Source organism: Bacillus sp. MUM 116, from assembly GCF_001866655.1.
Classification (GTDB): Bacteria; Bacillota; Bacilli; order Bacillales; family Cytobacillaceae; genus Neobacillus.
Genome location: NZ_MLYR01000027.1, coordinates 1 through 111,352 on the forward strand (window position 1 = coordinate 1; position 111,352 = coordinate 111,352).

Annotated in this window: 107 protein-coding genes, 1 pseudogene and 1 riboswitch; of the genes and pseudogenes, 33 read left to right on the top strand and 75 right to left on the bottom strand. The window is 38.8% G+C overall.

Annotated elements, in window-relative coordinates; genetic code table 11:
- Positions 1-209: 209 nt before the first annotated feature.
- The gene (locus BIV60_RS07375; protein WP_071355084.1) at positions 210-1,076 is read right to left on the bottom strand and encodes a pyridoxamine kinase; all 867 of its coding nucleotides are present in this window, start codon (positions 1,074-1,076) and stop codon (positions 210-212) included.
- 179 nt (positions 1,077-1,255) lie between these two features.
- Here BIV60_RS07375 and BIV60_RS07380 point away from each other — a divergent pair, with 179 nt between their 5' ends.
- Positions 1,256-1,795 (top strand): ECF transporter S component, encoded by a 540-nt coding sequence (locus BIV60_RS07380; RefSeq protein WP_071355085.1) that lies wholly within the window; start codon positions 1,256-1,258, stop codon positions 1,793-1,795.
- A 133-nt stretch (positions 1,796-1,928) separates the two neighbouring features.
- Here the strand turns inward: BIV60_RS07380 and BIV60_RS07385 are convergent, their stop codons facing one another.
- A complete protein-coding gene (locus tag BIV60_RS07385; RefSeq protein ID WP_071355086.1) occupies positions 1,929-3,329 on the bottom strand; it encodes an aminotransferase-like domain-containing protein in 1,401 nt (466 codons plus the stop codon).
- Between the two features lie 112 nt (positions 3,330-3,441).
- On the opposite strand from BIV60_RS07385, the gene BIV60_RS07390 reads away from it, so the two are divergent.
- Positions 3,442-4,161 carry an AzlC family ABC transporter permease gene (locus tag BIV60_RS07390; RefSeq protein ID WP_071355087.1) on the top strand — a complete coding sequence of 240 codons (720 nt, stop codon included), beginning with the start codon at positions 3,442-3,444 and terminating at the stop codon, positions 4,159-4,161.
- Positions 4,152-4,478, top strand: a complete 327-nt coding sequence (locus BIV60_RS07395) for an AzlD domain-containing protein (RefSeq protein ID WP_071355088.1) — start codon at positions 4,152-4,154, stop codon at positions 4,476-4,478. Before BIV60_RS07390 ends, BIV60_RS07395 begins: the two co-directional genes overlap by 10 nt.
- Before the next feature lie 115 nt (positions 4,479-4,593).
- Here the strand turns inward: BIV60_RS07395 and BIV60_RS07400 are convergent, their stop codons facing one another.
- From BIV60_RS07400 to BIV60_RS07415, 4 genes are all read right to left on the bottom strand, one after another.
- Positions 4,594-5,313: a LutC/YkgG family protein gene (locus tag BIV60_RS07400; protein WP_071355089.1), complete on the bottom strand. Its 720-nt coding sequence runs from the start codon at positions 5,311-5,313 to the stop codon at positions 4,594-4,596.
- Positions 5,310-6,743 (bottom strand): LutB/LldF family L-lactate oxidation iron-sulfur protein, encoded by a 1,434-nt coding sequence (locus tag BIV60_RS07405; RefSeq protein ID WP_071355090.1) that lies wholly within the window; start codon positions 6,741-6,743, stop codon positions 5,310-5,312. The genes BIV60_RS07400 and BIV60_RS07405 overlap by 4 nt, the downstream gene beginning before the upstream one ends.
- Positions 6,744-6,863: 120 nt before the next feature.
- On the bottom strand, positions 6,864-7,580 hold the full coding sequence (locus BIV60_RS07410; RefSeq protein ID WP_071355091.1) for a (Fe-S)-binding protein: 717 nt from the start codon (positions 7,578-7,580) through the stop codon (positions 6,864-6,866).
- Between the two features lie 210 nt (positions 7,581-7,790).
- Positions 7,791-8,525: a FadR/GntR family transcriptional regulator gene (locus BIV60_RS07415; protein ID WP_071355092.1), complete on the bottom strand. Its 735-nt coding sequence runs from the start codon at positions 8,523-8,525 to the stop codon at positions 7,791-7,793.
- 464 nt (positions 8,526-8,989) lie between these two features.
- On the opposite strand from BIV60_RS07415, the gene BIV60_RS07420 reads away from it, so the two are divergent.
- The gene (locus tag BIV60_RS07420) at positions 8,990-10,432 is read left to right on the top strand and encodes a L,D-transpeptidase (RefSeq protein WP_141770423.1); all 1,443 of its coding nucleotides are present in this window, start codon (positions 8,990-8,992) and stop codon (positions 10,430-10,432) included.
- 171 nt (positions 10,433-10,603) lie between these two features.
- Here BIV60_RS07420 and BIV60_RS07425 read toward each other — a convergent pair whose 3' ends face one another.
- The 4 genes from BIV60_RS07425 to BIV60_RS07440 all read right to left on the bottom strand — a co-directional run bounded on the left by BIV60_RS07425 (position 10,604) and on the right by BIV60_RS07440 (position 13,332).
- On the bottom strand, positions 10,604-11,215 hold the full coding sequence (locus BIV60_RS07425; RefSeq protein ID WP_071355093.1) for an FMN-binding negative transcriptional regulator: 612 nt from the start codon (positions 11,213-11,215) through the stop codon (positions 10,604-10,606).
- Positions 11,216-11,243: 28 nt separating this feature from the next.
- Entirely contained in the window at positions 11,244-11,948 is a 705-nt protein-coding gene (locus BIV60_RS07430) for a B3/B4 domain-containing protein (protein ID WP_071355094.1), read from the bottom strand.
- A gap of 101 nt (positions 11,949-12,049) precedes the next feature.
- Positions 12,050-12,712 carry a LysE family transporter gene (locus tag BIV60_RS07435; protein WP_071355095.1) on the bottom strand — a complete coding sequence of 221 codons (663 nt, stop codon included), beginning with the start codon at positions 12,710-12,712 and terminating at the stop codon, positions 12,050-12,052.
- Positions 12,709-13,332 carry an FMN-binding negative transcriptional regulator gene (locus BIV60_RS07440; protein WP_071355096.1) on the bottom strand — a complete coding sequence of 208 codons (624 nt, stop codon included), beginning with the start codon at positions 13,330-13,332 and terminating at the stop codon, positions 12,709-12,711. Before BIV60_RS07440 ends, BIV60_RS07435 begins: the two co-directional genes overlap by 4 nt.
- Positions 13,333-13,459: 127 nt before the next feature.
- On the opposite strand from BIV60_RS07440, the gene pdxR reads away from it, so the two are divergent.
- Positions 13,460-14,836 (top strand): MocR-like pyridoxine biosynthesis transcription factor PdxR, encoded by a 1,377-nt coding sequence (gene pdxR / locus BIV60_RS07445; RefSeq protein ID WP_071355097.1) that lies wholly within the window; start codon positions 13,460-13,462, stop codon positions 14,834-14,836.
- A gap of 173 nt (positions 14,837-15,009) precedes the next feature.
- On the opposite strand, the gene BIV60_RS07450 is transcribed toward pdxR, so the two are convergent.
- The 4 genes from BIV60_RS07450 to BIV60_RS07465 all read right to left on the bottom strand — a co-directional run bounded on the left by BIV60_RS07450 (position 15,010) and on the right by BIV60_RS07465 (position 21,271).
- Positions 15,010-17,301, bottom strand: a complete 2,292-nt coding sequence (locus tag BIV60_RS07450; protein ID WP_071355098.1) for an excinuclease ABC subunit UvrA — start codon at positions 17,299-17,301, stop codon at positions 15,010-15,012.
- A 304-nt stretch (positions 17,302-17,605) separates the two neighbouring features.
- Positions 17,606-18,559 (bottom strand): tRNA dihydrouridine synthase, encoded by a 954-nt coding sequence (locus BIV60_RS07455; RefSeq protein WP_071355099.1) that lies wholly within the window; start codon positions 18,557-18,559, stop codon positions 17,606-17,608.
- A gap of 641 nt (positions 18,560-19,200) precedes the next feature.
- Positions 19,201-20,592, bottom strand: coding sequence for a DJ-1/PfpI family protein (locus BIV60_RS07460; protein WP_071355100.1), 1,392 nt, complete (start codon positions 20,590-20,592; stop codon positions 19,201-19,203).
- Positions 20,593-20,839: 247 nt separating this feature from the next.
- Positions 20,840-21,271, bottom strand: a complete 432-nt coding sequence (locus BIV60_RS07465) for a MarR family winged helix-turn-helix transcriptional regulator (RefSeq protein ID WP_071355101.1) — start codon at positions 21,269-21,271, stop codon at positions 20,840-20,842.
- A 176-nt stretch (positions 21,272-21,447) separates the two neighbouring features.
- On the opposite strand from BIV60_RS07465, the gene BIV60_RS07470 reads away from it, so the two are divergent.
- A complete protein-coding gene (locus BIV60_RS07470) occupies positions 21,448-21,942 on the top strand; it encodes a hypothetical protein (RefSeq protein WP_071355102.1) in 495 nt (164 codons plus the stop codon).
- A gap of 90 nt (positions 21,943-22,032) precedes the next feature.
- On the opposite strand, the gene rlmD is transcribed toward BIV60_RS07470, so the two are convergent.
- The 5 genes from rlmD to BIV60_RS07505 form a co-directional block, all read right to left on the bottom strand.
- Positions 22,033-23,430 carry a 23S rRNA (uracil(1939)-C(5))-methyltransferase RlmD gene (gene rlmD / locus BIV60_RS07475; RefSeq protein WP_071355180.1) on the bottom strand — a complete coding sequence of 466 codons (1,398 nt, stop codon included), beginning with the start codon at positions 23,428-23,430 and terminating at the stop codon, positions 22,033-22,035.
- 78 nt (positions 23,431-23,508) lie between these two features.
- Positions 23,509-24,249 carry a delta-lactam-biosynthetic de-N-acetylase gene (gene pdaA / locus BIV60_RS07480; protein ID WP_256218338.1) on the bottom strand — a complete coding sequence of 247 codons (741 nt, stop codon included), beginning with the start codon at positions 24,247-24,249 and terminating at the stop codon, positions 23,509-23,511.
- Between the two features lie 89 nt (positions 24,250-24,338).
- Entirely contained in the window at positions 24,339-25,304 is a 966-nt protein-coding gene (locus BIV60_RS07485) for a nuclease-related domain-containing protein (RefSeq protein WP_071355104.1), read from the bottom strand.
- Positions 25,305-25,604: 300 nt separating this feature from the next.
- Positions 25,605-27,149 (bottom strand): fumarate hydratase, encoded by a 1,545-nt coding sequence (locus tag BIV60_RS07495; protein ID WP_071355106.1) that lies wholly within the window; start codon positions 27,147-27,149, stop codon positions 25,605-25,607.
- 529 nt (positions 27,150-27,678) lie between these two features.
- Positions 27,679-28,215: a DUF2179 domain-containing protein gene (locus BIV60_RS07505; RefSeq protein WP_071355108.1), complete on the bottom strand. Its 537-nt coding sequence runs from the start codon at positions 28,213-28,215 to the stop codon at positions 27,679-27,681.
- A gap of 198 nt (positions 28,216-28,413) precedes the next feature.
- Between BIV60_RS07505 and BIV60_RS30240 the strand changes: the two genes are divergently transcribed.
- Both BIV60_RS30240 and BIV60_RS07510 read left to right on the top strand, forming a co-directional pair.
- Positions 28,414-28,575: a LysR family transcriptional regulator gene (locus BIV60_RS30240; protein ID WP_256218334.1), complete on the top strand. Its 162-nt coding sequence runs from the start codon at positions 28,414-28,416 to the stop codon at positions 28,573-28,575.
- Positions 28,576-28,911, top strand: coding sequence for a LysR family transcriptional regulator substrate-binding protein (locus tag BIV60_RS07510; protein ID WP_071355109.1), 336 nt, complete (start codon positions 28,576-28,578; stop codon positions 28,909-28,911).
- A gap of 6 nt (positions 28,912-28,917) precedes the next feature.
- Here the strand turns inward: BIV60_RS07510 and BIV60_RS07515 are convergent, their stop codons facing one another.
- The 3 genes from BIV60_RS07515 to cax all read right to left on the bottom strand — a co-directional run bounded on the left by BIV60_RS07515 (position 28,918) and on the right by cax (position 32,278).
- A complete protein-coding gene (locus tag BIV60_RS07515; RefSeq protein ID WP_071355110.1) occupies positions 28,918-29,106 on the bottom strand; it encodes an SE1561 family protein in 189 nt (62 codons plus the stop codon).
- 810 nt (positions 29,107-29,916) lie between these two features.
- Positions 29,917-30,702 (bottom strand): YfkD famly protein, encoded by a 786-nt coding sequence (locus BIV60_RS07520; RefSeq protein ID WP_371261512.1) that lies wholly within the window; start codon positions 30,700-30,702, stop codon positions 29,917-29,919.
- A gap of 517 nt (positions 30,703-31,219) precedes the next feature.
- On the bottom strand, positions 31,220-32,278 hold the full coding sequence (cax, locus tag BIV60_RS07525; RefSeq protein ID WP_071355111.1) for a calcium/proton exchanger: 1,059 nt from the start codon (positions 32,276-32,278) through the stop codon (positions 31,220-31,222).
- Positions 32,279-32,459: 181 nt separating this feature from the next.
- On the opposite strand from cax, the gene BIV60_RS07530 reads away from it, so the two are divergent.
- Positions 32,460-33,650: an MFS transporter gene (locus tag BIV60_RS07530; protein WP_071355112.1), complete on the top strand. Its 1,191-nt coding sequence runs from the start codon at positions 32,460-32,462 to the stop codon at positions 33,648-33,650.
- 492 nt (positions 33,651-34,142) lie between these two features.
- Positions 34,143-36,065 (top strand): heavy metal translocating P-type ATPase, encoded by a 1,923-nt coding sequence (locus tag BIV60_RS07535; protein WP_071355113.1) that lies wholly within the window; start codon positions 34,143-34,145, stop codon positions 36,063-36,065.
- A 256-nt stretch (positions 36,066-36,321) separates the two neighbouring features.
- Here BIV60_RS07535 and BIV60_RS07540 read toward each other — a convergent pair whose 3' ends face one another.
- The gene (locus BIV60_RS07540; protein WP_071355114.1) at positions 36,322-37,158 is read right to left on the bottom strand and encodes a YihY/virulence factor BrkB family protein; all 837 of its coding nucleotides are present in this window, start codon (positions 37,156-37,158) and stop codon (positions 36,322-36,324) included.
- 21 nt (positions 37,159-37,179) lie between these two features.
- On the bottom strand, positions 37,180-37,539 hold the full coding sequence (locus BIV60_RS07545) for a YtxH domain-containing protein (protein WP_071355182.1): 360 nt from the start codon (positions 37,537-37,539) through the stop codon (positions 37,180-37,182).
- A gap of 202 nt (positions 37,540-37,741) precedes the next feature.
- On the opposite strand from BIV60_RS07545, the gene BIV60_RS07550 reads away from it, so the two are divergent.
- Entirely contained in the window at positions 37,742-37,969 is a 228-nt protein-coding gene (locus BIV60_RS07550) for a DUF1128 domain-containing protein (RefSeq protein WP_071355115.1), read from the top strand.
- A gap of 132 nt (positions 37,970-38,101) precedes the next feature.
- On the opposite strand, the gene map is transcribed toward BIV60_RS07550, so the two are convergent.
- Positions 38,102-38,848 (bottom strand): type I methionyl aminopeptidase, encoded by a 747-nt coding sequence (gene map, locus BIV60_RS07555; RefSeq protein WP_071355116.1) that lies wholly within the window; start codon positions 38,846-38,848, stop codon positions 38,102-38,104.
- A 236-nt stretch (positions 38,849-39,084) separates the two neighbouring features.
- Between map and BIV60_RS07560 the strand changes: the two genes are divergently transcribed.
- Positions 39,085-39,408 carry a helix-turn-helix domain-containing protein gene (locus BIV60_RS07560; protein ID WP_071355117.1) on the top strand — a complete coding sequence of 108 codons (324 nt, stop codon included), beginning with the start codon at positions 39,085-39,087 and terminating at the stop codon, positions 39,406-39,408.
- Positions 39,409-39,548: 140 nt separating this feature from the next.
- Here the strand turns inward: BIV60_RS07560 and BIV60_RS28215 are convergent, their stop codons facing one another.
- The 3 genes from BIV60_RS28215 to BIV60_RS07570 form a co-directional block, all read right to left on the bottom strand.
- The gene (locus tag BIV60_RS28215; RefSeq protein ID WP_083402145.1) at positions 39,549-39,698 is read right to left on the bottom strand and encodes an anti-repressor SinI family protein; all 150 of its coding nucleotides are present in this window, start codon (positions 39,696-39,698) and stop codon (positions 39,549-39,551) included.
- A gap of 233 nt (positions 39,699-39,931) precedes the next feature.
- A riboswitch (cyclic di-GMP riboswitch) is annotated at positions 39,932-39,999 on the bottom strand.
- 281 nt (positions 40,000-40,280) lie between these two features.
- The gene (locus tag BIV60_RS07565; protein ID WP_071355118.1) at positions 40,281-41,228 is read right to left on the bottom strand and encodes a carbohydrate kinase family protein; all 948 of its coding nucleotides are present in this window, start codon (positions 41,226-41,228) and stop codon (positions 40,281-40,283) included.
- 322 nt (positions 41,229-41,550) lie between these two features.
- On the bottom strand, positions 41,551-42,612 hold the full coding sequence (locus BIV60_RS07570; protein WP_071355119.1) for a YeiH family protein: 1,062 nt from the start codon (positions 42,610-42,612) through the stop codon (positions 41,551-41,553).
- A 114-nt stretch (positions 42,613-42,726) separates the two neighbouring features.
- Here BIV60_RS07570 and BIV60_RS07575 point away from each other — a divergent pair, with 114 nt between their 5' ends.
- Positions 42,727-43,614 (top strand): LysR family transcriptional regulator, encoded by an 888-nt coding sequence (locus BIV60_RS07575; RefSeq protein ID WP_071355120.1) that lies wholly within the window; start codon positions 42,727-42,729, stop codon positions 43,612-43,614.
- 152 nt (positions 43,615-43,766) lie between these two features.
- On the opposite strand, the gene BIV60_RS07580 is transcribed toward BIV60_RS07575, so the two are convergent.
- Positions 43,767-44,135: a DnaJ family domain-containing protein gene (locus BIV60_RS07580; protein WP_071355121.1), complete on the bottom strand. Its 369-nt coding sequence runs from the start codon at positions 44,133-44,135 to the stop codon at positions 43,767-43,769.
- A 101-nt stretch (positions 44,136-44,236) separates the two neighbouring features.
- Here BIV60_RS07580 and BIV60_RS29515 point away from each other — a divergent pair, with 101 nt between their 5' ends.
- Positions 44,237-44,428, top strand: a complete 192-nt coding sequence (locus BIV60_RS29515; protein ID WP_177177238.1) for a hypothetical protein — start codon at positions 44,237-44,239, stop codon at positions 44,426-44,428.
- Positions 44,429-44,459: 31 nt separating this feature from the next.
- On the opposite strand, the gene hutH is transcribed toward BIV60_RS29515, so the two are convergent.
- On the bottom strand, positions 44,460-45,971 hold the full coding sequence (hutH, locus tag BIV60_RS07585; protein ID WP_071355122.1) for a histidine ammonia-lyase: 1,512 nt from the start codon (positions 45,969-45,971) through the stop codon (positions 44,460-44,462).
- A gap of 393 nt (positions 45,972-46,364) precedes the next feature.
- Between hutH and BIV60_RS07590 the strand changes: the two genes are divergently transcribed.
- A complete protein-coding gene (locus tag BIV60_RS07590) occupies positions 46,365-48,068 on the top strand; it encodes a sigma-54 interaction domain-containing protein (RefSeq protein WP_071355123.1) in 1,704 nt (567 codons plus the stop codon).
- Between the two features lie 175 nt (positions 48,069-48,243).
- Here BIV60_RS07590 and BIV60_RS07595 read toward each other — a convergent pair whose 3' ends face one another.
- The 4 genes from BIV60_RS07595 to pruA form a co-directional block, all read right to left on the bottom strand.
- Positions 48,244-49,227, bottom strand: a complete 984-nt coding sequence (locus BIV60_RS07595) for a proline dehydrogenase family protein (RefSeq protein ID WP_071355183.1) — start codon at positions 49,225-49,227, stop codon at positions 48,244-48,246.
- Positions 49,228-49,292: 65 nt separating this feature from the next.
- On the bottom strand, positions 49,293-49,448 hold the full coding sequence (locus BIV60_RS29520) for a hypothetical protein (RefSeq protein ID WP_177177240.1): 156 nt from the start codon (positions 49,446-49,448) through the stop codon (positions 49,293-49,295).
- A 52-nt stretch (positions 49,449-49,500) separates the two neighbouring features.
- Positions 49,501-50,415 carry a proline dehydrogenase family protein gene (locus tag BIV60_RS07600; protein WP_071355124.1) on the bottom strand — a complete coding sequence of 305 codons (915 nt, stop codon included), beginning with the start codon at positions 50,413-50,415 and terminating at the stop codon, positions 49,501-49,503.
- Between the two features lie 86 nt (positions 50,416-50,501).
- Complete coding sequence (gene pruA, locus BIV60_RS07605) at positions 50,502-52,070, bottom strand: L-glutamate gamma-semialdehyde dehydrogenase (protein ID WP_071355125.1); 1,569 nt, start codon at positions 52,068-52,070, stop codon at positions 50,502-50,504.
- Positions 52,071-52,508: 438 nt separating this feature from the next.
- Here pruA and BIV60_RS07610 point away from each other — a divergent pair, with 438 nt between their 5' ends.
- Complete coding sequence (locus tag BIV60_RS07610; RefSeq protein WP_071355126.1) at positions 52,509-53,846, top strand: amino acid permease; 1,338 nt, start codon at positions 52,509-52,511, stop codon at positions 53,844-53,846.
- An 84-nt stretch (positions 53,847-53,930) separates the two neighbouring features.
- On the opposite strand, the gene BIV60_RS07615 is transcribed toward BIV60_RS07610, so the two are convergent.
- The gene (locus BIV60_RS07615; RefSeq protein ID WP_071355127.1) at positions 53,931-56,123 is read right to left on the bottom strand and encodes a DNA topoisomerase III; all 2,193 of its coding nucleotides are present in this window, start codon (positions 56,121-56,123) and stop codon (positions 53,931-53,933) included.
- A gap of 157 nt (positions 56,124-56,280) precedes the next feature.
- Between BIV60_RS07615 and BIV60_RS07620 the strand changes: the two genes are divergently transcribed.
- Together BIV60_RS07620 and BIV60_RS07625 are read left to right on the top strand one after the other, a co-directional pair.
- Positions 56,281-57,564, top strand: a complete 1,284-nt coding sequence (locus tag BIV60_RS07620) for an MDR family MFS transporter (RefSeq protein WP_071355128.1) — start codon at positions 56,281-56,283, stop codon at positions 57,562-57,564.
- Between the two features lie 319 nt (positions 57,565-57,883).
- On the top strand, positions 57,884-59,116 hold the full coding sequence (locus BIV60_RS07625) for an aminopeptidase (protein ID WP_071355129.1): 1,233 nt from the start codon (positions 57,884-57,886) through the stop codon (positions 59,114-59,116).
- A 93-nt stretch (positions 59,117-59,209) separates the two neighbouring features.
- On the opposite strand, the gene BIV60_RS07630 is transcribed toward BIV60_RS07625, so the two are convergent.
- On the bottom strand, positions 59,210-59,962 hold the full coding sequence (locus BIV60_RS07630) for an SDR family NAD(P)-dependent oxidoreductase (protein ID WP_071355130.1): 753 nt from the start codon (positions 59,960-59,962) through the stop codon (positions 59,210-59,212).
- A gap of 219 nt (positions 59,963-60,181) precedes the next feature.
- Between BIV60_RS07630 and BIV60_RS07635 the strand changes: the two genes are divergently transcribed.
- The 3 genes from BIV60_RS07635 (at position 60,182) to BIV60_RS07645 (ending at position 61,952) form a co-directional block, all read left to right on the top strand.
- Positions 60,182-60,796 carry a TetR/AcrR family transcriptional regulator gene (locus BIV60_RS07635; protein ID WP_071355131.1) on the top strand — a complete coding sequence of 205 codons (615 nt, stop codon included), beginning with the start codon at positions 60,182-60,184 and terminating at the stop codon, positions 60,794-60,796.
- A gap of 76 nt (positions 60,797-60,872) precedes the next feature.
- A complete protein-coding gene (gene mscL, locus BIV60_RS07640; protein WP_071355132.1) occupies positions 60,873-61,268 on the top strand; it encodes a large-conductance mechanosensitive channel protein MscL in 396 nt (131 codons plus the stop codon).
- A 75-nt stretch (positions 61,269-61,343) separates the two neighbouring features.
- A complete protein-coding gene (locus BIV60_RS07645; protein ID WP_141770425.1) occupies positions 61,344-61,952 on the top strand; it encodes a Bax inhibitor-1/YccA family protein in 609 nt (202 codons plus the stop codon).
- 230 nt (positions 61,953-62,182) lie between these two features.
- Here the strand turns inward: BIV60_RS07645 and BIV60_RS07650 are convergent, their stop codons facing one another.
- The 4 genes from BIV60_RS07650 to BIV60_RS07665 all read right to left on the bottom strand — a co-directional run bounded on the left by BIV60_RS07650 (position 62,183) and on the right by BIV60_RS07665 (position 67,127).
- Complete coding sequence (locus BIV60_RS07650; protein ID WP_071355134.1) at positions 62,183-63,505, bottom strand: oligosaccharide flippase family protein; 1,323 nt, start codon at positions 63,503-63,505, stop codon at positions 62,183-62,185.
- A 169-nt stretch (positions 63,506-63,674) separates the two neighbouring features.
- Positions 63,675-65,165, bottom strand: coding sequence for a sodium:solute symporter family protein (locus BIV60_RS07655; RefSeq protein ID WP_071355135.1), 1,491 nt, complete (start codon positions 65,163-65,165; stop codon positions 63,675-63,677).
- Positions 65,162-65,362: a DUF3311 domain-containing protein gene (locus BIV60_RS07660; protein WP_071355136.1), complete on the bottom strand. Its 201-nt coding sequence runs from the start codon at positions 65,360-65,362 to the stop codon at positions 65,162-65,164. The genes BIV60_RS07655 and BIV60_RS07660 overlap by 4 nt, the downstream gene beginning before the upstream one ends.
- Before the next feature lie 139 nt (positions 65,363-65,501).
- Entirely contained in the window at positions 65,502-67,127 is a 1,626-nt protein-coding gene (locus BIV60_RS07665) for an amidohydrolase (RefSeq protein ID WP_071355184.1), read from the bottom strand.
- A 329-nt stretch (positions 67,128-67,456) separates the two neighbouring features.
- Here BIV60_RS07665 and BIV60_RS07670 point away from each other — a divergent pair, with 329 nt between their 5' ends.
- The 3 genes from BIV60_RS07670 (at position 67,457) to BIV60_RS07680 (ending at position 71,999) form a co-directional block, all read left to right on the top strand.
- Positions 67,457-68,875 carry a sigma-54 interaction domain-containing protein gene (locus BIV60_RS07670; RefSeq protein WP_071355137.1) on the top strand — a complete coding sequence of 473 codons (1,419 nt, stop codon included), beginning with the start codon at positions 67,457-67,459 and terminating at the stop codon, positions 68,873-68,875.
- 560 nt (positions 68,876-69,435) lie between these two features.
- Positions 69,436-71,037 carry an amidohydrolase gene (locus BIV60_RS07675; RefSeq protein ID WP_071355138.1) on the top strand — a complete coding sequence of 534 codons (1,602 nt, stop codon included), beginning with the start codon at positions 69,436-69,438 and terminating at the stop codon, positions 71,035-71,037.
- A gap of 404 nt (positions 71,038-71,441) precedes the next feature.
- Positions 71,442-71,999, top strand: coding sequence for a TetR/AcrR family transcriptional regulator (locus BIV60_RS07680; protein ID WP_071355139.1), 558 nt, complete (start codon positions 71,442-71,444; stop codon positions 71,997-71,999).
- A gap of 50 nt (positions 72,000-72,049) precedes the next feature.
- Here the strand turns inward: BIV60_RS07680 and BIV60_RS07685 are convergent, their stop codons facing one another.
- The 6 genes and pseudogenes from BIV60_RS07685 to BIV60_RS07710 all read right to left on the bottom strand — a co-directional run bounded on the left by BIV60_RS07685 (position 72,050) and on the right by BIV60_RS07710 (position 78,529).
- Positions 72,050-72,343, bottom strand: a complete 294-nt coding sequence (locus tag BIV60_RS07685) for an amidohydrolase family protein (RefSeq protein WP_071355140.1) — start codon at positions 72,341-72,343, stop codon at positions 72,050-72,052.
- A 1-nt stretch (position 72,344) separates the two neighbouring features.
- The gene (locus BIV60_RS07690) at positions 72,345-72,626 is read right to left on the bottom strand and encodes a cupin domain-containing protein (RefSeq protein WP_071355141.1); all 282 of its coding nucleotides are present in this window, start codon (positions 72,624-72,626) and stop codon (positions 72,345-72,347) included.
- Between the two features lie 51 nt (positions 72,627-72,677).
- Positions 72,678-74,084, bottom strand: a complete 1,407-nt coding sequence (locus BIV60_RS07695) for an MATE family efflux transporter (RefSeq protein WP_071355142.1) — start codon at positions 74,082-74,084, stop codon at positions 72,678-72,680.
- A gap of 45 nt (positions 74,085-74,129) precedes the next feature.
- Positions 74,130-75,601, bottom strand: a pseudogene (locus BIV60_RS07700) (aldehyde dehydrogenase family protein).
- Between the two features lie 99 nt (positions 75,602-75,700).
- Positions 75,701-77,017, bottom strand: a complete 1,317-nt coding sequence (locus BIV60_RS07705; protein ID WP_071355143.1) for an NAD(P)/FAD-dependent oxidoreductase — start codon at positions 77,015-77,017, stop codon at positions 75,701-75,703.
- 264 nt (positions 77,018-77,281) lie between these two features.
- Positions 77,282-78,529, bottom strand: coding sequence for a cation:dicarboxylate symporter family transporter (locus BIV60_RS07710; RefSeq protein WP_071355144.1), 1,248 nt, complete (start codon positions 78,527-78,529; stop codon positions 77,282-77,284).
- A 208-nt stretch (positions 78,530-78,737) separates the two neighbouring features.
- On the opposite strand from BIV60_RS07710, the gene BIV60_RS07715 reads away from it, so the two are divergent.
- On the top strand, positions 78,738-79,967 hold the full coding sequence (locus tag BIV60_RS07715; protein ID WP_256218335.1) for a sensor histidine kinase: 1,230 nt from the start codon (positions 78,738-78,740) through the stop codon (positions 79,965-79,967).
- A gap of 5 nt (positions 79,968-79,972) precedes the next feature.
- Positions 79,973-80,890, top strand: coding sequence for a response regulator (locus BIV60_RS07720; RefSeq protein WP_071355146.1), 918 nt, complete (start codon positions 79,973-79,975; stop codon positions 80,888-80,890).
- A 57-nt stretch (positions 80,891-80,947) separates the two neighbouring features.
- Here BIV60_RS07720 and BIV60_RS07725 read toward each other — a convergent pair whose 3' ends face one another.
- The 21 genes from BIV60_RS07725 to safA all read right to left on the bottom strand — a co-directional run bounded on the left by BIV60_RS07725 (position 80,948) and on the right by safA (position 96,131).
- Positions 80,948-82,702: an FTR1 family iron permease gene (locus BIV60_RS07725; RefSeq protein ID WP_071355147.1), complete on the bottom strand. Its 1,755-nt coding sequence runs from the start codon at positions 82,700-82,702 to the stop codon at positions 80,948-80,950.
- Positions 82,703-82,733: 31 nt separating this feature from the next.
- Entirely contained in the window at positions 82,734-84,026 is a 1,293-nt protein-coding gene (efeB, locus tag BIV60_RS07730; protein WP_071355148.1) for an iron uptake transporter deferrochelatase/peroxidase subunit, read from the bottom strand.
- Complete coding sequence (gene efeO / locus BIV60_RS07735) at positions 84,027-84,872, bottom strand: iron uptake system protein EfeO (protein ID WP_071355149.1); 846 nt, start codon at positions 84,870-84,872, stop codon at positions 84,027-84,029. It lies immediately after the preceding gene.
- A gap of 145 nt (positions 84,873-85,017) precedes the next feature.
- A complete protein-coding gene (locus BIV60_RS07740) occupies positions 85,018-85,650 on the bottom strand; it encodes a response regulator (protein WP_071355185.1) in 633 nt (210 codons plus the stop codon).
- Positions 85,643-86,695 carry a sensor histidine kinase gene (locus tag BIV60_RS07745; protein WP_071355150.1) on the bottom strand — a complete coding sequence of 351 codons (1,053 nt, stop codon included), beginning with the start codon at positions 86,693-86,695 and terminating at the stop codon, positions 85,643-85,645. The genes BIV60_RS07740 and BIV60_RS07745 overlap by 8 nt, the downstream gene beginning before the upstream one ends.
- Positions 86,692-87,438 carry a cell wall-active antibiotics response protein LiaF gene (gene liaF / locus BIV60_RS07750; RefSeq protein ID WP_071355151.1) on the bottom strand — a complete coding sequence of 249 codons (747 nt, stop codon included), beginning with the start codon at positions 87,436-87,438 and terminating at the stop codon, positions 86,692-86,694. Before liaF ends, BIV60_RS07745 begins: the two co-directional genes overlap by 4 nt.
- Positions 87,439-87,538: 100 nt before the next feature.
- On the bottom strand, positions 87,539-88,186 hold the full coding sequence (locus BIV60_RS07755) for a PspA/IM30 family protein (RefSeq protein ID WP_071355152.1): 648 nt from the start codon (positions 88,184-88,186) through the stop codon (positions 87,539-87,541).
- A 21-nt stretch (positions 88,187-88,207) separates the two neighbouring features.
- The gene (locus BIV60_RS07760; protein WP_071355153.1) at positions 88,208-88,558 is read right to left on the bottom strand and encodes a lmo0954 family membrane protein; all 351 of its coding nucleotides are present in this window, start codon (positions 88,556-88,558) and stop codon (positions 88,208-88,210) included.
- Positions 88,559-88,824: 266 nt separating this feature from the next.
- Positions 88,825-89,427, bottom strand: coding sequence for an SAM-dependent methyltransferase (locus BIV60_RS07765; RefSeq protein WP_071355154.1), 603 nt, complete (start codon positions 89,425-89,427; stop codon positions 88,825-88,827).
- 157 nt (positions 89,428-89,584) lie between these two features.
- Complete coding sequence (locus tag BIV60_RS07770; RefSeq protein WP_071355155.1) at positions 89,585-90,361, bottom strand: sulfite exporter TauE/SafE family protein; 777 nt, start codon at positions 90,359-90,361, stop codon at positions 89,585-89,587.
- A gap of 47 nt (positions 90,362-90,408) precedes the next feature.
- A complete protein-coding gene (locus BIV60_RS07775; RefSeq protein WP_071355156.1) occupies positions 90,409-90,636 on the bottom strand; it encodes a sulfurtransferase TusA family protein in 228 nt (75 codons plus the stop codon).
- An 18-nt stretch (positions 90,637-90,654) separates the two neighbouring features.
- A complete protein-coding gene (locus tag BIV60_RS07780; RefSeq protein WP_071355157.1) occupies positions 90,655-91,782 on the bottom strand; it encodes an MBL fold metallo-hydrolase in 1,128 nt (375 codons plus the stop codon).
- A 50-nt stretch (positions 91,783-91,832) separates the two neighbouring features.
- Entirely contained in the window at positions 91,833-92,228 is a 396-nt protein-coding gene (locus BIV60_RS07785; RefSeq protein ID WP_071355158.1) for a DsrE/DsrF/DrsH-like family protein, read from the bottom strand.
- A gap of 20 nt (positions 92,229-92,248) precedes the next feature.
- Positions 92,249-92,827, bottom strand: a complete 579-nt coding sequence (locus BIV60_RS07790) for a sulfurtransferase TusA family protein (RefSeq protein WP_071355159.1) — start codon at positions 92,825-92,827, stop codon at positions 92,249-92,251.
- A 52-nt stretch (positions 92,828-92,879) separates the two neighbouring features.
- Positions 92,880-93,176, bottom strand: a complete 297-nt coding sequence (locus tag BIV60_RS07795; protein WP_071355160.1) for a rhodanese-like domain-containing protein — start codon at positions 93,174-93,176, stop codon at positions 92,880-92,882.
- 24 nt (positions 93,177-93,200) lie between these two features.
- Positions 93,201-93,563 (bottom strand): rhodanese-like domain-containing protein, encoded by a 363-nt coding sequence (locus BIV60_RS07800; protein WP_071355161.1) that lies wholly within the window; start codon positions 93,561-93,563, stop codon positions 93,201-93,203.
- Positions 93,564-93,600: 37 nt separating this feature from the next.
- Positions 93,601-94,080 carry a DsrE/DsrF/DrsH-like family protein gene (locus tag BIV60_RS07805; RefSeq protein WP_071355162.1) on the bottom strand — a complete coding sequence of 160 codons (480 nt, stop codon included), beginning with the start codon at positions 94,078-94,080 and terminating at the stop codon, positions 93,601-93,603.
- Between the two features lie 58 nt (positions 94,081-94,138).
- A complete protein-coding gene (locus BIV60_RS07810; protein ID WP_071355163.1) occupies positions 94,139-94,366 on the bottom strand; it encodes a sulfurtransferase TusA family protein in 228 nt (75 codons plus the stop codon).
- Positions 94,367-94,454: 88 nt separating this feature from the next.
- On the bottom strand, positions 94,455-94,718 hold the full coding sequence (locus tag BIV60_RS07815) for a metal-sensitive transcriptional regulator (protein ID WP_071355164.1): 264 nt from the start codon (positions 94,716-94,718) through the stop codon (positions 94,455-94,457).
- A gap of 242 nt (positions 94,719-94,960) precedes the next feature.
- On the bottom strand, positions 94,961-95,344 hold the full coding sequence (locus tag BIV60_RS07820) for a DUF302 domain-containing protein (protein WP_071355165.1): 384 nt from the start codon (positions 95,342-95,344) through the stop codon (positions 94,961-94,963).
- Positions 95,345-95,516: 172 nt separating this feature from the next.
- A complete protein-coding gene (gene safA / locus BIV60_RS07825) occupies positions 95,517-96,131 on the bottom strand; it encodes a SafA/ExsA family spore coat assembly protein (protein WP_071355166.1) in 615 nt (204 codons plus the stop codon).
- Between the two features lie 92 nt (positions 96,132-96,223).
- Here safA and BIV60_RS07830 point away from each other — a divergent pair, with 92 nt between their 5' ends.
- Positions 96,224-96,598, top strand: a complete 375-nt coding sequence (locus tag BIV60_RS07830; RefSeq protein WP_256218336.1) for a DUF1360 domain-containing protein — start codon at positions 96,224-96,226, stop codon at positions 96,596-96,598.
- 74 nt (positions 96,599-96,672) lie between these two features.
- Positions 96,673-96,849 carry a hypothetical protein gene (locus BIV60_RS29525; RefSeq protein ID WP_177177241.1) on the top strand — a complete coding sequence of 59 codons (177 nt, stop codon included), beginning with the start codon at positions 96,673-96,675 and terminating at the stop codon, positions 96,847-96,849.
- Between the two features lie 47 nt (positions 96,850-96,896).
- Here the strand turns inward: BIV60_RS29525 and BIV60_RS07835 are convergent, their stop codons facing one another.
- A complete protein-coding gene (locus tag BIV60_RS07835) occupies positions 96,897-98,036 on the bottom strand; it encodes a trans-sulfuration enzyme family protein (RefSeq protein WP_071355167.1) in 1,140 nt (379 codons plus the stop codon).
- 241 nt (positions 98,037-98,277) lie between these two features.
- Between BIV60_RS07835 and BIV60_RS07840 the strand changes: the two genes are divergently transcribed.
- The gene (locus BIV60_RS07840) at positions 98,278-99,819 is read left to right on the top strand and encodes an FAD-dependent oxidoreductase (protein WP_071355168.1); all 1,542 of its coding nucleotides are present in this window, start codon (positions 98,278-98,280) and stop codon (positions 99,817-99,819) included.
- 214 nt (positions 99,820-100,033) lie between these two features.
- Here BIV60_RS07840 and BIV60_RS30245 read toward each other — a convergent pair whose 3' ends face one another.
- From BIV60_RS30245 to BIV60_RS07855, 4 genes are all read right to left on the bottom strand, one after another.
- Positions 100,034-100,168, bottom strand: a complete 135-nt coding sequence (locus tag BIV60_RS30245; protein ID WP_256218337.1) for a hypothetical protein — start codon at positions 100,166-100,168, stop codon at positions 100,034-100,036.
- Between the two features lie 57 nt (positions 100,169-100,225).
- Complete coding sequence (locus BIV60_RS07845) at positions 100,226-101,689, bottom strand: amidase family protein (RefSeq protein WP_071355169.1); 1,464 nt, start codon at positions 101,687-101,689, stop codon at positions 100,226-100,228.
- A gap of 79 nt (positions 101,690-101,768) precedes the next feature.
- Positions 101,769-102,902 carry a DEAD/DEAH box helicase gene (locus BIV60_RS07850; protein WP_071355170.1) on the bottom strand — a complete coding sequence of 378 codons (1,134 nt, stop codon included), beginning with the start codon at positions 102,900-102,902 and terminating at the stop codon, positions 101,769-101,771.
- 81 nt (positions 102,903-102,983) lie between these two features.
- Positions 102,984-103,283, bottom strand: a complete 300-nt coding sequence (locus BIV60_RS07855) for a DUF5658 family protein (protein ID WP_071355171.1) — start codon at positions 103,281-103,283, stop codon at positions 102,984-102,986.
- Positions 103,284-103,712: 429 nt separating this feature from the next.
- On the opposite strand from BIV60_RS07855, the gene BIV60_RS07860 reads away from it, so the two are divergent.
- Positions 103,713-103,952 carry a hypothetical protein gene (locus BIV60_RS07860; protein ID WP_071355172.1) on the top strand — a complete coding sequence of 80 codons (240 nt, stop codon included), beginning with the start codon at positions 103,713-103,715 and terminating at the stop codon, positions 103,950-103,952.
- 41 nt (positions 103,953-103,993) lie between these two features.
- Here BIV60_RS07860 and BIV60_RS07865 read toward each other — a convergent pair whose 3' ends face one another.
- On the bottom strand, positions 103,994-106,360 hold the full coding sequence (locus tag BIV60_RS07865; protein WP_071355173.1) for a WG repeat-containing protein: 2,367 nt from the start codon (positions 106,358-106,360) through the stop codon (positions 103,994-103,996).
- A gap of 112 nt (positions 106,361-106,472) precedes the next feature.
- Positions 106,473-106,874, bottom strand: a complete 402-nt coding sequence (locus tag BIV60_RS07870) for an FAS1-like dehydratase domain-containing protein (protein WP_371261513.1) — start codon at positions 106,872-106,874, stop codon at positions 106,473-106,475.
- Between the two features lie 354 nt (positions 106,875-107,228).
- On the opposite strand from BIV60_RS07870, the gene BIV60_RS07875 reads away from it, so the two are divergent.
- The 3 genes from BIV60_RS07875 to BIV60_RS07885 all read left to right on the top strand — a co-directional run bounded on the left by BIV60_RS07875 (position 107,229) and on the right by BIV60_RS07885 (position 110,333).
- Positions 107,229-108,125, top strand: coding sequence for a DMT family transporter (locus BIV60_RS07875; RefSeq protein WP_071355175.1), 897 nt, complete (start codon positions 107,229-107,231; stop codon positions 108,123-108,125).
- A 218-nt stretch (positions 108,126-108,343) separates the two neighbouring features.
- Positions 108,344-108,742 (top strand): hypothetical protein, encoded by a 399-nt coding sequence (locus BIV60_RS07880; RefSeq protein WP_071355176.1) that lies wholly within the window; start codon positions 108,344-108,346, stop codon positions 108,740-108,742.
- A 367-nt stretch (positions 108,743-109,109) separates the two neighbouring features.
- Positions 109,110-110,333 (top strand): YpdA family putative bacillithiol disulfide reductase, encoded by a 1,224-nt coding sequence (locus BIV60_RS07885; RefSeq protein ID WP_177177242.1) that lies wholly within the window; start codon positions 109,110-109,112, stop codon positions 110,331-110,333.
- A gap of 236 nt (positions 110,334-110,569) precedes the next feature.
- On the opposite strand, the gene BIV60_RS07890 is transcribed toward BIV60_RS07885, so the two are convergent.
- On the bottom strand, positions 110,570-111,322 hold the full coding sequence (locus BIV60_RS07890) for an SDR family NAD(P)-dependent oxidoreductase (protein WP_071355178.1): 753 nt from the start codon (positions 111,320-111,322) through the stop codon (positions 110,570-110,572).
- Positions 111,323-111,352: the final 30 nt, after the last annotated feature.

Consider the following 111,352-nt stretch of genomic DNA (forward strand, 5'->3'; position numbering starts at 1 on the left):
TAACTGTATAATAACATTATGGTTTATTTACGTCAATATTTATGAAAATTTTCCTTTATTAAGGCTCTTTTCGTAAACTTTGTTGCTTTTAGACCTTAATAAGGGTCAAATACTTAAGTTTCTAGGCAATTTTCGCAAATGTTCTTACGAAAAGATACCACGAAGCATTTAGTTATACGGGTTGATGAACTTATACGAAAAACAACAATCTATGCGAAAATATCCTTTAATAATAACATTTTCAAATATTTTTCGAAGTTAACTCCTTCTACTTTAGGAACTTGCTCTAAGGAGGAATCATTGATGGCTGCTGTAAGGAATGCCTCTGCAAGCTGTACAGATTTTTCCAAGTTCTCTCCACGCATCATGCTTCCCATAATCACAGATGCAAATAAATCACCCGTACCAGAATAGCTTTTACCATTATACTGCATCGCACGATAAAAGATATTGCTTCCGTCCAAATACATATTTCCGATATACTGCTTATCTGGGTCATCTGACGGCGGATTAATTCCAGTGATTATAACCTGAGCGCCAGTTTCTTGCTGCAAAATATTCCCAGACTCTTCAATCGCTTTAATATAGTCTTTTTCATTTGAATAGCTATGCAGCTTTTCATAAGACATTCCGGTTAATAAACAGCACTCCGTCACATTTGGTGTAATCACATCTGCACGTTTTACAAGTTCTCTCATTAGTACCAGCAATTCATCTGTAAAAAGCTTATAGACTTCTCCTAAATCCCCCATTACCGGATCAACAAGTAAAATGGTTTCGTTTGTATAAAATTTTTCTAAAAAATGAAAAATATTATTAATTTGCTCTTCACCAGTAACGAAGCCTGTATAGATTCCATCAAATGTAACCTTAAGTTTGCTCCATTCCTCTATGAAATGTTTCATTTTAGATGTAAAATCTTCACAAAAAAAACTTGGATAACCGGTTTGCGCAGTCAAAATTGCCGTTGGTAAAGGACATGCCTGTACCCCCATTACCGAAAGAACCGGAATCGCAGCTGTTAATGAACATTTTCCGAAAGATGATAAATCCTGTATTACAGCAACTTTTTTCATAATAACCTCCATAAGGCTGTCCATCTTAAACTTTATTCATATTACCACAAATAAAGAATCTGGAAAATCCCAAAGGGATACTGCCAACTGACCTTAAAGTTTTTTAATAAATTGGCACTTTTATATATGCCAGTCGTTTGCTAAAATCATAGAAAATTCAGTTAGGAAGGATTAGAGATATGCAAAATACACAAACTTATTCAAAGCCAGAATATAAAACGTTTGATTTAATTCTTACAGCCATGTTTATTGCACTTGTTTTCCTATCCACTTTCTTAAATATTAAACTGCCAATTGCTGCAAATGGAGGTTTAGTTCATCTCGGGACTGCAATGCTTTTTATCGCAGCTATTCTATTTGGTCCTAAAAAAGCCGCTCTTGCCGGCGCGATCGGAATGGCATTATTTGATTTAGCTGGAGGCTGGGCGTTGTGGGCACCGATTACCTTTGTTTCGCGTGCTCTACAGGGATATATCGCTGGTAAAATTGCTTGGTCAAATGGCCGTAATGGCAATAGCATTGCTTTCAATTTAATTGGAACAATCGTCTCAATGCCAGTAATGATCGCTGTTTATTACATTGGTGAGGTGATTCTATACGGTAATTGGGTTGCACCCGTAGCTTCGATCCCGGGAGACGTTGTTCAAAATGTATTGGGAGTTATTGTTGCCCTTCCAGTTTGTGTAGCATTGAAAAAAGTTCCATATTTCAAGCGTTAAAATAAACACAAAAAAAGGATGTTCCAAAAAGTCATAATTTATCGGCTTTGGACCATCCTCTTTAATTTACCTCACCTACACTGTGTTTAAGGGGTCAGCCCCTCGGCGATAAGATTAAACAAATCTGCTTCATTTATTGCAGTATTTCTTCCGACTCTAGCAAAAATCTTTTTAGGATGCAAAGCCCTTTCTCCAATTCATCGGAGTCCTTAGGAGATGTTAGTGAAATCCGAATAAATTGGGGAGATTCATCTTTTTTGACCAAGAAACGATGAGAATGATAAACATGGATCCCCTTGGTTAAAGCAATATGCTCAAACTGGTTTAGCTGCCATTCTTTATGCAATGGTAACCAGCGAAAAAAACTAATAGGATTTTCGTTTGGATGATCGATTTGAAAATATTTCTGGTAAATCCGATTCCGTTCTTGTGAAATTTCCCGCTTTATCTTAATGATTTGTTCAGCAGCCCCTGTATTAATTAATTCTGATATAATTTCTGCATTCAAGGCGGATGTTTTTACGTTGAGATTAAAAATTCCATATGTAATTTTTTCAACAAACTGATTGGCGTAAGCGATAAATGCAACCCGGATACCAGAGCTGAGTGATTTGGCAATACTCAGGATGTAAACAAACCTTTCCGGCACAAAATGTGAAATAGGGAAATAGCCATTTGGTGCCAGGAAAGAGTATACGTCATCCTCTATTAAAATAAGACGGTGTTTATTGATGACCTCTGCTATTTCCTTTCTGCGATTCATATTCATTGTTACAGCAGTAGGATTATTGCAGGAGGGACTCAAATAAATTCCCTGCAATGGATTTGTTCTGCAGACAGCATCTAATCTCTCCGGCTTCATGCCTAACTCATCCCCCTCAATAGGAATTAATTGGATATTCAATATTTTGGCCAATTCAATAAAATTGGGATAAGTATATATATCAACCGCTATTCTATCTCCCGGATGAAACAAGGCCATTAGAATCAATGAAAACGAATTTTGCCCTCCTGAAGTGATCGCAATATTTTCAATGGGTACATCCATGTTAAAGCGCTGCATCCACTTTTTGGCTGCCATTCGATGATAAGGCATCCCCAATGGGTGTCTGTAATCTAATAAATTTTCCAGATAATCTTTGGCGGCAATGCTTTTAATCGCTTGAGCAACGAATGAGTTTGTGCTGTCAAGGGGCTTGATGATTCCCATCTCTATATAATTCTTATTCTCATCACTGTCTGCCATGAAAATTGCATTTTTTATATTGGGAGTAACAAAGGTTCCCCTTCCGGTAACGGCATAGATTAATCCTTTCACTTCGCATATTTTAAATGCCCTTGTGACAGTGCTGAGGTTAATATCAAGATAATCTGCTAATTCTCGTTGTGGAGGAAGTTTCGTATTGGGTGCGAGAAAGCCATTGAGAATATCATATTCCAGCAAGGTGGCAATCGATCGATACATTGGAGGGACAAGCTGTTTTTTATCCGGCTTCCACGACATAGGATAATTTTCAAATGAATTAACTGGCATATAGCCCCTCCTCGAAAAATTGTATTGCATACAATTATATCATTGAAGCCATACAATGAGGATGATAAAGTTAGTTTATATTCAAATTATTTTAAAAAGTGAGTGAAGGACGATGAACATAAGTGATAACACTTTTTTGCGGGAAGAAAACAGCTTCTTTTCCGGTGTACGGGATTGTCTGCCCACTGTACTTGGTTACTTAAGTATTGGATTTGCGGCAGGTGTTGTGGAAAAAACAGCAGGACTTTCGATTGTTGAAATTGGACTGATATCTTTACTCTTATACGCAGGTTCTGGTCAATTTATTGCTGCTGCGATGATTGGTGCTAATAGTCCAACTCTAGCGATTATCTTTACTATTTTCTTTATTAACCTCCGCCATCTTTTAATGAGCGCGGCTATATCGCCTTTTTTCCGTCATCTTTCACCCTTCAAGAATATATTAATCGGTTCTTTACTTACAGATGAAACATTCGGTGTGGCAATGAATGAAGCAGCAAGTAAGAAATGGCTCAGCGAAAAATGGATGTATGGTTTAAATTTAACTGCTTATTTAAATTGGTTCATTGCCAATATTGCAGGAGCATTTTTCGGAGAATGGATTTCGAATCCGGAAAAATTCGGTCTTGATTTTGCATTGCCGGGTATGTTTATTGGCCTTCTTGTCCTGCAAATGGTCAGCCGAAGAAAATTGATGAAAGATGTTCTTGTTGCACTAAGTGCTGTTGCCATTGTTGTAGGGGTAAGTTTAGTGGCATCTGGAAGCGTAGGTGTTATTGTGGCGACAATCATTGCCTCTGGCCTAGGAATGGCGGTGGAAAAATGGAAGTAAGATGGTCTATCTTTTTAATTATTTTAGGCTCAGCCCTTGTAACATTCATTCCAAGAGTGCTTCCAATTGCAATTCTGAGTCGTGTTGAACTGCCAGAATGGGCCATGCGATGGTTGAACTACGTTCCTATTGCCGTAATGGCAGCCTTAGTGGGGCAAGAGTTGCTAATGCCAAACGGAAAACTGGAACCTTTGCAAAATAACCTTGAACTAATCGCCGCATTGCCTGCTTTTATTATTGCGATTGTAACACGCAGTTTATTAGGAACTGTTGTAGCTGGAATCATCTCTATAATGGTATTACGTTTTGTGTTTTAAATTGGTAAAGTGCTGTTTAATGAAGTGATAAGCAGACAGGCAGTATGTATCTTCTAACTTATGAATAAAAGAAAAAAGAGCCGTGTCCATCAAAGGAGCGGCCCCTCATCAAAAATTATAAATCATTAATCACAATATAAGTAGCCTTTATCGGACCATGTACACCGACAACCAGATTCAACTCAATATCGGCTGAGTTACTTGGGCCGGTAATAAAATTAATGCAGGACGCCACATGTCCGGTCTCTTGATAAATTTCCCGTATTTTTACTGCCGCCTGCGTCGCCCTTGGAACAAGAGTGCTTTTTGGAATCAGCATAATCGATGTAGCCGGTAAAAAGCTGACCGTTCTACCCTTATCCTTGTCACTAAACAAAACCACTGTCCCAGACTCAGCAAGGGTAATTTCACTAATGGTAATGCCGACATTTGCGTTTTCTGCTTTATGAACATTCTCTTCGCCTAATTTATAATCCCATTCAAACACATCAATCTTCTCAGAAGGCCACTTCTCCTTCATTAAGGAATCAAGCCCCCACTTCGAGAAGCGCTCGTCTTTCCACGTCACAACCGTGCCGCCGCCATATTCAGTGACTACATCATTTACAACCTCCGGCAGCCCTTTTAAATCAGTAGTAAAAATCTTCGTATGGATTTTCTTACAATGGTCCTTTAAAATCTCCAGCAGTTCATCCTGCGTTGCATCCTTAAATACCTCGTATTGCGGCTGGTATTTCCATTTCGGCTTTTCAATCGGAGCGGAAATTCGCGGCCGGTTCAGCTGACTGGCAATTTGATTTAAAAATTTATCTCGATTATGGATGGTGCCAATCATAGTTTTTTGTCTCCTTTGTCGCGATTTTTAAACCAATCTCTCAATCTCTCTTTATTCGGGGCCGGAAATTCTCGAATATCCGTCCAAGCTTTAAGCGGTCCCGGCCCTTTGGAGATTTTATCGCCCGAGGTAAATGGAGACATGGCGGCAGGCACGATTTTTGAACCAATTTTATAAAGAGTTGGAGAAGCAGCTCCAAGACCAAATGCCTTCATTAATAATTTTTCTGAAACAGGTGCTTTGCCTTCTTTTTCAACAATGACTTCACGGTGTTTATGCAGCAGGTTGTGCAGCGGAATTTTCACCGGACATACTTCTGTACAGGCACCGCAAAGGGTAGAAGCATATGGAAGCTCTTTGTATTCATCATAACCGCCCAAGAGTGGCGTGAGGACGGCCCCGATTGGTCCAGGATAAATTGAACCATAAGAGTGACCGCCAATATGACGATACACCGGACAAACATTAATACAGGCGCCGCAGCGGATACATTGTAATATCGACTGAAATTCACCACCAAGAATATTCGATCTGCCATTATCGACAATGACCAAATGGAATTCCTCTGGTCCGTCAACATCCAATTCCTCCCGAGGTCCGGTCAATAAAGTAATATAACTGGTCAGCTTTTGCCCAACAGCATTTCTTGTTAACAGGCTGACGAGTACTTCCATTTCCTCAAAGGTTGGTACAATCCGCTCCATCCCCATGACGGTAATTTGCGTTTTCGGCAGCGCTGTTACTAAATCAGCATTTCCTTCGTTTGTAACTAGGCTGAAGGAACCTGTTTCAGCAACCGCAAAGTTACAGCCCGTTATCCCGATATCCGCCTCTAAAAATTTCTCACGGAGGGTGACACGTGCTTGATAGGCAAGTTCTTCAGGTTTTGAGGTTTTCGTATACCCTAATTTCTTTTCAAAAACTTCGCGAATTTGTTCTTTATTTTTATGCAAGGCAGGTACCACGATATGGGACGGCGGATCATGATCGTCCAGCTGGAGAATATATTCACCAAGGTCCGTTTCGACGACCTCACAGCCTTCCTCCTGCAGCATTGCATTTAAGCTGATTTCTTCTGTTACCATCGATTTGGATTTGACAATTTTTTTTGCCTTTTTCTTCTGAACAACCTTTCTAATATATTCATTTGCTTCTTCCTTTGTTTGCGCAAAAAAGACGTGTCCGCCACGTCCCGCGACATTTTCACTCAGCTGCTCCAGGTAATAATCCAAATTCTCCAGAACATGCTGCCGGATTTCTTCACCGTGATTGCGCCAGTCTTCCCAGTTGCTCATTTCATCAGTTGTCACTGCCCTGCGCTTCAAACCCATTCCGTCCTGTGCACCGGCAACTGCACCGCGCATGAAATCATCGTGTATTCCATGATCAACACGTTCCTTAAACTGCTCCGTGCCAATTTTCATTGCCATAGGAAATCCCCCCAATTTTTTTAAAAAATGGCTGTGTAAAACTTGTCTGTTGATTTCCGCTCCAATCAACAGAGCTAAAAACCAATAATGTCCTTTAACTCAGCCTAAAAAATAAATGCATTAACGGCTGTTTAAGACTTCCGCAATATGCAGCACTTTTACCGGTTTCCCTAGTCGTTCCATCCGGCCGCCAATATTCATCAAGCAGGCTGCATCTGCACCCACAAGGTATTGTGCCCCGGTTTCTTCTACGTGCCGGACCTTCTCATCGACCATCTGCTCGGAAATCTGTGCCATTTTAACTGAAAATGTGCCGCCAAATCCGCAGCATTTTTCTTTCCCAGGTAATTCAGTGAACTTTAAGCCTTTAATATTTTTTAACAAAATCATAGGCGGTTCTTTTACACCTAGTAGTCTTGTCATATGGCAGGAAGTATGATAAGTTACATTGCCTTCAAATCTGGCACCGACATCTTCTATTTTTAAAACCTCGACGATAAATTGTGTCAGCTCATAGGTTTTGGCTGCTAATGCTTTTGCCTCCCGCTCCCATACAGGGTCGCCTGCAAAAATATGAGGATACTCATGGAACATAAAAGCACATGAACCAGATGGTGAAACAACATATTCGGCGTCACTAAACGTTTCAATCATACGTTTCATGGCTTCTTTTGATTCCTTCACATAACCGCTGTTGTATGCAGGCTGACCACAGCAGACTTGCGATTCCGGGAATTCCACTTCACATCCGAGTCTTTCAAGCAGTTCAACTGTTGCTTTGCCGACATTGCCTTGGAACATATCAATGATACAAGTTGCAAAAAGAGTAACCTTCATTTTTCTCTTCCCCTCAAAAATAAATTATGTCACCATGTTTATAAAATCAGTTAACTGGTCATCTGATGACCTAATAATTAATATTGTATATCTTACACCAAAATTATCAAGTTTAGAAAGGGCTTTCAAGAAAAATATCCTTTTTTTATCTGATTTGAAAATGCAGTAAAAGGGCTCCCAGCTATATAGAAACCCCATTTTATCAGTATTTTACTCCCCATTAAACTTAGTTGTATGTTGGAAATACTTCCCTAGAATAGCATCAATATTTTCAAGGTGAATCAGCATGTTGATCCTCGCTGCCTCTTCATCCTGTGCTTTGATTGCTTCATAAATGGCCAAGTGCTCCTTATATAACTGCTCAATGGTAGTTTCTTTTGAAAACAACCAAACCCTGCGTGTTTCCCTCATCGTTTCTACCATAAGCTCAGAAACATGGTTCATTAGATTCAGCAATAATTGGTTTTGAGCAGCTTCGGCAAGCGCCATGTGAAATTGTAAATCTGCCGTTTCACCAAGTTCCTCATCACCTTTTGCTTCAAGCATTGCTCCAAGGGCAGCTTCCATCATCATTAAATGCTGATCAGTTCTTCTCTTTGCCGCAGCAGCTGCAGTCCCGCTTTCAATAATTTTCCGTACTTCTACTAATTCTGCAATATCTTCCTTATTCATTAAGATAGCAGTTGATAATGGAAAAGCAATTTGATCTTTTTCAAATTCCTTTATATAAGTTCCTTCACCCTGCTTCATTTCGACAAGTCCCATTGCTCGTAATGAGGTTAATGCCTCACGAATAGCCGATCTTCCTACCTGAAAATTTTCCGCAAGCTGCTGTACAGAGTCAAGCTTATCCCCGGATTTAAGCTGCCCAGACCGAATCATTTCATAAATGGCTTCGGCCACCTCTTCATATATTTTTTTAGGTTTGATTTTTTTATAATTCATTCCAGTGCCCCTTTATATCCTTCATCAACTTTGACACGCACTTTCATTATACCTATTTTCATAAGATTTGCATCTTCTTCTAAATTTCATGGGCAATCACCTTTATGATTCCTTAAAATATTGAATCACTCGAGAGGATCTTTCCAAATAGGAAGCAGCCTTTCGAGCTTTTTCAAAACCCTAACTACTTTCCCAATTGTACCCATGTCTTCCCACAAATTCTTAATCGACATTAAATGGCCCGTTTGCGGAAGACTGATCTTATTGATAATCAATAGAATTCAGCAAAAGGTTTAATAAAAAAATTAAACATATACAAAAACCGACAATGTTCAAATATGACATTTTGTAGAATAGTAGTATAAATTACCCATTTTCTAGAAAATGTTAACCAATAACACAATATCAATTGTTTATGGGCATAAGATGTTTACAGCTGAAGGTCAGGTATGGGGGGATACTTTATGGAAAGCATGGTAAATAATCAAGAAATTGAGAAACAACGCGTAAATTCAGCTAGGTGGTATGCAAATTGGAGGTTTATTACAGCAAGTTTCATCTTTATTATCGCACTCTTCATTGCAGCAGGCAGCTACTATCAGGCAAACCATTTTAATTCACAAATCAAGATTAATGGCATCAAAGTCGGTGGAATGACCGCTGATCAGGCACTAAAAAAATTAAAAACAACCGTTTTAAAAAATGTAGTCTATGTTGGAGATGAACAAATTATAGATGGAAAAGACACTAAGGGGGTATTTTCTGGTAAGGATCTGCCCGATGTCAAAAAATTATTAAAGAGCCAGTGGACTTTTTTTCCCTCTTCAAAAGCGAAAGATTATTCATTAATGCCCAAGCATCAAGATCAGTATCGAAACCAGACGTTGAAAAAACAGGTGGAAGAAAAGCTGCTAGCCATGAATAAGGGTTTAAAAGCGCCACAAGATGCGGTAGTTCGTTTAAAACAAGGCAAAATTATTGTCGCAAACAGCATTAGCGGAGAGAAGTATGATGTCGCCAGTCTTTTGAAGGACTTCGAAAAGCACAAATATGCTAGTGAAATCAGGCTCAATCCAGTATACATACAGCCAATTAAAGAAGACAGCGAGTTTGTAAAAAATCAACAGAAAAAGTTTGAAGAATTCCTTGCTCAGACCGTTGATTACAAGGTACAGGGTAAAGTTTTTACGTTAAAAGCGGGCGAATTAGTTAAAAACGCATCTATTTCAAAAGATTTAGAGATTAAGATTGATGAATGGGGTGATTTTAAGAAAAGAATAGCCAACATTAACAATGGGCAATCCACATTAAATAAGGATTTCAAATTCAAGACTCATTCAGGTTCAGTGATATCGGTTAAAGGTAAAGGCTATGGCTGGGCCATAAATGTTGAAAAAGAAATACCTCGTATTATGAAAGCTTTTGAAAATGGGGAGAAATCGGTTTCCGCCTCTAATATTTACGGACATGGCTGGCAGGGTGAAGGCTATGGATATGACACAATTGCCAATAATGGTATTGGTGATACGTATGCTGAAGTCTCCATCGCGGAGCAACGAATGTGGATCTACAAAAATGGAAAATTAGTCGTCACAACGAATGTTGTTACCGGCACACACAATCTCAATCAAGATACATCACCTGGAGTGTGGTATATTCTCTATAAGAAGTCACCTGCCGTGCTAACGGGCAGAGAAAACGGAAAAATTATTTATCAGTCCCCTGTTAGTTATTGGGCTCCTTTTACCAATGACGGACAGGGAATCCACGATGCCAGCTGGCGAGGCAATTGGGGAAGTAAGGCCTATCTTACTGATGGATCGCATGGCTGTGTCAACACTCCGCCAAGCATTATGAAAACTGTGTATGACAATCTCAGCACCTATCAGCCGGTTGTTATTTATTGAGGCATGGAAGGCAGTCCAATAATATAACTTTTTAGGAACAGCTGTCACTTTCTTTTCAAAGAATGATAGGTTTTGAAGATTATATGTAAGAAAACAAGAAACGTAAGAAGGCAACGCCCACAGTGAGGGTTAGTTGCCTTTCTTTAAACTGAGAAAAAGTTAAATAGCACTTCATTTTTGTAGATTTTTCTTCATAAGAGATGCCACTTGTATGTTTTCCTGTATAGAAGTGCTTTCTAGATTCTTAATAATTAATTCTTGTCGTTCCACAGGATGATTTTGGCTTAATTTAGCTTTAGCTTCAATTTTTGTAATTTTTATTTTGAATGCTATAATCCCTTTACTCATTCCTTCAAGATATTTAGGATCTACATCATTTAAATTGTATGAGCTATCCGGTCTTTCATATTTGTTTACCATATCATTTAAAGAATCGAATATCACTTTTTGATCTTCGATAATCTCCATCTTCCCATATAAATGGATAGACACATAATTCCAGGTAGGTACTGCCAGCGTTGTTTCATACCAAGATGGAGATATATAACAGTGAGGACCTTGGAAAACCACAAGAACTTGTTGGTTTTCTATATCCTTCCATTGTTCGTTCGGAAGAGCAAAGTGACCATATAAAGCACTTTCACCTTTATTTAGTGTAAGTGGAAGATGGGTTGCGTATGGTTCTCCATTGTGCTGGGAAAATAAAGTGGCAAAGCCGTATTTTTCAATAAAATCATAAATGATTTCTTCATCATCGAGTTGAAAATGTTTTGGAATATACATGTTTAAGCCCCTCCTTAATTAAGAAAAACTAGAATGTCATTTCCCTATTATGAATATCTAACACTTCAATCTTCACAGAACCACCAAGATTATGTAACACTAAATCAGACAATGCTTTAAGCGCTATATGAAACTCATCGCTTCTTGTTTCATCTATTAATTCAATACAGAGGAATGCATTTTTTGTATTTTCGGTTAGCATCGTCCTCTGAGCTTCACGCCAATTCCAGCATCTGCATATGGCACCGTCATCATCTTTATAAACAATTTCACCTTCATATGGCGAAGCATTCCCATCATTTCCTAATGGAATAAACGGTTCGTTACCATTTGCCTGCGTTAGCCGAATATCGCCAGCAAAAGTGTCGATATCTTCTCCGCCACACGGAAACCCATAACGCAATGAAATGGAATTATAGATGTCAACAAGCGGGTTTATTGTTCCGATATGATTGCCGTTTTTCACTCTTTTTAATAAAGCTTCAATGGAACACCTTGCCCCTTTCTTTGTCTTAAATTTCTGAAAAGATTCTCTCCAAACGAATATAACTGGATTACTACTGAATTCCTCCTGAATAAAGAATTTATGTGCTTCTTTCTCTGCCTCCTGCAGCAGCTTCTCGTAGATTTCAACGTCTATAATTGAATTATCAATCCCCTGGCAAATAAGGGTGCCTATTTTTGCATGAGGGAATAACGACCAAAAATCATCTTCAATGATAAATCTAGTCATAAAATATCTCTCCATTTCATTTTACTTTAAGTCTTTTAATGAAGAAAAAACGCGGTTCATGTATATACCGCGTTTCTGATTAAGTTTAACGAGGTTCTTACTTAGTTATCATTAACTGTGTTCGAGCCTGAAAACATCTGATAAATCGTACTGTGAATCAAACTCCATAACATTGCCAAAGCAAAATAGGCCATCGCCAAACTCGATAATGTAAAGATTCCACGCAAAAGCTTCTCTCCAACAAATTTCCGCGACCAAGCGACCAACGTGGATATGACAACACACCATGCAAAAGCACCAGCAGCAAAGCCAACAAACAAGATCACCAGCTTATCCATTAACGGCATCCCTGTAATACGGGCTGCAAATCCTCCGCCGATCCCGCCCCAAAACGCAATACCAAACGGATTGGCAATTGAAAACACAATCCCTGTTAAAAAGTCTCGTTGTTCCTTCGTTTCTGATTGGGTCAAATCAATGGGTTTACGAGCGTCTAAAAAGGACATCCATGCCATTCGGAGTAAAAAAGCGACTCCAGCAATTCCCAAAATGATTTGCACCGCCAAAAAGTGGAAGATAAGTGCCACACCTGTTAGCCCGACAACAGCCCAAAGCAAATCACCTAGTAAAGCTCCAAGCTCCACTGAGAAGGCTGGCATAAATCCGTGTTTTAATCCCCTGCGCAACGCTTCTGTGTTAACTGCTCCAGGGGATGCACTATAAACAAATCCGAGAACACAGGCCGTTACAATCAAACCAATCATTCAAACAACCCTTTCCGTTGCTCACGCATCCACTGTGCACTCTGAGTTTCCCCTTGCTCATCTGACTTTTCAAGTTCTTTAACGATATTTTTGTAATCTGTGTCGCTGCGATTTTGGCTCATTTTAGCTGCAGCTTGAATCGAAGTAATTTCTATTTTAAAACCAACAATGCCTTTCATTTCGCTCTCAAGCAAATTAGGATTGAATGTATGCCACATCCTCCCGTTTTCCCGATGAGACTCGTAACGGTTGAGCAGCATATCCAAATCCGCTTTCAACTCATCCGAAGTCAAGATGCGTGCTGTTCCATACGCATGTACCGCTAGATAATCCCATGTGGGGACCTCTTCAACCGTATACCAACTTGACGAAACGTAAGCATGAGGTCCTTGAAAAATAAGCAACACATCAGCATTATGATCCAAAGTCTTTTTCTGCATGTTTCCATAGGCGATGTGCCCTGTCGCATAGATTTTCCCGTCCTCTTCGCGAATCTGTATGGGAAGGTGTGTAGCGATGGGACGATGTTCATCGACAGTAACTAATAATGCAAACGGATGCGACTTCATAAATTGAACTGCCTCATCATGACCCATACGATATTGCTTTGGTATGTACACAATAATCATCCTTTCAACTTGTAAATGAATTTTAATAATAAATTTCCGATAAAAAAATAATATTATACAAACTGACATTAAAAAAGGTACAATAACAAACAAATATACATGTCAGAGGTAGATTGGAATGAAAAATACCATTTTTGCATTTAAGGATGACTTTCCCAAATATAAACAAATTTACGAGCAGTTTAAATTATTTATTGAACAAGGAGACATGTTGGCGAATGAGCAAATGCCCTCCATTCGGGGGCTTGCAGATTCCTTACATGTAAGTCGTAATACAACATTAATGGCATATGAACAACTTGTTGCTGAAGGGTATATTCGCGGGGAGGGACGTAAAGGTTATTTTGTAAATGAGTTAGAACCCCTATTATTTCAGGAGGCATTCATCTCTAATAAAAAGCAAACAGAGTCCAAGAAATCTCCGATTGTTAATTTCAGGGCAGATGCTGTTGATCAAACACATTTCCCACTGAAGATTTGGAGGAGGATTGCCAATCAAGTATTAACATTAGAGGATAGCTTTCGATACGGAGAACCATTTGGGGAAGAGGCTTTGCGCGAACAAATCTCCGCCTATTTATTCCAATCACGCGGGGTGAAAACAAATGCAAATGCAATTATTATCGGAAGCAGTACCCAACAAATGCTTGTGTACCTGGGACACATACTGAAGGATGAATTCCAGAGTATTATCGTTGAAGACCCTGGTTACGACGGTGCCAGGGAAGCTTTTCAATTCCATCGTTTTATGTTTGAAACCTTACCGGTTAATGAAACAGGTGCTGATCTTTCACAATTAGAACAAATGAAATCACGATTAATCTATGTAACCCCTTCCCATCAAAGTCCAATGGGGGTAAGCATGTCTATTCAACAACGGCAAATGCTGATTCATTGGGTTGACAAGATGCGTGGATATATTATCGAAGACGATTATGACAGTGAGTTTCGCTATACACAAAAACCATTTCCTGCTCTTGCATCTATTGATTCGGCAAGAGTCATCTATTTAGGGAATTTCTCAAAATCATTTCTTCCGGGAATCCGTTTAACTTATATGGTGTTGCCAGAGCCAGTTTTAACTCGTTATAAAAAGCATTTTACTTATTTTGAATGTCCCACTTCACTTCTCAGCCAACTCACAATGGCAAAATTTATGGAATTGGGAGAGTGGAATCGCCACGTTAAACGAATGCGTCTTGTTTATAAGAGAAAAATGCTGCATTTAGTTTCTGAATTAAAAAAGCAATTCGGCCAAAATATTTCTATTATTGGCGAGCAGTCCGGTTTGTACTTATTAATCAAATTACACCTTAACCGTTCAGAAGAATGGTTCATCAGGCGCGCTTCTTCTTTTGGTGTAAAAGTGTGTCCGACCTCACTCTACTTTATTAATAAAAAAACCGATCACCCAATCATTAAACTTGGATTTAGTCATCTTACATGTGATGAAATTGAGCTTGGTGTCAAGCTCCTAAAAAAGGCCTGGGCATAAAAACACCCCGTCATCGTTAGTTGAGGCTGACGATGACGGGGCAGTTCCATTTGTAATAGCAGGAAATAAAGTTTTCCGATCGGCCCCCCATTTTGGATAATTTTCGATTCAAAAATGGCCGTTTTATCGCCTGCTTTTCCACACTATATAAAGGACTCTTGCACTCTATAATATCACCATACGGCCTGTCCTAAATGTTTTCTAACTCCATCCTTTAACCATTTCGCTGTCAATGTTTCTGCATTTAACATCTCTTCTGGTGTGCCTTCGAATATAATTTGTCCGCCTTGCTTTCCCCCTCCTGGACCCAATTCTATTACCCAGTCACTCGCCGCTATGAAGTCAAGTTTGTGTTCGATTATTATAACAGAATTACCTCTGTTTACAAGATTTTGAAATACATCTAAGAGTTTTTCATTATCCTCCGTGTGTAGTCCTAAGGATGGCTCGTCTAATAGGTAAATTTGTCCTTCTTTTTGTAAGTGGCTTGCAAGTTTTAGACGTTGAATTTCTCCTCCGCTTAGGGAACTTGTCGTCTGTCCTAAGGTCAGATACCCTAATCCCACGTCTTTTAGCGTATGCACTCTTTTTATGATTTTTGGCGCTTTAAAATAATTAATTGCCTCGTCTATTGTTAAATCTAAAATCTCTACTATATTTTTATCTTGATATCGAAAGACAAGCGCTTCGTCTGAATATCTCGTACCGCCACATGCTTCGCAAGGGATAGTCACTGGATCTGCAAATGCTACTTCTGGCGTTAGGACTCCTTTTCCTTTGCATATAGGACATGCTCCTGAAGAGTTGAAGCTGAACAAACCTGCTGGTTGTCCTGTTTCTATTGAAAATATTGTGCGAATATCGTCCATTATCCCCATATATGTAGCTAGGGTCGAACGGTTGGAGATTCCTATGCCGCCTTGTCCTACCATTATGGTTCCCGGATATCTTTCTGTAAAGGCTTCCAACATTAGAGAGCTTTTACCAGAACCAGATACTCCACTTATACAGACTAAGACATTTTTAGGAATATCTACGCTTATATTTTTTAAGTTATTGTTACTTGCTTTTTTTATTTTAAAATAACTTTTTATATCCCTTGGATTTTTATTTATTTTTAGCTCGTGTTTTAGGGCTGTTGCGGTGGGAGAGTTTTTTAGTCCTTCTAATTTCCCTTGATAGACAACTTCCCCTCCATTTACACCTGCTCCTGTTCCCATCTCTATTATTTCATCCGCTATTTTTATTACTGACAGATCGTGTTCGATTACGATTACGGTATTATGTTGGGATTTTATCCTTTTTAGCATCTGTATTAACATATCCACTTCTTCTGGATGGAGTCCTGCACTTGGTTCGTCGAAAATGTATGTGATATTGTTGAGACTGCTTCCTAAATGACGAGCGATTTTTACCCTCTGAGCTTCACCACCAGACAGGGTGCCCATTTTTCTTGATAGGCTCAAATATCCTAGTCCCATGTCAACTAGCTGTTTTACATATGGGATTGCTTGTCGTGCTATTGATTCTCCCATAGGATCTTTTATGTTCTTTAGTTCTTCTAGTATTTCTGGGAGCTCCAATTGATCGTATTCTGCGATATTGAGGCCATTTATTCTACACTCTAAAACCTTTGGATTTAGACCGGAACCTTGGCAGGTTGGGCATAAGAATCGAGTTGATACTGCTAAAACGTCATCTTGGGATACTTGTTTTAGTTTTGTGATGTCTCTATTTATATAAAGGCGCGTAAATCTAGGCAATAACCCATCCCACTCTGCATTATGAGGTCCGTTTTTTGTGTGAAACGGCGCATAGGCTCTTTCTCCTTCTCGTGGGCCATATAATAGTAGATGGAGTTCTTCTTCTGCATAGTCCTTTATGGGTTTATCTGGATCGAATAATCCACAGGTCATCATCCAATTACCTTGCCAACCAGAAGGCGATAATGGCTTAAATTTCACTGCATAATCTCGAAGTGACTTATCGTAATCGATAATCTTATTTAAATCTGGCGCAATTACCTCCCCATATCCACTACATTCTGGACATCTACCAAAGGAACTTTGGCTCGAAAAATCATTTGCAGAACCTATTGATGGATTTCCTATTCTTGAAAACAAAAGTCTTATTAATGGATTTATATCCATATAGGTGCCAATTGCTGAGCGGGAATTGCCTCCTATAGGTCTTTGCTCTACTACTATAACCGGGCTTAAGTTTTGCATAAGATCGGCGTGGGGTCGCTCAAACCTTGGCATTTGATTTCTGACATAAAGAGGATAATTCAAAGTCATTTGCCTTCTACTTTCTGTTGCTAATGTATCAAAAACTACTGAGCTCTTTCCCGATCCTGAAAGACCCGTAAATACGATGATTTTTTCTTTTGGTATGTTTAAATCTACATTTTTTAAATTATTTTCTTTTAGCCCTCTTAAAATGATTTCATCTTTTATTTCTGACATATAATCAGCCTTTCAGATTTTATCTACCAAGAAAGTGACTTCGGAACTGTAAACACCAGCATTCAGTCGTAGATTGCTGACTTCTAGCTACTTGCAGTTCGCCATAAGTCTAGCCAACTCTGACGGGGGAAATACCTTTCAAGTTCTTTTGCCTCTCTAGCTTGAAAATAAGAATTGACTTTTATTGATCTGGACACAAAAAACCCCGGATTTTTATTAAAAAACCCGAGAAATTATTGGATTCGGTCCCTCAATCGGAAAGGGCCACATCATTCTACTGTCTTCCTGTCCCATCAACATTCTTTCACCCGAAGTTATCAAGCAATGCACGCACTTCATCTGTTGACTCTGTGCTCATTAATTGATTTCTTAATTCACTTGCCCCTCGAAATCCTTTAACATATATCTTAAAAAAGCGATGAAGAGCCTTGAACGGACGTAACTCTAATTCTGAATATTTATCATGGAGATCCAGATGCAATCTTAAGAGATCAAGCAATTCCTTACTGCTATGATCTTCCGGCTGCTTTTCAAAGGCAAATGGATTATTGAAAATTCCACGCCCAATCATAATCCCATCAATACCGTATTGATGAGCGAGCTTTAAGCCAGTTTGACGGTCAGGGATATCCCCGTTGATCGTCAAGAGTGTATCTGGTGCCACCTTGTCACGAAGTTTCTTAATCTCCGGGATTAGTTCCCAATGAGCATCCACTTTGCTCATTTCCTCTCTTGTACGCAGATGAATGGAAAGATTGACAATGTCTTGTTTCAATATGTGTGTCAGCCAGTCATGCCATTCGTCTACATCCGCGTAACCAAGCCTTGTCTTTACACTTACGGGCAATCCTCCTGCTTTTGCTGCTTGTATTAATTCTGCTGCAACTTCTGGACGACGGATGAGACCGCTTCCCTTCCCATGCTGTGCCACATTAGGTACAGGACAGCCCATATTGATATCGATACCCTGAAACCCAAGTTCCGCCATACCAATACTCATTTGCCGAAAGTTTTCAGGCTTATCTCCCCATATATGGGCTACCATTGGCTGTTCATCCTCTGTAAAAGTCAAACGCCCGCGCACACTCTGTTTCCCCTCTGGGTGACAATAACTCTCACTGTTTGTAAACTCTGTAAAAAACACATCAGGTCTGGCTGCCGCGCTTACTACATGGCGAAAAACAACATCCGTCACATCTTCCATTGGTGCCAGTACAAAAAACGGCCTCGGTAAATCACGCCAAAAATTATCTTTCATATTCAAATCCTCTCATTATGGGACACCTGGACAAGCCCTTGTCCCCCAAAATAAAAAGCAAGGATTTCCCTGCTTCTTTTACACTAATACCGCGCTTAAGCACATTTTATCAAACTATAGTAAATTTTGATCATTATACACTTTAATATTAACAAATAAAAAGTGCAAAGAAAATCGGGTAAGATGCGGTGATGTGGGACACAGGTATAGATATATTATCCAAGTTACCGCATTTTTTCACATTTTTTCGGTTATAAAATAAAGTCTTCTAAAATAACAGAGAAAAGCCAAGCAGGACAAGGGATTGAGCATGAAACAGCCCTGAAATCGGAAATGTTTATTTGTTTTGGAAAAGTTTATTTTAGTTAGACATCTTTAAAAAGAGTTGTGCCACACACTCCACGTGTGCGGAGTGTAGGTGGCAACACATGGGGTGCTGGTGAAGTTTATAGGCTTAAGAAGTTGCCTCTTTTTTTTCGGTTGTTGTAGCGGTTACTTTTTAGAGCATATCGCTGTATCACCTCTTTCCATTGTATAGGCCAATGCAGTTTTGGAGTAATCTTGAGTATTTTCTACCAATGGTCTCAAAAAATTGCGCCCGATTATTGAATAAACTACATATTCGGTTCAACTTTCATCATTCAAGATTTCGACTTATGAATGTGCCGATGATTGACTTGACGCACTGTCTTCACTTTTCGAATGAATCGTCTATCAATATAGAAAGCAGTAAGAAATGCAACTAAACTAATCAAAACTGGCATACCAAAAGCTTCATAAGAAAACGGTTTGCCTTCGAATTTTAGATTAGTCGCACGGTATTCCAATCGCTTGGCACCATATTTAGCGGTTAGGACGTCCTCCTGCTTTGCTAAATCTTCAAGTGGAGCTTCAAACATAAATCTGTCAGCGGAGCCGCTGTGAATGAACTCTGGCACCACGTTGTTACCCCTTGCGTTCCACTGCTTGACTTCTTCCGCAGCTAAAGACTTGGCCTCTACTCCTGGAACGAACATTCGATCAAGCTTCGGCGCATTCGACATTTGATATCGGGTGACAAGGTTAAGGTGATACTTCGTAACGATAGGCTGCTTGGTGTCTGAGATGGTGTATACCTTTGTTGTTCCGGAAGCAGCATAGGTATCAAAAATCGTTGCAAGTGCTCCATCATCCATCCCGTTATACAACAATACCCCTGCGCTTTTTTTGTTCCATTGGAATGCTTGGTTAAACGTAAATATCAATTCGGTTCGATCTACATAATAAGGGTTTACCTTCGGATTCTTTACGAAATGATAGGAAGGGTAATTCATCTCTTTCGCTATTTTCTCCGCCATAGGTTCGCCTAATTGCTGTGAGATCACATAGAGGACGGCATCGATTCCCGAAGTAAGAGCTGCTGAAGCGACGATGTTCCCGTCTGCGACATAACGCACATCCCTTCTCCATTTTGTTTCAGGATATTTATCGATTTCATGATAATCAAAACTTTTCCAGTCGGTAGTTGCTTCTTTCCCTTTTAATAAACCTGTATCGGCCAGGTTCACCCCTCCAGCGCAAATGCTTAACAACTTCGTATCAGAATGTTTTTGTATCCATTCCCGGACAGGTTTATACTTTGCTTCGTCACCCATAGGCATGGCAGGGATCACAATAAGGTCGGGACTTTTTCCTAATAATTGATCCAGTTCATCAAAAGAATAGTGCGGCATCAGATCCAAACCGCCAGTGAGTGTTTTCATGGTTTTGTCCGGGGCAACTGCATATACGTTATAAGACTCAGTCATGGCGAACATTTCATACGGAACCATAAAATCGAACACTTCTGTCGTCGGATTGGATAAAAGGACAGCTACTGTAGGTTTTTTCGGATTATATTCAGGGACGCTTACGTCTTGTAAAGCAGGCATCGGTGTTTGCCGAGTGGGAAACCAATATGCATGATTTGAGTGAACATACCCAAACGCACCGACCCCACCGAAAAGGATAACGAACATCATTACATAGACAACGACACGTAAAAATATCTTCATCTTTGATTCTCCTCTGACCAAAATTTTTTGATTTACTTCCTCAAGTAAAACTTTAATGGATCTCTGTGAACTCCATATTAATGTGTGGAAAATTTCTTTGCTCAAGTTTTCCTATTTACAACTCTTGTATATATACAAATATAAAGCAATATTTTTTGTTGTCAATAACCAATTGTTGTATTCATACAAATATTTTACAAAAAACGGCTGCTTGAAAATTGAACTTCAGTTCAGCCGTTGCCTAGTTTTAATGCTTAACGTTAGTCTGCTTGATGATTTTCAATAAAATAGCCAGACTCTCATCCACTTGTTTTCGCTTGTTTTCAGGAACTTGGTTTAACAGGCCGGCAAACAACTGATGATGTTTTTCATGAGCCACCACAACCGCTTCCATACCCTTTTCGGTGAGTTTGATCAGTACTTCCCTTCTATTGTCCGGGTTGGATTGCCTGTCCACAAGGCCGGCTTTCGCAAGTGGATCCAGTGTCCTTGTCAACGTGGAAGGGTCCACTCCAAGAATGCCTGCCAAATCTCCGTGACGGTAAGTTTGTGAACCTATTTCCATCAAAAGATGCAATTGTTTGGGGGTAAGCCCTTCGACAAAAGATATGTCACCGCCGATTACACCAGACATTTTAAGTATGGAGTATACGAATTCCCCAAATGTATCGTGAAGCATTTGTCATCACCTATCTCGAATGTTTTATAACTGGTATATCAAAATAATTGTACCTTTGCAATTTTACTATTGACACAAGAAAAAATTGATTTATATTTGTATATATACAAATATTGTTAATAGAAAACAGTTATACCACGTCAATCATTGGATTTCAATTCTAAAGGAGAGAGAACATGAACATCCACTTGTTAGAATGGGGAATCGTATCTTTTATCATCGGTGTTATATTGTCGCTGCCAATGGCTGCGATCTATTATGACAACTCACCGCCTTGGGCCAAACTATTCACAAATCCCCGAAAGCTTAAATCTGCTCATCTCGATTTTTTTATGCAAGCACTGTCCGCCGGGCTTGTCTACTTGCTCGAGTTGTCAACAAGTTCAGAATTACCTCTATTTATTGTTATACCTCTGATTTTCGGGATGATTTGTAACCCGTTAATCCTTTTGATGGAGTCAACATCATATTATCGTTCCGGATTTACTGCGATATTTTATCGATTTCTTAAATATACAAGCCCTGTTTCCCTGCTCTTCGCATGGATTGCAATCGCAATGTACTTTCTACCTCTCACTTTAATTATTTTTCTTTCAATCTTGTTGCTGACCGGGCTGATTATCATTGGGAACCATCGACGTAAATTAAACTTGGAGGCAGAATCTGCATGAAATAGTCGATTTTAATCACAGGTGTATCGAGCGGACATAATTCATTACCGATTTGCCGCCCCAACATTTGAATAGAAGCAGGATTTCCCCTTATCGGGAATCTGCTTCTTCTTTTAAAACTATCTGCGAGACGCACTCAATATGCGCCGTCTGCGGAAACATATCCACCGGCTGGATGTACTTCACTTCATATTTTGAACTCAGGGTTTGAATATCCTTTGCCAGAGTAGATGGATTACATGATACATAAATCAGTTTCTCTGGTTTCACCTGCAAAATAGTTTGCAATAGCTGGTTGTCAAGGCCGGTTCTCGGTGGATCTACGACCATGACATCCGGCTTCCACCCTTTTTTCACCCATTTCGGCAGAACTTCTTCCACTTTCCCTGGTACATACTTTGTATTGGTGAACCCATGCCGCTTCGCATTTTTCTTCGCATCCTCGATCGATTCCGGAATCACATCCATCCCGCGAATTTCCTTAGCCTGATCTGCCAGCCATAACCCAATCGTGCCCACGCCACAATACGCATCCACCACTTTCTCCGTACCCGTAAGCCCTGCCGCTTTCTTCACTTCATTATACAGTTTGACGGTTTGAGTTGGATTCAGCTGAAAAAAGGTTCTTGCCGATAATTCGAACTGTAAATCGCCTAAGGTTTCTTGGATTACCTCACTTCCAGCTAATGCAACCGTCTCCTCGCCAAAAATAAGTGAAGTTTTCTGCCCGTTAATGTTTTGCACAATCGATTTTACATTTGGAAGCCTTTTTTGTATTTCTGAAATGAAAAGCTCTTTTTTCGGAAATTCTTTTTGGGAAGTGATTAATACCACCTGGAGCTCCCCTGTTTGCACACCAACACGAGTGACAATCGTTCGAACAATTCCTTTACGTGTTTTTTCATTATAAATCGGAATATTTAATTCCTCTAAAATTCGTTTCACACGTGCTGTTGCTTCATTTGTTTGTGAATGTTGTACTGCACATTGCTCAATATCAATCAGCTGATGAGAGTTCAGTCCATATAATCCGGCTAGCACCTTCCCATCCTTCTGCCCTACCTGAAAACTGCTTTTGTTCCGATAACCCCATGGGTCTTCCATGCCAATCGTTTCGCGGATATCCAATTTGTTAACATCCAATTTCGTATGCCGTTCCAGCGACTGAATGACAATATCCCGTTTTTCCATTAACTGCTGGTCATATTGCAAATGCTGCAACTGACAGCCGCCGCATTGATCATAGACCGGGCAAACCGGCTTAACGCGGTGCGGTGATTTAATACGAATTTTTTTAATTTTTGCTTCGGCAAATTTCGGATTAATTTGTGTTGCCTGAACCACTACTTCCTCTCCCGGAAGTGCTCCCGGTACAAAAACAACCTGCCTTTTAAAATAACCGACCCCTTCTCCATTGATGCCCAGACGTTTGATTGTCAGCGGAAAAGTTTGATTTAATTGTATTTTAATGATTTGCTCTGTTTTCATCTTTTTCACAATTCCATCCATTTTTATTTTTATCGTATTATAGCATGTTTCACATACAAATAGAAAAAACCGAATCCTTTAAGAATTCGGTTTAATATCATCAAGACTTTTGAATTTGTAGCCACGATTTTTTAAATCCTTGATGACCTTTTCCAATGCATCGGCATTATCTTTTGAAACTGTGTGTAAAAGCAGGACACAGCCCGGGTGGATTTGTTTCATGATGTTATCGTAAGCATATTGAGCGCCTCTTTGTTGATTCACGTTCCAATCCACATAGGCAAGCGACCAGAATACATGCGTATATCCTGCGTCCTTGGCCACTTTCATTGTTCTTTCGCTAAATACTCCTCTAGGCGGGCGCAAGTATTTCATTTCTTTTTGACCGGTTAATTCCTTTGTTTTGACCTTAACGGTATCGAGTTCTTCTTTGATTTTTGAATCGTTAATGGTTGTCATATCGGGATGATGCCAAGAATGGTTGCCGACAATATGACCTTCTTCTACCATTCGTTTAACGAGATCGGGTTGTGAATTTAAGTAATGTCCAGTAACAAAAAAGGTCGCTGGTACCTTTTCTTTTTTTAGGACATCAAGAATTTTTGGTGTATATCCATTTTCATAGCCATTATCAAAGGTAAGGTATAAGGTTTTTTTTTGAGGATTACCTTTATAAAAGGCTTCGTACTTGGCAAGAAGCTGGTCGTATTGTGGTCCCGCTTCCGGCGGTTGTTCATTCTCGGCTTTTTTAAAACCCCAATGGATTGGTTGATTGGAAACAGCTCCATATGTAACACTTGGAACGAAAAGAAGCAGCATTCCAAGGATGGGCAATATTTTTTTCATCCATGTTCCCCCTATTTTGTTTTTTTTAGTGTTTGTTTTAGACGGGAAAACATAGATGGAACTTATAGGAAAGATTTTGGTTGGTGGTAGATGCGGCCTTTGTTGGTGCCGGTATGCGGAAAATTCAAAATGTAAAATAAATAGGCTGCGGTTCTTGGAGTTGGTAGCTGAAGAAACCAGCACAATTCTCTGTTTGTGATAAAGGGCTTAATTAGGAGAAAGAAGTCATTGATAGCGGGAAGATGAGCATCTTTTGATATCGTATTACACTCGGGGCATACCCATTTTCTTCCCTTATAGCTCATAGGAAGAAACAAACATATTGGGCACTGAACACCCGGGATTAATTCACTTGGGTAAATATTGTACACTTGGAGGACATCACTTTGTAGTGGTGTATGTTTATTTAAAATTTGTCTTTTTATTTTACCCATTTGTTTTAGATCAAGATAGTCTTTTTTAAAGAACTTTTCATGTTCGGCAATTTTCATTAAAAGATTTTCGGCTCTGCAAACTTTCTTTTCTGCCTCTATGTATCCGGGGGTTATTTGTAAAGTGGCTTTTGAGTTTGTGAAACAAACGAGGTGATCTAAGGGGATGCTCGGTAATTGATTTTTTTCGAAAAAGTAATTTAACAATATTTTATGGCGGGCAACCTGAGAAAGTGGATTTGAATATACCCTTTTATTTTCATTTACCTCTTGGGTCAGTTGATGTCGTTCTAATAAAAGTGAACCAGAATAGTTTTTGCTATCTACGATTAGTCCGGATTTTTCAGAATGTAGAAAAGCATCGATTTGGAAAAAGGATTCTCCGTGGGAGAGTCGAATGTCGTGGAAAATTTGGTACTTTTTTGGTGGAAGTAAGCTTAAATAGTAGTGTAGAGTCTTTTCACCTCGATACCCCGATCTTAAATTTATCAGTTTTTCTTCAATATCGGCCCTGCTTGGATGATTTTTAGCTATTCTTCGTTCAAGTGCTTCGTGTTGTTCTAGTAAAATCGGTTTGATCAGATCTTTTTCAAGCAAAAATATCACTCCTTAGTCTTTTGAGTTTAATTTTATCGTGATTTGGAGTAAATCTTTGCTCTAAAATGAGACAACTTTTTGACTATTTTATTTTATCAACAATTTTTGGGCAGATATCGACACTTTTTTGAAATATATCAACGAAAATTTGCAGGATATCGACACTTTTTCATCATTTATCAACACTTTTTTGCCGGATATCAACAATTCCCACCAAAACGGAGTATTCGGCTCCCGCCAATCTTCCATTTCACGGGAAAAAAGGGACAAGCGCACGCGCTCATCCCCCAAAAACGATTCTTATTTAAAAACCGGTTCCTTAAACTGTGCCAATTTTTCCAATGAAGACTTATCAACATCAGCATGCAAGCTGTTGCCATGAGAATCCATTGTTACAACCGCAGTAAAGCCTTCAACGCGTAAGTGCCACATTGCTTCTGGGATACCAAATTGCATAAGGTCAACGCCTTCAACTGATTTAATACAGTCAGCATAATACTGAGCCGCGCCGCCGATCCCATTTAGGTATACGCCGCCATGTTCTTTCAATGCAGCCAATGTTTTTGGTCCCATACCGCCTTTACCGATAACCGCACGAATACCGAATTTCTTCATGATATCACCTTGGTAAGGCTCCTCACGAATACTTGTTGTTGGGCCCGCAGCCTTCACATGCCATACGCCGTTTTCGTCTTTTTGCATAACTGGTCCGCAGTGGTAGATTACTTGTCCATTTAAATCCACTGGTGCATCGTTATCCATTAAATGCTTATGAATCGCATCACGGCCAGTGTACATCATTCCAGTAATCTGAACAACGTCGCCTACCTTCAATTCGCGGATTTGCTCTTCCGTAATTGGTGCTGTTAATGTAATCACACCTTCAGATTTTGCTGCAGCTGTTTCTTTTTCAGCTTCAGATTGTGCAAAATCAATGAATTCCCCGTCTTGGTACATCCATTCATTGATTTCTCCAGTTTCCGCACTTACCGCTACACCCATGCGACGGAATGCCCAGCAGTTGTAAGCAACTGAAACATAGAAGCTGGCAGGGATACGGTTCATGACACCAACTTTACAGCCTAAAAGGGTTGCTTCGCCGCCAAAGCCCATTGTACCAATGCCTAGTTTATTGGCATTTTCCATTACGTATTCTTCTAACTTGCGAAGATCTTCGTTCGGATTAACATCTTCAACAGAACGGAATAGTTGTTCTTTTGCTAAATCATAGCCAGAAGAACGGTCGCCGCCGATACCAACACCGATGAAGCCGGCGCTGCAGCCTTGTCCTTGTGCTTGGTAAACAGAATGCATGATACATTTACGAATACCGTCAAGGTCACGACCGGCACGGCCAAGGCCTTCAAGTTCACATGGCAGGCTGTATTGGATGTTTTTATTTTCACAGCCGCCGCCTTTTAGAATTAGGCGGACATCAATGTAATCTTTTTCCCATTGATCAAACTTAATGACTGGTAAGCCGGCACCAAGATTATCGCCGCTGTTTTCACCTGTTAAGGAGTCAACAGAGTTTGGACGTAATTTAGCTTCTTTAGTTGCCAATACGATGGCATTTCGGATCGCTTCTTTTAATTCTAATTGGTTAACCCCAACTGGAGTTTTAATTTTAAAGGTTGGAAGACCGGTATCCTGGCAGATTGGTGAAACTTGATCATCCGCCATTTTAATATTGTTTGTGATTGTTGCAAGGCTCATTGCCGCACTTGTACCGCCATTTTCTTTTTCCTTTGCCGCTTTAACTGCACGACGAACGTCTTTTGGCAATTTCGTTGAAGTTTCAACAATCAGCTTGTACATGCTTTCTTGAAATTTTTCAATATTCAATTCGAGTACCCCTTTCCCTTTGTCCCACTATTTATCGTTTTTAATTTTATAACTATTTGACGCAATCCATTATACTCCTATCCGCCTAATAATTAAAGAATTAGGTTGCAATCGGTTACTTGGTATAATGAGGTAAACTCCAAAAAACATAATGAAACAGACAAGGCTATGAATGTAAATTTCAAAATTAAGAATTTTTTAAATATCAACCGATGTAAAGATACATCAAGTCTTGATGTGCTGCATTGGACAGTGTGTAAAGTATCTCTACAAATTTATTTAACACTGCTTGAAATAAGAAAAGCGCAAGCGCCTTGCTCAGCCCCAGGCATAGCACAAGACAAGCCGGCCGAAAGGTTGTTCTTTAACCTTTTGGACGGATTGGCTTGTGACCTCGAGGGGCTAGGCGCTGGAGCTGGACAATTCTCGAAGCCGAAATTCTTTCTTATCTCATAAAAAAGGATTGCGTGGTAGTTTTACAACTATACACACAATCCTTTTTTTATTTTCATAATAAGTTACATTTGTTTCACAGTGTTGCCTTTTTCAAATGCTTTTTCATCGCTTTAATTAAGTAACCACCTTTAAATTTTCGTGGTTCATAAGAGATGATGAATGCTTTTGGCTCGTATTCTTCGATTAAATCCATTACTTCATTTTCACGGTTTCGCTTTGTTAGTATTTCTAATTGATATCTTTTACTATCACGTCCCATCCCTTCAAAGACGGTAACCCCAAATCCTTTATTTCTTAATAAAGCAATAAGTTCTTCATTAATTTCCATTAAATTTACAACCAAACAAGTGTAACCAATGGCTAGCTTATTTTCTATCCGTGAACCAATATATAATCCTACGCCAAAACCTACAGCATAAACGACCATTTCAGCAATGCTTTGGTGACCTGAAAAAACTAAGGAAAGACCGAAAACATAAACTAGTGCCTCTAGTATTCCAAATGATGAAGCCGCTATACTCATATTCTTCACTAAAAAAATGGTCCGAAGTGTCAAGATAGGGACATACACCAATTGAAGTGCAAAAATTAAAATAATATTTATTAGCATAAGTAACTCCTTTCTGCTGATTTATCTTTTATGTAATTTATGCATTCATTTTATCATGCAAAAAAGTCCGAGACATTACCTAAAAAAAATTTTATATTTTTAACCTTAAAATGTATCAAAATCCTATTTGGTAGATGAAGAACAAGATCCAAATCTCAATATTTTGTCTCTGAGGCTCTTCAGCCAAAAGCCGGAGAAATGTTAAGCTTAACACAGTCTGGTATCAGCTATGCCATTAATAGTCTTGAAAATGAATTAGGCTTTTCTTTAATCACTAGAGGGCGGTCTGGTATTCATTTAATTAGTAACGGAGAACGGATGCTTACGTATATTCGTGATATTTTGATCTTTAATGATTGAATGAAGCAAGAGGCAGCAGCAATTAATGGCCTAGAAGTAGGTGTAGTACGAATAGGTACATTTACAAGTGTCGCAACGCAATGGTTGCCCCATATTTTAAAACAGTTTCAAGATGATCATTCAGGAATCGACGTGAAATTGTTTGAAGGTGATTATACTACTTTAGAGCAGTGGATTTCAAACGGAGGAATTGATTGTGGTTTTCTTACTTTACCTACACCGAAATCATTGGAATACTTTTCAAAATTAAAAGGGGAAAACCATATTAACCTTATGATTTTCCCCCTTCTACTATCCAGCTTTTTCTTTTATCCATTCAGATTCTGTTTTATATAAACAGAATCATTCGCTTTCACGATGATTAAATTCCCGGCATTTTGATTCCATATCGTCAAGAATAGAAATTAAGCGGTCAATATCCTCAAGATCCGCATCCTCCGGATCAATGGCATCTAGCACATCAATAAACATATTTAATCGTTGTTTTAAAAACGTAACTTGCATATTTTTATCTTGTACAGGGCTTCCCAAATCGGTTTCTCTCCTTTCATGAACGTTTCTATCCTACCGAAAAATCCGGCATTTGGCAATTTTTTATCCAAGATTGGCTTATAGTATCTCCTATAAACCCTATTGGCGACAATTCCATTTTAAAATTTGGCAAAAGTGTCGCCTATTACCCTATTGGCGACAATTCCATTTTAAAATTTGGCAAAAGTGTCGCCTATTACCCGCATTGGCGACAATTCCATTTGAAAATTTAGCAAAAGTGTCGCCTATTACCCTCATTGGCGACAATTCCATTTTAAAATCTGGTAAAAGTGTCGCCTATTACCCTCATTGGCGACAGTTCCATTTGAAAATTTAGCAAAAGTGTCGCCTATTACCCGCATTGGTGACAATTCCATTTTAAAATCTGGCAAAAGTGTCGCCTATTACCCTCATTGGTGACATTTCCATTTTAAAATTTGGCAAAAGTGTCGCCTATTACCCGCATTGGCGACAATTCCATTTTAAAATTTGGCAAAAGTGTCGCCTATTACCCGCATTGGCGACAATTCCATTTTAAAATCTGGCAAAAGTGTCGCCTATAACCCGCATTGGCGACAATTCCATTTTAAAATTTAGAAAAAGTGTCGCCTATAACCCGCATTGGTGACAATTCCATTTTAAAATCTGGTAAAAGTGTCGCCTATAAAACCCCATTGGTGACACTTCAATCCGGAAAACATACCAAATTGTCGCCAATGCCAAACTTATCTGGTGAAAACCTTTTTACCAACCAGATCCTAATCTAAAAAAGACCCCTACCAAACCTATCTGTAGGAGTCAATGTTCAAGTCAACGTGGTTGTTCAGGTGCAACAAAACCAAATGATACATAATCCTGAACCGGAATCCATGCACCAATGCCTTGTGAAGTGACATTTTTAATCACAATAAACTTCTTACTTCCTTTTAACATAAGATAGACTTCCCCGTAAGTGACCTTTCCTTTTTCACTTACCCCTGGTGCATAAGCAAATAAATAGCCCAGGCGGTTGGACGGTATATTGTAAACATGGTCATTTTTCGTTCCGCCGCCAATAACCGTTTCAAATGCAAGTGGCAAACGGGTTTTTTCCATAGCCGTTAACAGCATCATTTTCTTAACCATTTCCGCATCCGCGATTTTTGAGGTCAAACCGCCTCGAACGATTTTTTGCGATTCTTGGACATAGTGAATCTTATAGGGTGATTTGCTGCCGCGATTATCAAAAAAATTCGTGTTGATCTTTTGATACTCCCAATTTGTCGATGTTTCAGTTGATTCATAGTTCAACGGCCATTGGCCCAAGTATATGATGGCACGATAACCAATCGCAAATGGGGTGCTATTGATACTGGACTCATTGAGCATGCGAATCAAATCAGGATTTTGAATCCTGACCCTTGAAGAATCAATTAACTTCTTCGTTAATTCACTTGGCTGCAATAACGGCAGATCCTGTGTCGAATTAGGATAAGTGTTTTCCTTTGAAATATTTCGAACATGGGAGGGAACAGTAGTTTTTACTGCCTCTCTTTTCACCGCAGCTTTTTCGGCGAAAGCAGTTGGTAAAATCATCATGATTAATAGCATGGACATAAGGACAGAGGCTAATTTTTTCACTAAAAAAACTCCTTTCAACATATGCATTCCAACCGTCTGCTCATAGTTTTTTCGGAGTTCCTTAATATTATCCATATTGAAAAATAATTTCTGTTCAAGCCAATCATTTCCTTTTCGTTTCTGACTGTATTCAGAGAAATGACACAAAAATGTAATAATCAGAACATTTACAAAATTTAAACAATGATTTATAATAAACTTAACCTTTTAAAAAAGGAGGGCAGCAATCAATCTGCTAACCAATTATCACTAAGGAGGTTGGGATCCCCGACTTATATGAAATTCAACACTCGTGTTTCTTTTCAGGTTCGTTCTTAACTAACATGAAGGTTGGTGATTGATGGTCCCATAGAAAAGCAAGATTGATTTTAGCCTGTTTAGAAATTGTCATATAGTACATTGAAGTGAATTACACGTACATGAAAATGCATTACCCGTACATGAAAATGAAGCAAAAAGAGACTCTGAGTCATTGACTTAGAGTCTTTGTTATTTATAACAGGAAGAATCCAATCCCCAATATCACATAGGCGGCGATTAGGGTCAGACCTTCAAACCAATTGGATTCCCCATCGTTCGAGATTACGACCATTAGCAGCACAGATGAGGCCATTGCAATGAGTTCCTGCCAGCTAAATAACAGCGGCATCGAGGTTTCAAATAAAAGGGAAATAAGAACCAGGACCGGAAGAACAAACATGGCAACCTGAAGCGTCGAGCCAATGGCGATTTCCACCGCGATATCCATTTTATTTTTAAAAGCCATCAAAACAGCTGATGCATGTTCTGCCGCATTTCCAACAATCGCGACAATGATAATACCAATGAACATCTCCGTCCAGCCAAAGGATTCCGCTACTACCTCAAAGGTATGAACAAGATGCTCTGATATATAGGCAACCACAATCGTGGCAATGGCCAAAACCGCAATAGCCTTCCCTTTCCCCCATTCCGGAGTTTCTTCCACATGAACTGTATTTTCTTTATCATGATTGTAAACACCCCGATGCGTAACAAGTTTGAAAAATAACGCTGCTAAATACAAAATAATCAAGATAATCGATATTCCTACGCTTAAGGTCAGTTTTTTGCTCTCATTCATATTCATTGAAAAAACCTCAGGGATCACAAAGGCAATCATAACAGCAAACATCAGAAGACCCGAATTATGGCGGGCATCATAAATATTAAATTCCTGACGTTTGTATTTAATACCACCGACAAAAAAGGATAAACCGGCAACGAGAAGCAGATTGCCCAACACAGAACCGGTTAGCGAGGCCAGGACAATTCCAATCAGACCGGCTTTCAATGAAAAAATTGAAATAATTAACTCAACTGCATTCCCAAAGGTAGCATTTAAAAGACCGCCAATTCTTGGTCCGGCCACTATTGCCAAACTTTCAGTGGCCCTGCCCATAAAGCTTGCCAATGCAATAATCGTTAAGCAATAAATAATAAATAAAAGGATACTAGACCAATGCAATAGTGTACCAATAATGGAAAGCGGCACTCCAATAAATGTCATGAGCATAAAAATTTTATTTGTCACGGCGTTCCCTCCATGCGATATTTTCCATCAATACTACTATTCCCTTGATAAACCCCCTTCAATGAGATTACACTATTGCAGCTAATTAAAGTTTTCATTTTTTCTGCTTGCAAATACTGGATTTTCCCGATACCATCAGTTAGATGCAATTATTTTTAGAAAAGTAGTATGAGGTAAGTTTATGCAAAAAAATCAATTTCATTTTTCGATTTTAGTCAGTATTGTTGCCATTTCCGGGTTTTCTCAAGGGATGCTCCTGCCGCTCATTGCGGTTATTTTTGAAAAAAGCGGTGTTTCTTCCTCCTTAAATGGGCTTAATGCCACGGCACTTTATATTGGAATTCTTTTCGTTTCTCCATTTATGGAGATGCCTTTAAGAAAATATGGTTATAAACCGGTAATTTTAGTGGGAGGCGGAATCGTGGTTGCAGCACTCGCCCTTTTTCCAATTTGGCAATCCTTTTGGTTTTGGTTTGTTTTACGTTTGCTGATTGGAATTGGTGACCACTCACTTCATTTTGCAACGCAAACCTGGATTACTTCTTCCTCGCCGCATAGTAAACGAGGAAGAAATGTCGCCCTGTATGGATTATTTTTCGGGATTGGCTTTGCAGCCGGCCCGCTGATGACACCATTGGTGAATATCAATAAGTCCCTTCCCTTCATCGTTTCATCTGTCCTTTGCTTAATTGGCTGGTTCTTTTTATTAGCGCTAAAAAATGAATATCCTGAACAAGATGCAGGAATCAATTCATTTTTAAGAACAATTAAACGGTTTAGTCAGGCATTGAAGTATGGCTGGGTAGCATTTTTACCACCCTTCTCTTATGGTTTTTTGGAGTCATCTTTAAATGGAAGCTTTCCCGTCTATGCCTTACGTACAGACATTAATGTAGCAAGTGTCTCTATCGTTTTATCGGGTTTTGCCATCGGAAGTATTTTGACGCAGCTGCCTTTAGGAATGTTAAGTGACCGCTATGGACGCAAGAATGTTTTAATCACGGTTTTATTTCTTGGATTTTTGGGCTTTACTGCTGCAAGCTTTCTGGAACATTCCTTAATTGGTTTATTTATCAGCTTTCTTTTTTCCGGGATGGCCGTCGGTTCCACGTTTTCGCTTGGAATTAGCTTTATGACGGACCTTGTTCCAAAAAAACTTTTGGCAACAGGAAATCTATTATGCGGCATCTTTTTTAGCTTGGGAAGCTTGAGTGGTCCGATTATTGGCGGCTTGTTTATCCAATTTTTCAAAAACGTAAATTTCTTCTATATTATTAGTACGATGCTCCTTGTTCTATCCCTGATTATTTATCTTTTTGGAAAAAGAACAGCTTCGATCCCCGAAGGTCAAAAAATGAATGATTTATCTTAACCTTTATTTTGGGGGCAAAATTCACTTCTGAAACATAGAATGTGTGGTAGAATGAATGGATACAAGAAAAGCGCAAGCGCCTTGGTCAGGGGCGACAAGCACAAGACGAGCCGGCGAGAAGGTTGCTCTTTAACCTGTTTGACGGATTGGCTTGTGCCCTCGAGCCCCTAGGCGCTGAAGCTGGACAATTCTCAAAGCAATTTATAAATTTTTATATCATAAAAAATCTAAAATAAGTATTTGCTGTCATCAATTGGATGACAGCTTTCGTATTTTTTAAGGATAGTGAGGATGATTCTTTTTATCAATCAGTTCTCAATTTAAATTTATAATTAATAATTATTATCATTTAATTAAAAAAGAACATACTTCAACCCCAATTAAATTAATAAATACACATGAATATCATTCTCATTTAAGTGATTATTTTATCAATTAGAATTGACCAACAATTTAACTTGCAGTATAATGAGAAATAAGGAGGGGGAAAAAATGGGTTCCGATGCAAAGACACTTTCAAATGATCAACTTCAAAAAATTAGCTTCATTGAAAAAATTAAGCCGCATGCAGAATTGATTGCTGCCGCAGTAAGCGGAGTATTAATTCTTGCAGGGTGGCTATTGGATAAATACGATAACGAGGTAGATTCCATCATTGCTTATTTACTTGCTTTCGTAATTGGAGGATTTGCCAAAGCGAAAGAAGGCATTGAGGAAACGTATGAAAATAAAGAACTAAATGTAGAAATGCTGATGATTTTTGCCGCAATTGGTTCGGCAATCATTGGCTACTGGACAGAAGGAGCCATATTAATCTTTATTTTTGCCGTCAGCGGTGCCTTAGAAACGTATACGATGAATAAAAGCCATAAGGAAATTTCTTCGTTAATGGAGCTTCAACCTGAAGAAGCCCTTTTAATCAAAAATGGGGTCGAAAAAAGGATCCCAACTTCTGAGCTCAAGGTTGGAGACCAGATTCTTGTAAAACCGGGGGAGCGCATCCCTTCGGACGGTATCATTGTTAAAGGAAAAACCAATATTGATGAAGCAGCAATTACCGGTGAATCGATGCCTGTTTCCAAAGGAGATCAGGAGGAAGTACTTGCGGGAACGGTTAACATGACAGGTTCCATTATGGTTCAAGTTACCAAGGCTAGCAGTGACACTCTTTTTCAGAAAATCATTCAGCTAGTTCAATCGGCACAAAGTGAAAAATCACCTTCCCAGCTTTTTATTGAGCGTTTCGAAGGAACTTATGTAAAAGTGGTTTTGGCTGTAGTCTTCCTAATGTTTTTCATCCCGCACTTCTTATTGGGCTGGAGTTGGCATGAATCGTTTTATAGAGCGATGATTTTACTTGTGGTTGCCTCCCCATGTGCATTGGTCGCTTCGATTATGCCTGCCACCTTATCTGCTATTTCCAATGGAGCAAAGCATGGAATTTTGGTAAAAGGCGGGGTACATCTTGAAAATTTGAGCTCGCTTGAGGCGATTGCCTTTGATAAAACTGGAACGTTGACAAAAGGAAAACCAGAAGTAACAGAAATCATCGTAAAGGATGGACTAGATCAGGAAGATCTTTTATGGAAAGCGGCCTCCATCGAGAATCTTTCAAACCATCCGCTCGCACAAGCAATTGTCAAATATACAAAACAGCAGCTTAACCGTGAGCTCCTCCACCTCGACACACTTGAAGACATACCTGGCTGGGGTGTGAAAGCAATGATCGACGGTGATCAGTGGAAAATCGGGAAGGCCGATTTTGTTGAAAAAGGAAAGACAGAGTTATTTGCAGATGGAAAAGCAAAAGAACTGGCCAGCCTAGGAAATACCCTTGTTTTCATTGAAATTAACGGCACTCTCTCTGCAATGATTGCCTTAAAGGATGTTGTGAGGGAAGAAACAAAAATAGCGATTGATCAATTAAAGCAAAAAGGAATTTATACCGTTATGCTTACTGGCGATAGTCAAACAACTGCCAGCGCGATTGCGGCTGAAAGCCATGTCGATCAATATTTCGCTGAATGCCTGCCGGAAGAAAAGGTAGATCAGCTTAAACGATTAAAGAATAAGTTTAAAACAGTGGCAATGGTGGGCGATGGAATTAATGATGCACCTGCCCTAGCGATTGCAAACGTTGGAATTGCCATGGGTGAAGGGACAGATGTGGCTCTGGAAACAGCCGATATTGTCTTAATGAAAAATGATTTGCCGAGGATTGCAGAAGCTGTACGCTTATCGCAAAGAATGAATAAAATCATTAAACAAAATGTTGTTTTTTCGATAACTGTTATCATGCTGCTAATCGCTTCAAACTTTTTTCAAATTCTTGATTTGCCGTTCGGAGTAATTGGCCATGAAGGAAGCACCATTCTGGTCATTCTAAACAGTTTAAGATTATTAAAATCATCATGAAGACCGGGGGAAAACCCCGGCCTTTTCTATTTTACAAACTAAGCGCCTTGTCGCTCCATTTTAGTGGTATCCATTCGAGCCATTTGCAGACCCTGAGGTTTTTTGTTTTGGACTACTCTTATTCCCTTTTTGTTTTGTGCCGCCATCTTTTTTCGTTTTTTTTGTCATGGTATAAGCCTCCCTCAATATTTGTAGGTAATCCCCAATCATAGTTTGAGCAAATTCCACGATTTCATAAAGGAAAAATGTGGGGCATTTAACAGTTTTTCTTTCTTTTATCACTATAGTAAGCGTTGATTTCCCCGCCTAAAATAATGATGAAAGCAGATAAATACAGCCAAATCATTAACACAATTATGGCTCCAATACTTCCATAGGTCAGCGAGAAATTGCTAAAATTCTCAACATATAAGCGTAATCCCATGGAGGTAACAATCCAGCCGATTGTGGCAAAGGCCGCACCCGGAACTGCGCTTATGCACCGCAATTTCACATTCGGAGCAATCCAATATAAACCTGTAAAAATCAAAAATAAAATAATCGCACTGACAAGATAGCTTAGGGTGTCCCAAATCTTACCAAACTCTTTCGAAAATCCTACCTGTGAAAACAAAAATACGCCAATTTCCCTCCCGAAAACCGGTAAAATAATGGCAAGGATAAAAACAAAAATCATTCCCAGGGTTAAAAGAATGGCCACTCCTCTCGCAACTATAAAGGAGCGATTTTCTTTCACATTGTAGGCTTTATTAAATGCCCTGACAACTGCATTAATTCCATTGGAAGCTGACCAAATAGTACCTATAACCCCAAAAGAAAGCAGGCCGCCATTTCGATGATTCATAATATATTTCACATTTTTTTCAATTAAATCCATTGCTTCTATAGGAGCAAACCCTTTGATCACTCCAAGAACATCTTGATGGGGAATCGATATATATGGAAGTAATGTAAAAAGAAAAATGAGGAGAGGAAACAAGGATAAGAGAAAAAAGTAGGCAAGCTGGGCACTTAATCCATTCAAATCATCTTCTTCAATTCGATGCCACAGTAATCGGATTAAAGATGAACGAACATTTCCTCCCTTTTCCACTTATATCCCTCCTTAATCGTATTAATCTGCTTTTATGACGGAATCCTCAAGCCATGAATCTTCGTCATCTGTGAAGGCTTCTTTTGTTTCCTTTACAATGTCGGTTACTTTCGGAGTAAGTTCACGAAGTTCATCCACTTTATCAGTGATAAAGGAAATATCCTCACTTACATCCTCCACTGTTTCTTTTATCCTGATTGCCGTTTCCTTTATTTGTCCTGCAATTTCCTTCGGATGCTTCACAATGTAGAGTCCCTTATTCGATACCTTTAGAACATGTTCCTTCATGATTTCCCGTGTATCTTTATCGAAAAGGCTAATGGCACCACCTGCTACTGCTCCCAAAAGCATTCCTTTCCAAAATTGATTCCTCTTTGTCACTTTAAACTCTCCTTTTTTCGTACAAATTATCATCTCTACATCCATTTTCCGCTAAGCCCATCCCCTATGCAAGCTTAAATGGAAATATTTAATATTCTGCCATTAACCATTCCCTTTTTATAAGCGAATAAAACAATATTTTTATTGACATATCCCCATTATAATGAAAAGATGAAAGTAAAATTCGGAAAGGATGTCCGGAATGAACTTGTCGCAAAAATCAACTGAAAATGTCGAATATATGATTGAACAAATTAAAGAAAAATTAAAAGTTCTAAATCTGGGTGCAATTAAACCGACTCATTTTGACGAAGATATGTACGAAGATTTAAAAGAAATTTATGAATTGGTTATGAAGAAAAACTCCTTCAGTCCAAATGAAATGCAGGCACTCGTTGAGGAACTTGGGAACCTAAGGAAAAATAAGTAAGCAGATCCTTAATGGATCTGCTTTTTATTTTGAGGTAAGAAAATTCGGCTTCGAGAATTGTCCAGCACAAGCGTCCTGCCCCCCGAGGTTGCTTCGGTCCTGTCGGGGCTGAGCAGGGCGCTTGCGCTTTTCTTATTGTTCAGTCAGGATAATAGGACCTTCTTTTGTTATGGCAATGGTATGCTCATATTGGGCTGAATACGTTCCATCAACGGTTCGTGCCGTCCAGCCATTCAAATCCATTTTCGTATGGTACATGCCAACATTTACCATTGGTTCAATCGTAAAAACCATTCCTTCTTTAATGCGCGGCCCTTTCCCTGGTAGTCCGTAATGCGGTACATCCGGTTTTTCATGAATAACAGTTCCGATACCATGTCCGATGAAATCTCGTACGACCGATAATCCTTCGCTTTCAACGTATTTTTGAATCGCGTGTCCAATATCTCCGATTCGATTACCCGGTACCGCCTGTTCAATCCCTTTATAAAGCGCCTCTTTCGTTACCTTTAATAAATGATCGGTTTCAGGAGAGACATCTCCAACTGCATACGACCATGCCGAATCGGCCAATGCTCCATTATAATTTACCACCATATCAATGGTAACAATGTCTCCCTCTTTCAAAGGTTCTTTTCGAGGGAATCCGTGACAGATTTCATCATTAATACTCGCACATGTGGTAAATTCATAGCCTTTATAGCCCTTTTGCTCCGCGGTAGCATGATTTTTCTTTAAAAAATCTTCAACAAATTCTTCAATTTCCCAAGTCGTTACACCCGGTTTAATTAATTTCGCTATTTCTTTATGGCATGAAGCAAGAATTTCTCCCGCTTTTTGCATCGCTTCAATTTCTCTTTGTGATTTTAAAACAATCATTGTTCTCCCTGCCTTTTTATGTTTTTCAATACACATAATATTATATTAACAGTACCATATTCTAAAATCATCTTATCTCTATCCAGTCATTTTTTCAAAAAAGTGATTTAAATTATTAATTTTTTGTTAACTTGTCACTTTTATGATAAAAATACGTCGTTCGTAATATGGAACTTTTTTATTCCGTTTGGTAATATTATATTATAGATTATTCTTTATTAGGTGTGTGAGATACCATGATCGGTGAACGCGTAAAAAAGCTTCGTCTTGAAAAGAAAATGTCCCTTTCCGAGCTTGCTGAACAGGCGGGGGTCGCAAAGTCTTATTTGAGTTCCTTGGAAAGAAACTTGCAAACAAATCCTTCGATTCAATTTCTTGAAAAAATTTCGGCGGTCTTAAATGTTCCAGTCGATTATTTAATCCATGAACAAATCGGTAAAGAGGAATTGGACAGTGAGTGGCTGAAAATTGTAAAAGAAGCAATGAATTCAGGTGTTTCGAAACAACAATTCCGTGATTTCCTTGAATTCAACAAGTGGCGGATAGATCAGAATAAGTAGTTTTGATAAAAAAAGAAGGCATTCCCAAAAAGATTATGATTTCATCATTTGGGAATGCCTTTTTTTGTTAACAGAAATTTTATGTTGCATCTTTAAGAATTGTCCAGCCCAAGGCGCCTTATGCTTTTCTTGTATGTACCTTAACATTTCTCAATCAACTGCTCCTTAAAATCACTTTGGTTAAGAAATGTTCGAACGGTTTCTTTCGTAATTCCAAGTCTTTTTGCTTCAAGAATTAGATTCATCCATTCCTCGTCCATTATTTCTACAGCATGTTCTGTGTTTACCAACTAAACTCACCCCTAAAATACATATGTATTCCAGGCAGCCCGGCCATCCTAGTAAGAAAAGCTCAAGCGCCTTGTTCAGCCCCGACAGATGCTTGCGGTCCAGACGGTGAAGTCGTTCTTTGACTTCATCGGCTGGGCCGAAGCGACCTAGGAAAAAAGCAGTTCATTTTTTCCCTAGAGAGGCAGGACTCTTGCGCTGGACAATTCTCAAAGTCTAAATTTCCTTACACTTCAAGAAGAACCCTACCTTAGATCCTCGGCTTTGCGTCCCTCTTTTTCAAAAGGTTTGCCTTTTTCTGCTTGTGTTGTTCATTAAGTAATTAGTCATTTTTCTTTTTAGGACTAAACACTTAATCTTTTTACGATACGTCTATTATAAATAGTTCTTTTTTAGTAAGGTGTTGGATTTTGTCAATTTTTTATCACTTTCAAACTACTTTTTGTCACAAATTACTCCATTTTTAGACATAAAAGTAGCCTTTACACATTAAAATAAAGAAGGTTTTAGCCAAAAAATACAATTTTATGGAAAAGGGAGGGAATTTCCGTCGAATTTCCTCCCTTTTGAATGGTCAAATTGATTTATATCCCCTTTGCCGGGGTCCCCATGCAGAAATATCTTTGAAATGCATTTGTTAGATTTTGATTGTTTAGTTCGGGATTTACTGTTTCTTTCGAACGAATAGTCAAGTAGGAACAACAAAGACCAACTTTGCAAGAATCTTCTGTATTTAAACCTTTCAAATCTCCATAGATGATTCCGGCAATAAGTGAATCCCCCGCGCCTGTTACGTCGATTACCGGCACTTCTGGAGCAACCAATGCCCCGGCTTCCCTGTCCTTTGTAAAATAAATTAATCCCTTGTCACCCCTGGTAATGACAACCTTTTTAACGCCTCTCTTTAAAATTTCCACAGCCGCTTTAAAAAAGTCTCCCTCCGTTTTAATTTCAATCTTCGACAAAGCTTCCGCTTCTTTTTCATTGGCGACGAGCCAGGTTACTCCTTCAAGAGAACGTGGTAATTTTTTCGTTTTCGAAACAGAGACGGTAGCAATGCAAATAGGAATCTTTTCATTTCGGCAATGTTGAATGACACTTTCAATAATTTCAACAGGGAAATTTGTATCGAGTAACACCATTTGCGGGCGATTTCGCGGCCATTTTTTTTCAATTATATCCTCTTCCATATGGTCATAAATCGCCATATCTGCCAAGGCAATTACCATCTCACCTTCTTCATCAAGTACAGCTGTATAGCTTCCAGTTGCTTTTCCCGGCAGGGCATCCAAAAGGCTTATATCGACAAATTTTTCTGTCGTTTTTCTCAGCCATTTTCCATCGGGATCATCCCCCACATAACCGAGTAATGCACTCTCTAAACCAAGACGTCCTAGGTTTTCAGCAATATTCCGTGCAACTCCGCCACAGGACATCGTACTTTTGGCAGGATTGGATGTTTTATGAGTAAGGTGATTGATAGATTGTATTTTACGATCAATATTGGCTCCGCCAATACAAAGAACTTTCATGGTTATACAACTCCTTTGGACAGGTATGAAAGAATCAGAGTTCGACAAAAATCCTCTCCACTATAACTAGTACGATATTTACCTTGTAAAACCCTTTGGATAAAATTGTATTTTAAGAAAAGCGCAAGCGCCTTGATCAGCCCCGACCAGCATAAGAAAAGCCGGCGAGAAGGTTGCTCTTTAACCTTATTGACGGATTGGCTTATGTATCGAGGGGCTAGGAGCTGGACAATTCTCGAAGTAGAAATTTTCTTTCTTTTATATCAAAAAAAGCTAGCGATGAGTGAAGTCTAGTGATAGATTTCACCAAAGCCAGCTTTTTTTATGCGATAAAAAAAGTAACAATGGAAAGAACAACGGATGTAATCAACATTGCAATCAGCGGACGTGCTGCTTTTGTTCGGAGGTCACGCAAGCTCACATTCAAACCAAGCCCAACCATAGCAGACGTCAAAATAAAGGTTGTAGCAGTTGCCACTCCATCCATAGCTGCTTTTGAAACCGGTATGGATTTACCGAGGACATAGCTGCCAAGCAAACTCATAAAAATAAAACCAATTAAAAACCATGGAAATTCAATTTTCGTATCACCTGTTTTCTCTTTATTTTTCCGTTTCATCCAATACATAAGAATGAAACATAAAGGAACGAGCAGCAGTACCCTTCCTAATTTCGCCAGCAATGCAATCGCCAAGCCATCAGGACCCGCGGGAGCTCCCGCTAAAGCGACATGGGCAATTTCGTGCAGACTGGTTCCGCTCCAGATACCATAATCAATCGCGGATAACGGAAGGAACGGACGGAGGATAGTATACATAATGGAAAATATAGTCCCAACGAGGGCAATAATCCCAACACCAATTGCGGTATCTTCATCCTTTGCTTTGATAATGGGTGAAACGGCTGCAATCGCTGCTGCCCCACATACTCCAGTACCAACTCCAAGAAGAAGGGAAAGGGATGATTCCGCTTTTAGCAATTTCCCGAGCCATATCGTTAATAATATGGCAAAAGCGATAACACCTACATCGCGTGCAAGTAATCCAAGCCCTTGATGAAGAACAATATCAATATTCAGTTTTAATCCGTACAAGATGATGGCAAAACGTAAAAAGCGTTTTGCAGAAAATTGAATTCCGGCCCGGATTTTTTCAGGATAGCCGAAAAATTGCCGGTAAATGACCGCGATCACAATCGCACAAGCAAGTGGTCCAACATGATCAAAACCAGGGACGATGGATAAAGCATAACCAAGTGCGGCAACCACAATCGTGAAGGCGATACCGCCTAACCACAAACCGACGGCTGGCTTAGGTTGCGGATTTTTTTGCTGAAGACTGTCCTGTTCATTAACAGATAAAACTTTAGCATTCAAGTTCCCCATTTTTTATCACTCCATTTATTTTCTAATTTCAGGATACTCCTCGTTCGTGCATAAGGAAAATAAAGATATATAATAGGGATGATAAGTAAATTTATATACATAAGGTGATAAGGAATGGATCAACATTTAGAGGTATTTGTAAAGGTTGTGGAAAAAGAGAATTTTTCTAAAGCTGCAGAAGAGCTGCATATGACACAGCCTGCAGTGAGTCAATATATTAGAACATTGGAGGAATCCGTAGGTGCGAGGCTGCTTGAAAGAAGCAATAAATATGTACGTCTCAATAAGGCCGGAGAGATTGTCTATCATCATGCAAAAGAAATTTTGGCACTTTATACAAAAATGCAATCATTAGTCGATGATTTGACAAATAAAGCTAGCGGACAGATTTCAATTGGCGCGAGTTATACTTTTGGGGAATATATTCTGCCACATATTATTTCCAGAATGCAGTGGCGGTACCCCCTGATTCGTCCAACAATCAAGATTCAAAATACAAAGGAAGTCATTGAACTGGTGCGGACACATCAATTGGATATTGGGATCATTGAGGGTTTTTTAAACGATGACCATTTAAGTTCAGAAGTCCTATCAGAAGACAAAATGGTCATCGTTGCTTCCCCGACGCATCAGCTTTTGTCGAAGCTCAGAGAAAAAAGTTTTTCCGACTTGGAGGATGAAATATGGATTTTAAGAGAAGAAGGTTCGGGTACTAGGGAGGCCGCGGAAAACTTTTTTCACCTGCATGGATTTACTCCAAAAAAAATAATGGAATTTGGAAGCACCCAGGTAATTAAGGAGTCTGTTGAGGCGGGGCTTGGGATTAGTCTATTGTCACGCTGGGCCATTGAAAAAGAGCTTGTTCATGGCTATATCCGGATTATTCATGTGGAGGGGCTGCCTTTTAAACGGAATTTTTCCATGATAACGCAATCTGCCTACCAAACAAAGGCTTTGAAGACATTTATTGAGATTGTAAGGGAGTATTTGGGGGAGTTTTGAATGTTTGTTGGCTGGAGGGACACTTTCTTCAGTTTTGATGAATTTTGTCTTTCTAGCTGCTCTGGAGAGACACTTTTCTGGTTTTCGAGAGAATTTTGTCCTTCCAACAGCCCTGGAGGGTCACTTTCTTCAGTTCCGTCAAATATTTTCTTTCATCCAAGGCTGATTAGACCTTCATAGTTTTTAAATATGGATGAATTGGTTTTAACACCCCGTTTGGACATCATTTGATTAAAGCGCAGAAGTTTTTCATTTAACTTCCTTCGAAGTCTTTCCCGCTCTTCAGGATCATCACATTTCCTCATCAGATCCTCAATTGTCGTCAATTCCCGGCGTAAGTGGCCCTCTTCTTCCGTATAACCTGAATTTTTCAACAGTTTATAGGCCATGCGTAATTCTTCCGGGACACCTGCGAGATCATCAATTGGCAGCGGCTTCCCATAACCAGGAAGATTATCAAATTCACCATTTTCATACGCTTTTTTAATACGGTCTTCTGAGACAATATGAAACAAATCCATTGTTAAAGCCTCCTTTTTACCATACGTACTATGTAAAGTATATCAACTAATCTGCAATATGCATATCAGCCCAATTGTAATGATTTATCCTTTTTGGGGGAATGCTACAAGCGAATACGAAAGGAGTGTTGAATTTGGCACGTGGAGAACATTTCAATCATAAAAAGAAAAACCATCCAGGTGATTTTCCCAAAAACAGCCTTACTGCAAAGCATACTCGGGAAGTCATTGAAGATGAGGAATTAATCGTAACCCAGGAAGCATTCAAAAACCGAGTTGAGGAAGAAGAATAAAAGCGTGAGGCTATCCTCACGCTTTTTAGTATTATAATGCAACTTGTTGAGTTAATTCAGCAAAATCCATTGTTTTTAGAACTTCTGCTGCTTTTTCAATATCCTTCGAGAAGACACGGTCCTTTGTAATAGAAGGAACAGACTCTCTTCCTTTATCATATAATCTTCTTGTTTGAGTTGCCATTTTATCAACGCCGCGGTATTCTACAGCCTGCATTGCACAAATAAATTCAATCGCAAGAACTCTTCTTGCATTTTGAATAATTTGATGTGCATGTCTGGAAGCAATGGTTCCCATACTTACGTGATCTTCTTGGTTTGCAGAAGATGGGATCGAATCCACACTTGCAGGGTGTGCCAATGTCTTATTTTCAGATACAAGTGCCGCCGCAACATATTGCATAATCATCGCACCGGACTGTAAGCCTGGTTCAGGACTTAAGAATGGCGGAAGATCATTCAATTGCGGATTGATTAGTCTTTCAATACGGCGTTCTGAAATATTGGCCATTTCCGCAACCGCAATCTTCATAAAGTCCATTGCAAATGCAATTGGCTGACCGTGGAAGTTACCGCCTGAAATAACTTTATCGCCATCATCAAAAATTAATGGATTGTCTGTAGCCGCATTCATTTCAATTTCTAATTTTTCTTTCACATAATCAAGTGCCTGCCAAGAAGCTCCATGAACCTGCGGGATACAGCGGAGTGAATAAGCATCTTGTACACGAAGTTCACCTTGTTGTGTAGTCAGTAAGCTGTCACTTAAATAGCTGCGGATTCTTGCAGCTGTGTCGATTTGCTGCTGATAGCCGCGGGCAACATGAATATCTTCATCAAATGCATCGATGATTCCAGTTAGTCCTTCAATCGTCATTGAAGAAATCAGTTCACTTTCAAAGGCAAGTTGTTCTGCTTCTAGGTAGCCGACAACGCCCATTGCTGTCATCGCCTGTGTTCCATTGATGATTCCTAGTCCTTCTTTTGCTTCTAAAGTAATTGGTGTAAGTCCTTCAATTTGGAAGGCTCTTAGTGAATCCATGCGGTTTCCTTGATAAAATACCTCACCCTCACCAACAAGTACTAATGCTAAGTGGGATAGCGGCGCTAAATCTCCACTTGCACCAAGTGAACCTTGCTGTGGAATAACAGGAACAATGTCGTGATTGACTAGCTTCAATAATGTTTCAATAACAACTGGACGAACCCCTGAAAAACCTTTTAATAGTGCATTTGCACGGAGAAGAACCATCGCTTTTGCGACATCTTCAGGGAATGGTTCGCCGACACCGCATGCATGAGAACGGATTAAGTTTAACTGAAGGTCTTGAACATCATTTTGGTCGATTAATACATCACTAAATTTACCAAAACCAGTTGTAATCCCGTAGATAACTTTCGATTGAGAAACAATGCGATCTACTGCTTCCCTGCTCTTTTTAACTGCTACCATGCTTTTTTCTGATGCTTGAACCTTTTGACCACCGTATAGTACTTCTTTCATTTCTTTTAATGTTAATCCTTGGCCAGTTAATGTAATCATTTATTATCTCTCCTCTACCACTTTAGTTAAATAAAGAAAGAGGCTGGAATCCTGTTTACTTAGTTTAGGAGTCCAGCCTCTTTAATAATCTTAATGGAATATTTAATTTTAATATTTGGATGTATAAACCGTCTCATTTGTCTCAATCTCCTTAAAAAAATATAAATATTCCTATTGCTATGATAATTATTGTATGCGATGGAATCTCTTGTTGTCAACAAAATTTTCAGAATTTTAGCACGATAATACTTTACCACAATAACAAATGAAAGGTGACCTAATTTAACCTTGCAATTATTTATTTAAACACATTTGTTTTATTACTCTTTCACTAGATAATAATGTATAAAACATGATACATTTAATATAAAACCGTAATGAAAGGGGTTTATTATGTTCAATATTGGGCAGCTGCGTCCAGAAAACTCCTTTACTTTAGTTGGACCGGATATAACTTTAATACAAATAAAAAACAAACTTTTAGAGTATGATTATGTTGTTGTCTCAGGAAATAACTACTACACGATTGCAAATAGTGAGTATAGCTTTATAGCATTGGCGGAGGATTCGTTACCTGTAATCGAATGGGTTGATAAAGTAAACTGGCTCCCTTCCACTGTCTCTACAAGTTTTGAACTTTCTACATCTAAAATAGATTGGAGACGGCCAGTCCTGATTCAGAATCATGATAAAGAGGAGATTTTTGGGGTTTTAACGGCTCATCAATGGATTCAATACCTAGATGGGGAAAACAAAAAGGTATCCGCTTACTTTAATACATTAGCGGAAACAATTAATGATGCAGTCACCGCTGTAGATCAAGAAGGTACGGTTATTTGCTGGAATTCCGTAGCAGAGGGTACCTATAAAATTAAACGCGAAAATATCCTTGGGCAAAAGATTGGAGAGCATTTTAATGCAGAATCCCTAATATTGCACCATATTTTAAATGAAGGGCGTACTGTTCGCGGGGCTTATCACCGCCCTAATCATGATACCCACGTGCTGATTAACGCTTCTCCCATTATTAAAGAGAATATCATTATTGGGGGGATCGCAATTGAACGCGATATTACTGGATTCGTCCGATTAAATGAGGAACTGGATTCTTCGGTGCCATCGCTTATCCACCAAGACAATCCTTTTGATTCAATCATTGGTGTTAGTCCAGAAATTCAACAAGCATTACAAATTGCACAAAAAGTTGCCTCTGCAGAGATACCCGTCCTTTTAACTGGAGAACCTGGTTCTGGAAAAGAAATGTTAGCACAGGCGATCCATTATGGAGGCTCAAGAAACACCGGACCTTTTGTTTCTGTGAATTGCTCAACGATTCCTTCAGGTCTTTTAGAGGCTGAATTATTCGGATATCAAGAAGGGGTTTTTACATCTGATAGGAAAACTTGGCAAGCCGGTAAAATTGAACAAGCATGTAACGGAACTTTGTTTCTTGAAGAAATTGACAAAATGCCACTCGATATTCAAGAAAAATTCCTCAACTACTTGGAGCAACAATCCTTTTATCGAGTAGGCGGAACGGAATTGATTACGACAAAAATACGGGTGATTGCCTCTACTTCTCAGCCATTAGAGGCGATGGCAAAGGCTGGGGAATTTAACGAAGCCCTTTATTACCGTTTAACTGTAATCACAATCGATATTCCTCCTTTACGTAATAGAAAAGAGGATATTATGAAACTTGTTCTACAATTTGTACAGGAATTTAGTTCTAAGTATAAGAAACCTATTCCGGAGATTAATCCCAAGGTTATGACTATATTGATGAATTATGATTGGCCGGGAAATGTTCGTGAGCTTCGAAATGTTGTGGAACGTTTTATTATACTAAATGATGAAAATATAATTACACTTAATCATCTTCCTAAAAATATAATGAATACTTTTTCTGAAAGCAACAGCAATGTTCCAGGCAAGAGAGAAGCCACATTAAAGGAACTTGCACCTATAAAAGATGAAGCATCGATGATTGAAGAAGCTTTACGCAAAACTTATGGAAACAAGAGTGCCGCAGCCAAATTACTCGGTATATCCAGAGGAACACTATATAATAAAATTAAAGAGTATGGGTTAAACTAAGATTCAGGAGTAAAAAATAGTAACACTATTAAAAGAGATTTCCACTTCCTTGGCCGATGTTCCTAGTAGCGCATCGGCCATTATTCATTCCTGCTGCTTATATAAATGAGAAGATTAAGGAAAAAGTAAAAGGGCGCTCTCTTTTTCAGAAAAGCGCCCTTTTAATGAAGCTAAATTACTTCCTTTTTTTATTGTTCTTAGTTAGTCTGCCCATTAAAAATGCCCCTGCAGCCAAGCCAACCATTGTGTTGGTTTTTTTGTTGAATACTTGTTTAGCAACAAGATTTAAGTTTTGCGGTCTTTCAGCAAGACGGCGCATAAAATAACCGTACCAGTCTTTACCGAAAGGCACATAGGTACAGAATTTGTATCCTTCATTTGCTAATTTCAGCTGAAGGTCTTTTCTAAACCCATATAGCATTTGGAATTCAAATTTATCATTTGGAATATCATGCTTTTTAACAAATTGTTTCACATGGTTAATGATTTTATGATCATGTGTCGCAATGGATGTAAATTTTCCATTTAATAAATGCCATTCAATTAGCTTAATAAAGTTTTTATCGATCTCTTTCTTATCCTGGTAGGCATAATGTTCCGGTTCTTTATAGGCACCTTTTACAATACGGAGACGATAATTTTTATATTTTTCAAGATTTTCTTTGGCATTGAGGAAATATGCCTGAATCACCGTACCAACATTATCATATTCCAACGATAATTCATCTAAAATATCAAAAGAAGGCTGTAAATGTCCATAATCCTCCATATCAAAATTAACAAAAATGCTATAATTGCTAGCTTGATGAACGATTTCTTTAAGATTTTCCAAACAGAAATTGTAATCAATATCTAAACCTAATTGTGTTGGTTTTAAAGAGATGTGTGCATCTACGTTATTCTTATGAATCGCTTCGATGACCTTTAAAATTTGGTCTCTTGCGGCGATCGCCTCTTCCTTTTTAAAGACAAACTCTCCCAAGTTATCGACCGTGCAAGAGATTCCATTTGCGTTAAGCTCTTTAATGCTTTTAATCGTTTCTTCAATATTCGTACCTGCAACAACACTTTGTGCCCCTAATTTCAATCCATACTTTTTAGCCGCGCTATTAAGAAATTGGTTTTGGGATAATCCCATAAAAATATCCTTTAACATCACCATTGCTCCTTCTTGTTGTTATATACTAGGGTATCACTTTCAACAAATTATACTTTAATCATATTTTAGTAGGATTCAACTAAATAAGAATCATTAAAATAAACAACATTTGAAAGGATTTTATAACCTTGAATTCTCCTGAAAGCCTCATTTGCTTCTTTTTCAGTGTCAAACTCAAACATTTGGATGTTGTTCTTTGTATAAGCAGTAATGACCCACACGAAATAATCCTCCAATAATTTTTTGTTAGAGTGTTTTGATCATTTTCAAGTATTACTTAGAAAAGAGTCCCTTAAGAGCAAAAGCTACATTTTGTGGTCTTTCTGCTAACCGGCGCATAAAATACCCAAACCAATCATTGCCAAAAGGAATGTAAACGCGCATTTTATATCCTTCCTTTACCAAACTCAACTGCATGTCCGTTCTAAATCCATATAACATCTGAAATTCAAATTGGTCACGTGGTATATGATGTGTTTGAGCGAATTCTTTTACTTTGGCAATGATCTGATGATCATGGGAAGCAACCGCCGTATAGCTTCCGCTTAGCAAATGCTCTTTAATAATTCTCAAGTAATTTTCATCTACTTCTTTTTTCTCTTGGTAAGCGACTTCAGGAGACTCTTTATAAGCTCCTTTAACTAAACGAAGAGGAATTCCTTTTAACTCTTTCACATCTTGTTCAGCTCGAAATAGATAAGCTTGAATTACGGTTCCTACATTGTCATACGTTTGACGCAGTTCTCTCAGGATATCTAACGTGATTTGACAATGTGCATGATCTTCCATATCAATTCGGACGAAATTATTGTTCTCCTTGGCTGTCTCAAGAATTCGGCGCATATTTTTAACACAAAAATCCCGATCAATATCGAGCCCAAGCTGGGTCATTTTAACTGATAAATTACTATTTACCCCGGCGCTAGCGATGGCTTGTAACGTTCTAACATTATATTCGGTTGCTTCGGTTGCTTCTTCTTTGCTAAAAACGAATTCCCCTAAATGATCCAGTGTACAATCCAAGCCTTTACTATTTAATTCCCGAACCTTTTTAATGGCACTTTCAATCGTATCTCCCGCAACAACCTGAGAAGCTCCAAATCGAAGTCCCCACTTTTTAGCTGCCTTATTTAACCCTTTACTTTGTGAAGCATAAAGGAACACATTTTTTGAAACCTCTGCTAACATGAATTCTCCCTCCTAGATGATATGTTGCTGTGTAAGGGTGTTACTATTTTAATAGAGGGCAACGTAAAAAGTTGCCCTCTCTCTCCTTAAAGTGTTTCGCTCGTTGTTTTTGCTTGCATATGCAGAATCAAATAATCAGGTCCCCCTGCCTTTGAATCTGTTCCTGACATATTAAACCCGCCAAACGGTTGGTATCCCACGATCGCTCCCGTACATCCGCGGTTGAAATAAAGATTTCCCACATGGAATTCTTCCTTTGCCCGCTCGACATGGTCAGGATTGTTCGTAATTAAGGCCCCAGTTAAGCCGTAATCTGTGTTATTCGCTATTTCCAACAAATGATCAAAATCACGTGCTTTACAGAAGGCTAAAACAGGCCCAAAGATTTCTTCTTGCATGAGACGTGCTTTTTCATCTACATCTGCAAAGATGGTTGGTTGAATAAAATACCCTTTGGAGTCATCTCCTTCTCCGCCTGTTACTAATCGGCCTTCTTCTTTTCCAATTTCGATATATTTTCTAATTTTGTTATAAGAAGCTTGATCAATAACTGGTCCCATGTACGTACTAACATCCTCCGGATTCCCCACAGTTAACGTCTTTGTTAGAGCTACTGCTTTTTCCAGTACTTCCTCGTATACATCCTGGTGTACGACCGCACGGGAACCAGCTGAACATTTTTGCCCTGAGAAACCGAATGCTGAATAAACAATGGAAGAGGCCGCTAAATCTAAATCAGCATCTTTATCTACAACGACTGTGTCTTTTCCGCCCATTTCAGCAATGACACGCTTTAACCAAATTTGCCCTGGCTGTACTTTTGCAGCACGCTCATAAATTCGGCAGCCAACCTCACGAGAACCAGTAAACGAGACAAAGCGTGTTTTAGGATGATCCACTAGATAATCACCGACTTCTGCGCCGCTTCCCGGAATAAAGTTAAGCACACCTTGAGGAAGACCTGCTTCTTTCATTACTTCCACAAATTTCGCTGCCACTATAGGTGTATTGTTTGCCGGCTTTAGAAGAATGGTGTTTCCAGCAACCATCGCTGCCGCTGCTGTTCCTGCCATAATGGCTAATGGAAAGTTAAATGGAGAAATAATGATTCCAACACCAAGTGGAACATAATTAAAGTTGTTAACTTCTCCTTTACGGCTTTGAACCGGCACTCCGTCTTTTAACTGCAGCATTTGACGTGCGTAAAACTCAAGAAAATCAATCGCTTCTGCAGTATCTGCGTCTGCTTCTCTCCAAGGCTTTCCAGCCTCTTTAACGAGATAACTTGAAAACTCATGTTTGCGGCGGCGAATGATATCCGCTGCACGGAATAAAACGTTTGCACGTACTTCCGGATTTTCTTTTTTCCATGTATGGAAGGCAGTTAGTGCAGCTTGCATCGCTTTTTCAGCTAATTCTTTATTCGCTTTTGAAACCCGGCCAATAACTTCTTCCTTATTGGCTGGATTAATGGATACAATTTGTTCATCCGTTGTAATCAATTCATCTCCAATGATAAGCGGATACTCTTTTCCTAACTCTGATTGCACAGTTTCTAACGCTTTTTCAAAATCTCTTTTATTTTCCTCCAGTGTAAAATCGGTAAATGGTTCATGTTTATATGGGGCAATTGTATTCTTATATTCTGTAATCATTTGATCCTCTCCCTTTTTAAAAAATTATTAATATACTTAATTTTCAAATTCAATACAGATACATTATAAACACCTTTTTACACTTTTGTATATATTTTTTTAAAATTTTATCACTTTAAACACTTATGTATATTTTTAGAAAACTATAATACACATTTTTGTTCATAAATTAAAGTTAATTGGGTATATTTGAAAGAATTTCAAAAAATCAATTAAAAACGGTTGATGATGCATGTCCCACTCCTCCTCAAAAAAATCTATTACCCCAAAAAATGAAAAGGGGATCATTTCTAAATAAAGAAACAGTTATTGAAAACCCTTTCAAATAATTACCCAATTAAAAACAACAGGATATTTCAGAGAATTATAAATTTATAGTCCTCTTATATGAACACATAAACAGAGTTACAGAAAGGATTAAAAATTCGTCATATTACAATGATTTCGCTTGGAGGAATCATTGGGGCCGGACTATTTATTGGAAGTGGATCCTTAATTAATATGGCAGGACCGGCTTCTATCCTCTCATATGCAATAGCAGGGCTACTTGTGATTTTGGTTATGCGTATGCTGGGAGAAATGTCCATCGTCAATCCATCCAGTGGTTCTTTTTCCACATATGCCCGGGAAGCACTAGGCCCGTGGGCTGGCTACACAATCGGATGGCTATACTGGTTTTTCTGGGTAATTGTCATTGCAGTGGAATCAATCGGTGGTGCAAATATTATTCAGTATTGGTATCCATCTTTGCCTTCTTGGTTGCTTAGCCTTATTCTTACCTTTTTATTAACTCTTACTAATGTGTATTCTGTTAAATCATTTGGTGAATTCGAGTACTGGTTCTCTCTTATCAAAGTAGTAAGTATTGTGCTGTTTTTGTTGCTCGGAGGAGCAATTATTTTCGGATTCATGCCTGGGATCGATTCGCCTGGGACTTCAAATCTTCTTCATCGCGGAGGGTTCTTCCCCAATGGAATCAGTTCTATTTTTTTAGGATTGACTCTCGTCATGTTCTCTTTTATGGGGAGTGAGATTGTAGCAACCGCTGCAGGAGAAACACCAAATCCTGCAAAAGCCATTACTGTTGCAACAAACAGTGTTATTTACCGGATCCTGATTTTTTATCTAGGCTCAATTTTAGTGTTGGTCACAATTCTCCCTTGGGATTCTCATACTCTGCTAAAAAATCCTTTTGTTTCCGTACTTGAAATGATTAAAATACCAGCCGCTGCTCAGATCATGAATTTTATCATTTTTACAGCTGTACTTTCTTGCTTGAATTCCGGAATTTACACAAGCTCCCGGATGTTGTTTGCGATGGCGCAAAATGGAGATGCTCCCAGAATGTTTAAAAAGATCAACAAAAAGGGCGTACCACTGCATGCAATATTGGGTTGTACCGTTGTTTCCTATATTAGCGTAGGATTTAATTACCTTTCTCCTGATAAAATATTTCTCTTTTTAGTCAATGCTTCCGGAGGAGTAGCGCTTCTGGTTTATCTCGTGATTGCCTTCTCCCAATTGCGTATGAGAAGAAAATATGAAAAAGAAAATCCAGAAGCATTGAAAATAAAAATGTGGTTATTTCCTTATTTGACCTACGCCACCATCCTTGCAATTATCGGTCTTTTTATCGCGATGGCCTTTATTGATACACTGCGTTCGCAATTCTTTTTAACCATACTTATCGCCCTATTTGTATACGGCTCCTTTTTTGTCAGTAAGAACAAAAAATCAGCAAAGTTAGTACCGGTTGAGAAGAGAATGTCCTCATAAGACCATTTAACCCGTTAGCACTATGTTATTTAAAAAAAGGGGCAATCCATATAGATTCATCTTTATGGATTGCCCCTAATCATCTTATTTATCAAACTTCAACCCTTTTAATGCTTCTGCCAGCGCATTATTCAATGGTTCTTCATCTTTATCTTGGTTTCTTAGATACTTTTGCACTGTACGTTTATCCACTTTACCTTTGGATTCTTTTTTACGGCGCGCTTCGAAAGCAGAAAGCTTTTCACGATAGCCACATTTACATGCAAAAATTTGGCCCTCCCCTTCGCCGCGAAGCTCCAGTTTTTTATGGCATTGCGGGCAGCGTGCATTGGTGACACGTGAGACATTTTTCCGATGTCCACATTCGCGGTCCTGGCACACAAGCATTTTACCTTTTTTCCCGTTCACTTCAAGCATTGGTTTTCCACAGTCCGGACAGTTTTTTGTCGAGATATTTTCGTGCTTATACTTTTTGTTACTTGCTTTAATTTCCGCAACGATTTCTTTTGTGTATTTCTTCATATCGTTGATAAAGAATTCTTTTTTCAACTTACCATGGGCAATTTGATCAAGCTTTTGTTCCCATTCTGCTGTCAAAGTTGGTGATTTTAGCTCCTCCGGCACCAAATCCAATAATTGACGTCCTTTAGAAGTAATGTGAATATCTTTGACTCGTTTTTCGATTAAAAATGAATTAAATAGCTTATCAATAATATCCGCACGTGTGGCAACTGTACCTAATCCACCCGTTGATTTTAACGTTTCCGCCAGTTGTTTATTTTTGGTTTCCATATACTTCGTTGGATTTTCCATAGCCGAAAGTAATGTTGCCTCATTAAAGCGTGCAGGCGGATTTGTTTGACCTGATGTTTGAGCAATTAGCTTCACATTTAAGGTGTCGCCTTTTTCGATGCGAGGTAAAATCTGTTCCTTTATGTCATCTGCTGCATCCTCGTCGTCAAAGCGATTCTCGTATACCTCTTTCCAGCCCATCGATAAAATGGTTTTACCCCTTGCAACGAAGTTCTCTTCACCGATTTTCGCACGAAGTGTTAACTGTTCATACTCGAATGCTGGGAATAACACCGCTAAGAATCGTTTTACCACTAGGTCATAAATTTTCCTTTCTTTATCTGTGAAGGCAGAAAAGTTTACATACCCTTCTGTTGGAATAATCGCATGGTGATCAGAAACTTTGCTGTCATCCACAAATGCTTTCGAAGCTTTGATCGGCTTGCTTAAAATCTTATTGGTTAACGGTCGATATTCTCCCAATCCGCATGCTTTCAACCGTTCTGGAAGTGTTCCTACGATATCGGAAGAAAGGTAACGTGAATCTGTACGTGGATACGTTAAGACTTTATGCTGCTCATACAATTTTTGCATAATATTTAACGTTTCCTTAGCAGAGTAACCAAATATTTTATTTGCATCACGCTGCAACTCGGTTAAATCATAAAGACCCGGTGAAAAGGTCTTCTTCGATTTTTTCTCAATTTCTATTACAACGGCATTCCGTTTGCCCAATTTTTTCACAATTGTATCGATTTTCTCTTTATCAAAGCTGCGGCTATTCCCTTTTGCATCCTGCCATGTTAGCTTTAAATTGTCTGTTGTTTGGGCATCGATGCCATAATAGGTTTGCGCTTTGAAGTTTTTGATTTCGTCTTCCCGAGCAGCAATCATGGCAACCGTTGGGGTTTGAACACGGCCGCAGTTTAGCTGGGCATTGAATCGGGTTGTTAGTGCACGGGTGGCATTAAGACCGATATACCAGTCTGCTTCGGAACGCGCGACAGCAGAAGCATATAAATTTTCATAAGCTTTTCCCGGCTTCAAGTTGGCAAATCCATCTTTAATCGCTTTATCCGTAACAGATGAGATCCATAGTCGTTTAATCGGTTTATTGACTTTTGCTTTATCGATAATCCAACGTGCGACTAATTCACCCTCTCTACCCGCATCCGTTGCCACGATGATTTCTTTAACATCATTTCTCGTCAGTTGACTTTTAACCGCATTAAACTGTTTTCCAGTCTGCTTAATAACCGTCAATTTCAAACGTTCCGGCAGCATCGGCAAATCTTCTAAATTCCAGGTTTTATATTTCACATCGTAATTTTCAGGGTCAGCCAGTGTGACTAAATGCCCTAATGCCCACGTAACAATATACTTATCTCCTTCAAGAAATCCATTTCCTTTTTTATTGCAATTCAGTACACGTGCAATATCACGTGCGACCGAAGGTTTTTCAGCAATTACAACACTTTTTGCCATTTTAAAAAACATCCTTTCGAATTTCACGTAAGTTAACTATAGCATACGTTACGATTGGAATCAGGTATTCCGAAGATTCCCATATAATAAGGTATTGAAACTTCTTCCAGTTTGAAGGTATGATGTAATGGCTTAAATGAAAGAATGGAGATTTTTTATGAGAATTCGAGATTGGGATCGAAATTTAAAGGTCCGTTTATTTGCTGAAGCGATGATGAATATTACCTTCTGGATGTTCTTTCCGTTTTTAACCATATACTTTGCAGATGAATTTGGAAAAAACAAAGCCGGAATTTTATTGGTTTTTTCTCAGGTGTTCTCGGTGCTGGCCAATTTGATGGGAGGCTATTGTGCAGACCGTTTTGGCAGAAAACGAATGATGGTTCTTTCCGCAATTGGTCAAGGTCTTTCTTTTATCACATTTGGAGCTGCCAGCTCACCGTGGCTTGATTCTGCATGGATTGGCTTTATCTCCTTTGCGATTGCCGGTGTATTCGGTGCTTTCTATTGGCCCGCAAGCCAGGCAATGGTAGCTGATGTCGTAGCAGAGAAAGACCGGGGGAATGTGTTTGCGATTTTTTATACTTCGATTAATATCGCCGTCGTTATTGGACCTATCTTAGGTGCAATTTTTTATGTAAATTATCGCTTTCAACTTTTACTTGTGGCCGGTATTGTCTGTATTATGCTAGGGTTAATTCTGGCAAAATGGACCCGGGAAACTGCGCCATTAAGAAAATCAACTTCCATTGATGTGGATGGGAAATGGTATTACTTTTTACAAAACCAGCTTCGCGACTATTCACTAATTATAAAAGATAGAACCTTTCTACTGTTTATTCTTGCAGGCGTACTGGCCGGGCAAACCTTTATGCAGTTGGATTTATTAATTCCCGTTTATATGAAAGATGTCATCAAAAATCAAAGCCTGTTCTCGTTTGGCAGCTGGTCCTTTTCTATTGAAGGAGAGCAGGCATTTGGGGTTGTTTTAGCGGAAAACGGGCTCCTTGTCGCATTATTGACCGTTTCCGTCACAAAATGGATGAGCAAATACAAAGAACGGAATGTATTTATATTTTCTTCTATTATGTATGCCATTGCGATTTTGCTCTTTAGTGGAACGCAGTGGATATGGGGATTTATATTTGCAATGGCAATTTTCACATTTGGTGAATTAATGGGAGCCGGACTTCAGCAAAGCTTTGTTTCTAAGCTTGCACCAGAACATATGAGGGGACAATATTTTGCTGCTGCCAGTTTACGGTTTACGATTAGCCGAACGATCGCCCCTATTTTTATCCCGATGACCGTTTGGATTGGGTATCACTGGACCTTTTTCTTCCTTTCGATTGTGGCTATAATTAGTGCAGGTTTCTATTGGCTGATGTTTTATTTTTTTGAAAAACAAACACCCCCAAAAAGTTCAAAAAACTTTCTATAAATTGTACTAAAATGTTCACGTTTTCCTCTTTTACTATTATAATTAACTTGTAAAGGTTTTCTAATATTAAAGGCGGTGGAATGAATGGATGGGTCACAATTTTTGTCTCCAACATCAATTTCAGGCATTATTACTTTTCTAGTTCTATTTTCCGCAGGGGTTTATTTTAATATAAAAGTATATGGTTCTAAATTGCAGTAAAGATGAAAAGATCTTTACTGTTTTTTTATGCCTTCGTCTAAAAATGGCTGCTAGTTTCTTTTTCCAATTAAAAAAGCTACAATAGACATGAAGATTCTGGTAAAGGAGAATACATAAAATGAGTGAATTTCAGAAGAACCTTGAAAAATATGCTGATCTTGCTGTTAAAGTGGGCGTAAATGTCCAAAAGGGACAAACATTAGTCGTGAATGCTTCCTTGGATTCGGCTGAGTTTGTTCGACTGGTCGTAAAAAAGGCATATGAAGTTGGAGCATTCAATGTAGTCGTCAATTGGGCAGATGACTTCGTTTCCCGTACAAAATACGATTTGGCGCCGGATGAGGCTTTTCAAGAATATCCTGCATGGCGTGCGAAAGAGACAGAGGAACTTGCCAATAAAGGCGCGGCTTTCATGTCTGTTATTTCTTCTAGCCCAGACCTTTTAAAAGGAGTCAATCCTGAACGAATCTCCAATTTCCAAAAAGCTGCCGGTACTGCATTAGCAAAATACCGTCAAGCAATTCAATCTGATAAAGTCAGCTGGTCGGTTGTAGCCGCTGCATCCCCAGCCTGGGCTGCAAAAGTATTCCCGGATGTTCCAAGCGAACAGCAGGTGGAACAACTATGGGATGCGATTTTTAAAGCAACACGTGCTGATGTTGAAAATCCTGTGGACGCATGGAAAAAACATGATGAAAACCTTCACGAAAAGGTTCATTATTTAAATGAAAAGAACTATCAAAAGCTTCATTATAAAGCTCCTGGAACTGATTTAACCATTGAACTTCCAAAGAACCATCTTTGGGTTGGTGCTGGAAGTATCAATGAAAAAGGCCATGAGTTTATGGCCAACATGCCGACGGAAGAAGTTTTCACCGTTCCGCTTAAATCAGGCGTAAATGGAACAGTAGCTAGCACGAAACCACTTAGCTACGGCGGCAATATTATTGACCGTTTTTCGATTACATTTGAAAACGGTAAAATTGTTGGGGTAAAAGCGGAGGAAGGTGAAGAAATTCTGAAGCGATTAGTTGATACTGATGAAGGCTCGCACTATCTTGGTGAAGTTGCTCTGGTTCCATTTGATTCTCCGATTTCACAGTCCAATATTCTTTTCTTTAATACTTTGTTTGATGAAAATGCATCAAACCATTTAGCCATCGGCAGTGCCTATGCGTTCTGTATTGAGGGCGGAAAGAAAATGTCTGCTGAAGAATTAGCAGACAATGGGCTGAACCAAAGTATTACCCATGTTGATTTCATGATTGGATCGGCGGAAATGGATATCGACGGTATTACGGCAGATGGAAAAGCAGAGCCGGTATTCCGCGGGGGTAATTGGGCGTTCTAATCAAAAAAAAGAAAAGGAAGACTCAAAATCTAACTACTTTTGAGTCTTCCTTTTTATACGTTGTTCGTTACTTATCACTACTGACAAAATTGATTAAAGAGCGGTCCAGCCGCCATCAATCACTAATTCAGCACCTGTCATAAAACGTGATTCATCAGATGCTAGAAAAACTACTCCATATGCAACATCTTCTGGTTCACCAAAGTATGGAAGCTGTGTAAATGTTTTATAGTAAGGTAAAGCTCCGCCTTCTTCCATTGTTGGTGCCGTCATCGGCGTTACGATGATACCAGGATGTAAGGAATTTACGCGAATTTTATCTTTCCCATATTCAACAGCAGCCGATTTTGATAACACGCGAAGCGCTCCTTTAGCAGCTGTATACGGGCTTGTACCTGCCATACCAACAATACCTCCGATAGAAGAAATATTGACGATCGATCCGCCACCCGCTTTTTTCATTTCAGGTATCACATATTTCATGCCAATAACGCAACCATTTAAGTTAATATCCATGACTCGATTCCATTCATCCATCTCCATGTCTGCAATGGTTTTCGGTGAAGATACGCCTGCATTATTAACCAGAACATCTACTTTTCCATATAATTTTACCGCTTCAGCAATCACGGATTTCCATTCCTCTTCGGATGTTACATTATGTTTAATAGCAACAGCATCGCCGCCATTTTCTTTAATTTCCTGTACCACCTGGTTCAATTGCTCAATCTGAACATCTGTAGCTACAACCTTTGCTCCTTCTTTTGCAAATAGTCTTGCTTCAGAAGCACCCATTCCCATGGCAGCTCCAGTAATAATCGCTACTTTTCCGGCTAACCGACCCATATTGATAACCTCCAAAATTTTAATGTAATAAAACACCAAAATCATTATGATATTGCGAGCATATCTACAACTAGTTGCTTTATCAACATTGCGTTGATAAAATAATTATAACAATCATTTAAAAAAGGGCAACCAACACAGTTCTCAGATTCGTCGTTTTATTGACACTACGTTAAATAATGTTGTCAAACTAGAAAAAGTAATACAGGGAGATTAAAAATGTCGAAAAAAATTCAAAAAATGGACCCGCGCGTGGTAAGAACGCGTCAAATGTTAAGAGACGCGCTAGTGGAATTAATTCATGAACGAGGATATGAGAAAATTACCGTTCAAGATATTACGAACCGCGCTACTTTAAATCGTGCCACATTTTATTTACATTATCGTGATAAACTCGATCTTCTTTGTCAAAGTTCGGATGAAATTTTAAACGACTTAACCGAGAGTATTAACTTGTCTTTTGATCGAAAAGAAGAATTCGATTTTTTAAGTGATCAACCGCATGAAAATTTTATCCATCTTTTTGAACAAATTTCCGAAAATGGTAAATTATATAAAGTGTTTCTGACCGAAAAAAACATGCCCCACTTTACTTCCAGTATGATAGAGGTTCTCGTCGATTTTATTTCGAAAGGAATAAACAGCGTGGAACCAAATGATAAGATGCTGACTATTCCACGGGAAATCGCTGTGCGGTACTATGCCTATGCCTTTCTGGGGGTGATTGTCTGGTGGTTAAAAATGGATATGCCTTACACGCCAAAATATATGGCAACACAGTTAATGCGTATTGCCATTAAGGGGCCATACGTTGGCAATCCATTTTTGAATTAGAAGTTGTTAAACCAATAGTAAAACTTCTATACTGGAATTTGTTCTGCCCATTAATGAAATTTGGAGGTTTTTTTATATGTGGAATGAATTTAAACAATTTGCGATGAAAGGAAACGTCATCGACCTTGCAGTCGGTGTGATTATCGGCGGGGCGTTTGGAAAAATCGTCACTTCGCTCGTATCGGATGTCATTATGCCGTTAATTAGTTTGCTGATAGGCGGGGTTGGGTTCAATTTTTCGAAACTTCACTTTGGAGCATTAAAATACGGCTTATTCCTACAATCCGTTCTTGATTTCTTTATTATTGCCTTTTCAATCTTCTTATTTGTTAGACTGATCAATCGCTTTAAAAAGAAAGATGAACCGGTGAAGGAAGAAGTCAAAGTAGACCGAACAGAGGAACTTTTAGCGGAAATCCGTGACATTTTAAAAGAAGATAAAGATTTTTTTAGAAAAAATGAAACATCTTGACCACTTTCTCGTATTAATTAATAAGAAACTATTTTGAGGTGAAGAAATTTGTACACACAAACATCTACTGAATTTATGCCATCTGTTTTAAGGACGTTTGCACTTTCCCTTGCTTTCGCCTTTATTGGCACAATGGCGGGTGTATTTGTACCAGCTGGTTTATTTTTACCTTTGTCGATTCTTGAAATGGTCATGCTATTCGCTGCCTTCTTCTTTAGAAGGAAAAAGTCGATTTCCTATTCGTTCCTTTATATTTTTACGTTTATTTCCGGGATTACCTTATATCCAATTGTTGCTCACTATCTTGCAACAACAGGGGCCAATACGGTGATCATGGCATTTGCAACAACAACCGTAGTGTTCACAGGGATTGCTATTTATGCCACAAAGTCGAAAAGAAACTTCTCCTTTCTAGGCGGATTTCTATTAGCAGCCATATTGGCACTCGTAGCGATTTCAATTTTTAATATCTTCTGGCCGCTTAGCACAACTGGAATGCTTGCTTATTCCTTTATCGGCGTCATGGTCTTCAGCGGTTATGTTCTCTTTGACTTCAGCCGAATGAAGCATTACGGGGTAAGTGCAGAAGATGTTCCGTTAATGGCGCTAAGCCTTTACTTGGATTTTATTAACCTATTCATCAGCATTTTAAGGATCTTCGGGATTCTTCAAAGCAAGGATTAAAAAAAGGAGCTTGGGGTTTTAATTTCCCAAGCTCCTTTTTTAGGTTTGATTTATTAGCATTAACCCCCGTTCAATCATTTGATTGATCGTATTTTTTCGTAAAATATAGGGCCCTAGATGCGCAGGGATGTTCATAGTCTTTTCTTTATTCATCTGAGACCGCCTCCTTGGTATCATATTAATTTACATCTAGTTAAATTAGACCAAAGTATCCCAGTGAAATTAAGCAATTATCGCTGAACCACACCTCTAAGTAAAACTGAAACGCCAATTTTTTTACAAATGGTTACATAGTGCATTAGTGCAAGGAGGACGGCACCCGTATTCATTCCAATGATGACCCCTTCCATTCTCCATTCCGGATAGGAGCCAAGCCAAACGATAATGGAAAATGATACAACAACAGACCAGATGATGTGGAAAAAAGAGTCTTTGATCATATCCAGGCCAATTAAAAAGGCTTGGAACGGCATGACGAAGAAATGAAATAAGAAATACGGCCAGAGCATTTGTAAATAGATAGCAGGAGTAGAAGATTTAAAGAACAAAGAAGTCAATTCCGGTGCGAAAAAATAGAAAACCCCTACCGCTGCTGTCCCATAAATAAATGTCATGAACATTACTTGCTGCAGCATTTTTTGCAAACTGGCGTAATCCCCTGAAGCGTATGTTTTGGAAACACCTGGAATTAGCACAATCATTAATGAATGAGCTATAAATGCCGGGAAAAAGCCGATTGACATCGCCACCCCCATCAGCATCCCAAATTGCTCTGTTGCAACGGTGGCTGTTAGACCGGACTTTACCAAGGTCTGCTTAATGAGAAAAGGCAGCATCGCACCCGTTATCGCCGAAAACAGGCGCATTCCGGTAGTCGGAATCGATACGGCCATTAAATTTTTTCGGACCAATTTCCGATTTAAATTGGAAAAAGGGATGCGTTTTACCTGTTGGAACTGGATGATGAACATATAGAATAAATAAAGAAAAACAACGACTTCACTTCCGATTAAGGCCGTAATAGCAATGAGCAAGGCACTTTCTGTTTTATATTGAAATAGCCGAAATAAGAAAAATAGGGCAGCCAGCTGAAATACTTTTCGCAAGAAATTAGCGACCGCGATTTTTCCCATATGATGTTTCCCCATGAAATATCCTCTTGCCACAGAGGTAAAGGAAATGACCGGGATTAATATTAGAACCAGCCATCTAACATAGGGATGGTACCCATTAAAGATGGGAATAAACTGCATAACGCTGGTGGCTAATAGCAGCAAAGCACTTGTAAAAACAATTGTGATGGTGAGGGCATGATAGAGGATGTTGCGATGGTACCTGTCCTCTTTTTCCGCAATAAATTTGGAAATGGATACCTGCAATTCAAAGCTGGAGAGCAATACAATTAAAAAAATCGTCGGCAATATGGACATATAAAGACCTAACCCGTGTTTGCCAAGTTCCCGCGCCAAAATCATATTGACCAAAAATTCGATTCCTTCGCCTAAAAAGGCCGAAGCTGCCAAAAAGAAGATTCCCTTGTAGTAAATAGCCATTTTTCGATTCCCCTTCAATAGATCTCACTTCTATAAACCTATGAGACAAGTTCTTTGAATAGTAGGGAAAATTTTTTACATTTTTTTAAAGCAAATAAAAAATGCGGTACATATTAGTCATGTTCAATATGTACCGCCCTTCATTTTTAAAAGTTTTTCAATTTCAGTCTTAATAACGTATATTTTCTGCGTTTTGTTGGTGGGACCCTTTTTTAATCGGTATATTTTTTGAAGCTAAACTTACTATAGTGGTTATTACAATATTTATAAATAATGCTATTGCTCCTGTACTAATGTCGTTAATAGTGTGTGGGACTGTTGGAAAAAAGGTTGCGATTTTTACATTGAAAATCGTAGCATACAATACAATAAGCACTCCTGTGATAATTCCAGTCATTGCGCCATATTTATTAATATAATTTTTTGAGGAAAAGCTTAGGAATAATGCAGGTGCCAATTGTGCGATAAGACTGTATGACATGATGTTTAACAGTGCAAGTGCTGCCCCGCCAGATACGGTGAAGATTAAAGCAGTCAAAGAAAGGACAATAATGAATAGTTTTGAGGCTACTAATTGTTGTTTTTCGGTAGCTTTTGGAAAAATAACATTGTAAACCCCTTTTGTTAAGCCAACAGATGCAGACATTAACATAACAGATGCTGGGACTAAAGCCGTTAGTAAGCCTGCTGCTCCAACGATTCCAATGACCCAAGGATCAAATGTTTGAATTGATAATCTTAAAAGAGAAAGATCTCCATCAGCTCCCTGTAAACCAGGGATTTTTACGATGGCTGAAAAGCCAATAAAAAAAACAAAAAGTAATAATATGGTGTATAAAGGAAGGGTAATTGCATTTTTGCGAAGTGCTTTTTCACCATTTGCTGAGAAAACCACAGAGAATGATGTCGGTAATAAATAAAAAGATATTGCATTTAAAAGGATCGTAGAGATAAACCACGGTACACTTAGTCCCTGATCGGCTAACGTTAACAATTCAGGTTTAACAGCCTGAACAGATTCAAACATTTGCTGAATCCCGCCAAAATAGTGGATAGGGATGTATATGCCTAAAAAAATGACTACTCCCAAAATCATAATATCCTTAATCACAGCTGTCCAAGCTGAGCCATGTATACCAGAAATAATTACATATGTTGTAATCACTATTGCACCTATAACACTTGCAACTACTGGTGAAATAGCTCCGTAAGAAGCTTGTGAAACAATGATCCCTAACCCTTTCATTTGTATACAAATATATGGAACAAGCGCTAAACTTCCCACAATCGCTACTATAATCCCCATTGCACGACTATCGTATTTAGATGCAAAATAGTCAGGTTGTGAAATAATACCATGTTCTTTACCGTATCTCCAAATTTTAGGTGCAATCCAATAGGATATGATATAGGCTAGAAATATATACGTTGGCACATAATATGCAGCAGCACCTTTGGAATACGCCCAACCGCTTCCCCCTAGAAAAGTAAAAGTCGTATAAACTTCTCCAGCTATTAATAGAAATACGAACAAGGTTCCAAAACCTCTGCCACCAACTGAAAATTGCTGCAAAGTCATATTTTTTCCTCGTCTTGCTGCTATCCCTAAAAAAAGAGCCAGGATTAAGAAAATGAAAATAATAAATAATGATATATTCATTCTGTCTCACTCCCTTGATTATCAGGATCAAGCTTATAAATAATGGTTAAAATAATCGAGGAAAGTACCATCCAAAATACAATCCAAAATAAAAGAAAAGGCATTCCTAACACGTAAGGCTCAATTTTATTTGCAAATGGCAAGAATCCTACAACCCCTATAAAAGGAATTAAGAGTAAGAGTTTAATATATTTCAAAATATGCCCGACCTCCTATTACATCGTTTGAATTTTTATGGATTAAGAGCCAATATTATAAAAGGATTTGTTAATAGAAATGTGAAATTAATAGAATTGTATTGAAACCCCTTTTATTAACAAATCCCTTTGCTTATATCTAATTTTTCACCATTAAATCATTCACCTTTTGATAGACAATTTCTCCATCAATAATCGTTGTCTCCACTTTCAAATCCTTAATACGGTCTGGTTCAGCTTTTAAAATACTGTCATTTAAAATAACTATATCAGCTAATTTCCCTACCTCTAGGCTGCCTTTTATATCTTCTTCAAAACTTGCATAAGCGCCATTCCAGGTGTAAAGTTTAATCGCTTCTAGTACACTAATGGATTGATTCGTGCCAATTTCGGCTCCAAATTGGCTTTTTCTATTCACTGCCGTATGAATTCCTAATAAAGGGTTATAATCAGTTACCGGTGCATCTGAACTACCCGCTGCAATAATATCTTTATCTATATAATCACGAGCAGCGTACATATAATTAACACGTTCACCATAATTGTGAACATATATCTCGCCATATTCATATGGAAATGGCGGGTTTGGAATAGGGATAACTTCAAGTTGTTTCATTCTTTCTTGTAAATCTGGTGTTGAGACCCCTGCATGCTCGATTCGATGACGGTGATTTTTCCTTGGAGCTTCTTTTAACGCTCTTTCTACGCAATTTAAATACATTTCAATCGCTTTATCACCTTGAGCGTGTACGGTAATTTGATAGCCTTTTTTATGTGCTTCACCTAGAATTTTGTATATTTCTTCCTCACTATAATAAAGAATCCCGTAATTGTTAGGATCGCTGGTGTAGGGTTCTCGAGTTCCAATCGTTGGACCAGAGCTGCTTCCATCTAAAAATATTTTAGCCGGCCCGACTCTAAATTTCTCATCCCCTGTACCGGTTACTATCCCTGCATTCATCATTTTATTTACAAATTTATCAGATTCATTGATGGTACCAATTATTGCATATACCCGAACACGGATTTCTTTGTCTTTTATAGCTGTTTGCAACAAACGATAACAATTAGAATCAAAAGTGCCTGCTTCATGAATACTCGTGATCCCCCCTGAAATGAAATGATCCGACGCGATTTTAACAGCTTTCATAAGTTCATCATCTGTATAGCTCGCAACATCATTCATCTTCATATTTGCAGCTTCAATTAATTTACCTGTAAGTTCCCCCTTCTCATTTTTTTCAATTACTCCACCTTGAGGATTCGGTGTCTTTTCGTCAAATCCAGCCTTCTCCAATGCTGCTGTGTTTACGATACAGATATGTCCACATGTACGAGAAATGATGATTGGATGATCCGTTGAAATGGCATCTAGCTCAGCAATCGTTGGATACCTATTTTCTTTTATTGTGGTTTCATTGAATCCCCAAGCTCTTATCCATTCACCTTTTGGGGTTTCCAACGATTTTTTCTTAAGCTCATTCAGCAAAGCTGCAACAGAGTCGATATGACTTTCTTTACAACTGATATTCAACTGAAAAACCCCATATAAAACCAGATGTGTGTGTGAATCAATAAATCCAGGAAGAAGGGATTTGCCTGCTAAGTCAATGACTTCAGTCTTCTCCCCAATGAATTCCTTCATTTCTAAATTTGAACCGACCCCAATGATTCGATTATCCTTTATTGCTACAGATTCTACTATTGAGTTTTGCCTGTCTGATGTAATAACTTCACCATTGATAAATACTAGATTTGCATTCATAAATACACCATCCTTTTTCATCTTTTGATTGCGGCTCCCCTAACATTCAGTTAAAAGGAAGAAAATTTTATTAAATACCTCCTTGTATAAAGTAATAAATCCGCGCGGTACACTTTTAAATTGCAATAATCATGCCATAAATTTTTAACGAAAGTAGGATAAATAGACGGAAAATTATAAAAATTAACTTTAGATTTTGCTATTATGAGATATAATGAACTCAAGACGTTTCAACCGATTCATAAATGGTTCCTTGATATCACTAATTTCCATCATTTTTGAACCACTTGTGTTTCAAAATTAGATGCTTTCATAGGAGGATTTAAGCCATGTACAACATTCCTGACCAAATTGAAACAAAATATCTCTTAAAAATTCTCGATAGTCTTGAAAGCGGGATGAATATTGTTGACAAAAATGGAACGATTATATGGGTAAACCAAGCCGGTTGTAAAATGCTTAACAAAAGCAAGGAAGATTTGATTGGTAGGAATATTTTCGTTCTGAAAAAAGAGGGTGCGTTCACTCCATCCGTAATCGAGATGGCTTTACAAAATGGAAATACTGTAACCACTGTGCAAGAAATTACCGGTGGAAAAAAGATGACAGTAACAGGGGAAATTATTTTGGATGAGCAGGAAAACCCCATTTTTTTTGTAGCACATGGTCATGATATTAGCAATTGGATGGAGAATATTTCCCAACTAGAATGGGAAGAATTAGCCCCCGTAATGAAGCGGTATTTACTAGAAATTAAAAAAATGAATACCTGTTATATTCTAAGTAAGGAGGAACAGTCATTCATCGGATATAGCAAAGTACATAATTTGCTTGCTGAAATCATGGGGAGAGTGGCAAGTGTGGATTCAACGGTGCTCATTAACGGAGAAACAGGAGTTGGAAAAAACGTAGTTGCCAAGCGTATTCACGATTTGAGTGAAAGAAATAGTCAACCCTTTGTCCACTTAAATTGTGCAGCAATTCCCGATACACTTCTCGAATCTGAACTGTTCGGCTACCACAAGGGAGCCTTTACAGGTGCTAATTCAAAAGGTAAGCCCGGGCTGGTCAAAGTTGCCGAAAAAGGAACGCTTTTTTTGGATGAAATTAGTGAACTTCCGCTACATCTGCAACCTAAGCTCCTTCAATTACTGCAGGATAAGACCTATATGCCTATTGGGGGTTCACAGTTAGTTAAGGCTGATATTCGCATTATTGCAGCTACTAACCGCAAAATCGAGGAAATGGTAAAAGAGGGGAAATTCAGAGCCGACCTCTATTATCGCCTTCATGTTTTACCAGTAAACATTCCGCCGCTGCGCGAGCGGAAAGAAGATATTTTTCCGTTGCTCCATTTCTATTTGCAAAAATATAACCAGATATTCCACCAGACACGTACCTTCTCGAGTCAAACGATAGATGTTTTACAACGTTATCAGTGGCCGGGAAATATACGCGAGTTGGAAAATGCTGTTGAGCAGCTCGTCATTATGGCTAAAAAGGACGAAATCTCGATTCATGATTTACCTGAGCGCTTTCTCTCAGTAAACATGGAAAAAGAAGCTTTAGAGTCTCTGAAAGAAGGAAACAAATTAACCGAGATTATCGAAAGTATGGAAAAAAAAATTATTGAACAGACAATTAAGGAAAATAAGACTACACGTAAAACTGCAAAAGTTCTTGGAATTACCCAAACCTCACTGATCCGTCGGTTAAAAAAATATAATATTCGTAACGAAAAAGTATAGCTAAGTATACACATCTGGCAAGATACAACTTTCTTCAATGAGGTGAACCATATCCGCCGTACCATCTTCCCGTTAATAAAATCATTTAAGGTAGATAATGCTTCCACTTGAATAGATGTTGATTTTCCATACTGATCACTCACCTTTTTTGAGTCATAGTATCAGTTTGTCCAGGATTTATAGATTACTTGCTCCAGAGCCTAAAAAAGTGTTGAATAATTTCATATATTCAGTATAATTAACATGTAACTATAATAACTTTTATAGTTACACGGGTTACACCGCTTGATTTCTAATTGAAGATTTCCCGTAAATCAAGTGGTAGCAAAAATTTTTGTACAGCTTTACATTCGGTATCTGCGACAAAAATGTTTTTTTCAACTAAATAGGAATAGCAATTTGCCTATTATCGCAAATATAATCGATGGGCAACTAGAAGACGTTCAAGAACATACTCCAATCTATTAGACATAATAAATTAAATATTGGCATGAGTTGTGCAACAGTAATGTTGTGTAATGATAAAAATGCAGCTTTCAAGAGAATAAGGGGGTTTAAGAATGCCAGACATTGTATTTATTCATGGCGAGATTATTACAGTAGATGAACAGAATCGAATAGTAGAAGCGATTGCGGTAAAAAGGAACCGGATTATCGCCGTCGGTACCTCAGAGGAGATTAAGCGTCTTATCGGTCCGAAGACAAAGGTAATTGATTTGAAAGGGCAAAGCCTCTTGCCGGGATTTATCGACTCACATTTGCACATTTCCTCGTATGGCATAGACAAGCTGGGGGTAAGCTGCAAAGCTACACATATTCATTCCCTGCAGGATATTTTTCAGGATTTACGTAAAAAAGCGTCCGTACTCCCGGCAGGAAAATGGGTACGGGCTTGGGGTTTCAATGAGACCAAAGTAGAGGAACAGCGGTATCCGACTAGAGAAGAATTGGATCAGATTTCAATGGAGCACCCGATTATCATTATACGTGCGTGCAACCATATTTCGGTGGTCAATTCAAAAGCATTGGAAATCCTCGGTATTCACAAGGATACGCCCGATCCTAAAGGAGGGATGATTGAACACAGCGCTGAGGGAGAGCTTACAGGGCGTTTAATTGAAACGGCTCATTTTCAGATTGCCAAAAAAGTAACCTATTCTGAAGAAGAAATAGCCCAAGCCTTGGCGTTAGCGTCTGATGATTTTGTAGCGGCTGGGATTACCAGTATCCATGATGCAGGTTGCAATAGCTCCGACGGTTTTCGAGCTATGTTTGAGGCGGTTCGTCAAGGTTTAGTTAAAGTGCGCATTTATGCAATGGTCTGCGCATTAGACAACCCCGAATTATTTTTGGAAAGCATGATTAACGCTGGAATGGTAACAGGCATAGGGAATGACCGGTTTAAAATCGGACCGGCAAAGCTGTTCACGGATGGCAGCAGCAGCGGTCCGACCATTGCTACCCGTAAGCCGTATACAAGTAACCTAGCGGATTACGGTATTTTGTACTATACACAAGAAGAACTTAACCGACGATTAATAGAGGCTCATAAGAAAGGATTCCAAATTACAGCCCATGCGCAGGGAGATCGTGCAATTGAAATGGTATTAAATTGTATAGAGGCCGCCTTGACGGAATACCCTCGCCCAGATGCCCGGCCACGTATTGAACATGCAGGGATTTCAGAACCGGATCTAATTGAACGGATGAAACAGCTCGGTGTCATCCCGATACCTAACCCTGCTTTCTTCTATGAATATGGAAATGGATACGTCCATAACTACGGAGAGCGAGTGAATCAAATGTATCCACTTCGTGACTTTTTTAAAAATAACATCATTGCAGCAGCGGGCTCCGATAGCCCAGTGACCGATTATCGTCCGCTATTCGGAATTCAAGCGGCAGTGAACCGTAAGAGCAAACATGGACAGGAGATTGGAAGCAATCAAACTGTTTCCGTAACAGAGGCGATCCGGGCTTACACATGGAATGGAGCTTACGCGAGCTTTGACGAACAACACAAAGGGAGCATCGAAGTTGGAAAACTGGCCGATCTAGTGATCCTGGACGGAAGCATTTTGCAAGCTGATCCTGCCGATATCGCCGATCTTCCTGTTCACATGACGATTATTGATGGAGAGATCGTCTATCAAGCTGGCTAGTACCAAGGCAATGAAACATTAGGCATTAAAGAAAATGGTTATCTTGTTCGATCGATAGGTGATCGGACAGGGTAACCATTTTTGTCTGTCTCTAGTAAACCATGTATCCTTATACTGTATCCATCGATGGATTGAAAACACTGAGAAGTCGAGTTAAGAGCCTTTTCGCACATGAAGTTGTACTGTATTATGGAAGATGTGTAGCCTTTCCGTTTTTAATTGGGAGTTTTGTTGCTTCCATCCTGCTAAAAAGAATGGTGTTATGTATCAATAAGTGAATTATCCCAACAGAGAATATGGGATAGACACAGACAAGGGTTAAAAATAATTTTCAAGGTGCGAAAGTTAAGTAACTTAGTTTAGATAAACTTTTGAACAAATTTCTAATTTAAGGAGTACTGGGCATGAGAGAACGCATTATAAGAGCTTTTATTGAAGAGATCCATGATAAAAGCATGAAGTTCACAATGGATGATTTAGCGAAACGCATTGGTGTAAACAAACGATACGTTTATCAACACTTTTCTTCGAAAGTTGAAATTTTGGAGTTAATCATTGACCAATCGTTATCAGATTTCACTGAAAAAACAGAACAAATTATGAATAATACATCTTTAAGCCTGATTGAAAAAATCAGACGGATTTGTACTCTGTTGCCTACCTATTTTGAGTTGTGGGACTTCAAACTGTTGGAACAAATGAAGCGATATTACCCGGAGCAATGGACAAAAGTGAATGATGCTTTAAATGATTGGGAAGCTCTCAGCTTGCTACTCGAAGAAGGTATGCAGCAAGGTGAACTCATTGAAATCAATACAAAGCTCGCTGTAAAGCTGATCATAGATGCTACAAATTCTGTCTTTGATCAACGTTTTTATATGGAAAACAATATCACCTTATCTGAAGCACTCTCATCTATTGTAGAAGTATTATTGTTTGGCTTAGTCAAAAATAATTCATAATCATGGTCTAATTAAAAAAACGGGTATAGAACGTTCGTTCCGCCCGTTTTTTAGGCCTTCTTTACTTCTGGATTATCATGAAACACGATAGCTCCATCAAACATCGTTAAGACTACCCGTACATCTTGTATTTCTTCAACTAAGATTTCAAAAAGGTTTCTGTCTAAAACAATAAAATCTGCCAGTTTTCCAACTTCAAGTGTTCCCAGTTCCTTTTCTCTAAATGATCCATAGGCAGGGGATAACGTATAATCTCTCAACACTTCGGGCAGAGAAAGACGTTCCTGCGGAAATAACGCATTATCAGTCCACTGCTTAGCACTAGATGACGCTCCTAATTTCACATTATTTCAACTTGATCTCATGGTTGATTTTGTAATTCTTATTCAAAAAATTCGGACAATCCCATTCGCAAACAAGGTCTTTTTCCAAGGAAACGACCCAGTCCTTTGTAATATGATACTCTTCTCCATCAACAGTAATAAACACTTCGCCGTCTGTCACATAAAAAACTTCCTGCTCTTCTACATTCCAAGTTCCTTTATTCGGTTCACCTACCCATGGTTCCCACGTATCAACCCCTAATTGTTTTGCTTCCTCGGCTGTAAGTTTTTTCGCGTAAAACATTCTAGACATCTCTCTTTCTAGTAATTTTGAAGAATTAATTGATCATTATTCTTATGCTAGTTTTGTTTCTTTCAAACTCTTAAACTCTTTTCTAATAAAATAAATAGCAATGATGACACCAGGAATTTCTGAAGCTGGTCCCGAATACCATATACCATCAACTCCGAAATATTTAGGGAAAATAAACATAAACGGGAATGCGAACAACAATATTTTGCTAACATTTATAAATGTTGCGGTCCAATTTTTCTCTTGTGCTTCAAAATAGCCGGCAATAAGCAAGGTAACGGCATTTAATGTAAACATGCAATTAAATACAATTGTCGTCCAGATTCCAAGTTTCTGTAAATTCGAATTGCCGCCAGAGAAAAATGACATAATCGGATCTACAAAATAGATCAAGAGTGCAGTCAATATCACGAATAAGGAAACCGTGAAGATAAGCCCCATTTTAATCGCTTGCTTAACTCGGTCATAGTTTCCCGCACCGTAATTGTAACTAATGATCGGTTGAAGTCCTGTCATCCCACCGAGCGCTACAAACGCAAGCAGATTCGTAATATAACCGTTTTGAATGGTGAAAGCAGCAACGTGCAGCCCCCCACCGTAGCTTTGCAGTAAGTTGTTAAAGAAAATAATCGCAAAAAACATCATCAACTGACTCGAGAAAGACGCAAAGCCTGTCCAAGCCACTTCACCAATTGTCTTTAGTTTTATTTTCATATCTTTCCACTTTGGCTTAAGATTTGTTTTGCCAAACCAGAAATAAAATATTAGCAAAACAGGGACCGATAGCGCAACCGTATTCGCCCAAGAAGAACCCATCATTCCCATGTGATACTTCACTACTAAAACCCATTCTAGAGTTGCTGCAACTATTGATGCGACTAACCAACTGCTCATTGATAATACGGGTTTTTCATCAATATTGGTTAAAGTGCTTAGTACAACGGCCAATATCGTTACTGGCAATGAAATCCATAATGGACGGCTGTATTTTATCGCATACGGAAGCGATTCATTACTTGCTCCGAATAAGGTCATAATTTGATTTTCAAAGACCAATCCAAGTACAGCTAACAAAATGGAGATAAAAAGAGTAAACCATAAGGTTTGTCCCATAATTCCTCTAGCTTCTTCGATCTTCCCTTTTCCAAGTCTAAGTGAAATGACCGCTCCAGCTCCGATACCAAAAAGGACGCCAATCATACGGGAAATAACCATGACCGTAAATCCAATTCCGATCCCTTCGACTTCCAGCGCCTGAAAGCTGCTGATGAAATAGCCATCGACAACCGATACAACTCCTAGAATCACATTAGCCATAATTCCTGCCAAAGCAAACCGTAAATATAATACTGGAATACTTTTCGTTCCAAGCACTGAATCATGTACTGGCTTATTTATTCCTTCTACTTGTTCTATCTTCGGTGACTGACGGTTGTCTGCTATTTCCACGAGCATAGCCCCCTATAAATAATTTATTCAGCAAGTTAAGCCAAGTTAATTCGCATACCAGCCCACAGGCTTGGCATGCTGATGGATATTGATTTGCTTAGTTTCCATAAAGTGTTCCAGCCCATTAGCACCTAACGCTCTGCCGATTCCACTTTGCTTATACCCTCCCCAAGGGCCATCAATATAAGCAAGGTGGTAACTATTAATCCAAGTAATTCCCGCTCGCAAATTACTAATTATACGTTTTGCTCGATCCATATCCTCAGTAAATACAGCACCTGCTAATCCATAAATGGAATCATTTGCTTTTAGGATGGCATCTTCCTCATCTTTAAATTTCTCTACAACAAGGACTGGGCCAAAAATCTCTTCCTTAACTATACGCATATTCGCGTTTACATCAGCAAAGATTGTCGGAGCGATAAAAAATCCTTGCTCAAGCCCATTTTCTGTTAAGCGCTTACCACCACAAACTAATTTTGCACCTTCTTCGATTCCACTCTTAATGTAATCTAAAACCTTATTCATATGGTGCTCATTTGTGAGAGCACCCATTTCAATCTTCTCACTTCCCCCATTGCCAACTACAATCTTGCTTGAACGCTCGGCCAGTCTTTCAACAAACCTATCGTAAATTGTCTCTTGTACAAGCAAACGAGATGCAGCTGAACAAACTTGCCCAGCATTGTGGAAAATACCAAACATTGCATTTTCGACTGCGGTTTCAAAATCCACATCATCGAATACAATTAGTGGGGATTTCCCCCCAATTCAAGGGTAATTTTTTTCATATTGCCCGCAGCCGCTCGCATAATACTTTGGCCTGTTTTTGTTCCGCCGGTAAAGGCAATCTTGTCAACATCATGGTTTTCGGCAAGCTCATTCCCAACCTTTGATCCAGATCCCAATACCAGGTTCGCCACACCGGCCGGAAGTCCGACTTCCTCAATGATTTCAAATAATTTGAATGCGCTTACAGGAGTGATCTCTGAAGGCTTAATTACAATTGTATTCCCTGCGGCGAGTGCAGGAGCAATTTGCCAAACAGCTAACATAAGTGGAAAGTTCCAAGGTACAATAAGCCCACAAACACCAATCGGTTCATGAATAATAATGGTTTCTGAAGAATCAGTACGATTGTAGGATTCCTTCTTCATGTCTTTGATCAAGTCAGCATAATAGCGAAAGCATTGAATCGATACTGGAATATCTACATTGGCTGTTGCACGAATAACCTTACCGTTATTTGCAGTTTCCAAACGTGCAATTTCAGCTGCCTTTTCTTCGAGACGGTCTGCAATTTTATAAAGGTAGCTAGCTCTATCATCAGCCGATAAATTCGACCAGATCCCCTTGTCAAACGCTTTACGAGCCGCCTTGATTGCCATTTTTGCATCATCTGCAGATCCTTCTGTAGCCGTTGCCATCACCTCTCCGGTTGCAGGATTGATAACATTTCTTCTATCACCGGACAGTGCTTCTACCCATTTCCCGTCAATGAACATGTTAATTTTCATAAACAATTCTCCCCGTATAGTAAGTTTTATGCCTCTCAAGAATAGTTTTCAGATTTTCAAATTTTGGCGATTGAACGGCTAAACATAATACTGTAGGCTTTACGCAATTATATCCAACAGTTTGAAACCAATATGCGCTAGATTTACCAGCATCGTTTTCTGATTATAGAAAGGGAATGATTTGAGGCGTTCCTTTTCAAATCGATATCCACCTGCACTTCCCGTAACGATCCATTGTGCCAATAACTTACCAAACAGTGTCGAAAGAGAAGCGCCATGACCCGTATAACCCGTGGCGAAATATGCGCCTTCTTTAGATCTTCCGATTACCGGGAATGTATCGATTGTAACTCCGATGAATCCGCCCCAACGGAAATCAATCTTGCTTCCTGCCAGTTTTGGCATTGTTTTAACCATGGCATCGTAAACACTTTGATAAACGGCATCGCCTAAGTTTGGACGAATATCGCCACCGCCAAATACGATCCGATTATCTGGTGTACGTCGGAAGTAGTACAGGAAACTACTCGTATCAAAAACCATGCGATCTTTAGGAATGACAGTATTCAACAAAGATTCTGGAAGCTGTTCGGTTGCAATAATACGTGCCGAAATTGGCAGTACGCCTTTGTTCAGTTCATTCATGATTTTTCCAGAATAACCATCCGTTGCCACAATAATATCTTTCGCAATAACAGTACCTTTTTCTGTTTCAACTTTCACACTGTCTTGACCATACACAATAGATAGTGCTTTAGAATGCTCAAAGATTCTTGCACCGATCGATTTAGCTGCTTCTCCCAAACCAATTGCATAATTCAGTGGCTGGAACGAGTAACTCGAGTTGTCGACTAAGCAGCCATGATAAAGTTGGGAATCGATCTCTTGATGCAACTGACTTCGATCAAGCACGCTGGATTCGTACCCGAAATTTTTGTTTAAATATTCGCTTTCATGTTTCAGTTCATTAAAATGCTTGGCTTTGTAAGCCGCTACAATGTGACCTGTCTTTCTAAAGTCACAGTTGATTTGATGCTCATCAATGATATTTTTAACCAGTTCAACACTAAGCAGGGAGAGATCGTTAAGCTGTCTAGCCTCGTCGGGACCATACTTTTTGGTAAGCTCCTGCATCGTTGGCTTATAGCCTGGCAATACCATCCCTCCGTTACGACCGCTGGCGCCATATCCAATCGTTTCTTGCTCTAGGACAATGACATTCTTCCCTAACTTTTGCAAATGATAAGCAGAGGAGAGACCTGTGAAACCTGCGCCAATAATGACAACATCTGCCTCTTCATTTCCTTCTAAAGTTTTTCCTTTCTCATAGCCATTTGCAGTTGCTGCCCACAATGAGAGAGTATCCATTTGATCCATCTTATCACTTCCTTCTTCCTGTTTTATTAAAAGAAGCATTTTGTGGGAAATACCGAATGAAAAGGTGTACAAAAATTTTTGCTACTACTTGATTTACGGGGAATATTCAATTAAAAATCAAACGGTATAACTATAGTAACCAAAAATGTTATTTTAGTTACATGTTAATTATACTGAATATAATAAATTTTTCAACACTTTTTTGTGATAAGGTAGTAAAAAACAAAAGGCACAACCAGCTTCTATCTGCTAGTTGTGCCTTTTTCACCAAAATTCCTATAAAAACTGTGCCCGATGACCGCCTTATGCGGCTTGTTCTTCAGGCTTATCTTTCAGTTTGTGACCTTCCCATTTAGAAATAACAATCGCAGCCAGCGAGTTACCAACGATATTTACACATGTACGAGCCATATCTAACAGTCTGTCCACGCCTAAAATAAACGCCAAACCTTCAACTGGAACACCGACACTTCCTAAAGTTGAAAGCAGAACAACAATAGAAACTCCTGGAACACCTGCAATCCCCTTAGAAGTAATCATTAAAATAAGAACCAACGTAATCTGATGGCCAATACTCAAATGAATACCATACATTTGCGCAATAAATAGTGCCGCAATAGCCTGATATAAGGTAGAGCCATCAAGATTAAAGGAGTAGCCTGTTGGAATAACGAAAGATGTAATTCCTTTTGGACAGCCGATTCTCTCCATTTTTTCCATAATTTTTGGAAGAACGGTTTCCGAGCTCGCTGTCGAATAGCCAAGAATTAATTCGTCCTTTAAGTAAGCTAATAGTTTGAAAATGTTATAGCCTGCAATTTTCGCAACAATACCGAGAACCACGACAATAAAGAAGATCATGGCACCATAAACGGTAAGTACTAGTTTTCCAAGCGGAATGAGTGAATCTAAACCGAATTTTGAAACCGTAACTCCTATTAAGGCAAACACCCCGAGCGGAGCAATCTTCATAATCTGATTGGTTACATAGAACATCGCATCAGCGGTACCTCTAAAAAAGTCAAGAATCGGTTTTCCTTTTTCACCAATTGCCGCAACACCAAGACCAAACATAACCGAGAAGAAAATAATGGCTAGCATGTCCCCATTTGCAAACGCCTGCACAACATTCGTCGGTACAATATTCACAAATGTATCAATTTTAGAATGGGACTCCGTTGCTTTTTCAGTCGTTACATAGGAACTTATGTCTGATTTGACAAGTTGTGAACGGTCGACGCCTGTACCTGGATGGAACACATTTGCGATTAGCAAGCCGACAACGATTGCTATGGTTGTAATAATTTCAAAATAGAGAAGCGTTTTTCCGCCTAGCTTCCCTAACGATTTCATATCGCCCGCACCTGCAACACCAACAACGAGGCAGGAAATGACGATTGGTACAACAATCATTTTAATCAATCTTAAAAAGATATTGCCAATTGGCTGTAAAAATTCCTCAATATGTGGATTTCCGTAAAAAATGGCTCCCAAAGTAATCCCAAGAATTAAACCAATAAAAATCTGCCAAGCTAAACTAATTTTTTTCACTCGCTTCTCTCCCATTGATAAGTTTTTTGATACTATTAAAGTTGAAAATATTTTTGCAAACGATTACAAGACTAATCATACCGTTTCCCCTACGATAAACTACAAAAACCTACAGAGGGGCTTAAAAAATTTTTACAATTAACAAAAAATTTTTTACTATAGATAGGGGGGTGAGTGTATCCGCGATAAAATATTTGCCTATTTGTTTATGGTAATTGCTGTACCCATTGCTGGAGAATTAAAATTATATCCATTAAGTGGTGCTGATTTAAGAATCAGTTTAAGCACACCTGTATTCTTCTTTATTCTATTATGGTCACGTAAAATCCATCCCGTCATAGCCGGCTTTCTAACGGGAAGTGCAGTCGTTTGTTTCCGAATTATTCTAGACAAGCTTCAAGTTGGCTCATTCGACTTCTCTAACCATTTTCCGGTGTTTTTTTATTACATGGTCTTTGGGATGTTTTTTCATATTTTCAAGGTAAAAAAATTGTATCACCGGCCGCTCCTCATTGGTTTGCTAGGAATGGTGCTTGAAATTATGGGCAATTTTTCAGAAATGATCATTCGTCATTACGCAACTGATATGAAAATGACAGTGTCAAGCTTTTTGATTTTAACAGGGGTAGCAATAATTCGCAGCTTCTTCGTACTCGGTTTTTTCAATACCATCTTAGTGCGGGAGACAAGGTTGGCTGAGGAGCAGCAACGGAAGAGAACCGAAGAGGTTTTGCTATTAGTGTCAAATTTATATGTAGAAATGTTTCAATTGGAAAAATCAGCGAAAGATGCGGAGAAGTTAACGAGTGCCTGCTATGCAATTTATCGTGATTTAAAAGCTCTAAATAATCAGAATCAAGCACAAGCAATGCTGAAAATCGCCGGGGAATTACACGAGATTAAAAAAGATAATCAGCGTATATATGCAGGCTTGTCCAAATTAATGGCCAAAGAAAAATTAGATGATTTCATGAACATTCGTGAAATCATTTCGGTTGTAACCATTTCGAATAAAAATTATGGTGAAATGCTCGGGAAAACGATTGATTTTAGGGTAAACATTTCCGGTGAACATCCCAAGTACCATACCTTTATTCTCCTTTCTTTAATTAATAATCTTGTTTCAAATGCGGTAGAAGCCATTCAACAGGAGGGGCAAATAATTGTAACAGCTGAAAGGTTTCACGACAAAGTTAAAATAAGGATTATGGACAATGGAAACGGGATTTCTGAGAAAAACAAAATCTATATTTTTGAACCAGGCTTTACAACAAAGTTTGATCAATCAGGAATTGCTTCAAATGGAATTGGTTTATCTTACACAAAAAATGTAATTGAAAACCTTAATGGGGAAATTAACTTGATTGAGTCATCGAAAACAAAAGGTACAACCTTTGAAATTCAGCTTCCGGTCGAAAAATTAATGAAAAAGGGGTGATTGCTGTGAATTTTTTTATTGTGGATGATGCCGCCACCATCAGAGGAATGCTCTCCAATATTATTGAAGAGGAAGGCTTGGGAGAAGTTGTCGGGGAAGCAGCCGACGGGGCTGAGGTGGATGCCTACAACCTAGCGGCACAGGAAGTGGATATCCTAATGATTGATTTGCTTATGCCTATAAGGGATGGGATTGAAACAGTTAGAGAAATAGCCCCCTACTTCCGGGGAAAAATTATTATGATTTCCCAAGTCGAAACAAAGGATATGATTAGCGAAGCTTATTCCCTCGGTGTCGAGCATTATATCACTAAGCCAATAAACCGGCTTGAAGTGGTAAGTGTCATCAAAAAAGTAAGTGAATACCTGTTGCTGGAAAAATCACTTCATCATATTCAAAAATCATTAAGTTTTTTAACAAAGCACAATCAAAACAGTCGTCGAGTCGAGAACTCTCTTCCGAGTAAACCACCTACGTTTATCTCCATAGGCAAAAGTATCCTTCTTGAACTTGGGATTGTTGGTAAAACGGGTGAAAAAGATTTATTGGATCTTCTGGAAATTTTGCATCAATTGGACATGGAGGGAAATCGGGAGCTCCCACCTTTGAAGGAGCTGTATGAACTGGCCGCCCAAAAGCGACTTGGTTCAACCGTTTCTCAGGAGGACGTAAGAAAAGAAGGTAAAGCAGTGGAACAACGGATCCGCCGCATCCTCCAACAGGTGCTCGAGCATCTTGCTTCATTGGGATTAACCGATTATGCCAATCCAACATTTGAATACTTCTCATCCAAATTGTTCGACTATACCCAAGTACGAATGAAAATGCTTGAACTCGAAGGAAAAAACCCCTCTAGCCCCACACGAATCGACATCAAAAAATTCCTTCTTGCACTACACATGGAGGCAAAGGGGAGAAGATAAATTTTGGGCCATGTCGTCCTTTATAGAAAAATAAAAAAGGGCCGGCATGGCCCTTTTTTATACGTTTGACGATACCGATTTTTTAAAGAATTTTTTCTTTACCATGTACGACATGATGAAAATAATCAGAAGCAATCCGATTTGGGTTAAAGTCGTTTCCCAAGTTGGATAAAGTCCAACCCAATCAACATATGGAAGCTTCTCTACGGTTGTGGTTGAGACTACATTTGAGATCTGCAGGGCATGAATACTGATTCCCAATATTTTAAACGCCAAGACGTAAATAAGGATCGTCGCAGCTTTGAAAAATAAGCGAATTGGGATTTTTACACTGTAATTAATGATAAGGAACCCAACAACAATTAGGATTACGATTGCCAGTAATACCCCGATTACGAGTTGGTGTAGGCTAATATAAGGGGTAATTCCCGCATAAAAAATAATTGTTTCCGCACCTTCTCGGAAAACAGATAAAAAACTAATCAATGAAAAAGATAGAAGGCTGCCTTTTGCGATTGCCTGCTCCATCTGCTGGTTAATAAACTTATTCCAGTTCCCGATACTTGATTTATTATGAAGCCATGCTCCGATGGTTAACATCATTAACACGGCAATAATACCTGTAATTCCTTCAATATACTCCCTGCTGGAAGCAGCCGTAAGTTTCGAAAAAAGAATGTTGATGAAAATAGCTAGAACGGCACTTAGTACAATACCTGCAGCAACCCCTGCCCATATCCACTTTTGCTTTGAAGACTGTCCCATCTTTTTAAGAAACGCAAGTAGCGTGGCAACAATCAATAACGCCTCTAAACCTTCACGCAATAAAATTAATGCTGCATCCCATAAGGAATAATCTGTTTTGCTCAATAATGGAGCCAGTCTGGAATGTAAATCCTTTACAATCTCAGAAGCTTTTTGGGCATTCCCATTTTTTGAGTTTAGGATACTGATTGCAGTTGGAATTTTCGTTTCCATATCATTGTATAGCTTACTGTCTCTTGTTTGTACATCTCCCTCAACCATCGGCCAAATCGTTAAGACCTCATTAAGATTGTTGCTGGCATTTTGGTTATCTTTTTGGGAAATTTGGCCTTCAGCCTTTGTTAAAAGATCGGACAAATCTTGCAAACTGTACGTTTTTTCAGCTTTGCCTGTTTTCTTACCGTCAAGAAAGTTTTCAATTTCTTTCGTTAGTTCATCTAAATGGAGCTGCGCCTTTTTTAGGTCCGGCGGGTCTTGAGTAATCGCAATGCGGACAAGTGCCATGTATTTTTCAATGTTTCCGTAAGCGGCAATACTTTCGTCATGAACAAAAGATTCATTTCCTGTCCATTGGTTCATTAATGTTTGATATTGTAATTTTACCTTGGCGTTATTGCCTTGATTGATTGTTTCCTTCATGGTTTGAATGGTTGGAAGCAGCTTTTTAACTTGCTCTTTGCCCTTCACTTTATCAACGGGGTTTTGTTCCTGATCATATTCCACAACCGCACTTGAAAGCGAGGAAAGTCCTTTTGTTAAAGCTTCAGAATCGGCCTTCTCTTTTAGGAGACGATTGACCACTTCTAATTTAGCGTTCACTGTTTTTGCAAGTTTGCTATCTTCTTTTTTTAGAGAATTCCACTCTTTTGTAAATTGTTCCATATTCTTTGAAACAGTAGCCTGGTCTCCTTGTTTTGCTTTCATCAAACTGTCGCCAATGAAAACAAATAATTCGTCATGATTTTCTGCGGCCGCTGCCGGCTGAATCATGGTGATTAGTATAAGAAGACTAACGAAAATGGCCAGTTGGAATTTTATTTTCTTCAATTATTTCACTCTCCTTTAAAAAGGAAAAACATTAGCTAAATAATGTTTCTCCTATGAAACCACCTTGTTTGCATCCTGGTAAGCAAGCAAAAATGGCGCTTCCCTTGTGGGAGGTATATTCATTTAACTTATCCATTTTTGAAAGTCTCTGTTGAATCGGGATAAATTGTTTGCTCGGTTTACGCTGGAAACATAAAAACAATAATCCAGCATCAAAGCTTCCAGTTTTTACATCCATTCCATTCGAATAGGAATAGGCCCGGCGAAGAATCTTTTGCGTTCCATCCCCATGTGATAGCCTTGTATGTGAATTAACAGGAATATAATCTTGCCCATTCTCATCCTTATGGGAGAAATCAAGCTTAGCAAATTCATTTTTTTGGCCAAGCGGTGCACCGTTATTGCGATAGCGGCCAAATGTATTTTCCTGTTCTTTTAATGTCGTGCGGTCCCATACTTCAATAAACATTTGGATTTTTCTAACAACCAGATAGCTACCATTGGCTAGCCAATTAGGTCCATCACCTGGTTGTACCCAAACTTGTTCATTCATTTGTTTTTCGTCCTTTATATCCGGATTAGCTGTCCCGTCTTTAAAGCCGAACAAATTTCTTGGCGTTCCTTCTTTCGGATCAGCCTGTGCTGTTCGCTGAAACCCGGATTGGGCCCATCTCAGCGTGGCTTTTCCCCTGGCAATGCGAACAAGGTTTCGGACGGCATGAAAGGCAACCTGCAGGTCATCCGCACAGGCCTGAATACAAAGATCCCCTCCAGTCCATTCCTCTTCTAATGCATCAAGAGGAAACTTTGGGAGCTCTTTGAGTTCCTTTGGTTGCTTATGCGCTAAACCAAAACGGTCCTGATTTTCCTTTCTGAAAAGCGTTGGTCCCACTCCAAATGTAATCGTTAATTTAGATGGAGATAAACCTGCTGCCTCACCCGTGTCCTTTGGCGGGAGAAATTCATTGCTTGTTAGTTCCCCGACTGACTTTCCCTCGGTCATTAAAGCTGACGCTTTTGTCCAATCTTTAAAAAGTTTAATCAAATCTTGTTTATTCGTTGTTGTTACATCTAATGCAGCGAAGTACACATGATTCTGAGGTTTTGTTGTAATTCCTTGTTGAAGTTTCCCGAAAAATGGGACGACATCTCCGGATTCGATTTTAGATGCTTTTCCTTCCGTAATTGAGAGGATTCCCCCTAATCCGGATGCACCGATTAATACCCCAACACCACCAATTCCGGCAGTTTTAAGAATATCCCTTCGCGAGAACTTTTTTCCTACTTTAGTAGATTCATTGTTGATTTCCGAGTTCGCTTCCAATTAAGACGCCTCCGTTACCATTCCTATTTGTGATAGTGGTTCTGCCAATGCATCAATCGCCTGACTTAACTCTTTTACTTGCTCTTTTGATAGTTCGGTATATAATTGATAGCCGTCACCTTTTTTGTATTGGTTTAACAGGCTGTACATTTGATCAAATCGGGTTTGAATTTCTTTTGCCACATCTGCATCTTTTTCTTTTAATGTTGGTTCTAAAAGCTGAAAGATTTTTTCCGCTCCCTGCACGTTTGCAACAAAGTCATATAGGTCCGTGTGTGAATAACGGTCTTCTTCTCCTGTTACCTTTGAGGTGGAAACTTCATTTAAAAGGTCTACTGCTCCTGTAATTAACAGGTCAGGAGTAACTTCCACAGTTTCTACCTTTGCACGGAGCAAATTTACATCCTTCATTAATTGATCGGCATATTTTTCATAGCCTTTGGTGGTTTTATCGACCCAAAGGCCTTTTTCAATCCGATGGTATCCGCCCCACTCGGCTTCTGGGACATCGCCTTCACGGGCGTCGATTTTCGGATCAAGGTCACCAAACACTTCGGCAATCGGTTCTGCTCTTTCATAATGCATGCGGGCTGGCCCATACAACTCTTTTGCTTTTTCGATATCCCCGTTTTTCACTGCCGTTGTGAAAGCATCTGTTGCTTTGACAAATTCCTCGATTTCACCAACCGCATACTCACGATATGTATTCATGACCCCATTAAGATTAACCGTGCTGCTCTTTGTTACTTTAACTTTTTCAGTGGTAGAGCTTTTTTCAGTATTGGAACAACCGAATAGTAGACTGCTAGATAATAAAATAACGCCTGATGCTTTATATAAATTCATTGTATAAAACCCTCCCTGTTTCTTTTGATAATGATAATCACTTTCAATGACTCTATTTTAACAGTAAGTGAGAATGATTTTCAATTGTTTTTTTAAAAAAGGCCTTCCGAAATTTCTTTCGGAAGGCCTAATGAGCATTTCACTATTATTTCGTTAACGAATGCTTAAACGCGTAAATAACCGCTTGCGTGCGGTCCTGGACACGGAGCTTGCTTAAAATATTACTCACATGGGTTTTGACAGTTTTTACAGCAATAAATAATTCATCGGCAATGTCCTGATTGGTTTTTCCTTCTGCCATTAGCAGCAGAATCTCAAGTTCGCGGCTCGTGAGTTCTTCATGGGGTAAATGTTGATTTTTCTGGCGCATCTTCACCATCATTTTTCCGGTTACCTCCGGCTCAAGGACCGATTGCCCCTGATATGTAGCACGAACGGCATCCGCAATTTCACTCGCTTTTGAGGTTTTCAGCATATAACTGGTAGCACCTGCCTCCAATGCCGGATAAACCTTCTCATCATCCAAAAAGCTTGTAACAATAATAATCTTAGCCTCTGGCCATTTTTCGATAATCTGTCTCGTTGCTTCAATACCGTCCATTTCCTTCATAACCAGGTCCATTAAAATAATATCCGGCCGAAGTTCAAGGGCAAGCTCTATTCCCTTTTTACCGTTGTCCGCTTCTCCGACCACCTCAATGTCCGGCTGCGCCGATAAATAGGCGGAGACCCCGATTCTTACCATTTCATGATCATCGACAAATACAACTCTAATCACTTCCACCATCCCCATTCTTCACCACAGGAACCTTAACTTCCAGGCGTGTCCCTTTATTTTTCATACTGACGACCTTCAGTGTTCCGCCCACTTCCACAGCCCGTTCATGCATGTTCTGCATTCCATATGAGCCTGCCTTTGTTTCATCGTCCACTTCAAAGCCTACCCCATCATCGACCACCCGCATGATCACGAGATCGTCTCTCTTAATGAGCAGTACTTCCAGTTTTCCGGCTTTAGCATGCCGAAGGGTGTTCGATACGGACTCTTGTAAAATTCTAAAAAGATGGTCCTCTACCCCTTTATCAAGAGAAAAGGATTCAACTTTCCATTTAATATCCATCGAAACTTTCATCGATAATTCCACTAATAATTCTTCAATTCCTTCTTGGAGTGTTTTGTTCTTTAAAGCAATCGGCCGCAAATGGAGCAGTAAGGCACGCATTTCCAACTGGGATTGATGAATCATTTCTTCCACCATTTTCAATTGCTTGCCTTCCCTGTCATCTTCCGAAAAATTTTTCGTTTCATTTATCGCAGACATCATCATGGAGGCGGCAAATAATTGCTGGCTGACAGAGTCATGTAATTCCCGGGCAAGCCGGTTTCGTTCCTGCTCGATAATCTCCTGGATCCTTGATTCCTGGTCCTCTACTTTTTCCGTCGCAAGCCGCTGGGAAAGCTTCGCTTGTTCTGACATTTGTTTGCCAATTTTCTCAATCCTGTTTGCAATCGTTTGAACTTCTGTAATCGATGGTTTGATTTTTACTTCTGCCGGTCTACCCTCTTCTAATTGATGAAGGGAATAATCAACCGAGAGAAGTTGTCTCCTCCATAAAAACCCAGAAATGGCACCGATGATGACCCCCAAAGCAATACTGAACACCGGAATAAAAATGCCAATGGGAATATCCATAAAATGCCGGTCCCAAAGCTCGGACCAGCTGGACAGCGGGAAAACATTGATGAACACAACCGAAACAATGATGGCCGTCAAAAAGGAAAAGCCGACACTCCAGACAATTTGGCGCCCTGCTGTACTCATATCCGGCTCACCTCTAAATTCCCGACCACAAGCGAGGTAAAGATTTTTACCTTTTGTTCGGCATGTTCATAACTAGGTGTTTTCAAATGGATCACTTGATTAATGACTTTAGGCTCATGGTGTCCGAAAATAGTCGTGGATCCCGCCATACAGGAATGGTGGATACTTACTTCAATTTCATATGGAACAAGGATTTGGATATTGCCGATAATATTGCGGATAAAAACGACCGTTTCACCCTTTGGCAGCATCGTATAACTAAGATCGATAACGGTATCGCCAATACCGGTCTGGATATTGATATCCTCCCATTCATAAACACCTTGGGGGGTTTTTTGCTGGCCAAAAAAGATATTTTCAAAGAGCGGCTTACTCTTGTACATCGTCTCTTCCTGTGGGACCTGCTTTGGTTCAGCAACTTCCACTTGTATTTTCTTTGGATTTTTTTTGGAAGTAATAAATTGAATAAAAAAGTGCAGTAAAATCGCTAATAATAAAAATTTAAAGGTCATCATATTAATGATGCTAATAATAAAGGAAAAAATCCCGGCGATGAAAAGCACTCTTCCTCGCTTTTTCCCTCGCTTTTTCCCTGCCTTTTTGCGACCTAAATAGATCAATCCACATGAGAAAATAAGGGAGAAAATAAGTCCTCTGTTAAAAAATAAGATTTCCAGCCCCAGGACGAGGGCGCCAATCATTACTAGCCAGCCAATATAATCATTTTTTGTATTTTTTAACATGGCTTATCCCTCCCCTTTGTAGTCTGTCGAGTATGATGCAAATGCAAGATATGGTCAAAAGGCGTAGAAATCTACGCCCCTTTAGAATACCATGATTTGGTTATAATGTGGACTTGCTTTCTTCAACTTTCATTTCTTTTTCCAGTTGGGCAACTCTCGCATCGATTGTGCTGCGGTAAAAGGACTGATTTACCTGATGTTCCAAGCGGTCCAAATAGTTCTCAATTTCTTTGAAACGGGAGTAGGCCTTATCCGAATTTGGATTCGATTCTAAAACAAGGTTCATCCTGTGGTTCGCCCGTGTCATATTTTCCCGCCCCATCAATTCCATTCGGCGGATTTGCATATCTTTTAGTTTGTGGTTCATTTCCTGGTATTTTCTCTCTAATTCCTCGAGCTGCCCTTTAATTTGTTCCAGGGACTGGCTGAGTCGATTGGCACGTTCCGCATATTGCTGATGCTCAGCAGAAGCAAATTGATAAAGCTCCATTTCTCCTGCCTGTGAAGCAATCTCGGCTTGGCGCTTTCTCTTTTCAGCCAATTCAACGGCCTGCACATATTCCTTTGTAAATTCATCTTTTAGCGTGTATTGACGTTCTACCAGCTTGCGAACTTTCTCGGTTTCCAGTTCACATTGGCGAAGATATTGATTAAGCAGAGCAATTGGATTTTTCTTTTCCTTATGATCTAGGGCTTCATGTAAATCAGCGGTAATGGTGTTTTTGATTCTTGCAAATAAGTTTGTCATTTTTCATCTCTCCTCATAGGTTTAATAATTTTTTAATTCATTCCATTGTTTTTCGAAATTTGCAAATGGGTCATTTGAGTCCTTTTTCATTTTTGAATGTTTATTCTCATTCCATTTTTTATATACAAGGTAGAGTACATAGGCAGCGCCGACACCGATAATCGCTGGTGCATTGTGAATGGATGCCATTAGGACGATAAAACCGATAATCCCAAGGCCGATTTTAGCACCGATTGACTCACTCTTTAAAAACTGTTTGAAGATGAAATATAGAAGCACGAGGCTGACAAGTAATCCAATCATTGGCCCAATCGTTGAAAGCAGTATGACAGCTGCAATCCCTCCCGCTATTAGTAAAAAGAATTTTTTCATTTCGTTTTCCTCCTTTCGTGATCTTGATATCATCTTACCTTTTTTCTTTTGTTTCCATAATTGCGCCAGAGCTTGATTTTCATCTCGGACCTAAGACGTAGAAGGGGTCAGCCCCTTTTAGCAACAGTTAAAGATTCTGATGTTCGTTCCATTTTAGAATTTGTTCTAAACTTATCTAAAAAACATATAAAAAAATTCACAAAAAAAAGACCAATAAAAAATTGATCTTCAGTCTATCATTAAATATACTTTATTTACCAAATCAATTAATTCAGTGGTTTTTGCCCAACAAATTGGATAACATGAGCCAATCCATTATGCAATTCCCCCTCTTTACGAATTACCTCACCCATGAAAAGGTGAACAATACGCCAGTCATTAAATGTTTTTAAAAACTCTTCTAAATAATATAAAAAATCCAATTCCTTTGGCCCGCCGCTTTTATAAGGAATTTGATAACGAGAGTATACTTCTGTAACAAAATAGCCACCTGGTTTTATTGCCTCTTTAACTTTATGAAGTGTTTTTTGACGTAACGCAGGAGGAAAGTGTCCATAAATACAAATAATTTCCTCCCACCGATCTTTCTCCCATTGTGCTTCATTTAAATCTACAAGCTCTGTTTTAACCGTTACTCCCCTTACTTCCGCAAGTTTCTTCGTTTTTCGAAGCCCATTTTCCGCATAATCCCAAGAGGTAACATTCATTCCTTTTTCAGCTAAAAAAACTGCATTTCTACCTTCTCCTTCTGCAATGGCTAGTGCGTCTCCAGATAAATGAAGTTTTTTTTGTATCTCTGATAAAAAAATATTCGGCTCAGTTCCATATACATATTTTTCATCTTGAAAACGTGTATTCCACTGATTCATATTGAAAACTCCTTTCTAAGCTTATGTTAACCTCAAGAATACCTCATTGATTACAAATTTTAACTTCGTCTTGCATTAATCATTTGAATAAAAAGAGCAATCTTGCCCCTTATTTTTTGTTTGCTATTTTCCCCTTACTTTCATTAGCTGTTAAAGCTTATAAAATTGTCATCCATGTCTTAACAGCTGTAGCTAAAATTAAAATCCCCATAATAAATTGCAAAACTTTCGTATTAACTCTTTTCCCAGCATTCGCACCTATCGGTGATGCAATTAAACTGGCAATAACCATGATAAGCGATGGTAGGATTTCCACATGTCCTGTTGCAATTTTTCCGGACACAGATCCAATTGATGAAATAAGTGTAATAGCTAAGGAAGAGGCAATGGTCATTCTTGTTGGAATTTTTAATACAACCAACATAATCGGTACTAACAGGAATGCACCTCCTGCCCCCACAATACCAGCACCAATACCCACTATGAATGCAAATAGCGCGGCCAGCCATTTGTTAAATTTGACTTGATCTAAAGGAATATCATCAACTCCTTTTTTGGGAACTAACATCATGATAACCGCAATCAATGCTAAAATTCCATAAACGATATTAATTCCACTTTCCGGCATATGAGAAGAGCCGAATCCCCCAATAAAACTTCCAATCAAAATACTAATTCCCATATAAGCAATGAGGGTTTTATTTAAAAATTCACCTTTACGGTAAGCCAAAACACCACCAATTGTCGCAAAGAAAACTTGGATTGCCGTAATTACTGAAACTTCATGTGCTGTAAAATGCCCTACACCTAGCATAACTGGAATATATAACAACATCGGGAAGTTAATGATGGCTCCACCTATTCCCAACATCCCTGAAATAAAGGAACCTACAAATCCAATTAGGAAGATTATAATCATAAAGCTAATATCCATAATATCCTCCTTTTAAAAAAGGGAACCTTCATTGGTTCCCGTTATTTTCAACCCTTTTTAATCCAAAATTTTAAAACTCCATTTTCCTCTTCTTGTTTTATTAGCTCATGTCCACCAGATTTCGCCCAGGCTGTTAGGTCATTTTTTGCCCCTTTATCAGTTGAATGGACTTCTAAAACCTGACCTGGCTCAAGCTCTCCAATGGCTTTTTTTGTTTTTACGATTGGCATCGGACATGCTAAACCCTTTGCATCTAATACTTTTGTTACTTCCATTTTCTATCTCCTCCTTATTTAGCGAACCGCACAGCGATTTGGCCCAATTTCCATTTCACGTTGTTTTTCTTCATCAGGATTGATTTTCCCCATATTCGTTTCACGGATTTCTTGATAAGAATTTGGTTGCGGTGGTAGATTTTCCGTTACAATTTTTCTAAATTCCTTTTCGTCTTCAATATTCAAACCATGATTTTTGGCAAATAAAGTTCCTAATTTTTCAGCTACACTACCATCTTCATTTAACTCCTCGACGATCATAAAGTGTGCTGGTAGGACAGTAAGTTCTTCTGATATTTCTCTATAGCGTTTATATAGAGTTTTTCTTAAATCTCCCACCCAGTCATCTGCTTTACCAGCTAAGTCAGGTCTTCCGATTGAATCAATGAATAAAATATCACCTGAGAGTAAGAACTTCTCATCTACTATAAAAGAAGTTGACCCAATGGTGTGACCAGGAGAATAAAGCGCATGAATGTTAATCGTTGTGTTTCCAATGGTTACATTATTACCCTCTTCTAAAGGTTGATAGGCAAAAGTGACTTCTGTTGCATCCTTTGGTGGCAACCAGTAGGTTGCTCCAGTTTTTTCAGCGATTGAGCGTCCTCCAGAAATATGGTCGGCATGAAGGTGCGTATCAAATACATGGGTAATTTTTGCACCCTTATTTTTAGCAAAATCAAGGTAAACATCTGTCATACGAGTGCCATCAATAATTGCAGCCTCACCATTGGAAACAACCATATAAGATAAGCAGCCTTTACCAATTCGTACAAACTGATAAATTTCGCCTCCACCATTTAAGTCCCCAACTTTAACAGGTTCCAAATACTCACTCCAAGTCTTCATACCACCTTTTAAATAAGAAACCGATAAACCAGCTTCAGAAAGCATCTCCGATATCATGACAGACGATCCTTCTTTTGCACAAACCACTAATATTTCCTTATCAGTTGGAAACTTTTCGATAATTCCTTCTACACCATCAAGTAATTCAAAATAAGGGACATTTAAATATTCAAAATTTCCCCCTTCAATTTTCCAATCTTCAAAATCACCTTCATTGCGAACATCTAGAATAAACAACTCTTCCTTATTAAAAACTTTTTTTGTTACTTCTTTTGAAGTCATCACATTTACAGTCATTTTACTATTTACCCCCTACCGTATTATTTAAGTTAAAAAAATATGCCTAATTAAAAAGTTAAAGTGATATCAGCATCTTTTGCAAACTCTAAGAAAGTTACTGCTCCACCCACTTCAATTCCATTCACAAAGTCTTCTTTTTCTAACCCCATGACGTCCATTGTCATTTGACATCCGATAAATTTAACACCCATTTCTTGTGCCATTGCAGCTAATTCTGGAATAGAAGGTACATTTGCTTTTGTAAAACCTTCTGCAAAATGCTCTTTTCCTTCAGGCATTGGAAGTTGGTTGTATGCTTCTTTATGAATTAAATTTAACCCTTCAAATGTAAAGAAAATGGTTACTCCTTGATCGGTTGCTGCGGCTGCTGTTGCAATATTAAATACTTTGTATGCGTCAAATAATCCACCATTACTTGCAATAATTGCTACTTTTTTATTCATTGATTATTCCTCCTAGTTTTTTAGTAAATATTGATACCTGTTGTTTTACCACTCCATTGACTCATACCTGGTACAACATTAATTACTTTAGGAAAACCATTTTCGGCTAATTTTTGTGCAGCCAGATCGCTGCGGTTTCCTGTTCGACACACTACGTGGATTTCATTTTCTTTATTTAATTCGACCATACGTTCTTCCAATTCACCCAAAGGAATGGAAATTGCATTTGGTATATGGCTAAAGGCGTATTCAGCAGCTTCTCTTACATCAAGAAGGACAATTTTTTCATTTTCCTTAATCCTTCTATCTAACTCTTCATTATTAATAACATTTGGATGCTTTTTCTCATTTAAGTCATCATTAGTGGACTTACGAAGATAATGCTTTAGCATTTCTCCTTCTTCAATTGTCCCTAAATATTGATGTCCTGAGCTTTCAGCCCATGCTTTTATATCCGCCTTTGAACCTTTATCTGTCGCTTGAACTTCTAAAACCTGACCAGCCTCCAGATTATTCATTGCCTTTTTTGTTTTCACAATTGGCATTGGACATGCTAGCCCTTTAGCATCTAATAGAGCGTTTGCTTTCATGTTTTCCACAATAATACCTCCTGTTAAATACGTGTATGGGTATAATGCATTTTAAAAAAATTTATTCTACTAACCCTTCCCAAGCAAGCATTCCACCAGCCATGTTAATTACATTAAATCCATAACTTTCAAGGAACCTTGTAGCCTGGCCGCTTCTACCTCCTGAACGGCAAACCATGATATATTCTTTTGTTTTATCTAATTCATGCATACGAAACTCAACTAACCCTAATGGAATATTGATAGCACCCGGAATTATGCCTGTTGCTACCTCTTTTACTTCGCGGACATCAATGATATTTAATATCTTTCCTTGATTTAATAATGTTTCTACTTCTTTTGCAGTTATTTCCCTCATAGTGATATCCTCCTTATATTTTGATTATAGCCAGGCACTCATGCCACCTTTGACATTTGATACCTTAGTAAATCCCAATTTTTTTAGCACTTTACTAGCCTTCAGGCTTCTCATTCCGCTTTGGCAAATGACTATTACTTCTTTCTCCTTTGAAAGTTCTTTCTCTGCTTTTTGAGCAAGTTGATGGAGAGGGATATTTTTAAAACCTCTGATGTGGTTTCCCTTAAACTCTCCTGTTGTGCGAACATCAACAAATTGTTTATTCTTGTCATTTAATTCTGATTTCAATTCTGTTGTAGAAATAATGTTAATGCCTTTTGTTGGAAGGAATCGTTTGAGTATAAAGAATATGAATAAGGCAAAGACAAGATAATTTAAATAGTGCATTTTGAATCCTCCTTTTTATCAGGAACACTCCCTGTTACTATATAAACAGATTAACACTGCCATCCTCTGCATCTGCTAAATATGCTGCCACTCCAGCATATACAATATTATCTAATAGTTCTTCTTGCTTGAGGCCTAACAAATCCATTGTCATGGTACATGCTACTAATTTTACATCCTGTTCTTGAGCCATTTCGATTAATTGTGGTAAAGGCATTGCGTTATGCTTTTTCATAACATCTTTGATCATTTTAGGACCTAACCCTGCAAAGTTCATTTTGGAAAGTCCCATTTTATCCACGCCTCTTGGCATCATTTTTCCGAACATTTTTTCCATAAATCCTTTTTTCACCGGAATATTTTCATCTTTACGAAGAGCATTTAATCCCCAAAATGTATGAAATATGGTGACTTCGTGATCATAAGCAGCTGCACCATTCGCAATGATATATGCTGCCATCGCTTTATCGTAATCGCCACTGAACAAGATGATGGTGGTCTTTTTCTTTTCCGTCATAAATACCTCCGAATTTTCATTTTTTATACCCATACCGGTATATTGATTTATAAAAAAATTATCCTTTTTTAATCCAAAATTTTAAAATATTCTTTTCCTCTTCGTATTTTAGTAAATCATGACCTCCTGATTTAGCCCAAGCTGCAAGATCATTTTTTGCACCTTTATCTGTTGTATGAATTTCTAAAATTTGACCAGATTCAAGATCATTTATTGCCTTTTTTGTTTTCACAATTGGCATTGGACAAGCTAAACCTTTTGCATCTAATAATTTCGTTATATTCATTGTTTAGTTCCTCCTAATTGTTTTTTAAATTACCATTACCCCTACAGGTATAATACTAATGAAAATAAAAGAAGGTGTCAACCCTTTTTTATCGGCTTTTTACTAGCAGATTAACAGCTTCTTTTACTAATTTTTCCATATTTTTTTCACCTTGGTTATTTGCTTTCTCGACACAATCCACTAAATTAGAACTTACTATAACCCCAATGGTACGGTCAATGGCGGTTCTTGCTGCAGATAACTGGGTAATGACCTCTTTGCAGTCCTTATTTTCTTCCATCATTCTTAAAATGCCTCTCAGCTGACCTTCAATACGTTTTACTCTATTTTTAATTTGATCATTGTAATCCATGGTTTTTACCTCCTTTATTTCTATTATTAAAAAGCTTACCTTCAAAAATTATATATTTAGACAATCCGAAAACCTTTTTGCCTTAAGTGAAATAACATTGACAAGCCCTATAATATACCCACTAGGGTATAAAGTCAACCGTATTTTTTAAATTCGCTTCTATTAAAGAGTTGTTTACTCTTTCATAAGAAAAAAATGAGCTCAGTTGAGACTCATTTTTTTGATTTTTACATTTATACTAATTAAATACAACCCTTTATACAACTGATTAACCGGTCTTCAATGTCCTTTGCAAATTGGCTCATTTTCTCATCATTTAAAAGACTAATGAGTGCAGTTGGTTTCAGCATCCCAATTTTCGTTTTTTCATGATCTACATATACTACTATTTTACAAGGCAGGAAGTATCCAGCTAACTCGTTTTCATTCAACACTCTTTGTGCTTCATGTGGGTTACATACTTCTAGAACTTTAAACTCTTTATCGAATTCCAGTCCCTTTTCCTGAAGCTTTTCCTTTATGTCAAACTCCCACAAGACACCAAATTTTTCTTCTTTTAAACTTTCCTCAAGACTTTGAATCGCTTCTTCTATATTTTTATCCGTAATTACTGAAAAATCAAACATAAGCATTTTCCCTCCTGAGTCTATTTCAATCAATTGAAATAGCATACACCGCTCGATTCAAAAAAAGAAATATCATCCACTATTTTACTTTGCTTAATAAAATCTGGCAGACTCATTGGAGGAGTAAGTTGTCTAATTTCAACGCCAGCTTAAGACGCTTCCGCTTTTCCTGTTACTTTGATATAAACATTTGCACCCAATAATACCTTTGCGTTCCGCCTTTAGCATAGCCTACTCCAATGCGGGTAGTACTTTTGCTTAGAATATTTGCCCTGTGGCCTGGGCTGTTCATCCAGGCATTGACCACTTCCTGTGGTGTTGTTTGTCCAGCGGCAATGTTCTCAGCTGCAGACCGATAAGAAATCCCAAAATTCTTCATCATCGAAAATGGACTACCATAGGTTGGACTTGTATGGGAGAAGTAATGCTTATCTCTCATATCCGTCGCTTTATAGCGGGCAACCCTTGAAAGCTCCCAATCAGGTGTGAATGGTTTTAATCCATGTTTAGCTCTTTGTTGGTTGGTTAATTGGATGACTTGATTTTCAATGCTTTTAGTAGCACCCAAATTGGGAATCGTTACTTTTTGGCCAGGGTAAATCATGGCTGGATTTTTAAACTGCGGGTTTGCCGAAATAAGTTCCGAGAGCCCAACCTGAAACCGGACAGCAATCTTCCATAGCGAATCACCGGACTGTACGGTATAGATTTGCTGGGCAAATGAAACGCTTGGAATGCAGAATAATGATAGGAAAAACAAAATACTGATCCAGAATGATTTTTTCAATTTTTTCGCCTCCTCCGAATATATATTTTTGATTTAAGGCTCAAAATATACAAGTACTCATAAATATTTCGTTTTGCTCTGGGGGCTGAAAAGTGAGAGACATTTCATGGATTACCTACATTATGTTAATTTTGGCAAGCTATCGTTTAACCCATTTGATTGTTTTCGATAAAATAACCGAATTTATTCGGAAGCCGTTTGTGAAAAAGGTGGAAGTAAAGACAAAAGAGGGAACAAAATCAAAAGAGGTACCGACCTCGATGTTTGGGTATCTATTGAAATGTTATTGGTGTGCAGGCGTTTGGAGTGCCATCCTCCTTGGCGGCGCCTATTTGCTTTTTCCAAAAGTAACATTCGTTTTTATTTTCATTTTTTCGATAGCTGGCGGTCAGTCGATTATTGAAACATTTGTGGGAGTGAATATTAAAAAGGTCGATTACTATGGCGGGCATGAGAAAAAGGAATAGGATATTGCCACTTTAAATACGTTGGAAAAATTGGTCCCCCCTTAGCATATAGTGTAAAAAAGGGGGGATTTTTCATGGCTTTATGGTGGGCTACTGCAATTGGCTTTCTCATTTGTCTTGGATTTATCTTTGGATCTTATATCCTTGCAATGCGACGAGCACTGGACATAGAAGACTCAACCCGAATTGACCCCATTCCATCCAATCAAGATGATTCGTCTCAGTCTCAGTCTCAGTCTCAATCTCAATGAATTTATAAAAAAGCACCCTGGGCCAATGCTTAGGGTGCTGTTCATTATTAAAGAGATTTCTCAATGGCTTGTTGGAATTGCGTGATAATATCCTCACCATGCTCTATTCCAACAGAAATTCTCACTACCTCTTTGGTAATGCCCAACCCTGCTGCAACTTCAGGCGGCAGATCCCGGTGTGAAGTCATTAAAGGATGAGAAACGGTTGTTTCCAGCCCGGCAAGTGTTGGAGCAATTTTAATCCAAGATAAGGAACGGAAAAACTGATGAATGTCAACCTTTTTTGAAAGCCGAATGGTTACCATCGCACCATAACCTTCCGGATCCTTTTGAAACGGGTAATACACTTTTTCAACAAACTTGTTTTGGGACAGGGCTTCCGCTAATTTTCGGGCATTCGAAGATTGTGCTTTCATTCTTAATGCCAATGTTTTTAAACCACGGCATGTCAGCCACGCTTCAAAAGGGCTGACGTTTGTTCCAAGGCTGACAACTTTTGTTCTTGCTTTGGCTAGCAAATCTTCACTTCCGGTTAAAACTCCTGAGATTACATCACTATGTCCACCGATATATTTTGTCGCACTATGGACCACCAAATCAACACCCATTAAGAACGGACGGCAATGATATGGCGTTGCAAACGTATTGTCTACGAGTGTAATCAACTGATGCTTCTTTGCAATCTTTACGACACCTTCAATATCCTCAACCCGCAATAGTGGGTTCGAAATTGATTCCGTATATAAAAGCTTTGTATTTTCTTTAATGGCATTTTCCACTTGGGATTTGTCGGCAAAGGAAACAAAGCTTGTCTCAATTCCAAAGTCATTTAATTCTTTCTCAAGCATATGATAGCTGCCGCCATATAGGTCATCTGCCGCCACAATATGGTCGCCATTTTTTACAACGGCCAAAATCCCTGCCAAAATAGCTGCTAAACCGGAAGATGCGGCAACACCGGCAGGCGCCCCTTCCAGCCTGGAAACTGCTTCCCCCAGCTCGTCTGTGTTGGGATTTCCAGTGCGTGAGTATAGGTAACTGCCATTGCCTTGATAAAAGCCCTCTAGTTCGTCAAGATCCTTGAACGGAAAAGCCGATGTTTGATAAATAGGGGTTACTTTACTCGAAATCTTTCTCTCCCGTTTTTTTTCTTCATGTAGTATTTCTGTTTCAAAATTTTTTGCCATCCTTTTCACCCACTTCAACTTTTCAATTCGATTTCTTATTCATATTAGGGCGAAAAACTGCTCAAGATTTACTTGGGAGGCTATTAACGCCAGAATTTATTGAATATTCATATTTAAAAATAACAATCCAGCTATCCCACGTCAATCTAAATGTATTTAAAAATTTCCCCAGTTACATCAGATTAATTTTATCAATTTAGGAAAAATTAAACATAAGTAAATTTTAACTGGAGGATAAAATATGAGTTCATCTGAAAATACCAATAAGTTCCCGAAAACATATTGGCGTGAAATAGAATTGCCAAGTTTTGAAGCTTTAAAGGAAGATTTATCCGTTGATGTAGCGATTGTTGGGGCAGGGATTACCGGGATTACCGCCGCCTATTTACTTTCTAAAGAAGGATTAAAGGTGGCTCTCCTCGAGGCTGGCGGAGTGTTGAATGGGACAACCGGACACACGACTGCCAAGGTAACTGCCCAACATGGCATTATCTATGATGAATTAATCAATCATTTTGGCGAGGAGAATGCAAGACTTTACTATGAATCACATTCAAACGCCATTCAATTTGTAGAAAAAATGGTAAATGAAAAAGGGATTGATTGCGATTTTAGCAAGCAGGATGCCTATATTTATGCCACAACGGAGCAATATAAGCAGCAGCTTGAAACCGAAATGTCCGCCTATGAGCGCCTAGGGATTGATGGTGCATTAAAAGATACCATTCCATTTAAAATTCAAACAACCGGCGCTTTAATGATGCGCAATCAGGCTCAGTTTCACCCGCTTAAATTTTTAAAGGCGCTTTTGGATGAAGCTGTAAGTGCAGGCTGTAAAGTATTTGAGAATACTCCCGCCATTGATTTAGAAGAGGAGGAAACCTCCCATCCAAAAGTAGTAACAAAGGAAGGTCACATCGTCACATGTAAAAAAGTGATTATTGCCTCACATTTTCCTTTTTATGATAAACCTGGACTGTATTTTGCCAGAATGTATGCTTCAAGATCGTATGCGATTGGGATCAAAATGTCCGAAGAATACCCTGGCGGCATGTATATCAATGCCGAGAGCCCGCCACGTTCGATACGCTATACGCCTTTTAATGGGGAAAACTTGTTGATTATCGGCGGCGAAAATCACAAAACGGGGCAAGGAGTTGACACGCTTTCCCATTTCAAGGCGCTTGAGGATTTTACAAAGGATGTATTTGGGATCTCTGAATATACATACCGTTGGTCGGCACAGGATTTAGTGACACTGGACCGTGTTCCTTATATTGGCCAAATTACTGAAAATAAGGAAAATGTTTTAGTAGCCACGGGCTATAAAAAATGGGGCATGACCACCGGAATCTTTGCCGGGCATTTACTGACGGATTATGTGCTTGAGCGGGATAACCAGTACAAAGAGCTATATTCTCCTTCTCGTTTCCAAGCAGATCCTGATTTAAAACAGGTGATTTCGACCAATGCGGATGTCGCCAAACATCTTTTAAAAGGAAAATTGGAGTATGTACCAAAGGATCCGGGGGATTTGCAGCCGGGAGAAGGCTCTGTTGTCGTGCACAAGGGGAAAAGAGCGGGTGCTTATAAAGATGAAAATGGCAAACTGTATATTGTCGATACTACTTGCACCCATATTGGCTGTGAAACTGAGTGGAATCATGCCGAAAAAAGCTGGGATTGCCCGTGTCACGGCTCACGCTTCTCTTATTCAGGTGAGGTAATTGAGGGACCTGCATTAAAACCTTTAAAAAATGTTGGGGACGAGTATTATTCTTAGTGTGTTCTGGGGGGGCAGAGACGGATATCAACATAAATTGAGGAAATATCAACATTTTTCTAGTGGATATCAACACACTTTTGAAGGATATCAACAAATTTTAAACCGATATCAACAATTCGGGAAATTATCTACTTTTTTTATCAACAAATCGACCCCATATTAAGGATCGAAATCATTAAAAAACGCCTCCAATTCAAGGAGGCGTTCGCTATTATTTACTATTCGGGCGGTTACGTTTTAAATCCTCTCCTGTTGAAAATTCAACAAGCTCGGAACTATTTCTCATCGGCTTTTTGCTATTATTGTTCCGCTGTGCATTCGCATTGCCAAGCTTCTTTCTTCCCACACTTACCATCTCCTTTTTCAAGAAAGTCAATGATAGTATGAGTGAATGGAGGCAAACTTATTCTAATACAGGGGGCTTGCGAACAAGTGTTAATTGTTCAAAACCATAGGCAACTTCAATCAGAACAGGCTCACTATATGCCGTTCCGGCTAAAGTAATTCCCACCGGTTCCCCACTAGCGGTGTAACCTGCTGGGACTGCAATCGTCGGATAACCGGCTTTTGCACTTATATGCGACCCTTCCTCTCCCGGAAAAACAATGACATCTAGTTGATAAGTTTCTAAGGCATAATCGATTCCTTTGACGGTTGCATGATAGCGGTCAAATTCTAATGCTTCAAAATATGCCTTTTCCGTTAAGGTACCACTCGTTTTTTCTGATTCAAGCAACACGGCTTGACCGTATTTCAACATTGATTCCTCATTATTTTGATTAAACTTAATCAGATCCTTCAATGTTCGAATTGGAACAGTTGGATGGAGACCATTCAAATAAGCATTTAAATCTAGTTTAAATTCGTAAGTAAGGACATCATATTTCCACTTTGCTTTAACGGATGGAATCACAATATTCTCGATTACTTCAGCACCGGAGGATTTGAGTACTTCAATGACAGTAAGAATGACCCCCCGCTGGTCCTCTCGCATTGGCTCAACAAATCCCTCCCATGCAATTCCGATTCTTTTTCCTTTGAGACCATCTTTAAGAAGATGTTTTGTAAAATCGTAATCGACAAATGGATTTGTCCTTGTAATCGGATCCTCTTCATCTCTTCCGTTCAGTGCATTTAAAAGAGTGGCAGCATCCTCCACGGTTCTTGCCATTGGGCCTGCAGTATCCTGGGTATGTGCAATGGGAATAATCCCTCTCCGGCTAATCAGCCCGACAGTTGGTTTGATTCCAACTAAGGAATTTAGGCATGATGGATAGAGGATGGAACCGGATGTTTCGGTACCAACAGCGGCGGCAGCTAAATTGGCGGCAATTGCAGCACCGGACCCTGAACTGGAACCGCCCACATCGAATTTGCCAGGTCCGTATGGATTTAATACCTGACCGCCGCGGGAACTATAGCCATTTTTCATTCCTTTTGCCATGAAATTAGCCCACTCGGTCATATTTGTTTTACCAAGGATAACCGCTCCAACTTTTCGTAACAATTTCGCGACATAGGAGTCCCTTAAGGCAATGGAATCTTTTAATGCTAAAGATCCGGCACTCGTGTGCATTTTATCTTTCGTATCAATATTATCCTTGATTAAAATCGGAATTCCGTGCAGTAGACTGCGAGGGCCTGTCTCTTTCCGTTCGGCATCAAGGGCAGCAGCAATCTGCAAAGCATCTGGATTGAGTTCTAAAATGGAATTAATCCCTTTATCAAAAGTAGAAATTCGATGTAAATACAGCAAAATCAGTTCTTTCGAAGTCAGCTCACCACTGGACAATTTTTCTTGCATTTCTTGAATGGTTGCTTCCTCGAGCCATTCATCATGTAATTTTTGCAGCTTGGGATTTTCCATGTTCACCACTCCTCTTACATACAATTCAAGAAAAAATGATGATATCCTTCTATAAAAAAAGACAGCGGAATCCCACTGTCTAGCGTACTTTTTCTTCAGGTTTGGCAATTTCCCCTTGGTAAAATATCCGTTTATGAGGCTGAGCTTTTAACTCTCGGCAGAAACGTTTCAGTTCCCGTTCTTCCCTTTCGGTAACCAGGGAGATCACGGTGCCGCTTGCGCCCATGCGCCCTGTTCTTCCGGACCGGTGGACATATTGATCAATGTCTCTTGGAAAATCAATGTGAACAACATGGGTAACACCTTGGATGTCAAGGCCTCTTGCCGCCACATCTGTTGCAATCAACATCGTCATTTTGCCGTCACGGAATGCCTTTAGTGTCGCTTGGCGCTCTAACTTTTTCATATCACTATGTAAAATCCCGACTGATAGCTCTTTAAAATGTAATTTTTCTTTAAACACTTGAATCTCGCCAATGTCATTGATGAATGCTAAGGCTTTGATTCCTTCTAGACGGGCAATTTTTTCAAGTAGTTTGATTTTATCACGCTGTTCGGCAAGGAAATAAATATGTTCCACTTCTCCTGAGGATGCAGCCTCACCCTTCCCCACTCGTAAAACTTCCGGAGCATTCGTTAAACCGGCGGCATGTTTTTCGGTTTCAGCCTTCATCGTCGCGGAAAATAACACCACTTGGCGGTCCGCCATCGTTGATTTGACAATATTTTGGACGGTCCCTAAGTGTTCCGGGGTCAGCAGTTGATCACCTTCATCCAAAACCACCAATTTCACTTCATGCATTTTTACTTTTTTCTGTTTTATGAGTTCATATAATCGCCCTGGTGTCGCAAAAATGACGTGCGGGCGCTTCTTTAATTTTTCCAGCTGCCGTTTTACGTTTGCCCCGCCAATAATAGATGCTCCGCGAATTCCACTGCCTTCCGACCATTTTTGGAATTCTTGGTAAACCTGCATTACGAGTTCCTGCGATGATGCAAGCACGACAGCCTGCAACGACGGCAAATTAGAGTCAACTTTATTTAATAGCGGCAGTAAATAGGCAAGCGTCTTTCCTGTGCCTGTTGGTGACTCGGCAATGAGGTCCTTCCCTTCCAAAACGCACGGGATGGCTTCTGTTTGGATTGTTGTCGGCTCCGCAAAGCCAGATTTCTGCCATGCTTCCTGTAAGATAGGCTTTAATTTGTTTATCATAAGGTACTCCTTTATCCTTTACGTTCTTCTTATTATATTCGTCTTTGATACTAACTTATTCAATTGACAGTGTCCAGCTAATTAGCTGGACATGTTTAAATAAAGGAGAATCCAAACAAGATGGTATGCCAATACAGAAAAATATAGTACACCGGTGGCTGTGAGCAGTGTTTTGACTCTGCCTTTTAGCGGCCGAAGGTAAAACAAGCCGATTAGAATAAGAGGCAGAATAATTTTTATCATATAAAAATATACCCAGCCTGATTCGATCACTTGCGTCATAATCGGATTTCCTTCTTTAATAATTCCATTTTCAATTCCAAGTTGCGTCAAGACCGCATCTAATAATCCAGCAATAAGCAGAAATACACAGATTTTCATCCATACCTCCTCAAAAAGAAACGAATTGTTCTTAATAAAGAATATATTAGTGGTTCAATTCTGTCTATTTAGAGATAATTACTGCTGAGAAAAAACACTATTATTGTTGAAAAATAATAAAGTGGACTGCTTGAAGCGGAAATCAACAACCAAATTTAACAGATCCTTACAAATAAAACTCTTCTAATTCACGTAGCGGCTATGGTTCGGCATAGCCCGGTAAAAAGGTTTCCTCAAATTTATTGTCCTGACTGAGTTCCAAACAAATCCCTCCCTAGCTTTTATTTAGTATTCAACCGGAAGGAAAAATTATCACAATGCACTCCCTTTTTGAAACCTTTGTGAACATTGTTGTCCAATCCATCTTACCTAACGGAATTGATGCTAGAATGAGTACAGCAAGATAACAATTTAACGGAGTTGAAAACAATGTTAAAAAAAATCTCCCAAATTGCATTGCTGTTATTTTTTCTATTAGGAGTAAATATCTTTACACAGTCACATATAGAAGCTGCCACTAATAAAACATTAGAAAAAACTCAACAGGGACCGACCGTGCAAAAAGAAGAACTGTCATGGAAATCCTATATTGTTCCAGGTACAGTTGGAATCGTGATTGTCATCGGTATCGGAAGCTATTGGTTGTTTTATCGAAGAAAGCATATCTAAAAGTTTAAAGCATCTGACTCCACTGGGTCACAATGCTTTTTTTAATGAAACGCCTTCCAAAAATCCCCACTTTTATTCAGAATCCCTTTTAATTCTTCAAATGGAATCGTAAAAGTAGGCATCCCGGCGGCATAAGGGGCAATATCATAAGGAGCATAATAAATATTCAAACCTCCTTCGCTGATAAAAAACGGCTGATTCGGTTGAATATCTTTATATTCATTAAGATTTAAATACGAATAGATTTTAGTGTTTTTAATTTGATTCCGAATTAGATTGCTAATTATTTTTACATAGCCTGCACCCGGTTTAAATAAGTCTTTGACCTGATAATAGGCACCCGTTTTCAGATTGATATGAACATGTTTTTTAACCGGCATCCCATGTGCAGCGCCGAAAGGATAATCATAACCGGTTATTTCAATGACAAGCAAATTTTTTTTGAAAAAGCTGATATCAAAATCTCCGAAATAACTTGATTCGAGCTGCGTATGTGCAGGAATTTCTTTCACCCCTGCGAGATCTTTTAATGTTTGATTGACATCCTCAAAAGCGCCTCCCTGAATCTGTGGGAAATAAACTAAATAATCCTTATTTGGCTTGTATTTGTCTTCCATCACGGCATATTCCTTGTTTAAAGGAATCACTGTATTCTGCTTCCAAATCAGTTCGCTTTTTTTATTAAAATAAAGGCGGCGATAATCGATTTCCCCTTTAATTAGGTTTTTATCCTTTACTAATGTTCCGCTTCCGGAAATCAATGGTAATTTCTGAACCCGGTTTCCATTTCGATCGATAAAAAACGTATCCTGATTATTGGTTACGGAAGCCACTCCATCTTTATATTTCGTGATTTCCGAATAGACAAAGCCAGTTAAAAGACGGCCTTCCACATTTGCCACTGCGTATTTTGCACCGAGATACGGACTTTTGGGATCAATCGCCTTACCCACCTGGTATCTATCCTCTCCCAGATTGAAAATTTGTTCATACTCAGGTTGAATGATCAATTGCTCATTGCGGTTAATCACACCATAACGATTGGAATAATCATCAGCATCGTTAACAATTGCCCGCCCTTGGCTAAAGGCTTCAGCCGCGGAGAATTGTGGCTGGATGATCACATTGCCCTGCTCGTCGATATACCCAAATTTTCCATCTTCTCTCTTTTTAAACGCAAGCAGACCTTCCCCATAATTACCGACATATGCGAACATATAGGAATGGAGCACCTTCCCTGTAAGATCAATTAGGGAATAGCTGCCGTTTTTCATTTTTACAATCGCTTTTCCATCTAAAAAATCACTTGCTTGTTCAAAGGATGCTGGAATGATCTCTATTCCTTTTTTATTTAAATATCCATATAAATATTCCCCGTTCGGATTGGTATCCGCGAAAAGCGCACGTCCTTCCTTATACTCGCCGATATAGGAATGCGCTTTGGGGGTAATTTCCCTTCCTTTCTCACCAATGACTCTGAAGCCTTGCAGGTCATTCGCAATCGCAAGCCCTTCCGAAAAAGTGGTAATTCCATCATATTTCGGTTGAACGACAAAATGGCCATGGGTATCGATGATTCCTGTATGCTGGTTTAGTCTGACCACTGCCAAGCCATTTTCCTGAAAGTCTTCCCCATCGTCATAAATGGGCTCTAGAATGAATTTCCCTTTAGAATTGATGTACCCCCATTTACTGCCGCCTATTTCTTTAACGGAAGCGGGGAAAAGCGAAATGGCTCTTGATTCACGGAATACGAAAGACCGTTGATCTGCTTTCTTCTCTGCATCTTCCAAGTAAGGGTAATAAAATGAATATTCAGGGTGCTCCTTAATTTTCTGTTTATAATATTGGGCTACCTTTTGAAAGTAATAGTGCTCAACATCCCTTGCAGGTACAAGGCGATCTTTTTCCCAACGGTAAACTTCTACCTTGTAGGCTTCTCCTGTATCATGAACCCAAAGGGCAATTTCCGCTAATCCGTCCTTCCCCTTCCACCCAGGCATATCTTCTATTTCTATTTTACTAAAGGTGAAATCCCCTTTCAGATCCAGTTCCTTTATGCTATTATGCTTCCACTCGTAGATGGATAGGTGGGACCAGATGGCCCCAAGCTGCCAGCCAACCACAAGATTTTTAGCATTACGGTTTGTAATATTGGCCGTACCAAGGTAACTGACCTGATAGCCTTGCCCCTTGATTAAGGAGACTAAACGCCAATGGCCAAAAGTGTTGTTTAATACAAAAAGATACAGCTCTTGATTGAGGCGATATACACCAACGATTTCCTTAAACTCATCCTGATCCAAGTTGACAAATTGCAGGTAAGCCTTTTTTGGCTCGGACTCTGCATATAATAGTTCTGCGCCATAAGGGAGAAATGGCAGCATCCAATGTGGGCCTCCAGACATCGTACTCCCCCAGTTTATTTTTTATTTCTATATATATGGGGGAACTGCCCCGATGTGCGAAGGAAGACCAAAGATTCGTAATATAAAACAAGAGTTAAGAAGAAAATTTAATTTATAATATCACTCCCGCAAAGTTTCCTTTCAACACTTGTTTCTCATTCTGATTTGTGCATAAGAAAGATGCCATAATGGATGTTCTATTATTATCTTGCTTTTCATACTGCTCAATTGTTACTTCACAAATTATTGTATCTCCCGTAAAAACTGGTCTTAAAAACTCAAAATTCATAGTACGAGCGAGTACATTGTAATCTCCACCAACCTTTGTTGGTAATGTAGCAATTAACAAGCCTTGAACAACAACTCTCCCCTGTTCATCTGGAGTAATATGATGATTCCCTTCATCCAAAGATACTTTTGTAAACATTTCAACATCTTCTTTTTTGAATGTCCGTTCAAACTTAATTATGTCTCCTACTTTGATTACCAATCTGGACTCCCCCTTGAATTTAATACTAATATTATTATAGATAAATCGGAAGATTCAAACAATTGTTGTCCTACCTACACTGTACTGCTTCTTAGTTCAATAAAAAATAGCTGCCAATATGGCAGCTAGACCTTAAACTCTTACATCAAGTTCAATAAGCATACATTTAGTATAATTGATTATATTAATATGCTAATAGAAATAGGGGGATTCTTATGCCATTATCAAATATAAATTTATACACTTGGAAGGCATTTTCTACATCACCGCCACCACCGTTTACTCCAGCTGCCCTTTCAGCAATGAATAAGCTTATATTAAAAACAGATTAAGAATCTGCGAAATATAAGCTGTTTCGCAGATTCGGAGGAGTAGACGATGAAATCTAAAATTCAATTCCTACTATCAATGATAATCTTTGGTACGATTGGCGTATTTGTAAGATACATTGATTTAGCTTCGAGTGAAATAGCTTTGTTACGTGGTTTAATAGGTTGTTTATTTTTAATGACAGTCATGTTTATGATGAAGAAAAAAATTCCATGGGTATTGGTTAAAGTAAATGCTTTAGTTTTATTACTTTCGAGTATTGCACTGGGTGGAAATTGGATTTTCCTTTTCCAAGCGTACAAGCATACGACCATTTCTAACGCAGCACTAAGTTATTATTTTGCACCTGTGTTTGTCCTGATTCTTTCTCCATTTGCCCTTAAGGAAAAATTATCAACAAAGAAAATAATCTGCATTGGTGTAGCCATGTTAGGTATGTTATTTATTGTTGGTAATGGTGGTTTAAGTACATCTGGATTAGATGATTTAATTGGGATAGGCTATGGATTAATGGCAGCTGTATTCTACGCTTCATTAATGCTATTCAACAAGTTCATCAAAAACATGGACGGGTTAGAAACTACATTCATTCAGCTTGGAACAGCGACATTACTTCTCGTGCCATATGTATTCTTTACTAAAGGATTCGGTATTTTAGATGTATCAAGTTCTTCAATTCCATTTATATTAATCTTAGGGATGGTACACACAGGTATCGGATTCTTGTTATTCTTCTCAGGTATGCAGAAATTAAAAGGGCAAAGCATAGCTGCATTAAGTTATGTGGACCCAATCACATCATTATTGATTTCTGCTATTATCTTGCAAGAACAAATGACATTTGTTCAAATGTTGGGTGGGGCATTGCTTTTAGGTTCCACATTTGTTAGTGAGAATCAATCAATGAAATTTTCAAAACTATTAATGAAAAAACCAGCAAAATAACGAAATAAACAGTGGGAAGCATTCGTTTTCCCACTGTTTTGTATTTTAGAGTGTATCAATGCACTAGCCGTATTAAAATTACCGAAAGTCTCGTGGATGGAATTGCACTAATAACAGTACAGACCAATGTATTCAATTCTTGAAAAACCTGAGCATATTTCCGCATGTGTAAGCTATATATTTAATATGAACAAGTTGATTACGGAGGTGTGCTGTAAATGTACTGGTTGATAATAATACTAAAATTGTTGACTGTTATTGGGTATGTATCTTTCATGGCAAATCTTCTAAAGACTAATTTCTCTAAATTGATTCAAAGCAAAAATGATACGACGGTTCCGAGTATTTCCCGCTTTCAGATTTTATTCTGGACGGGACTTTATGGATTTGTCTTCTTATATCACTTTATTAGTAGCGATGAATTGCTTAAGTTTTCCCAAAATGATCTATTACTAATCGGTATCAGTGGTGGGGTATATCTTGGTGGAAAATGGGTTGGCAACCAGACTGGGAGAGGCAAAGAAGGCGTAGATCGAATTGCTGAGTTAAAAAAGGAGATCGATCGTATAAACGAAGAGATCAGCAACACAAAGGTAGAACAAAGTGGAAACAAATAATCACATCGATCAGAAGGTAGATAAAATAATCGAGAAGTACCCAATCTAAAAAAATTTATTATTTCCGCCGAGGTTTTTATGCGGGAGTAGGATGATCGAATCCAGAATCATTTCTTATTCAAACCAAAGCCTGTTTTGTAACTGTTTGAATAGGAACAAATCTTAATAAATTTCCTCGTTTAAATTAAATTACTTAAGAAAAGCCCTCGAACAAAGGGCTTTTCTTATTTGTTTTCAGCAAGACGATATTATTAAAAACATTATCCATGGGCTAGTCCGTGTCCATCAATGAGGAAAACCAAAATATGGTAGGTGCCTTTTCTCGCGAAGCGCTTAATCAATCAATCAGATGAGAGTTTTTGTTGGAATGATGATTGTAGCAAATTTAACTACCGGCCAGCGTCTAAAGGCGCTGGTTTTCATCTCGATTCATACCTCTATATTCTATTTTTCCTTAAAGAATTTAAACATCTTAAGTTATTTAATCCAGTATAATAAGCGCCGCATAGGGGTAATATGGAGTTTGTATCTGCAAAAAATTGCGGGTGTAATAAACTGTAAGGACGTATGCTATATGATTTACGATGTTATTGTTATTGGTGGGGGGCCTTGTGGTTTAGCAACTGGACTTGCCCTTCAGGAACAAGACCTAAATTATGTCATCTTGGAAAAAGGGGGAATTGTAAATTCAATCGTAAAATGCCCCTTGAATGTTCGTTTTTATAGTACATCCGATCGTTTAGAAATCGGTAGGATGCCTTTTCTCTCCAAAGAGGAACGTCCGACACGTCAAGAATTAATGAAATACTATCAATCTGTTGTTTCGAGACAATCTCTTGAGATTAAATGTTATCACAAGGTCACAAAAATCATTAAAGAACCGGAGCATTTTACTCTCCAAACGATCAATCACCAAGGAAAATCTGTCATGTACCAAACAAAAATGCTCGTTATCGCTACAGGAATATTCGATCATCCAAGACGATTGAATATAGAAGGTGAAGAACTTCCAAAAGTAATACATTATTACCAAGAGGGACACCAATATTATGGACAGCGTGTCTTAGTGGTTGGAGGAAAAAATTCTGCGATTGAGACAGCCATTGACTTATATCGCAACGGAGCTAAAGTATCATTGGTTCATCGAGGCGAATCTGCTTACTACGGGATTAAACCTACTCTGTTAATGGATATTAGAAATTTCATTGAAAAAGGAAAAATTGATTTCTTTCCTCAATCTAATGTTCTTCGAATAGCAGAAGATTCCGTGCTTCTTGAAACTCCTAAAGGAAAAGTGAGTATAGAAAATGACTTCGTTTTTCCTCTGATTGGTTACCAACCAGATAGTATAATGCTTAAAAATATAGGGATCCAAATGGATGAATCTACATTAGTTCCTATGTTTAATAAAGATACCTATGAAACGAATATTGAGAACATATTTCTCGCGGGCGTTGTAACTGGAGGGACAACGAATAAGGTCTATATTGAAGATGGACGATTTCATGGGGCAAAAATAGCAGAAGTGATAAAAAAGCGGTTCAGACGTATGAACATTTTGATTAATGAACAGTTAAAAAAAGAATCGTAGATGTAGAGGAACAGGGCATTTCGGCGCCAAATCCAGTCGTTTTTAAAGCGGCATGGGACTGACTCCTTAGTTTCTAAATGGGGTCCTACCAACTAAACCCCGAATTTACAACGATAAAGAAATTCCAATATTAAAAAGCCCAATTTCACTCAGCATTAAAATTGAGAAATTAGGCTTTTTTTGTTGCTCAACTAAAATGACAGTTAAAGTATATTTCTAACAATCTTCCTTTTAGTTTAACTCATGTCAATTCCACCATTAACCGGAATATAAGCACCATTTATATGCCCATTCCAGTTAGCTACCAAACTTAAAATAGCTCCGGCGACATCTTCAGGTTTTGCCAAACGCTGTAATGGTGTTAAGTTTCTAAGAATCTCATGCATTTCTGAAGGTTGGTCTTTTGTTGCATCCGTTAAGACTAAACCAGGAGAGATAATATTGGTTACAATATTTTTTGGTCCCAGTTCTTGTGCTAAGTATTGGGCAAATGTAGTAATAGCTGCTTTGGCTGTACCATGAGCAATGAATCCCTGTGAAGGAGTCCGGGATAGAGAACTGGAAATTAGTACTATTTTTCCTCCTCCTTGCTTTTCCATATGGGGAACTACTTCTTGGCATAAATGAAATGCTGCGCTCATTTCGTTATTTAACTTATAGGAGAACTCTTCCCAACTCATTTCCGTGAAAGGTTTAAATGCAAAGTCAATATTTGCATTGTTTATGAGAATGTCAACTCTCCCAAATTCACCAATGGTCTCATCAACTAGGGCCTTTACACCTTCCGTCGTTCTGACATCGGCTTGTATAACCTTACCTTTTCGACCTGTTCTTTCCACTTCAGCAAGAACCTTTAAAGCCTCTTTTTCAGAACTATGATAGTTAATTACCACATCGGCTCCCGCTTTCGCTAGTAAAACAGCCGTAGCTGCACCAATCCCTCTACTACTGCCAGTTATTATTACCACTTTATTCTGCAATGGCTCCATAAATATGACCTCCACTAATTATGTATAATC

Excerpts from the sequence above, each read along its gene's own strand:
- BIV60_RS07460 (WP_071355100.1), bottom strand. The coding sequence starts at position 20,592 with ATGAAGATATTTTTACGTGTCGTTGTCTATGTAATGATGTTCGTTATC.
- BIV60_RS07670 (WP_071355137.1), top strand. The coding sequence starts at position 67,457 with ATGTACAACATTCCTGACCAAATTGAAACAAAATATCTCTTAAAAATT.
- mscL (WP_071355132.1), top strand. The coding sequence starts at position 60,873 with ATGTGGAATGAATTTAAACAATTTGCGATGAAAGGAAACGTCATCGAC.
- BIV60_RS07375 (WP_071355084.1), bottom strand. The coding sequence starts at position 1,076 with ATGAAAAAAGTTGCTGTAATACAGGATTTATCATCTTTCGGAAAATGT.
- BIV60_RS07795 (WP_071355160.1), bottom strand. The coding sequence starts at position 93,176 with ATGAGGGAAATAACTGCAAAAGAAGTAGAAACATTATTAAATCAAGGA.
- BIV60_RS07680 (WP_071355139.1), top strand. The coding sequence starts at position 71,442 with ATGAGAGAACGCATTATAAGAGCTTTTATTGAAGAGATCCATGATAAA.
- BIV60_RS07575 (WP_071355120.1), top strand. The coding sequence starts at position 42,727 with ATGGATCAACATTTAGAGGTATTTGTAAAGGTTGTGGAAAAAGAGAAT.
- BIV60_RS07380 (WP_071355085.1), top strand. The coding sequence starts at position 1,256 with ATGCAAAATACACAAACTTATTCAAAGCCAGAATATAAAACGTTTGAT.
- BIV60_RS30240 (WP_256218334.1), top strand. The coding sequence starts at position 28,414 with ATGTTAAGCTTAACACAGTCTGGTATCAGCTATGCCATTAATAGTCTT.
- BIV60_RS07400 (WP_071355089.1), bottom strand. The coding sequence starts at position 5,313 with ATGATTGGCACCATCCATAATCGAGATAAATTTTTAAATCAAATTGCC.
- BIV60_RS07675 (WP_071355138.1), top strand. The coding sequence starts at position 69,436 with ATGCCAGACATTGTATTTATTCATGGCGAGATTATTACAGTAGATGAA.
- BIV60_RS07415 (WP_071355092.1), bottom strand. The coding sequence starts at position 8,525 with ATGAATTATAAAAAAATCAAACCTAAAAAAATATATGAAGAGGTGGCC.
- BIV60_RS29515 (WP_177177238.1), top strand. The coding sequence starts at position 44,237 with ATGCTACAAGCGAATACGAAAGGAGTGTTGAATTTGGCACGTGGAGAA.
- BIV60_RS07420 (WP_141770423.1), top strand. The coding sequence starts at position 8,990 with ATGGAAAGCATGGTAAATAATCAAGAAATTGAGAAACAACGCGTAAAT.
- efeO (WP_071355149.1), bottom strand. The coding sequence starts at position 84,872 with ATGAATTTATATAAAGCATCAGGCGTTATTTTATTATCTAGCAGTCTA.
- BIV60_RS07535 (WP_071355113.1), top strand. The coding sequence starts at position 34,143 with ATGGGTTCCGATGCAAAGACACTTTCAAATGATCAACTTCAAAAAATT.
- BIV60_RS07405 (WP_071355090.1), bottom strand. The coding sequence starts at position 6,743 with ATGGCAATGAAAATTGGCACGGAGCAGTTTAAGGAACGTGTTGATCAT.
- BIV60_RS07385 (WP_071355086.1), bottom strand. The coding sequence starts at position 3,329 with ATGCCAGTTAATTCATTTGAAAATTATCCTATGTCGTGGAAGCCGGAT.
- BIV60_RS07510 (WP_071355109.1), top strand. The coding sequence starts at position 28,576 with ATGAAGCAAGAGGCAGCAGCAATTAATGGCCTAGAAGTAGGTGTAGTA.
- BIV60_RS07425 (WP_071355093.1), bottom strand. The coding sequence starts at position 11,215 with ATGTATATTCCAAAACATTTTCAACTCGATGATGAAGAAATCATTTAT.
- BIV60_RS07625 (WP_071355129.1), top strand. The coding sequence starts at position 57,884 with ATGAGTGAATTTCAGAAGAACCTTGAAAAATATGCTGATCTTGCTGTT.
- BIV60_RS07785 (WP_071355158.1), bottom strand. The coding sequence starts at position 92,228 with ATGAATAAAAAAGTAGCAATTATTGCAAGTAATGGTGGATTATTTGAC.
- BIV60_RS07810 (WP_071355163.1), bottom strand. The coding sequence starts at position 94,366 with ATGAATATAACGAAATTATTAGATGCAAAAGGTTTAGCTTGTCCAATG.
- BIV60_RS07465 (WP_071355101.1), bottom strand. The coding sequence starts at position 21,271 with ATGCTTCACGATACATTTGGGGAATTCGTATACTCCATACTTAAAATG.
- BIV60_RS07565 (WP_071355118.1), bottom strand. The coding sequence starts at position 41,228 with ATGAAAGTTCTTTGTATTGGCGGAGCCAATATTGATCGTAAAATACAA.
- BIV60_RS07570 (WP_071355119.1), bottom strand. The coding sequence starts at position 42,612 with ATGGGGAACTTGAATGCTAAAGTTTTATCTGTTAATGAACAGGACAGT.
- BIV60_RS07470 (WP_071355102.1), top strand. The coding sequence starts at position 21,448 with ATGAACATCCACTTGTTAGAATGGGGAATCGTATCTTTTATCATCGGT.
- BIV60_RS07860 (WP_071355172.1), top strand. The coding sequence starts at position 103,713 with ATGTTAAAAAAAATCTCCCAAATTGCATTGCTGTTATTTTTTCTATTA.
- BIV60_RS07820 (WP_071355165.1), bottom strand. The coding sequence starts at position 95,344 with ATGTTTGATTTTTCAGTAATTACGGATAAAAATATAGAAGAAGCGATT.
- BIV60_RS07850 (WP_071355170.1), bottom strand. The coding sequence starts at position 102,902 with ATGATAAACAAATTAAAGCCTATCTTACAGGAAGCATGGCAGAAATCT.
- BIV60_RS07620 (WP_071355128.1), top strand. The coding sequence starts at position 56,281 with ATGAGAATTCGAGATTGGGATCGAAATTTAAAGGTCCGTTTATTTGCT.
- BIV60_RS07455 (WP_071355099.1), bottom strand. The coding sequence starts at position 18,559 with ATGAAAGATAATTTTTGGCGTGATTTACCGAGGCCGTTTTTTGTACTG.
- BIV60_RS07815 (WP_071355164.1), bottom strand. The coding sequence starts at position 94,718 with ATGGATTACAATGATCAAATTAAAAATAGAGTAAAACGTATTGAAGGT.
- BIV60_RS07530 (WP_071355112.1), top strand. The coding sequence starts at position 32,460 with ATGCAAAAAAATCAATTTCATTTTTCGATTTTAGTCAGTATTGTTGCC.
- BIV60_RS07760 (WP_071355153.1), bottom strand. The coding sequence starts at position 88,558 with ATGAAAAAATTCTTTTTACTAATAGCGGGAGGGATTGCAGCTGTCATA.
- BIV60_RS07610 (WP_071355126.1), top strand. The coding sequence starts at position 52,509 with ATGATTTCGCTTGGAGGAATCATTGGGGCCGGACTATTTATTGGAAGT.
- BIV60_RS07775 (WP_071355156.1), bottom strand. The coding sequence starts at position 90,636 with ATGGAAGTAACAAAAGTATTAGATGCAAAGGGTTTAGCATGTCCGATG.
- BIV60_RS07505 (WP_071355108.1), bottom strand. The coding sequence starts at position 28,215 with ATGCTAATAAATATTATTTTAATTTTTGCACTTCAATTGGTGTATGTC.
- BIV60_RS07805 (WP_071355162.1), bottom strand. The coding sequence starts at position 94,080 with ATGACGGAAAAGAAAAAGACCACCATCATCTTGTTCAGTGGCGATTAC.
- BIV60_RS07715 (WP_256218335.1), top strand. The coding sequence starts at position 78,738 with ATGGTAATTGCTGTACCCATTGCTGGAGAATTAAAATTATATCCATTA.
- BIV60_RS07665 (WP_071355184.1), bottom strand. The coding sequence starts at position 67,127 with ATGAATGCAAATCTAGTATTTATCAATGGTGAAGTTATTACATCAGAC.
- BIV60_RS07390 (WP_071355087.1), top strand. The coding sequence starts at position 3,442 with ATGAACATAAGTGATAACACTTTTTTGCGGGAAGAAAACAGCTTCTTT.
- BIV60_RS07430 (WP_071355094.1), bottom strand. The coding sequence starts at position 11,948 with ATGACTAGATTTATCATTGAAGATGATTTTTGGTCGTTATTCCCTCAT.
- BIV60_RS07560 (WP_071355117.1), top strand. The coding sequence starts at position 39,085 with ATGATCGGTGAACGCGTAAAAAAGCTTCGTCTTGAAAAGAAAATGTCC.
- BIV60_RS07410 (WP_071355091.1), bottom strand. The coding sequence starts at position 7,580 with ATGAAGGTTACTCTTTTTGCAACTTGTATCATTGATATGTTCCAAGGC.
- BIV60_RS07600 (WP_071355124.1), bottom strand. The coding sequence starts at position 50,415 with ATGTTAGCAGAGGTTTCAAAAAATGTGTTCCTTTATGCTTCACAAAGT.
- BIV60_RS07835 (WP_071355167.1), bottom strand. The coding sequence starts at position 98,036 with ATGGCAAAAAATTTTGAAACAGAAATACTACATGAAGAAAAAAAACGG.
- BIV60_RS07770 (WP_071355155.1), bottom strand. The coding sequence starts at position 90,361 with ATGGATATTAGCTTTATGATTATAATCTTCCTAATTGGATTTGTAGGT.
- BIV60_RS07435 (WP_071355095.1), bottom strand. The coding sequence starts at position 12,712 with ATGATTGGTTTGATTGTAACGGCCTGTGTTCTCGGATTTGTTTATAGT.
- pdxR (WP_071355097.1), top strand. The coding sequence starts at position 13,460 with ATGAAAAATACCATTTTTGCATTTAAGGATGACTTTCCCAAATATAAA.
- BIV60_RS07880 (WP_071355176.1), top strand. The coding sequence starts at position 108,344 with ATGTACTGGTTGATAATAATACTAAAATTGTTGACTGTTATTGGGTAT.
- BIV60_RS07645 (WP_141770425.1), top strand. The coding sequence starts at position 61,344 with ATGCCATCTGTTTTAAGGACGTTTGCACTTTCCCTTGCTTTCGCCTTT.
- BIV60_RS07755 (WP_071355152.1), bottom strand. The coding sequence starts at position 88,186 with ATGACAAACTTATTTGCAAGAATCAAAAACACCATTACCGCTGATTTA.
- BIV60_RS07845 (WP_071355169.1), bottom strand. The coding sequence starts at position 101,689 with ATGGAAAATCCCAAGCTGCAAAAATTACATGATGAATGGCTCGAGGAA.
- BIV60_RS07865 (WP_071355173.1), bottom strand. The coding sequence starts at position 106,360 with ATGTCTGGAGGCCCACATTGGATGCTGCCATTTCTCCCTTATGGCGCA.
- BIV60_RS07450 (WP_071355098.1), bottom strand. The coding sequence starts at position 17,301 with ATGTCAGAAATAAAAGATGAAATCATTTTAAGAGGGCTAAAAGAAAAT.
- BIV60_RS07655 (WP_071355135.1), bottom strand. The coding sequence starts at position 65,165 with ATGAATATATCATTATTTATTATTTTCATTTTCTTAATCCTGGCTCTT.
- BIV60_RS07635 (WP_071355131.1), top strand. The coding sequence starts at position 60,182 with ATGTCGAAAAAAATTCAAAAAATGGACCCGCGCGTGGTAAGAACGCGT.
- BIV60_RS07705 (WP_071355143.1), bottom strand. The coding sequence starts at position 77,017 with ATGCTTCTTTTAATAAAACAGGAAGAAGGAAGTGATAAGATGGATCAA.
- BIV60_RS07520 (WP_371261512.1), bottom strand. The coding sequence starts at position 30,702 with ATGTCCATGCTATTAATCATGATGATTTTACCAACTGCTTTCGCCGAA.
- BIV60_RS07580 (WP_071355121.1), bottom strand. The coding sequence starts at position 44,135 with ATGGATTTGTTTCATATTGTCTCAGAAGACCGTATTAAAAAAGCGTAT.
- BIV60_RS07855 (WP_071355171.1), bottom strand. The coding sequence starts at position 103,283 with ATGAAAATCTGTGTATTTCTGCTTATTGCTGGATTATTAGATGCGGTC.
- BIV60_RS07650 (WP_071355134.1), bottom strand. The coding sequence starts at position 63,505 with ATGGCTATTTACTACAAGGGAATCTTCTTTTTGGCAGCTTCGGCCTTT.
- BIV60_RS07630 (WP_071355130.1), bottom strand. The coding sequence starts at position 59,962 with ATGGGTCGGTTAGCCGGAAAAGTAGCGATTATTACTGGAGCTGCCATG.
- BIV60_RS07875 (WP_071355175.1), top strand. The coding sequence starts at position 107,229 with ATGAAATCTAAAATTCAATTCCTACTATCAATGATAATCTTTGGTACG.
- hutH (WP_071355122.1), bottom strand. The coding sequence starts at position 45,971 with ATGATTACATTAACTGGCCAAGGATTAACATTAAAAGAAATGAAAGAA.
- BIV60_RS29525 (WP_177177241.1), top strand. The coding sequence starts at position 96,673 with ATGGCTTTATGGTGGGCTACTGCAATTGGCTTTCTCATTTGTCTTGGA.
- BIV60_RS07780 (WP_071355157.1), bottom strand. The coding sequence starts at position 91,782 with ATGACTGTAAATGTGATGACTTCAAAAGAAGTAACAAAAAAAGTTTTT.
- BIV60_RS07840 (WP_071355168.1), top strand. The coding sequence starts at position 98,278 with ATGAGTTCATCTGAAAATACCAATAAGTTCCCGAAAACATATTGGCGT.
- BIV60_RS07890 (WP_071355178.1), bottom strand. The coding sequence starts at position 111,322 with ATGGAGCCATTGCAGAATAAAGTGGTAATAATAACTGGCAGTAGTAGA.
- BIV60_RS07690 (WP_071355141.1), bottom strand. The coding sequence starts at position 72,626 with ATGTTTTACGCGAAAAAACTTACAGCCGAGGAAGCAAAACAATTAGGG.
- map (WP_071355116.1), bottom strand. The coding sequence starts at position 38,848 with ATGATTGTTTTAAAATCACAAAGAGAAATTGAAGCGATGCAAAAAGCG.
- BIV60_RS07885 (WP_177177242.1), top strand. The coding sequence starts at position 109,110 with ATGATGATTGTAGCAAATTTAACTACCGGCCAGCGTCTAAAGGCGCTG.
- BIV60_RS07550 (WP_071355115.1), top strand. The coding sequence starts at position 37,742 with ATGAACTTGTCGCAAAAATCAACTGAAAATGTCGAATATATGATTGAA.
- BIV60_RS07615 (WP_071355127.1), bottom strand. The coding sequence starts at position 56,123 with ATGGCAAAAAGTGTTGTAATTGCTGAAAAACCTTCGGTCGCACGTGAT.
- pdaA (WP_256218338.1), bottom strand. The coding sequence starts at position 24,249 with ATGCTGCTTCTTTTCGTTCCAAGTGTTACATATGGAGCTGTTTCCAAT.
- BIV60_RS07800 (WP_071355161.1), bottom strand. The coding sequence starts at position 93,563 with ATGCACTATTTAAATTATCTTGTCTTTGCCTTATTCATATTCTTTATA.
- BIV60_RS07395 (WP_071355088.1), top strand. The coding sequence starts at position 4,152 with ATGGAAGTAAGATGGTCTATCTTTTTAATTATTTTAGGCTCAGCCCTT.
- BIV60_RS07590 (WP_071355123.1), top strand. The coding sequence starts at position 46,365 with ATGTTCAATATTGGGCAGCTGCGTCCAGAAAACTCCTTTACTTTAGTT.
- BIV60_RS07745 (WP_071355150.1), bottom strand. The coding sequence starts at position 86,695 with ATGAGTACAGCAGGGCGCCAAATTGTCTGGAGTGTCGGCTTTTCCTTT.
- pruA (WP_071355125.1), bottom strand. The coding sequence starts at position 52,070 with ATGATTACAGAATATAAGAATACAATTGCCCCATATAAACATGAACCA.
- BIV60_RS07765 (WP_071355154.1), bottom strand. The coding sequence starts at position 89,427 with ATGAATCAGTGGAATACACGTTTTCAAGATGAAAAATATGTATATGGA.
- liaF (WP_071355151.1), bottom strand. The coding sequence starts at position 87,438 with ATGTTAAAAAATACAAAAAATGATTATATTGGCTGGCTAGTAATGATT.
- rlmD (WP_071355180.1), bottom strand. The coding sequence starts at position 23,430 with ATGAAAACAGAGCAAATCATTAAAATACAATTAAATCAAACTTTTCCG.